Genomic DNA, 106,638 nt, shown 5'->3' with positions numbered 1-106,638 from the left:
CCGAGCTCTCCCACGAGCACCGCGACCACCAGTGGCGGGACTACGATCAGGCGATCAACACGATCACCCAGGACGGCCCACGCGAGATCCTGGAGGACGCCCACGAGTTCATCGACGAAGTGGAGGACGACGAAGAGGAGTAGCAGCGCCAGATAGACACCTGGCGGACCGCCGGATCGGTTGTCCGATCCCCTCGCCAGCGACTGCGTTGCTCCTCGCGGCCTCGACCGTGGCGTCGGCGCCCGGATCGACGGCGACGGCAGCGCCACTCGTTCACTCCTCGGTCTCCCACGCCGCCCGTTCGCCCACGAGATCGATCGCCTCGTCGCGAACCTCGTCGTAGGCCGTGGCGACGTCGGTAATCGTGACGATGCCGACGACGTCGAACTCGTCCACGACCGGCAGGTGGCGCACGTCCTCCTCGGCCATCCGATTCACCGCGTGGCCGACGGTCCGGTCCGGCGCCACGGTGACGAGCGGGCTCGACGCCGCGTCGCGGGCCGGAATCTCCGCGAAGGAGGTCTCGCGGTCGTACGTGGTCTGGAGCACGTCGCTCGCGGTGAGAATCCCCGCCGGCGTGGCGACACCGGCGTCGCTCTCGCTGCCACTGCCGTTCGCGTCGCCGATCGATGCATCGCCCCGTTCGACGAGCACCACGCTGCCCACGTCGTGGGCGAGCAACCGCCCGACGGCGTCCTGCAGGGTCGCCTCGGCGTCCACAGTCACGACGGGCGCACTCATCAGTTCGTGGACGAGCATGGTACTGTTTGGCAGGCGATTGCAAAGAGGGTTCCCGCTACTGATCCGGCGATCCTCGGGTGGCCACCGCCAATCACGATCGCTAACACGACGACCTTTTCCACGGTCGCGGGCTACCGATTGTATGTTGCTGGTGCGGGGACGGGCCGGCGGGACCGAGCTGACCGGCACCGTCTTCGAGCGGGGCGAGCGCGCGCCGAGTTTCAAAGGCGCGCCGGAGGACGACGCCGCGTACGTCTGGGTTTGCGACGAGTTCTACGAAGTCGAGAGCGGCGGGTCGGTCCAGGAGATCGACGGCCGGGAGGTCCACGTCGCCTTCGAGTCACCGATGCCACGCGGGTTCGACACCCGCGACCAGGCGGTCGCCGCCGCTCGCGAACACGTCCGCACGCAGTTCTCCCGCGTCGGCGTGGACCCCGAAGACGTCGAGCTGGAGGTCGTCGAGAACGCGGAGATCGCGGCGGCGGAGGACGGAGCGCCCGCGGAGCAGGATTCCTGAGGTCGTTCGGCCTCGATGCCCTCTGTCGCCGGATCCGTCGTCCGACCACTTCCACTCTACCCACATTTTTGCAACCCATAACGAATTTAGTATCCGATCTCGCGTGTCCGAGTGCATGTACACCGGAATCGTCGAGACGACCGGACGGCTGCGGACGGTGGACCGACACCAGGATGGCGACGCGAGCGTGCGTATCGAGACGGAGCTGGACGGGATCGACCCCGACGACAGCGTCGCCGTCGACGGCGTGTGCCTGACCGCGACCGCGGTCGGCGAGGACTGGTTCGACGCGGATCTCAGCGCCGAGACCGTCTCCCGCACCTATCTCGCAGATCGATCCCCCGGCGAGGCGGTCAACCTCGAACGGCCGCTGCCCGCGGACGGGCGATTTCACGGCCACGTCGTGAAGGGAACCGTCGACACCGTCACCGAGTTGCTTCGGGTCACCCGGGACGGCGAGGGTTGGCGCTACGAGCTGGCGATCCCGCCGGAGTACGCCGACCTCGTCGTCGAGAAAGGCGCGGTCGCGCTGGACGGTGCGAGTCTCACCGTCGCCGACGTGGATCGACGGGCCGGCACGTTCGCGGTCGCCGTCGTCCCCCAGACCCGCTCCGTGACGACACTCGATCGCAAAGCCCCCGGCGACCTGTTGCACTTCGAGGCCGACGTGCTCGCGAAGTACGCCAGAGGACGAGCGATGAGCGGTGGTGGCGGTGGAAGCAGTGGACCCAGTGGCACAGATAGCGAAAATGGCGACGACAGCAATGGTTGGGCTGCACCCTGACCGGGGGGAGTAGCGATACGGGCTCGGCCGACGACTCAGCCCAGGTCGCCCCAGCGCCGGTCGTCGTAGTCGCGTTGTCGATCGGTGCCGAATGCCTCCGCGAGCGCGTTCCGGAGGTCGTTCGTGCTGCGCTGGCCGATCCGGGCGAGCGAGTCGGCCTTCGCGACGGGTCGCGGTGGCCCGCGTTCGGTCGCGACCTCGCGGACGACGTAGTCGGTGAGCGCCTGTCGGCAGGCCTCGTCCTTCGTGAGCGCGAGCGGCGCTTCGATCCGGTAGAGCAGGTCGTCCCGGGGATCGTACAGCGCGAAGAAGGTCACCTCGTAGGCTTCGGGATCGAGCTCCCGATCGATGCCGAACGGACCCGTTGCGGTTTCCCCGCTGCCGGCGGGCGATCCCGCATCGCCCTCGCCGACGAGCAGCCGGTCCGCGCCGCCCCGCGAGCGGAACCACGAGGTGTAGGTCAGGCCCTCCGTGTCCCGCTCCCACTCCCGGCGTGTCTCGCCGCGCTCGTCGACGGTTTCGACGAACTCGCCGCGTTCGAGCAACCGCGTGAACAGCGCGGTGTCGTCGGCCCACGGCGCCTGCTGGCCGCGATCCCGCAGCGTCCGCGTGATCGCCTTCGTCGCGGGATTCTTGACGAACCCGAGCAGCGGGACGTCACGCTCGACCGCCTGCTCGACGAGCCGGATGTAGTTCTCGATCACGTCGCGGGGCTCGGGCTCGTCGTAGAGGAGGTCCCGGAGCTCCGGGGCGCGATCGGCCCAGTTGAGCATCCCTTTCGGGTAGATCGGCCCGTCGAGAACGAGCAGCCCCTCGACTTCGTCGAAGTGTTCGAGCGCGTGAGAGCTCTCCGCAAGGTAGAGGGACAGCTCGTGGACCACGCTCTCCTCGAAGCGCGGAACCTGGGGCGCACGAAGGAGCCGATTGTGCGTGTACCCTTCGTCCAGGCGCTCCTCGAACTCCTGCACGCTCGCGAGATCGCCGGAGTGGACCGTCGTGATCAGGGATCGTTTGCGGTGGAGATCGAGATCGGATGGCTCCGCGGCCATCGCGGCGTGGGCGACGTCGAGGACGAGGCCGTTCTTGTAGGTCGTCGGGTTGATGGTGCCCGAGTCGAGTCCGTGGACGGTTTCGAAGGGCGGCTCCCGGAGCGCCGCGGCGTCGAACGCGATCTCGTGGAGCTGCTGGTCTTCGTCGTCGATCGGTCGCAGGACCGCGTTGCCGTCGTCGTCCCGGAGCGGGTCGAGGAACTCGCGCCAGACCTGCTCGGCGAAGCGCTGGTGCTCGCGCTCGTCGATGCCGCGCTCGATCCGCCGGGCGTGGCCCGTGATCCCCTCGAAGTGGACCCGATCCAGGGTCATTGGTGGTGGGTGGTCGGGGGCGCTACAAAAGTGCGTGGGGTCGAGGGGACGAACGTGTCGGTGGAGGAGTCGTGTGTACTACAGCGATCTCCGAAAGCCCCCTCCCGCTCGTCGTGCGTAACTCGCTGCGCTCCTCACTCGCTCCCTATGGTCGCTCGTTGCGGTGCTTACACCGACAGACTCGCTTCGCTCGTCTGTCGAGGTTCGCCTCGCCGAGACTCGGCTCACCTTCGTTACGCACGACGACCGGTCGGCCCCTTTCGATGCCCCACCCTGGTGGCTTGTCGAACAGATCGGGGCGCCTCCAATCACGATCTCGCTGTGTCGGCGGGGCCGAGGCAGCGTTCGCGGTACCCGGCCCATCGCTTTTGCCGGCGGCGGACGGGGATCCAACATGGACATCCTGCTCGTCGCGCTGGCACTGCTGATCGGTGTGCTCACCGGTTCGATTTTCGCGTTCGTCCAGGTGCCGATTCCCGCACCGCCGGAGCTGCCGGGGCTGCTGGGGATCGTCGGAATCTATCTGGGGTACAGGCTCGTCGAGTGGGCCGACGTTGGGATCGACCTGCTCGCGCGGCTCGGGCTGAGCTGATCGGCGCGGGTGAACGCGGAGAATTCGTGGGAGAAAAACGCGACGCGCTCAGTAACTCCGCTCCTTGGGCTCGTAGACCTTGTTCTGCCCCTCGAGGTCGACGGGCTTGTACCAGAGGTCCGGCCGGCCGCCCTCCCAGCTGACGAGCGTGTGCTTGAGCCACTCGTCGTCCTTGCGCTCCTGGTGCTCGGCGCGCCAATGTGCGCCGCGGAACTCCGTCCGGGCGAGCGCGCCCAGCGCGATCGTCTCGGCGACGTCGATGAGGTTCCGTGTCTCGATCGTGTGGATGAGGTCGGTGTTGTAGGTGCGGCTCGGGTCCGACACCGCCACGTCCTGGTAGCGCTTGCGCGCCTCGCGGATGTCCCGGAGCGCCTGCTTGATGCCCTCCTTCTCCCGGAACACGTTGACGTTCTCGGTCATCGTCCGCTGGACCTCGGCGCGGATGTCGGCGTGGTTGACGCCGTCCTCGCGCTCGAGGAACGTCTCGACGCGCTGGCGCTCCTGGGCGACCGCACCGTCGAGCACGTCGCCAGACGCGACCGCGCCGCCGTCTGCAGCCGTATCACCGCTCGTTGCGTCGACCGCTCCGGGCTCGACGGGTGCGTCGAGGTCTTCCTCGGGCTCGGCCTCGTCGGTCCGGCCGGTCTCGAGCTTCGCGTCCGCGCGATCGGACTTCGCGGCGTGGCGACCCGCACGAGCGCCGAAGACGAGCAGTTCGGGCAGTGCGTTGCCGCCGAGACGGTTCGCGCCGTGGACGGAGGCGCAGGCACACTCCCCTGCCGCGTACAGTCCGTCGATCAGGGTCGCGCCGTTCTCGTTGGTCTCGATGCCGCCCATCTCGTAGTGCTGGCCGGGCTTGACCGGCATCGGCTCCTCGTAGGCGTTGACGCCCTCGAAGTCCTCCGCGAGGTGGACGATGTTCTCGAGCCGGTCGGAGATACGCTCCTCGCCGAGGTGGCGCATGTCGAGGTAGACGTACTCGTCCTCGACGCCGCGGCCCTCGTTGACCTCCGTGAGCTCCGCGCGGGAGACGACGTCGCGTGAGGCGAGCTCGCCCTCGTTGTTGGCGTAGCCGTGTTCGAACATGAACCGCTCGCCCTCGGCGTTGTAGAGGATGCCGCCCTCGCCGCGAACGCCCTCGGAGATGAGGACCCCCGTCGAGGGGAGCGTCGTCGGGTGGAACTGGACGAACTCCATGTCCTCCAGGGGCACGCCAGCGCGGTAGGCCATCGCCTGTCCGTCGCCGGTACAGGAGACGGCGTTGGTGGTGTGATCGAAGGCCTGGCCCGGGCCGCCGGTCGCCAGCACCACGCCGTTTCGGGCGCGGAATCCGGCGACCTCCCCGGTCCGTAGCTCGTACCCTACGACGCCGGTGCACTCCCGATCCGCGGGGTCGTCGTGATCCGTCGTCGCGAGCCGGGTGACGTACCACTCGTCGTAGACCTGGATGCCCCGCTTGACCACCTGCTCGTACATCGTGTGGAGCATGTGGTGGCCGGTCTCCGCGCCGGCGTAGGTCGTCCGGGCGAAGGAGAGTCCGCCGAATGGCCGCTGAGAGACCGTGCCGTCCTCTTCTCGGGAGAACGGCATCCCCCAGTGCTCTAAGTCGATGACCTCCTGTGGCGCGTCCTGGGCGAGCGTCTCGACGGCGGCGGCGTCCCCGAGGTAGTCCGACCCCTTCATCGTGTCGTAGGCGTGGAGCTCCCAGTCGTCGCCCTCCCGGAGCGCGGCGTTGATCCCACCCTCCGCCGCGCCGGTGTGGCTGCGGACGGGGTGGAGCTTCGACACCATCGCGACGTCGGCGCCCTCCTCGTGTGCTGCGATCGCAGCCCGGAGACCGGCGCCGCCGGCCCCGACCACGATCACGTCGTGTTCGTGAATCGTCATGGATTGTGAGTTGTGATCGGCACGGTCACCAGAACTTCAGGTTCGACTTCACCGCCTCCCGCTTGAGTTCCTGGATGTGCTCGGTCAGCGGGATGTCCTTCGGGCAGACCTCGGTGCAGGAGAACTGGGTCTGGCAGCGCCAGACGCCGTGTTCCTGCTCCATGATCCGGAGGCGGTGCTCCTTGAGATCCTCCTCTTCGCGCTCGTCCATCGCGAAGCGGTAGGCCTTGTTGATCGCCGCGGGGCCGAGATACTCGTTGTCCCCGGCGGCGATGTTACAGGAGGACATGCACGCGCCACACCAGATGCAGCGCGTGGCCATCTTGATCTTCTCGCGGTTCTCGGGGGACTGGCGCTGCTCCTCCAGGTCGCCCTCCGGGAACTCCTCGCTCTGCATGTAGGGCTCGACGGCCTCCATCTGATCGTAGAAGTGCTCCATGTCCACCACGAGGTCCTTGACGACGTCCTGGTGGGGGAGGGGCTCGACGCGAACCGGCGCGTCGAGGGCCGAAAGCTGCGTCTTGCAGGCCAGCCGCTGACTCCCGTTGATGAACAGGGCGTCCGAGCCACAGACGGCCTGTCGGCAGGAGTGCCGGAAGGTGAGCGAGGAGTCGAACTCGTCGCGCGCGTAGATCAGCGCGTCGAGGACGGTCATCCCCTGAACGTAGGGAATGTGGAAGTCGTCGAAGCGTGGCTCTTCCTTCTCTGGAACCTCCGGATCGAACCGGAAGACCTTGAGCTGGACCGTCTCGTCGGCGGCCGCGGCGGCCTCGGCTCGCTCTCGCTCCGTGACCTCCATCCGGGCGTTCTTCTCGGCCCGTCGGCGGTCACCGGGCGTCTGTGCCGGCGCCTCGTCGGCGTCCGTCGTCGTCTCTGCCGTCGATTCGTCGTGTTCAGTGCTCATGCGATCGTCACCCCTGCCATCGCCATCGCGACCCGGATCCCCTGGGCGACGAGGACGATCCCCGCCAGGGTCAGGCCGTACTTGGCGACGGTCTTGCGCGTTCCCTCGATTCCCTGGTTCACCAGCGCGTTGTAGATCCCGTTGAGCCCGTGGAACGCCGCGGCCACGAGGAACAGGACCATCGTCGCGAAGTACGCCGGATCCTCCATCCGTGCCTGCGTGCCGGCGAAGGTCACCTCGTAGGCGTGGTTGAGGAAGTGCAGCTGGAAGAAGTGGAAGGCCAGCAACACGACCAGTAGCGCCGCGGTGATCCGCTGGAGCAGCCACGTCGTGCCGTGGGGCTGGAAGGAGGAGTAGCGTTCAGCCATCTACACGACACCCCCGCCGAGGAACGTCGGCACGCTCGCCACGACGATCGCCCCCGTGACGATCAGCGACGCGTAGAAGCTCTTGTCCTGTGCCTCGAGTCCGACGCCGAGATCGACCATCAGCAGGCGAACGCCGTTGAGAATGTGGAACACGGCGGTCGCCAATAGCCCGATCTCGAGAACGCGGACCACCAGGAGACTCTCCAGCCCCTGGATCGTGTCCGTATAGGTCGCCGGATCCCCACTGGCTGCGTCGATCGCCGTACTGAGCACGGCGATGTGCATGAACAGGTAGCCAATGAGGACCCAGCCGGTGAACTTGTGGAGGATCCAGGCCCACATGCCGGCGGAGAACTCCCGCCAGCGGCCGAAATCCTCGATCAGCCCCCGATCGTACGACTGGCTCATTTTCCCATGCTGGTCTTTGTTGGCGGCCGTATAGTAGTTACTACACTGGCGTGGGAGGACACACCGAGGGGAAGACGTTCGGCCGGTTTCGCCGCGCGGCAGCGGTCGCCATCGCACGTCCGTCCGGAACGGGGCTCTCCGTGCTGGCGGGCGCGCCACGGCGCCACACAGATCGGACCGCTCTTGTGCCGGCCGCTCCACGACACCGCCAATGCGGATCCCGCAGGACAGCGATCCCGTCGCCGAACGCGCCGCCGTCAGCGCCGAGCAGGTCGCGCTCGTCCGTGCCACCGACGGCACGAGCTGGACCTACGGCCGGCTCGACGACGCCGTCGATCGGACCGCGGGCAAACTCGCCGCGCTCGGCGTCGACGCTGACGATCACGTCGGCCTCCTCGCCGAGACCGGCGTCCCCGCGGTCCGGACGATCTTCGGTGCGCTCCGGCTCGGTGCCGTGCCCGTGCCGCTGAACACCCGGCTCACCGCCGGCGACCTCGGCCCACAGCTCGACACCGCGGACGTCGAGGTGCTGATCTGTGAGGGCGCAAGCGAGGGGCTCGGGATCGCCGCGGCGAAGGACGCACCGCGGGATCCCCCGACGACGATCGCGACGCTCGACGGCGCCGACGCGGCCGCCGAGGTGCCGCTCCGGCTCGACGAGCAGGCATCTTCGAGCTTCGAGGCGCCGATTCCCGACCCCGACGACACGCGACTTCTCCTGTTCACCTCCGGGACCACGGGCGAGCCCAAGGCCGTGGAGCTGACGGCCGGGAACCTCCGATCGAGCGCGATCGCGTCGGCGTTCCGGCTGGGGACGGACCCCGCCGACCGGTGGTTCGTCCCGCTCGCGATCTACCACATGGGCGGGTTCGCGCCGATCTACCGCTCGACGCTCTACGGTACGACCGCAGTCCTCCAGCGCGAGTTCGACGCCGAGGACGCGCTCGCTGCGATCGCGGAGCACGGGGCGACCTGCCTCTCCGTCGTACCGACGATGCTCACCCGGCTCCTCGACGCCGCCGAGTCGGATCCCGATCGCGGTGCCTCCGACCTCGATCCGCTCTCGGAGCTCCGATTCGTCCTCGCCGGCGGCGCGGCCACGCCGACCGATCTCGTCGAGCGCTGTGCCCACCACGAGGTCCCGCTATGTCCCACCTACGGCCTCACTGAAACCGCCTCGCAGGTCGCGACCGCGCTGCCCCACGAAGCACGCGAGTACGAGGGGACCGTCGGGCGGCCGCTGTTCCCGACGACAGTCCGGATCGTCGGCGACGACGGCGACGGACCGCCTGAAAATCCCCTTCCGGCCGGGGAGTCCGGCGAGATCGTCGTCGACGGCCCGACGGTCTCCCCGGGCTACTACGGCAACGAGGAAGCCACGGCTGCGAGTCGCTCTGAACTGGGCTACCACACCGGCGACCTCGGCCGCCGCGATGAGACGGGTCGGCTCTGGGTGCTCGGCCGTGCCGACGCCGCGATCTCGACCGGCGGCGAGCTCGTCCACCCCGCGGCGGTGGTCGAGGCGCTCGAATCCCACCCGGCGATCGACGCCGCGGCCGTCGTCGGGCTCGACGACCCCGAGTGGGGCGAGCGGGTCGCCGCGCTCCTGGTGCCCACCGACGACGAACTCGGAGTCGGCGCGCTACGTGCTCACTCCGACGACCGGCTCGCGGACTACAAACGGCCGAAGACGATCGCCTTCGCAGACGCGCTGCCCCGGACCGCTTCCGGGACCGTCGATCGGGAGGCCGTACGGGAGCGACTGCGCGAGGACGGCATCGACGCCTGAGGACCAACAGCGCCCGCCGATCGGGAAAGCCCGGGACGTACTAGCTTGCCCGATCAGCCGCCCACCTGGGGACTGGAAGGGCGAGGGCTTTCGAGGGCAAAGCGGTCGTGGAACCCCCCTGCACTGCACCTGCTGCTTGCGCTGTTCCCAAACGCTCATTGGCACACCCCGACTTCTTCCCTGTAATGAACGTCAGCGTCGTCGGTAGCGGCTACGTCGGCTCGACGATCGCCGCGGTGTTCGCAGAGTGGGGCCACGACGTCACGGCGGTGGACGTCGACGAGTCGATCGTCGAGTCGATCAACGCGGGCGAGGCGCCGATCCACGAACCCGGGCTGGACGAGCGCGTCGCCGAGCACGGCGGCGACCGTCTCCGGGCGACCACGGACTACGACGAAATCCCGGAGACGGACGTGACCTTCCTCGCGCTCCCGACGCCCTCTCGCGACGACGGCTCGATCGACACGAGCATCATCGAGGCCGCCGCCGAGCGGCTCGGCGAGGCCCTCGCCGACGTCGACGAGCACGTCGTGATCGTGAAATCCACCGTCGTCCCCGGGACGACGGAGGACGTCCTCGCGCCGCTGGTGCAGGCCCACGCTGGCGACCGCGTCAGCGTCGGGATGAACCCCGAGTTCCAGCGGGAGGGAACCGCAGTCGCCGACTTTCTCGCCCCCGACAAGCTCGTCTTCGGCACGGACGGGCACGACGCCGGGGTCCACAGGGACGAGGATCGCGCGCTCGAAGCGCTCCACGAGGTGTTCGCACCGCTGATCGAGGCAGAGGATCCGCCGATCGTCGAGACGGGCCTCACCGAGGCCGAGTTCATCAAGTACGCGAACAACGCCTTCCTCGCGGCGAAGGTCAGCCTGATCAACGACCTCGGCAACGTCGCCAAGGAGTTCGACGTCGACGCCTACGAGATCGCCGACGCGATCGGCCTCGACGACCGCATCGGCGAGCGGTTCCTGCGCTCGGGCGTCGGCTGGGGTGGCAGCTGTTTTCCCAAGGACGTGGAGGCGATCATCGCCGCGGCGAAAGAGGAGGGGTACGAGCCCGCCGTCCTCCAGGCCGCGGTGGAGCTCAACGACCGACAGCCGGAGCGCCTCCTCGAGCTGCTGGACAACCACGCCGATGTCCAGGGGCAAACGGTCGCGGTGCTCGGACTCTCCTTCAAGCCCGGCACCGACGACGTGCGGAACTCCCGCGCGATCCCGGTGATCGAGGGGCTGGAGGCCCGCGGTGCGACCGTCGTCGCGTACGACCCGGTCGCCGAGGCGAACATGCGCGAGCAGTTCCCGGAGCTGACGACGGCCGACACTGCGGAGGCGGCGCTTGACGGCGCCGACGCCGCGGTCGTCGTCACCGGCTGGGACGAGTTCTCGGCGCTCGATTCAGGCGCGTTCGCCGCGATGGCGAGTCCGATCGTCGTCGACGGACGGCGGGCGATCGACCCCGAGAACCTGGCAGTCGACGGGCTGGTCTACGAAGGGCTGACCTGGTGAGCCAGCCCCGGTGAGGGATCGAGGGAAAACTGACGGCGGTCGTCGCTGCTTCTACGGCTCGAACTCCCCGGAATCGCCGTCGACCGGCCGCGCCTCGACGTTCGCGAGCTCGTCCGTGAGCCACTCGCGGAGCCACCGGACCCGCTTCAGCCGCCGGTGAGCGATGGTCTCCGCGGCGTCGCTGCGGATGCGGTCCTCGGCCTCGTGGCCGCGTTCGAGTACGCGCTCGACCATCTCGGGCGCGTCCATGTGCGTCCGGGCTTCGTAGCCCATCCGCAGCATCATCAGGACCGTGCCGTTGGCGCCGACCTTGTCCAGCAGGTCGGCCTCGATCAGGCAGCGGGTTTCCAGCGAGAGGTCCTCCAGGGGCCCCTGGTAGGAGTGGTCCTCGATCGATCGACAGACCTCGTCGAGGAAGGACTCGGGGTAGTCGCAGTGAGTTTCGAGATACTGGCGAGCGACGCGGGCGCCCTCCTCCGCGTGGACGTCCTGCTCGGCGTCGAGCTTCGCCACGTCGTGAAACAGCGCGGCGACGCGGGTGACGTCGACGTCGGCGCCTTCCTTCTTCGCGATCTCGGCGGCCAGGTCGACGACGTTCCGGATGTGGTTGTACCGGTACTCGGCGGAGTGCCAGGGGTACCAGCGCATCCGGCCGCCTTCCTCCTCGCGCTCGACGCTGGCGGCGAGATACTCGAAGACGAACTCCTCCATGGCCGCGAACTCCTCTTCGGAGACGCGGCGCTCCTTGATTTCAACCCCCACCGAACCACCTCGACCGCATCGCGTACGTAGTCATGTTAGCCGAATACACGACCGTTCGACTCTTTAGGCTTACGTACCGGTCACCAGCGGACGCCGACCGATCGATCGACCGGCGGGAATCGGCCCGCTCCCCGGACGAATGACCGATTTCGACGGAGCGGACGTGCCACTCGCTGGCACGCCGAACCGACGCCGTCGAACTGCTGCGGTCGAACCGACGCGCCCAACGGCTGCGGTCGAACCGACGCGCCCAACGGCTGCCACCCACCGAAACTGCCGATCCGATCCCCTCGAACTGATCCCGCCGGACCGATTCTGGCGCGCTTCGACGGCCACCGATCACTGGCGTCGACCGGCCGCAGATCCTGGGCCCGTCGCCCGCCGCCATTTATCCCGCGAGGCGCACTACGTACCGGTATGAAAGGTGACGGCGCGACGACGCTCGCGGAAGTCGGCTCCTTCGACGGCGGCGCTACGTGGGTCGCCTACCCCGACGAGGCGATGGCCCGGGCGAGCCACGTGCTCGTCGAGCACGGTGGGGGAGACGATGGGTCGGGCGGGACCGGTGACGCCGAGAGCGACGAGTCGTCCAGCGAAGCTGCCGAGGACGCCCTCTGGCTCGTCGATCCCGTAGACGCCGCCGATCTCGACGACTGGCTCGCCGAGCGAGGCACGGTCGCGGGCGTCGTCCTGTTGCTCGACCGGCACAAGCGAGACGCAGCCAGGATCGCTGCACGGCACGACGTCGCCGTCCACGTCCCAGAGCAGTTCGCCGACGTCCGCGAGGAGCTCTCGGCGCCAACGACGATCCTCGGCGACGAGCTCGGGGACACCGGGTTTCGACCGATTCCGGTCGTGGACCGGTTCTTCTGGCACGAGGTCGCGCTGTTCCGGGACGCGGATCGAACGCTCGTCGTGCCCGAGGCCGTCGGCACCGCCGCGTTCTTCCGCGTCGCCGGCGAGCGACTCGGCGTCCATCCGGCGCTCAGGCTGTTCCCGCCACAGGACGCGCTCGGCGATCTCGATCCCGAGCGCGTGCTGGTCGGCCACGGTGAGCCCGTGCTGGCGGACGGTGCCGGCGCGCTCGAGGACGCCCTCGCCGGATCGCGCCGGCGGGCGCCGCGACTGTACGCGAACGCACTTCGGTCGGCGCTCCCGTTCTGAGGGCACGCTCCGTGGCCGACCGCCTGCAGTCCACCACCTTCCCATGATCGAAACCTGCTACGTCACCGGCGGCCTGCTCGACGCGCTCCTGGCGATCGCCGAGGATCGCGATCCCGACGCGGTGTCGACGCTCTTGCTCGTCTCCGAGGCCGGCGATCTCGACGACGTCGAGCCGCCTGCGCCCAACGGGAACGACGGTCAGTCGCCCGGGGCCGTCACCGCAGCCGGTGACCTCGATCCGCAGACGCCGGTGTTCACCGATCTGTACTTCCCCTCGACCGGCCGGTCGGTGGACGCGGTGTTCGGCGTCGACGTCTCCGTGCCCCACGGCCAGGCCCAGGGCCGATTCGTCTCTCATCCACTCGGCGAGCTATCGGTCTCGAAAGCCGACGACCTCCACGAGGTCGTGCTCGTCGCGGTCCCCCCGTGGACGCGCGAGGACGTCGCCGCGTTCGACCGGAGCGGTCGGCGGCTCGACTGTCGGATCGTCGCTGCCGCACCGCCGGAGTCGCCCTTCGAGGGCTGAGACGCTACAGGACGGAGCCGCTCGTGCCGCAGGTGGCCCGTCACTCCAGGACGATGAGCACGTCGCCCATGTCGACGCTGTCGCCCTCCGCGATCCGAACCTCGCTGACGGTGCCGCCCTGATCGGCGACCACGTCGTTTTCCATCTTCATCGCCTCGAGCACGCAGACGACGTCGCCGGACGCGACTTCATCGCCCTCGGCGACGTTGACCTCCAGGATCGTCCCCTGCATCTCAGCGGCGATGCTTTCGCCCTCGCCGACGGAGCTACTGCCGCCGTCGTCACCGCCGACGTGGTCGGGCCGCTCGGCACCGCCCCCGGCCTCCGCGTTCGCGGCGATCGGCGGTGCACCCTCCTCTTCGAGGTTGACCTCGAAGCGCTTGCCGTTGACTTCGACGGTGAACTCCCGGGTGACGGTCTCCTCGTCGCTCCCGTCGCCGCCGGCGTCCTCCTCGGGGCCCCACTGGCGCTGGGCCTCCTCGATGCGGGCGTGATCGAGCTCCTCGTCGAGATACTTCGTCGTGTGTTTCCCGTCGATGAACGCCTCGTCGGCCATCATCAGGCGGTGGAAGGGGATGATCGTCGTGATCCCCTCGATCTCGTACTCGCGGAGTGCCCGCAGCGAGCGGGTGATACACTCGTCGCGGTCCGACCCGTGGACGATCAGCTTTGCGATCATCGAGTCGTAATCGCCGGCGAGGTCGTCGCCCTGCCGAAGCGCGTCGTCCATCCGGACGCCGATGCCGCCCGGCGGATCGTACGTCGAGAGGTGGCCACCGCCGACGGGCTGGAACTCGTTGGCAGCGTTCTCGGCGTTGATGCGGAACTCCATCGCGTGGCCGGTGAGCTCGACGCCGTCTTGCTCGAAGGTGATCTCCTGGCCGTCGGCGACCCTGAGCTGCCACTTTACGATGTCGATGCCGGTGAGCTCCTCGGTGACGGTGTGCTCGACCTGGATCCGCGTGTTGACCTCGAGGAAGTAGAAGTTCGTGTCGGGGCCGAGCAGCTCGTCGGGGTCGCGGTCGGTGTCCTCCTCGACGAGGAACTCGACGGTGCCGGCGTTGGTGTAGTCGGCGGCGTCGACGCCCCGCCGCGCGGCCTCACCGATCTGTTCGCGGAGCTCGTCGGAGAGCGCGGGCGAGGGACCTTCCTCGATGACCTTCTGGTGACGGCGCTGCAGGGAGCAGTCCCGCTCGCCGAGGTGGCGGACGTTGCCGTGTTCATCGGCGAGGATTTGGATCTCGACGTGCCGGGGGTTCTCGAGGTAGCGTTCGAGATACACCGAGTCGTTGTCGAAGTACGCCTCGCCCTCGCGCTTGGCCGTTTTGAGCTGTTCCTCGGCCTCGTCCTCGTTCTCGACGATCTGCATCCCCATCCCACCACCGCCGCCTTCGGCCTTGATCGCGATCGGATAGCCGTGCTCCTCGCCGAACGCGAGCACCTCGTCGACTTCGGTGACCGGATCTTTCGTCCCCGGCACGATCGGGACGTCGGCGTCGTCCATGATCGTTCGGGCCTTGGTCTTCTCGCCGAGCGATTCCATCGCGTCGCCGCTGGGACCGACCCACGTGAGCCCGTCGGCCTCCTCGACCTTCCTGGCGAACGTGGCGTTCTCAGCGAGGAACCCGTAGCCGGGGTGGATCGCGTCGGCGTCGGCCTTGCGTGCGGCCTCGATCACGGCGTCGTGGTCGAGATAGGACTCGCTCGCCGTCGCCGGGCCGACGTTGTACGCTTCGTCGGCGTAGCGCACGTGGCCGGACGCCTTGTCCGCCTCGCTGTAGATTGCAACTGTAGAGACGTTCAGCTCTTCGCAGGCCCGCATCACCCGAACCGCGATCTCGCCACGGTTCGCGACCAGCACCTTCCGGAACATGGCTGTCGATTCATGAGGCACTCACCTCATTCTATCGGTTGAATCGATCTACAGGAGTGGCGTCCGATGGTGAAATTAGCTCGTCTCGCCCTCGGCGTCGCCGTCGTGCTCGGCCCCAGTGTCACCGTCTCCGGCCTCCAGATCGGCGGCGTCGAGCTCCGTCGGATCGAGCTCCACGCCGAGCCCGTCGCTTCCGCCGACGTACGTCGCGACCCAGACGCCGACGAGACTCACGAGCACGCCGGCGACGACGAACGCGGCGAGGCGCTGGCCGGAGCCGAGGGCGAACGGCTCGACCGTCACAACGCCGAGCTCAAGCCGGGGGATCTCCATCGAGGACAGCGCGCCAGCCTCTTCGAGGAAGTAACTCGAGAACCCGCGGACGACCAGCCCGACCGCGACGGCGACGAACGGCAGATTGACGTAGGACGTTCGGATGCCGTCGTCCCGCAGCACCTCGTCGAGCAGGCGCCCGGTCGATGCCGTCAGCGCCGCCATGGTGATCCACGGGACGGCGGCGAAACAGAACTCCATCGTGGGCACGAGGAACCCCTCCGCCTCGGTCTGTCCGGAGATCCCGAGCGCGCCGGCGAACACGCCCACGAGCGTGAGTCCGCCGGCGACGACGTAGGTGACGACGGAGACCTGCCCGGAGTACAGCGCGTCCTGGGCCTGTCGGGTCGCCCGCCCGAGCAGCGCGTCGATGCCCAGCCCCTTGTAGAGGAGGAAGAGACCGATCACCGTCGCGATCGTCGCTGCGGCGACCGCCGGGCCGGCGAACAACGCCAGCACCGGAAACACCAGCAGGGCGGTCCCGAGCGGGACGAGCGTGGTCTGGCGCAGCTCCTCGTCGGCGAGGAACTGCTTCATGAGGTAGTAGGTCGATTCGAGGTCCCTGGCCTGCCGGACGACCACGCGATCGACGGAGTCGACGGGAACGCGGCTCTCGACGAGTGGCACGAGCCGCTCGTCCTCCGCGCTGTCGGTGACGACGATCGCGGAGTCGGGGTCGTACTCGCCGACGAGCTCGTCGAGCTGTCTGGCGACCGTGCGATCCGCAGTGACCATCGATTCGGGCGTTCCCGAGACGACCGCGACGACCGCGTCCTCGCCGTCGTCACGCAGGTCGCGGGTGATTCGCAGCGCCTCCAGAATCGAGTTCACGCTGGCGTCCTCGGGATCCGCGAGTCCCACGTCCGTCACGAGGGCCTGGACGGCCTCCCAGCCCGCGACGGGGGTCTCGATTCCCGTAGTGGCTCCCACGTCGTCCACCCGATCGAGGCAGACAACCAGGGTGGTCACGGTACGGTCGTTGGTGGGTCGCGCGGGATTAAAACTCTCGTGGTGATTGCAGGGTCGAACTCCGTCGCGAATCGACCCGGCCGTCCCCCTGGGGACTACTGGCTGGCCGCCTCGCGGACGTTCGCCACCGCCGCCTGCAGATCTGCGACCGCCTCCTCCGGATCCAGCTCGTACTCGACGATCAGCGGCACGTCGGGGTCGGCGTGCTCGTCGAGCAGGCCGAGCACCGCAGCCAGTTCGAGCTCGCCGGCGCCGGGCACGTCCTCGATCGCCGTCGCGCTGGTGTCTTTCAGGTGGACCGTGACGATCCGGTCGCCGAGCCGCTCGATCACCTCGGCGGGATCGACGTCTTCGACGAGGAAGTGGCCGGTGTCGACGCAGGCCCCGAGGCGCTGGTGCTGGTTGCGCTCCAGCGCGTCCTGGACCTCCGCGAGCGAGGAGAAGACCTGCGAGGTGTCGTCGTGGTGGACCGAGGAGTAGTTGTGAATCGCCACGTCGATCTCGAACTCGTCGGCGAGGCCCAGCAGCTCCGCGGTCACGTCGTCGCGCATCGGCGGGTAGTTCACCGTCACGTACTCGGCGTCGATCCGATCGGCGAAGGCGAAGTGATCTCTGGCTTCCTCGGGCTCCTCGATGTCGACGACGCCGTAGCCCCTGACGTCGATCATCGTCGCTTTCAGCGCGGCGACGCTGGCCGCGACGGTCGCCGCGTGATCGTGTGGCGAGAGGTGCTCACCCCACAGCTCCAGCACGTCGACGTCTGCCTCCCCCAGCTCCTCCAGCACGGTCGAGAGCGATCGGTCCCCGAACACGACGCTCTGGACCCCGATCGTACGCGATGCCATGAATTTTTGATCACCGAGCGCGCGCAAAAGAGTTCTGGCAGAGGCGAGCGGGAGGGGCTTCCAGGTGCGCTGCTGCGGTGATTGCCGTACCAGCTCCACGCGCCCGATTTCCAGGTCGCTACCAGCCCCTCACGGCGGATTTTTCCACGCGCGAACCGAACCCCTGCGTATGTGTGGTCGCTTCACGATCTTCGCCGACGCGGACGACCTCGCCGAGCGCTTCTCGGTCAGCGTCCCCGCGGAGTACGCGCCCCGGTACAACGTGGCGCCGAGCCAGCGAATCCCCGTCGTCGCGAACGACGACCCCGACGCGGTCCAGTTTCGCACCTGGGGGCTCCTGCCGAGCTGGGCGGACGATCCCAGCGACTACGGCTTCATCAACGCCCGCGCCGAGACGATCGAGGACAAGCCCTCGTTTCGCAGCGCGGTCCGCAAACGGCGGTGTCTGATCCCCGCCGACGGCTTCTACGAGTGGTCGGGTGAGCGAGGGAGTCGCCAGCCCTACCGCATCGCGTTCGAGGACGATCGGCTGTTCGCGATGGCCGGCATCTGGGAGCGCTGGGAGGGACCGGTCCAGCAGACCGGACTCGACGACTTCGCCACCGTGTCGGAGGACGGGGCCGAGACCGGTGGCGGAGGTGCCGACGAACCCGAGCCGCGGACGGAGGTTCGCGAGACCGTCGCGATCCTCACCACCGACGCGGCTGGACCGGTCGCCGACGTCCACGACCGAATGCCCGTGATCTTCCCGCGTGCACGCGAGCGGGACTGGCTCGGCGCCGACGACGCGACGGACCGAGCCAACCTCCTGGCGCCCTTCGAGGATCCGGACCTCCGGGCCTACCGCGTCTCGACGGCGGTCAACGATCCGGGCAACGACAGTCCTGGGCTGGTCGACCCGATCCCGAGCTGAGGGTCCTCCCGATCGGAGTCCCAATCTCACCGTCAGCGATCGACTTCGTCCCTGCAACACGGCATCGCCCGTTCCACGAACCACCGCTGCTGCCGGAAGTATCCTATTTAAACCTGTTCCGGAGGGGGACGGATCCGTGACCGTGTGAGTCCTCACCACGAACCCGATACCGGAAGCACACCGCTCCTTGCATGCGATTGAACGCGGCGTAGTGACGATCGTCGTTGGCTCCCGAGCCGGCGACGTTCGTCACATTTATATAGAAGCACTACCTCACTTTCGCCTGTCTATGAGTCAGCGAATGCAACAGGGACAGCCGATGATCGTGATGTCGGAGGACTCCCAGCGCGTCAAGGACGAGGACGCGCAGAACTACAACATCTCCGCGGCCCAGGGCGTCGCGGAGGCCGTTCGTTCCACACTCGGGCCGAAGGGGATGGACAAGATGCTCGTCTCCTCGATGGGCGACGTCACCGTCACCAACGACGGCGTCACCATCCTGCAGGAGATGGACATCGACAACCCCACCGCCGAGATGATCGTCGAGGTCGCCGAGACTCAGGAGGACGAGGCCGGCGACGGCACGACGACCGCCGTCGCAATCGCCGGTGAGCTCCTCCAGTCCGCGGAGGACCTCCTCGAGCAGGACATCCACCCGACGGCGATCATCAAAGGGTTCCACCTCGCCAGCGAGCGCGCCCGCGAGGAGATCGACGACGTCGCACAGGAAGTCGATCCCGACGACGAGGAGCTCCTGCGCTCCGTCGCCGAGACCTCGATGACCGGCAAGGGCGCCGAGCTCAACAAGGAGCACCTCGCGAACCTCATCGTCCAGGCCGTCCGGGCCGTCACCGTCGAGACCGACGACGGCGAGAACGTCGTCGACCTCGAGTTCCTCAAGACCGAGACCCAGACCGGCGCGGCCGCCGACGAGTCCGCGCTTCTGGAGGGCGCCATCGTCGACAAGGACCCCGTCCACGACAACATGCCGACGGCCGTCGAGGACGCGAACGTCCTCCTGCTCGACTCCGCACTCGAGGTCGAGGAGACCGACGTCGACACCTCCGTCAACGTCTCCGACCCCGACAAGCTCCAGCAGTTCCTCGACCGCGAGGAGGAGCAGCTCAAGGAGATGGTCGACCAGATCGCCGACACCGGCGCGGACGTCGTGCTCTGTCAGAAGGGGATCGACGACCTCGCCCAGCACTACCTCGCCAAGAAGGGCATCCTCGCGGTCCGCCGCGTGAAGAAGTCCGACATGGAGTTCCTGCGCGAGGTGCTCGGCGCCTCCATCGTCTCGGACCTCGACGACGCCACTGCTGACTCCCTCGGCCACGGCGACGTCGTCCGCGACGAGCAGGACGAGGCCTTCCACGTCACCGGCAGCGGTGACTCCCACGGCGTCACGCTCCTGCTGCGTGGCTCCACGGATCACGTCGTCGACGAGCTCGAGCGCGGCGTCTCCGACGCTCTCGAGGTCGTCGCCCAGACCGTCTCCGACGGGCGCGTGCTCGCCGGCGGTGGCGCGACCGAGGTCGAGGTCGCCCGACGCCTGCGCGACTACGCCGACTCCGTCTCCGGTCGCGAGCAGCTCGCCGTCGAGGCGTTCGCCGATAGCCTCGAACTCGTCCCGCGCGTGCTCGCAGAGAACTCCGGGCTCGACCCGATCGACACGCTCGTCGACCTCCGGGCGGCCCACGACGACGGCGACGTCCGCGCCGGCCTGAACGTCTTCTCCGGCGACGTCGTCGACACGTTCGACGCCGGCGTCGCGGAGCCGGCCCACGCCAAGCAGCAGGCAGTCTCTGCTGCCACCGAGTCCGCGAACCTCGTGCTGAAGATCGACGACATCATCTCCGCCGGCGACCTCTCGACGGAAGGCGAAGAGGACGAAGGCGGTCCCGGCGGCGGCATGGGCGGTATGGGCGGCATGGGTGGCATGGGCGGCGCAATGTAGGACCTTTTTGAAGGAGGGGTTTCCTCGCGCGCCAAGCGCGCTGTGGGAACCCCTCCTTCAAAAATCTCCACCGCGAGAGCGAAGCTCTCGTGAGCCCTTGCTCGCAACGCTCGCAAGGACACCAAAAAAAAAGCGCGATCGACCTCCGCAACGCGGTCGATCGCGTGAACCGCCGCGCGGAGCGCGGCGGATGCTTGCCGGCACCGCATCCGTTCGACCGATTGCTGCGATCGACTGCAGTTCTCTCGTCTTCGCTGCTACTCCCGACACCTCCAGAACCGTCTTTTCCGTTCACGTGCTAGGAGTTCACATGCATTTCGCCGTCTGCGTCGACGAGTCCGACCAGAGCGATCGAGCACTCGCACACGCCGAGCGACTGGCGACGGCGACGAACGGCTCGCTGACAGCCGTCCACGCCGTCGATCCCGAGGTCTACCAGCGAGCCGGCGCGGGGCCGATCGGGGATCGATCAAGCGGCGAGCAGTCCCTCGTGATCGAGGCCGTCGAGGACGCCGAGGCCCGCGGCGAAGCGATCCTGGCGGACGCGAGGGAGGCGGTGTCGATCGAGCTCGAGGACGTGTTGCTCTACGGCGATCCGGTCGAGGCGATCCCGGAGTTCGTCGAGGATCGCGGCGACGTCGACGGCGTGATCGTCGGCCACCGGACGGTCAGCGACCGCCACCGGCAGGTGCTGGGGAGCGTCGCGCAGGGGCTCGTCGAACTGTCGCCGCGTCCCGTGACCGTCGTTCGCGAGGACTGACGCCGGAATCGCATCGCCGCGCCGGCTGCCGAGCTGCACGTGATCCGGCAATCGGCTGCAGGGCCCACCAGCTATATCCCCGGGCTGGCTGATTCCCGGGTATGGCAGTCGAACGGGTCGCCGTCACCGGCGGCAACGGGACCATCGGCGAGGCGATCCTCGCCGAGCTCGCCGACCACGGCTACGAGACCGTCAACGTCGCCCGGGGGAAGCGACGCGAGGCCGTCGCCGACGAGTTCCAGTCGATCGACCTCCTCGACGCCGGAGCGGTCTACGGCTCGCTCGCGCGCACGGACGTGGACGCCGTGATTCACATGGGGACGATCCCGAGCCCCTCGCGTCACCCCGGCCACGAGACCTATCGGAGCAACGTCCAGACGGCCTACCACGTCCTCGAGGCCGCGGAGACGCTCGGGATCGATCGCGTCGTGCTTCCCTCGAGTGTCAACGTCATGGGCGCAGCGTTCCAGGGGGCGCCGATCGAGGTCGACTATCTCCCGGTCGACGAGGCCCACCCGCTCACGCCGCGGGACCCCTACGCCGTCGCCAAGCACGCGATGGAGGTCACCGCCGACGGCGTGGCGCGACGACCGGACGGCCCCACGATCGCCTCGCTGCGCTACCCCTGGGTCGCCGACGGCGAGACGCTGCGGGACGCCTTCGAAGAATGGCCGACCGATCCGGCAGCGATGAGTGGCGAGCGCTCCAGCACGACGCGGGACGTCCTGTTCACCTACCTCCATCTCGAGGACGCCGCGTCGATCGCGCGTCGTGCGATCGAGGCCGACATCGAGGGGCACGAGCGGTTCTGGGCCGTCGCGGACGACACCTGCGTTCGAACAGACAGCGAGCGGCTCGTCGAGGCGTTCTTCGACGACGCGGAGCGACGCGAACCGATCGCTGGCACGGAGCCGCTCGTCACCACTGAGAAGGCCGAGCGGCTGCTGGACTGGACGCCGGACTGGAGCTGGCGCGACTGAGCCAGCGATCCCGAGCCGAGGTCGGATCCCGGGCCGGCGCGCTACCGGTAGAACGCGAGCAGCCAGAGCAGCGTGACGACGATCGAGAGGCCGAGCACGACGAGCGCGGTCTCGGTCGTCGGCAAGTCGGCTGCGAGTGGGAGCGTCGAGGTCATACGTCGGGATTCTGCCGGCCGGGGCCTAAGGATTGCGGATGGCCCAGTCGGGACGGGCGGACTCCGCACGTGCTATGAGGCGTGGTCGCCAACGGCGGCGTATGCGCATCGGCCTCGTCGTCAACCCCGTCGCCGGCATGGGCGGCCGTGTCGGCCTCAAGGGCACCGACGGGAAGGTCGAGGAGGCGAGGGAGCGCGGCGCTGCCCCGCGAGCGCCGGACCGCGCCGCGGAAGCGATGGCGGCGTTCGCGGAGCGCGCGCCCGACGCGACGGTCCTCGCGGGACCGGGCGCGATGGGCGCGGACGCTGCCACTGCCGCGGGGTTCGAGCCCGAACTCGTCGGCGCCGTCGATCCCGAACGAACGCGCGATCCGGCGACTACGACGGCTGCGGACACGCGAGCGGTCGTCGCCGATCTCGCCGACAGCGACGTCGATCTCGTCCTGTTCGTCGGCGGCGACGGTACGGCGGTCGACGTGGCCGCGGCGCTCGACGACGTGGACGGCGAATCGGACGCTCGCGACACGCCGATGCTCGGTGTGCCCGCTGGGGTGAAGGTCTACTCCTCGGTCTTCGCGGTGACGCCGCGGGAGGCCGGTCGGATCGCCGCCGAGTTCGACCGCGTCGAGAACCGCGAGATCAACGACATCGACGAGGACGTCTACCGCGAGGGGTCGGTCGAGACTGAGCTCCGGGCAGTCCGCCCGGTTCCCGTCGCGGAGGGCGTCCAGGCGAGCAAACAGCTCGGCGGCGGGAGCGTCGAGGGGCTCGTCGAGGGGTTCCTCGCGGACCTCCAGCCGGGCGGGATCTACGTCTTCGGTCCAGGGAGCACCGTCGGTGCGATCGAAGACGCGCTGGGCATCGACGGGTCACCGCTGGGCGTCGACGTCTGGCAGGCCTCGCCGACGTTCGCGGAGCCACCGAGCACAGCGTCGCCGCCGGACGGCGAGTTACTCGTCCGGGATGGCTCGGCCGACGAGATACGTGCAGCAACGGGGGCCGTGGACGACGACTCGGCGGCGACGGACGGCGATCCCGCCGTCGTCGTGGTCGTCTCGCCGATCGGCGGCCAGGGGTTCCTCTTCGGGCGTGGGAATCAGCAGATCGCGCCGGACGTGATCCGCGCCGCGGAACTGGCCGTCGTCGGCTCGCGCCGGAAGCTCGACGGCGTCGGCACCTTGCGCGTCGACACGGACGACGACTCCCTCGACGAGGAACTCCAGGGCTGGCGGAAGGTCCGCGTAGGGCGCGTCGAGCACCGGCTGTTGCCGGTCGAGTGATTCGACGGCCCGGAACTGTCGCTGGATGGGTGCGTTCGGATCCGACGCTGAGCGCACCGCGACCGTCGCCCTTTCTGCCTCGATCGGACGCGATCGGCCCCGCAGCCGTGGAACTCGCCACCGGCGCCGGATCCCACACAATCGTATTAACACTCTCCAAAGCAATACTACACGTATAGTCAGGACTAAGGTCTCCTTGCACGTACCTCCCTCACATGGAAACGAGGAAAGTACAGCGACTGGGGCCGTCGACGCTCGCCATGACGCTGCCGGCGGAGTGGGCCGGCGAACACGACGTCGAAAAGGGCGACGAGGTCTCGCTACGGACCAGCGGCAAGGGGACGCTGACCGTGCTGCCGGAGTCCGCCAGCGGCGAGGAGTCCGAGGCGATCGTCCACGCCGACGACCTCGACGCCGGCGCCGTCGAGCGAGCGATCGTCGCCCAGTACGTGCTCGGCCGGCGAGTCATTCGCGTCGAACAGACCGAGGGCGCGCTCGACAGCGAGACGATCAACGCGGTCTACCAGGCCGAGACCCAGCTGATGGGGCTCGGCGTCATCGAGGAGACGCCCGAATCGATCGCGATCCGCTGCTCGGTGGATCCCGAGGACTTCACGCTCGACAACCTCCTCGAGCGACTCGAATCGACGGGCTCGACGATGCGCGGCGAGGCCGTCAAGGCCCTCGCCCGCGGGAACCCAGACCTCGCGGAGCGCGCGCTCAACCGAGAGCGCCAGGCGAACAAGATCTTCGTCCTCCTGCTCCGCCTGATCTTCACCGCCTACCAGAACCCCAACCTCGCGCGGGCCGTCGACCTCGACACCGGCTTCCCGCTCATCGGCTACCGCTCGATCGCGAAGAACCTCGAGCTCACTGCCGACAACGCCGAGGACATCGCCGAGATCGTGCTCGAGGCCGACGACAACACCCTCGAACTCGACGACTCCGAGATGCGCCGCATCCGCGAGTTCACCGACCAGGTCGACGAAATCACCGAGCTCTCGGTCAAGGCCGCCGTCGATCGGGATTACGATCTCACGATCGCGGTCCGCGAGCAGTTCCACGAGCTCCGCGACCGCGAGGGCGAGATCCTCGCCGACCTCCCGGAGATGGACAACGAGGCCCTCCTGCAGGTCCGGGAAGTGCTCGTGAGCCTCGCCCAGACGGCCGAGTACGCGATGCGGAACGCCGAGATCGCCGCGAACCTGGCGCTCAACGAGGAGAGCGAGCACACGACGATCAACTAGCACCTTTTTTCTCGTCGGGTTTCCTCGAGCCTCCGGCTCTGCGGGAACCCTCCTCGAAAAAATCTGCACCGCGAGAGCGAAGCTCTCGCGAGCCCTGACTCGCTGCGCTCGTCAGGACACCAAAAAAGACCGCACCTCGCTCCGCTCGGTGCGGTGAACCGCTCGCTCTCTTCGATCACTCGCGGATGCTCGGTACGACGGTCCACGTCCTCCCCAACCGATTCCGTTGCTCGCTCCTCCGTCGCTGTGCTACTCATCCCTCGCGTGCTGGCTGGCGGCTGCTCGCCCGCTTCGGGGCTCGCAGCCGCGCCAGCACGCGCCATTGCAGTCGTGTCGGTCCGATACTCAGCACGATCGACCGACCAGAACGTTCGAAAAGAAGCAGCTAATTCGACGAATCCGCGGCCTCAGGCGACCTGCTCGGACTCCCGCAGTCGGTCCGCCAGCCAGATCGCCGCGGGGACGTCCTCGCTCTCGACGAAGCGGGCGAGCTCCTCCCCGTCGCGTTCGATCACGATCGTCGGGATGTACTCGATGCCGTAGGCCTCGACCTGTGGGCCGACCTTGGTCCCGTCGTCTTCCTTCTCGACGGGATAATGCTCGATGGCGTCCTCGGGGACGCCCGCGGCCTCGAGCGCCGCGGCGAAGTCCGGCAGGGCCGCGCGGCAGTCCTTGCACCAGTCGCCGCCCCACACTTTCACCGTGATCTCGTCGGCGATCGCTTCGAAGGTGTCGACGGTCTCCTCGTGGGCGTCGGCGCTCCAGGTGGGCGTGGGCTGCATCGTGTCGAGACTCATTGCTGGTCGTTGGCGGCTGCGCCGCTTAACGCTGTCTCAACTGGCGGAACCTGCCGCTCGCGGTGACCGAGTCACGTCGAGCCGATTCGCTGGCTCCCGCGATCACTCCTCGGCTGCTTCCTCGTCGTAGCGCACGGTGAGCACCGGCACGTCGGAGGTGCGGACCACCTTCTCGGTGACGCTCCCCAGGAGATAGCGCTGGAGCCCCGTGCGGCCGTGGGTGCCCATCACGACGAGATCGACGCCCGCCTCGTTGGCGTACTCGACGATCGACGTGTGGGGCTCGCCGTGGCGCTGCTCGGTTGTCAGTCGGACGCCGGCGGCCTCGACGCGCTCCGCGATCCGGTCGAACGTCTCCTCGCCGTGTTGCTCCATGGCCTCGATGGCGGTCGCGTGGCCCGGCCCGGCCTCGGCGTAGGCAGCGGAGACGACGTGGAGGACGTGCAGTTCGGCGTCGTACTGAGCTGCGATGTCCAGCGCGTGGTCCAGGGCGGCGTCGGCGCTCTCGCTACCGTCCGTCGGGAGGAGGATCCGTTCGTACATGTACGGGCACTTCACGCCCGGGGCCCAAAGGTCATGGGACCGAATCGCCCGGACCGGCCGCGGGCAGCTCAGACCCCGCACCGGGATACCGGGACTCCACGACCCCAGCCAGCGCTGCCACTGTCGATACCCGTAAGGGCCCGTCCCCGCTACCCTGGTCCATGTACGGGAGCGTCCTGGAGACCCTGGGCTCGCCGCTCGTCGAGATCGAGAGCCCGGAGGGAGCGACGGTCGCGGCGAAGCTCGAGGCTGCGAACCCTGGGGGCTCCGCGAAGGACCGCCCCGCGCTCGGGATGATCCGGGCCGCGGAGGCGGCCGGCGACCTGGAGCCCGGCGACCGGCTGGTCGAGCCCACGAGCGGCAACACCGGGATCGGGCTCGCGCTGGTCGCCGCCGCGCGAGGCTACGAGCTGTCGATCGTGATGCCCGCTTCGAAGTCCGAAGAGCGCCGACAGCTGATGCGCGCCTACGGCGCGGACGTCGAGCTGGTCGAGGGCGACATCGCCGACGCCCGGGAGCGCGCCGCGGCGATCGCGGAGGACGGCGCGGTCCTGCTGGAGCAGTTCCGCAACCCCGCGAACCCCGACGCCCACTACGAGACGACGGGACCCGAGATCCTCGACCAGGTCGACGATCGGGAGATCGACGCGTTCGTCGCCGGCGTCGGCACGGGCGGCACGATCACCGGCGTCGGCCGCCGGCTGCGCGAGGCGTTCCCCGAGGTCGAGGTCGTCGCCGTCGAACCCGAGGGTAACGCCGTGCTCACGACCGGCGAGGCCGGCGAAGACGCGTTCCAGGGAATGGGTCCGGGGTTCGTCAGCGAGAACCTCGATCGCGACCTCCTCGACGACGTGATCGTCGTCTCGCTCGACGACGCCGAGGCGGAGTGTCGCCGTCTCGCTCGCGAGGAGGGCGTCCTCGCCGGCCAGTCCTCCGGCGCGGCGAGTCTCGCCGCGAAGCAGGTCGCCGAGCGGCTCGTTGTGGCGGATGGCGACGAGCCACTCGTCGTCACCGTCTTCCCCGACAGCGGCGAGCGCTACCTCTCCGCTGGCGTGTTCGACTAGACTGGCCTGGATCGGCCAGCGTACGAACTGTGGGTACTCCCACGTTCGGCTGGACCGCTCTCGTTTTGCTGAATCTCCCCTCTCTCCCCTCTCTTTTCTCTCATGCTCTCTCATTCAGCATATCGCTCCAGTCCAGTTGGATCGATCGCGTTCGGAGCGCCCCGTTGCGCTCGCGTTCGTTCATCGTGGTACTCGTCTTTCGACTGCCCGCCCGCTCCCGAATCACGCCGAGCGCCGCGCAAGGAACGGGCAGTACAGTTATGTCGTTCAATTTGCAACTTCGATGAGTGCACATGGGCCCCGACGAGTTCACGCGGCTGTTCCACCAGCTCGCGGACAGTACCCCGGACGTCATCTACATGTTCACGGCGGACTGGGACGACGTCGTCTTTCTCAACGGAGCGTACGAAGAGATCTGGGGCCAGTCCGCCGAGGCCGTCCAGGCCGACCCACAGGACTTCCTCGACGGGATCTATCCGGACCATCGCGAGAAGGTCCGAGACGCGATGGATCGGATCTCCGCCGGCGAGCCCGTCGATATCGAGTACCGCGTCAACGAGGCAGCGGACTACGGACGCTGGGTGTGGGCCCGTGGCGAGCCCCTCACCGACGACCAGGGGCAGGTGCAGTACGTCGGCGGATTCGTCCGCGACGTCACCGAGCGCAAACGCCGCGAGCAGAAGCTCGAACGGGCACGCGAGCGACTCCGTCAGGTAATCGACCTCGTGCCGGACCTCGTCTTCGCGAAGAACGCCGACGGCGAGTACATCCTCGCGAACGAGACCGTCGCAGAGCTGTACGGGATCTCCGTCGAGGAGGTCGTGGGGAGCAAGGACTACGAGCTCCTCTTCTCCGACGAGCAGGCCAGCCAGTTCCGCGAGGACGACCTGGAGGTCATCGAGTCCGGCGAGTCGAAGTTCATCCCCGAAGAAGAGCTCACCGACGCCGACGGCGAGACGCACGTCCTCCAGACGCGCAAGATCCCCTACGACGTCGCCGGGACCGACGAGCAAGCCGTGCTGGGGTACGCCCGCGACGTGACCGACCTGAAAGAGTACGAGTGGGAGCTGGAAGCCCAGCGCGACCACCTCGAGCTGTTGAACGAGGTCGTCCGCCACGACATCCGGAACGACATGCAGATGGTCAGCGGCCGGGCGGAGCTCCTCGACGAGCACGTCGACGAAGCGGGACGGGAGCACCTCGCCGCGCTCGAACGGGCTGCGACGGAGGCCATCGACCGTACCAAGACCGCGCGTGACCTCACCCGGACGATGCTCCGCAGCGAGGAGGCCACCGAACCCGTCGCGCTCGAGCGCGTCGTCACGACCCAGGTCGACGCGATGCGCTCGCGCTACCCCGGCGCCGACGTCGATATCGAGCGACCGCTCCCCGCCGTCGACGTCCTCGCCGACGAGCTGCTCGACTCGGTCCTCGACAACCTGCTCAAGAACGCGATTATCCACAACGACTCGCCGGAGCCCACGGTCACCGTCAGCGTCGAGCACGAGGGCGACACCGCGGTGCTTCGCGTAGCCGACGACGGCGACGGGATCCCCGAGGATCGCCGTGAGGAAATCTTCGCGAAAGGGGAGAAAGGACTGGAGAGCCCCGGCACCGGGCTCGGCCTCCACCTCGTCGGCACGATCGTCGACCAGTACGGCGGCGACGTGCGGGTAACCGACCGCGAGCCGAAGGGAAGCGTCTTCGCCGTCGAACTCCCCGTCGCTCCCGATTCCTGAGGCGGACGAATCGATGGTGACGGTACTCTCTCACGAGCAGTGCTTCGAATGAGGACGGTTGCACCACCGCAATGGTGTGTACGCAGGGAAGTCTGCATCCCGATGAAATCGATGCGTGCAACGGCGCCCCCCACGGCCCGTTGGCTGCCGATCGATCGCCCAGCCGGCGGCCACGACCCGGAATCGTTTTCCGGCGAGTCCACGACGCTCCGCGCATGTCCGATTCCGACGCGAACGCGACGGTGCCAGACGGCGGTGCCGTCGCCTTCCCCGATGGCGACGCGGTCGTCAGCGGCGGCGCGGGCTTCCTGGGCTCACACCTTGCCGGGCGCCTGCTCGCCGACGGCGCCGACGTCACCGTGCTCGACGACCTCCGTGGCGGCCGCCGGGAGTGGGTCCCCGCGGACGCCGAGCTGGTCGAGGTCGACCTCGCCGATCCGGCGGCGCTCGACGGCGGCGCGCTGACCGACGCAGTGCCCGACGGCGCAGACGTCTACCACCTCGCCGCGGACAAGTACGTGGACAACGACAGCCCGATCGAACAGTACGCGAGGAACACGCGGATGACCCAGCAGGTCGTCGAGGCCGCGGAGGCCGTCGACGCCGAGCGGTTCGTCTTCACCTCCTCCTCGACGGTCTACGGCGAGGCGCCCCGGCCCACGCCCGAGGACTACGCGCCCCTGGAGCCCATCAGCGCGTACGGCGCGGGCAAGCTCGCCGACGAGGGCCTTCTCTCATCGCGTGCCCACGCGGGCGAGTTCGACGTCTGGACGTTCCGGTTCGCGAACGTCGTCGGCCCACGGCTGCGCGGTGCGGTGGTGCCCGATTTCATCGAGAAGCTCCGGGAGGACCCCACGGAGCTCGAGATTCTCGGCGACGGTCGCCAGGAGAAGTCCTACCTCACGGTCGACGACTGTCTCGACGGCATGGCCCACGCGATCGCGCGTGCGGACGATCCGGTCAACACGTTCAACCTCGGTACGCGGACGACGACGTCCGTCGATCGGATCGCATCGATCGTCGCCGAGGAGCTCGGCGTCGACCCCGAGTACAGCTACACCGGCGGCAGGCGTGGCTGGAAGGGCGACGTGCCGAAGATGTGCCTCTCGATCGAGAAGCTGAGCGCGCTCGGCTGGGAGCCCGCGAACTCCAGCGACGAGGCGATCCGGTGGGCGACCCGGCAGCTCATCGAGGAGCTGTAACCGACCGACGGTTCGCCGGGTCGGCGTGAGCGCTGCCGTTCATTCACTGCCGCTCCCCAGCGCTCACTTGTTGCCGTCCGCTTACCGCCGCTCACTCGCAGTCGTCCACGTAGCGTCGCTTACTTGCCGCCGCTCACTCGACGGCGGATGACTCGACCGCGGGCGCTTGCTCGTCCGTGCGTCCGGGAAGCTCCAGTTCGATCTCCAGCTCCGGCTCGCCGACGCCCTCGAAGTCGATCTCGAGCTCGACGGGCGAGCCGAAGGCGAAGGGGAGCACCCACTCGTCGGTCGAGAGTTCGAGTTCGTCGCCCGCCTGGAGCTGCTCGCCGAGCGCCACGAGGAACCGGCCTGCCTCCGCGGCGTCGAGGCGGTACGCCTGCTCGAACTCCCGGCCCGTTCTGATCGTCGTTCGCTCGTCTTCGGTCGGATCGGTGTCGGTCATGGTCGGAGCCCTCGGTCTGACGAAGCGGGGCGACGGCCGAAAGGGGAGCGATTCCGGCTGACGGTCGACTGGTTTTAGGTGGGCTTAACTTTCTCGGACAGCGAGTCGCCACCATGCCAGCCGCGTCAGCGACCGGCTCCGGGGACGAACAGCCCCGGCCTTCCCGTCGCTGGCTGCCGATCGTCGGGACGATCGCGTTGCTCTCACTCGGCGGGTTCATCGCGGCTCGGACCATCGACCTTGGCGAGGCGATCGACGCGATCCGTGCTGCCGACCCGATCCTCCTCGCCGCCGCGATCGCCGTCTACACCGCCTCCTGGCCGCTCCGCGGCCGGCGCTACGGCGACGTCCTCACGCCGATGGACCGCCGGCTCCGCACCGACTTTCTCACGAGCGCCGTCCTCCTCAGCCAGACCGCGAACCTCGCGATCCCGGCACGGGGCGGCGACGCCGTGCGCGCAGTGGTTCTGAAACGGCGCCGCGCCGTCGACTACGCCACGGGCGTCGCCTCACTCGCCGTCGAACGGGTCTTCGACCTCGCCGCGATCGGCGCGCTCGGCGGGGTCGCGCTCGTCTGGTTCGTCCTCGCAGGTGACGCAGCGCCGGTGTTCGACGGACTGCGATCGCTCGACCTGCCAGTCGGGCTGTTCGCGGGAGCCGCCTTCGGAGTCGCCGTCGCGTTCGTCGTCGGCGTCGCGGTCGCTTCCCGCTCCAGGATCGACCCGCTCGCCCTGCTGCCGGATCGCCTGCGGAGCGGCGTCCACACCGCGACCGCCAACCTCGCCGTCCTCGCCCGTCGTCCCCGCGCCGTCGCGGCCGTTGGCACCGGGAGCCTCGCGATCTGGGCGCTCGACGCGCTGACGGCGATCCTCGTGCTCGCGGCGGTCGCGGAGCCCGGCGTCCTCCCGCTGCTCGCGGTCGGCACGCTCGCGACGTGTGCGGGCAACCTCGCGAAGGTGCTGCCACTGACCCAGGGCGGTGTCGGCCTCTACGAAGGCGCGTTCGCCGCGACGGTCGTCGCGCTCTCGCCGGTCGCGGCCCCGGTCGCGCTCGCCGCCGCGGTGCTCGACCACGCGCTGAAGAACGGGATCACGCTCGCTGGCGGTGCGCTCGCTGGCCTCGTTCTCTCCCGGTTCTCGACGGCCGAATCCGGGGAGCCGGACCGAACCGGCAATCTTTTAGGGTTGCCTAAAAAATAGCCGGGCAATGCAACGGGACGTCTGCGTGATCGTACCGACGATCCGCGAGTACGAGTGCGTCGAGGCCTACGCCGAGAACGCACGCGAGCACGGTTTCGACACGGACAGACTTCACGTCGTCCTCGTCACCGAGGACTTCTGTGACACCGAGGAGATGCAGGCGATGCTCGACGACCTCGGGCTCTCCGGCGAGGTGTTCGACGGCACCGCCCGCGAGGCGTGGTTCGAAGAGCAGGACGCCGCGGAGTACAGCGACCTGATCCCCGAGGCGAGCCACGCACAGACGAGCTTCGGCCTGCTCTACATGTGGGCGAACCCCCAGTTCGAGTACGGCGTGTTCATCGACGACGACACGCTCCCCCACGCGGAGTGGGATTTCTTCGGCCAGCACCTCCAGAACCTCGCCTTCGAGGGCGAGATCGAGTCGGTCTCCTCCGACGAGCAGTGGGTGAACGTCCTCTACCAGAACGCCGGCGAGCACGGCCTCTACCCCCGTGGCTACCCCTACGCCGCGATGGACGAGGAAATCGAGACGACCACCACCGAGGTGGACACGATCGTCGCCTCGCAGGGCCTCTGGACGAACGTCCCCGACCTCGACGCCGTCCGGATCCTGATGGACGGCGACCTCGAGGGCCAGGCACAGACCCGCACCGACTTCGCGGACTTCGACCGGGACTTCGTCGCCGCCGAGGGCAACTACACCACCGTCTGCTCGATGAACCTCGCCTTCCGCCGCGAGGTCATCCCGGCGTTCTACCAGCTGCCGATGGACGACAACGAGTGGGAGGTCGGCCGCTTCGACGACATCTGGAGCGGCGTCTTCCTCAAACGGGCCTGCGACCTGCTCGGCGCGCAGATCTACAACGGCGAGCCGCTCTGTGAACACAACAAGGCCCCGCGCTCGACCTTCGACGACCTCCACAACGAGGTCGCCGGCCTCGAACTCAACGAGCACGTCTGGGAGCTGGTCGATTCGGTGGAGCCCGACACGGTGCCCGACGGCGTCGCCGCCGCTGGCCTCACCGCGGACGGCACCGACGACGACCCGGACGCCGTCGAGCGCGAAACGCCGGCGGCCTCGGGCGACGTTCCGACGCCCCAGGCGTTCGCGGCCGTCTTCCAGGCGATGGGCGAGGCGCTCGCGACGGGCGAGTACGACCAGTACCGCAACGGCGCCTTCCTGAACGAGGTCGGCGAGTCCATGCTGGAGTGGCTGGACTGCCTCGACCGCATCGAGCCCGCCGGCCCGGAGCCCGTACCGGCGGCCGCTGACGACTAACCCCTCCACACGATCCGAACCGATTGCCCCGAATCGACGACCACATCCCCAACCCGATTCACCATCCACACATGACCCGGACTCCACGCGACGACGCCTCCGACGAGACCTCTCGTACCGACGGACCAAACGCCACTCCACGCACCGGCCGACGTACGTTCCTCGCCACGTCCGCAGCGATCGGCGCTGCGGGCCTCTCTGGCTGTATCGACGTCTTCGGCGGCGACGACGATAGCTCCGAGCCGTTCAACTGGATCGGCTCCGGTCCCGGACAGAGTCTCGGACAGGACGGGACGCCGATGGCGGAGATGCCCGACCTCGAGGGCGAACTCACGATCTACTCGGGCCGCCACGAGTTCCTCGTCGACGCGCTCGTCGACTCGATCGACTCGCGATACGACGACTTCACTCCGAACGTCCGGTACGGCGAGGGCTCCCAGGCGATGGTCAACCAGATCATCACGGAGGGCTCCGGAACGCAGGCTGACGTGTTCTACTCGGTCAACGCCGGCGCGCTCGTCTCGCTGGCCGAGGCCGGCCGCACCCGGGCGCTCTCCTCGGATCTGCGCGATCTCGTCAGCCCCGAGTTCAGCACCGAGAACTGGATCGGCACGTCCGGCCGCGTCCGGACGGTCCCCTACAACACCAACGAGTACGACGAGTCCGACATCCCCGATGACATCATGGCGATCCCGACGGCGCTCGACGCCGACTTCGGCTGGTCGCCGGTCTACGGCTCCTGCCAGGCGTTCGTCACCGCGATGCGGATCCTCGAGGGCGACGAGGCGACGCGCCAGTGGCTCCAGGAGCTCCTCGACGCCGGCGTCACGTCCTATCCCAACGAGCAGGCGGTGAACCAGGCGATCGCCGACGGCGAGATCGACGTCGGCTTCACCAATCACTACTACATCCAGCGGGTGCTCGCCGGCGATCCCGACGCGCCGATCGCGACGGCGTTCACCGCCGGTGACGCGGGCGCGACGTTCAACGTCGCCGGCGCCGCCGTCACGGACCAGGCCGACGACGCCGAGCTCGCGGAGAACTTCGTCCGCCACCTGCTCTCTGCAGAGGCCCAGGCCTACTTCGCCGTCGAGACTCAGGAGTATCCGCTCGCGCCGGGCGTCGATCCGGTCGGCGACCTCCCGCCGATCGACGAGCTGAACGTTCCGGACGTCGATCTCGCCGAACTCGGTGACGTCGAGGGGACGATCGAACTGATGGAAGACGTGGGCGTGGACATCTAAAGCGTCAGCCACGCCGATTCTCTCGTGTCCGCCGACCGCACGCGCTCGCCGTTCGCCCGACTGGACCCCCGCCGACAGCCGATCGAACACCTCCTCGCGGGCGCCATCGCAGTGCTCTCGGGGATCCTCGTCTTCGCGATCGCCACCGAGCTGTTTCCCCACCACTCGGCGAACCACGACGAGGGCGTCTACCTCCAGCAGGCGGCCATGCTGCTCGAGGGTCGGCTCGAACTCCACGCTGGCCCGATCGCCGACGCCGTTCGCCCGTGGTTCTTCGTCCAGGACGGTAGCCGACTCTATCCGAAGTACCAGCCCTACCCTGCGGCCCTGTTCGCGATTCCGATGGGGCTGTTCGGGATGCCACGGCTCGCCCTGGCCGCCGTCGCTGCCGGAAACGTCGCGCTGGTCTACGTCCTCGGGGCCCAGGCGTTCGATCGACGGATCGGCGTCGTCGCCGCTGCGGCTTTCGCGACGGCACCGATGACGCTGCTGACGACGTCGGTGTTCCTGCCCTACGCGCCGACGACGCTGCTCACGCTCGCCTTCGCGGTCTGCTATCTCCGCGCCTCCCGCCGCCGGAGCCTCGCCTTCGGGGCACTCGCCGGGCTCGCGATCGGCCTCGCGTTCTTCGCGAGACCGTACACCGCCGTCCTGTTCGCGGCGCCGTTCATCGCACACGCCTGCTGGCAGCTCGTCGGCGTCGCCCGGCGCATCGATCTCCGAACGCTCCCCGATCGGGACGAGGCGCTCCCCGAGCCGCTCGTTCGTCACGGGGCCACCGCAGCGATCGGGCTCGCGTTCGTCGGCGTCGCCCTCGCCTACAACGTCGTCGTCACCGGCGCAGCCCTGGAGTTCCCCTACGCCGCCTTCGCTCCCCAGGACGGCCCTGGCTTCGGCCATCGCGAGATCGCTGGCCACGGGATCCAGTACACCCCCGAGCTCGCGCTCCACGCGAACGGCCACGTGCTCTGGGCGCTGTTCACTCGCTGGGGGCCGGCGGGACCGATCGGGACGGTGCTCGCCGCCGTCGGCATCGGGTTCGCGGCGCGGGGCTGGCGGCGTCGATCCGGGGCGTCCGAGGCGGCCGATCGATCCGACAACCGCGGGTTCGATGCGACCGCGCGGGCGCTTCTCGCAGGACTCTTCGTCACCGTCGCCGCTGGCAACGTCGCCTTCTGGGGGAACAACAACGTGCTCGGCGACTTCGACGACCCGGCAGACGGCCTGCTCGGGCTATTCGGTCCGTTCTACCACTTCGACCTGCTCGCGCCGCTGTCGATCTTCGGGGCGGCTGGCCTCCTCGGCACGTGGCGATGGATCGGCGAGTGGAGCCCCGACGAAACGACCGCTGCCGGCCCACAGTCAGGGGACTCCGCATCGTCGAGCCTGCTTCGGTCGATCCCGGCGTCGGCCGGGACGGTACGCGCGCTCGGCCTCGCCGGGCTCCTGGTCCTCGCTGCCATCGGCGGGGGCGCCAGTGCAGCGTTCGTCCAGCCGCCGGTCGATCGCCACGCCGACCACACCGAGTACCTCGAGACTGCCTACGAACCCTTCGAGGACCAGGCGTTCGACGACGCCGTCGTGTTCGTCCCGCGACCGTACGGCGACTGGCTCAACCATCCGTTCCAGTCCCTCCGGAACGACGGCGGGCTCGACGGCGACGTGGTCTACGCGCTGGATCGTCACACCGCCAGCGACTTCGCGGTGCTCGACGCCACGTCGGGCCGCACCCCGTATCGGTACACGTACCGCGGCGAGTGGAACCCGGGCGGCGAGCCGGTCGATCCGATGCTCCAGCCGCTCGAGGTTCGGTCCGCCGAGCGGTTCGCCGGCGAGACCGTGCTCGGGGTCCCCGACCGCGTCGATCACGCGGCCGTTCGCCTCGAAACTGACCCCGGCGAGTACGCGGCCTACGGCGTCGACGATCCGAACGGCTCGATCGCCGTTCCGTGGTCGCTGACCGCATCGGGGGCGAGACTCGAGGGGACGAACGGGTCCGTGGCCGGTGGCGGAGAGCGGCTCCCGATCGACGAGCACGAGGAGATCGTCCTGCGCGTTCGCCTCGTCGCGACGGACGGCTCGTCGATGACCTACCGGCAGGAGATCGACGTCAGGCAATCCGATGGGGCCGTCGACGTCATCTGGCCGTCCGAACGCAAGGTCTGTCTGCTCGCGGCCAATTGCGGGCTCGAGGGAACGTACGTACCAGGTCTGTCCGGCGAGTACGTCGACGGCACGTCCTTCGAGACGCGGTTGCGAGCGGAGTGATCTACGGTCTGGCTTTCGTGGTAGCGACGCGGCAGGCGAACGAAGCCGACCAGCTAACCGTCTCCGTCACGAAGGCGTGGCATGGCGACGGCAAACGGCACGTGGGCGTACCGCGACCGTTTCGGCGAGGAGTTCGGTCTCACCTACTTCCGGCGTCACGGCGAGGGCGTCGTCTCCAGTATCGGGATCGGCACCTATCTCGGTGACCCGACCGACGAGGTCGACGATCGCTACCACGAGTCGATCGTCGCGGCACTCGAAGCCGGCTGCAACCTCGTCGACACCGCGATCAACTACCGCTGCCAGCGCTCGGAACGCGTCGTCGGCGACGCGCTCGCCGACGCCGACGTCGATCGCGAGGAAGTTCTCGTCGCGACGAAAGGCGGGTTCGTCCACTTCGACGGCGAACGGCCCGACGATCCCGGCCGCTACGTGCACGAAGAGTTCGTCCAGCCGGGGCTCGCCGAGGTCGACGACCTCGCCCAGGGCAGTCACTGTCTCGAGCCCGACTTCCTCGACGCGCAGCTGGATCGGTCGCTCGACAATCTCGACCTCGAGACGATCGACCTCTACTACGTCCACAACCCCGAGACGCAGCTCATGGCGCGCTCGCGCGAGGAGGTATACGACAAGCTCGAGGCCGCCTTCGAGCGGCTGGAGGAGCGTCGTGCGGCGGGCGACATCGCGGCCTACGGCGTCGCGACCTGGGACGCGTTCCGCGTCGCGACGGATCACCGCTGCTATCTCTCGCTTCCGACGGTGATCGAACGGGCCCGTCGAGCGGCAGATTCCGTCGGTGCAGAGACGACCGGGTTCCGGGCGATCCAGCTCCCCTTCAACGCCGAGATGGCGGATGCCTACACCGTCGCTGCCCACGAGGGCCCCGACGGTCCCCAATCGGCGCTGCACTTCGCGCAGGACGCCGGGCTCTCCGTGTTCGCGAGCGCGAGCATCAAGCAGGGTGACCTCGCGGCCGGCGTTCCCGAGCACGTGGCGACGCGCGTCGACGGGGACACCGACGCTCAGCGCGCGATCAACTTCGCCCGGAGCGCCCCCGGCGTGACGGCGGCGCTGGTCGGTGCCTGCAGCCGGGAGCACGCGATCGAGAACCTCCGCGCCGGCCAGTTCGATCCACTGGGGGCCGATGCCTTCGACGCCGTCTTCGCGACGGAGTCGGCCAGATAGCCGAGCGACGGGCCGACCGCAGGGCGGCCGCTACGGCGTTCGTTCGATCACGTGCGCGACGCTTCTGGGTAGCGACAGGCCACAGGAGAGCCCGATCAGTTCAGCTCCTTCCACTTCGCCCCGCAGCTGGGGCAGACCCGGATCGTCCCGACCTCGTCGGGATCGTTCTCGGATTTGAGCTCCTCCTCACAGGCCGTACAGGAGAGGCGACCGTAGTTGTCCTTCTCGAGGTCGCTGTCGCGCAGACCCTTCCTGACGGATTTCATGCCCCGTGCTACGGAGGGCCCCCTCAAAAAACCGATGCACCCGCCGGGATCGCCTCCTCTGGCGCGGTGACCAGTGGTAAACGGCCGAAGTCTGCGGATACGGGCCGTCGACGGGTTCGCGGCCGGGGCCGTCGCGCCAGTACATCCGTGATGCGTCCCCTACGATTCGAAAGGCTTGCAGTGTCGCCGTCGGTAGCCCCGGGATAGATGCCCTCCCGCCGCGTGCAGGTCTTCGGCTCGCTGTGTGCGATGGTGTTCCTCGTCAACTTCGGACGGGTTATCTTCGCGCCGCTCGTGGGGCCGCTGTCGGACGCTTTCGGCCTCAGCGGCGGCTCCATCGGGCTGATCGTCACGCTCGCGTGGCTCGGCAGCGCGGTGCCGCGCCTCCCCGCAGGCTACGCGCTGACGAAGGTCCCTCGCCACTGGGTAATTCTCGCAGCGGGCGTGACGCTCACCGTCGCCGCCATGTTGACTGCAGCGGCACCCACGCCCGCGGCCGTCGCGATTGGCGCGTTCCTCATGGGACTGGCCAGTGGCGCGTACTTCATCGCGGCCAACCCGCTCGTCTCGGAGCTGTTCCCCAACCGCGTCGGGCGGGTGCTCGGAATCCACGGTGCGGCATCACAGGTCGCCGCGGTCCTCGCGCCGCTGACGGTCTCCGCGGTGCTCGCGGTCGCAAGCTGGCGGCACGTCTTCGTCGTGGTCGCCGGTATCGCCGCGCTCGGGACGGTCGCGTTCTTCTTCGCGGCCAGGCGAGCGGAGCTCCCCGAAGCCGGCAGGGAGGACCGAGATCTGCTCGCGGCCGTCCGGCGACAGTGGCGCCTGATCCTGACCGGGGTCGTCCTCATCGGCGCGGTCGGTCTCGTCTGGAACGGCTTCTTCAACTTCTACGCGACGTATCTCGAGGACGTCAAGGGGCTCTCGAGTGGCACCGCCAACCTCATGCTCACCGTGATCTTCGCCGCCGGCGTCCCGGCCTTCTACGTCGGCGGTGGGCTCGCGGATCGCTTTCCCCACGTTCCGCTCGTCCTCGGTATCGTCACCGGGTTCTCGATCGCGCTCGTCGGGCTGACCTTCGCGGGCGGCCTTCCGGCGATCGTCGTCGTCAGCCTCGGCATGGGCTTCGTCATCCACTGTCTGTTCCCCGCGATGGACACCTACCTGCTGGACACGCTCCCCGACGCGCACCGTGCGAGCGCCTACGCCCTCTACAGTGCGACGATGATGCTGATCCAGGCGAGCGGCAGCGTCGTCATCGGCACGCTGACCGACGTCGGAGTTCCGTTCGACACCGTCTTCCGCGGGATGGCCACGATCGTTCTCGGCGTCGTCCTCCTGATGGCCGTGCTCTACGGCTTGGGACGGCTGCCCAGCGGCGGGAAAGCCAACCGGCTGGAGGCCTGAGCGGCGATCGCCGAGTTGACTGGGAAATTGCTCAGAAAACGGCTCGCATCGACGGCGGGTCTCGTCTTCGTCGCTACTCGTGCCCGTAGATCTCGACGGGCTCGTAGGGCTCCTCGAGGTACTCGACGTCGGACTCGGAGAGGTCGATCTCCACCGCCTCGACGGCCTGCTCGAGGTGTTCGACGCTCGTCGTGCCCAGGATCGGCGCGGTGACCCACTCCTTGTGGAACTGCCAGGCGAGCGCCAGCTGTGCCATCGTGACGCCCTTCTCGTCGGCGAGTTCTTCGACGCGCTCGTTGATCTCGCGGCCGGCGCCCTCGTGGTACGGCAGGCCGATCTCGTTCTTCTCGTGGTCGCCCCGCTCCGTCTCGTCGAACTCCTCGTGTGGCCGCGTGAGGTAGCCACCACCGAGCGGGCTCCAGGGCATGACGCCAATATTCTCCCGATCGCAGAGCGGGAGCATCTCGCGTTCTTCCTCCCTGTAGCTCAGATGGTAGAGGTTCTGCATCGTCTCGAACCGTGCGAGGTCGAGCCGGTCGCTCGTGTGCAACGCTTCCTGGAACTGGTGGGCGTACATCGACGACGCGCCAATGTGGCGCACCTTTCCGCGGCGGACGGCGTCGTCGAGCGCGCGTAGCGTCGTCTCGATCGGCGTGTCGTAGTCCCACCGGTGGATCTGGTAGAGGTCGACGGTGTCCATCCCGAGCCGATCGAGGCTGTGCTCCAGTTCCTGCTCGATCGTCTTCCGGGAGAGCCCCTCCGCGTTGCGGTGCTCGCTGGCACCCGGCCAGCGCACCTTGGTGGCGACCGTGAGGCGGTCGCGGTCGTACTCGGAGAGCACGTCGCCGAGGATCGCCTCGCTCTCGCCGCTGCTGTAGACGTTCGCGGTGTCGAAGAAGGTGATTCCGAGGTCGAGGGCTCGCTCGATGATCTCCCTGGACTCGTCCTCGTCGAGCATCCAGTCGTCCTGGCTGCCGAAGCTCATGCAGCCAAGACAGATCTTCGAGACCTCCATCCCGGTCGAACCGAGCGTCGTATACTCCATGCCGCGGCCTTCCGGTGCCGGGCTCAAATACTCCCCGCCAACCCCCGCGGACTGCCGGATCGTCGCGAGAGCGGCCGGCCACGGCGGCGTCTCGCCGGGCGAATCACTCGAGGCCGACCCGGTAGATCACGTGCTCGAAGGACTCGCCGCCGACCGTCGCCGCCACCGTCTCCTCGGCGACCAGCCCGTTCGTCTCGAGGAAGGCACGCGCGCGATCGTTGTCGGCGAGCACGCGCGTCGAGATGCCGTCGATCATCGGCGGGAGTCGGTCGATCGCCGTGCCCAGCAGCGTCGAGCCGACCCCGTCCCGCCAGTGCGCCGGATCGACGGTGAGATCGACGATCTCGCCCTCGATACCCTGGACGAACGACGACGTGTCGCCGTACCGTGCCCTGACGAACCCGATCACGGCGTCGTCCTCCACCGCCGTCGCGAAGGGGCCCGGTTCGGACGTGATCTCCCGCCGCAGCGACTCCAGCGCGTCGTCGTCGGTCGGCCGGAGCTGTGATTCGATGACGTCCTGGGGAACGATACCGCGGAAGCCGACCCGCCAGGTCCGGTTGTGGACCTCCCTCGCTCCCCGGAGGTCGTCGAGCCGTTTCTTCCGACGAATCTCCATACGGCGCCCTGATTCGCTCGCGGACCGGATGGACGTTTCGATCCGGGGCGTCCGGGCGGTCCGCCGGTCGAGCGGAGCGCCGGTCGTGGGACGAGCTGTGGTTACTACCTAGGTAATCAAGTGTGGCCAACGTTTATCCGCTTCGCCCGTGACCATCTGCCAATGACGACGAACGACCACGTATCGAGCGACGAGCTCGACGGAGATCGGATTCGGATCGCGGACGGGGGATCGACCGGGCTGACCGTCCTCGTGGCGGTGAGCGGCACGGACGCGCCACGCGCCGAACTGCTCGCCGAGGCCGTCGCCGACCTGGCCGGCCCGCTCCTCGAACGGGTGTACGTCGCCCAGGTCTTCACGCCCGAGGAGTTCGACGCCGCCGTGGACCGGCTCAACTTCGACCCAGACGCGCCGCCCGAGCCCGCTGCGGTCGCACGGCGATCGACCGCCGTCCGCGACATCACGGAGCTGCTGGAGGACGCGGTCGACGCCGGCACCACCTCGATTGACGTCCGCGGCGCCGTCACGGAGGACGTCGGCGAGGCGATCGTCGACCTCGCCGCAGACGTCGGTGCCGACCGCATTCTCGTGGGCGGCCGCAAACGCTCTCCCGCCGGGAAGGCCGTCTTCGGGAGCACGGCCCAGCACGTCCTGCTCAACGCCGAACAGCCCGTGACCTTCGTCCGGGACTGAGTTCGGGCGTCGGCCGTTAGCCCGGTTTCGGCGCGTCCGGTCAGCGTAGTTCGACCGAATGGGCCCGATCGATCAGTGCCGCGTCGTAGACCGCCTCGGCCTGCTCGGGCTGCCGGTCCGCGATCGCCCGGGCCGTCGACACGGTGTTCTGAAAGTTCTTCAGCGTCGCTTCGTCGACCATCTGCCCGTCGATGCTCACCGCACCGGTTCCCGCCGCCTTCGCCGCGTCGAACCGCTCGATCTTCTCGACGTCGCGCTGGAGTTCCGACGGCGTGGGCATGTGGATCCGGTTGGCCTGCGTCGTCTGCTTGGGATGGAGCGACCACGAGCCGTCGAGGCCGACCGCCGCCTCCCGTTCGACCTGTGCGGCGTACTCCGGGGCGTTGTAGTAGCTGACCCCCGCACGCTCGGCGAACAACCGGTCGAACGGGCCGCCGACGGCGACGATGCCGTTCGCCGAGGCCTCGTTCGAGAGGGCCTCCAGCAGCGCGGGCCAGGCGGAGCGGTCGCCGTCGCGGGATCGCCCGCCAAGCTCCGCGGTGTAATCGACGGGGCCGAAGACGAGGGCAGCGAGCCGGCCGTCGTCGTTGTCGCCGTCGCCATCACTGCCGCCGTCGCCATCACCGCCGCCGCTACCGCCGCTGTCCCCCCGGCCCAGCATCGCGATCTCCCGGAGGTCCGATCGTGCCGCTGCGGTCTCGACGATCAGTGCGACCTCGATCGAGCCGTCGGCGAGGCCGTACTCGCGCTCGGCGTCGGCGACGGTCGTCAGCGCCGCCTCGACGTCGGCGACGCGGCCGACCTTCGGCACGACGATGCCGTCGACGTGCTCGCCGGCGGCCCCCAGGATACGATCGATCTGCTCGCGGCCGCGTTCGGCCGTCGACGGTGCGTCGTAGGCCCACTCGACTCTGGGGAAGATCTCGCCGCGAAAGTCTGGCGCGTACTCCGGGAGGAGTTCGAGGAGGTTCTCGACGCCCTCGGCTTTCTTCGCCGGCGCGGTGCCGTCCTCGAGGTCTGGCACGAGCCAGTCGGGCGCTTCGAACCCGGACGCGGTGAGGCCCGAGCGGAGGTACTTCGCGGTGTCGTCGCCGGCCACCGCGACCGGTGCTGTCTGGAACGTTCGGCAGAGTCGCTGTGTCATCGGTTCTCGTGTGGAGTGTGTGGATGCGTCGGTCATCGCCCGTCCCTCCGCTCGATTTGTGCGGTCCGTCGTCCGGAGTAGACCGGCCGCCGGTCCTGGTCGAAGGCGACGTGCTCGAAGGTCACCTCGCCGACGTGGGGCGGTCCCGGATCGCCGTCCGCCGCGAGCACGCGAGTGAACCCGTAGATCGTGTCGCCGATGGTGACGAAGTCGTGGAACCGCTCGGCCGTCGCGCTGACCTCGCGACAGGTCGCCTCGTCGGAGCGCGCGTGGCCCAGCGCCGTCGAGCGGGTAACGTCCCCGTAGGCGACGATTTCGCCGCTTGGGGAGTCCCGCATCGACGCCGCGTCGTGGTGCTGGCGGGCAGTGTTGAGCGTCGCGAGCGGCAGTTCGGTGACGGTGACGGCGTCCATCGTCCGGCCGCGGTCGTGGCGATATGCGACGGCCGCGTCAGGGCGGTCGGCAGCGGCGTCCATGGCCTCGGCGAACGCCTCGAAGTACTCGCCGTCCGGGGCGAGGAGGGTCTCGGGGACGTCCGGAGCGTCGTCCTCGGAACGGTCGTCGCGATCGGCGGACGACGTCCCCTCGCGCGCTTCGGCGCCCGCTTCGACCGGGTCGCGACGCGGGACCATGTTCGTCCGTTCGTACGAACAGAGCAGGTCTCCGCTCGCGACGTCGACGCCGCGGGTCTCCCAGGTCACGATACCGTAGTTCGGCCGGGAGCCGGAGGGCCGGGTCGCCAGCACCGTCGACTCGACGCGCAGTTCGGTGCCGGCGTACACCGCATCCCGCGGAAAGGTCACGTCGTCGCGGCCGAGGAAGTACCCGCCCTTCTCCGAGAGGGCTTCGACGCTGGGGCCCATCGTCGCGGCGAGCAGGTAGTCCGGGTGGATCGGCGGCTCGTCGAACCCCCGGTCCCGCGCGGCGTCGGGCCGCCAGTACGCGGGGTCGTGGTTCAGGGTCTGGCTCGTCCACCGCTCGGCGGCGTGGCGAGTGAGCCGGAGCCCGGGCTCGTGCTCGATCGTCTCGCCCTCGACGAACGACTCGAAGTAGGTGCCTTTCTCGCGGGTCCCCGCCCGGTCGAGCGCCGCGCGAAACGTCTCGGGGTCGGTCCAGTCAGTCATCGGAATCACCTGCCGGGGTCGCGGGGCCGGGCGTCGCGCCGCTGCCGCCGGCGCGGTACCGTTCGCTGCGGGCGAGCGCCCGCCGCATCTCGTTGGTCACGAGCATGTACCCCTCGTCGAACCCCATCCCGGGTTTCGCGAGCACTTGCGCGGCGTCGGTCGCCAGCGCGACGTGGGCGCAGGCCCGCGCCGACGTGGCGGTCTCGTTGCAGGTGCCCCCGAGATACGCGCGGACGTCGGTGTCAGCACAGTAGCGGACCGCCGCCGCCGAGCGCTGGATCCCGCCGAGGTCGGGCGTCTTGACTTGGACGACGTCGGCGGCGCCGGCGTCGACGAACGCCCGGACGTCCTCGAGCGTGTTGCACCACTCATCGGCGACGAGATCGACCGGAACGCCGGCGCCGCCGAGCGCGTCGCGGAGGGTGGCCATGTGCTCGATCTGTCCCGCGCGGCTGCCGGCGTCCATCGGCCCCTCGACCTGGAGCGGGTACGGCGCCGCGGCCGCGGCGAGGGCTTCGAAGTACTCGACGACCGCACCGCGGTCGTACGGCGGGCCGAAGATTTCGCCGAGGATGCCGTAGACGTCGACGTGGAAGCGCGGCCGGTACTCGTCGGTGCCGAGCGCGTCGGTCCGATCGGCGAGCCACTCCAGATAGTCGAGCAGCGCCTCGCCCTCCACGCCGACCTTCTCGACGCTGTTGAAGAGGCCGTGGGGCAGGACGCCAACCCGCTTCAGGAGCATCTTCTCGGCGTTCGTCCGCCGGTCGTCGCCGGACTGGCCGAAGACGGGGATCGGACGCCGTGCCGGCTCGCTCCCGACGGCGTCGGCGACGACGGCCGTCTTCGTGACGCCGCGCGTCGTCGCGGCCGCGTCGAGGAGCGCCTGGGAGACGCCGTAGCGGACGGCGGTGTGGAGTCGGTCGCCGCCCGAGCGTTCGGCGGGCAGCTCCTCAATGGCACTCGCGAGGTCGTCGAACTCGGCGGGATTTCGGCCCACCAGCTCGTCCGCGACCGGCTCCTCGACGACGGGCCGGTACTCCCCGGCGCGGAACAGCGGGTCCCGGCCACCGGCACCGGCGTACTGCACGGCCGCGCAGTCGCCGGTCGCAACCGTGCCGTCGGCCAGTTCGAGTTCGACTGTCAGCGCCTCGCCAGCCTCGCGGATCCGCTCGAACCCCGCCGTCACTGGCTCCCCGTCGTAGGCGAAGCCGTCGCGGTCGGCGCCCCGCTTGATCGCGCGCTGGTCGTCGGCGTAGAACCCCGTCACCGTCGGGATCGCGTGGACGGCGACGATGGGATTCCCGGTCATCGCTAGTCGCCCTCCGTGGGCCGGCCGATCAGCCGCCCGTCGCTGATCGCGTCGACGTCGTCGGCGACCATCTTGAAGGAGCGATCCCGGCCCTCGGTGTCGGCGCGGGCCGCCAGGCGGTTCTCGTGGATCTCCCGGACGTCCGCGGAGAGTGCGAGGTCGCCGAACTCCAGGATCCGGACGCGGCCGTCGTCGTCGCGGGCCGGCAGGACGGCGCCCTGCGCGCTCTCGGAGGGCGCGAAGGGCACGTCGAGGGCGCCGGTTTCGAAGGCCCGGACGGTGCCCCGGGCGACGTCGCCGTCGCCGCAGTCGATCGCGGCCTCGATCAGCTCGCGGGAGGACTTCTGGATCAGGTTCAGTTCGCGATCGACGCCCTGGAGCCGGACGTCCTGCTCGAGCAGCATGTCGATCAGCTGGCGGGTCGTCCGGAGGCCGGCCGCGTTGGCCTCCCGCGTCGGGACGCCCGCGAACTCCTGGGGCGACTTGGTGATGACCTTGTCCGGCTCGGCGATCGCGGCGGTGGCCGCGCCCAGCCCGATCACGGCGTTGGCGCGGGCCTCGTCCGGGGGAAAGCCGCCCATCCACTCGTGGAAGACGATCGTGACGCGGACGGGATCGGGCAGGTACTCCTCGCCCAGCGAGCGCAGCGCGTGGAGCGCGGCGACGTCCTGGACGAGGTTGCCGACCTGGCCGTAGCCGAGCGTGATCGAGCGGACGCCCTGCGTCGCGGCGAGCATCCCCTCGATCACCATCACGGCGATGGCGATACAGGGGGGGACGAGCGTGCCCGTCAGCGGGCCGAACGGCTCGCGATTGATCCGGACGCCCCGCTCGGTGTAGGCACCGGCGAGGCGGTCGACGTACTGCCACTGCTCGATTGTGGTCGCGAGGTCCCGCTCCTTCGTGTAGGGGATGTTGTAGGAGATCGGGCCGCCCTCGAAGCTCTGGAACCCGCCGGCGTAGGTGATCGCGGCGAGCAGGCGGGCGTCGGGGGTGCCGTGGCGGACCTCGATCGGCGCGTCGAGTGCGGTGATCAGTTCGCGACAGCCCTCGACGCCGTGGTTGACCGCGGGGAACCCGTTGAGGGTGTCCTCGCCGGACTCGCGGGCGTCCTCGAGCCCCGCCTGGGCCGTCTCGTACTCGTTGTCGCGCGTGTAGGAGTCGATGGTCGTCGGGAGCAGGTCGGCCCCGCCCTCGTCCTGCAAGTGGCGCAGAAGCTCGATCTGGTCGTCGAGCCTCGGGACCCCGGCGCGTGGCTGGAGGAGCGGGGCGTCGGCGGACTCGAGGACCGCGGCGAACCGCTTCCCGTCGGGCAGGGACTCGTGGAACCGGATCGCCGCCTCGAGATCCACGTCCGCGCCGGTCGTCCAGCCGCTCCGGACCTGCTCGTCGATGCGCCGCAGCTCGGCGTCGGCGAGCCGCTCGTCGGTGACCATCTACGTGGACACCCGGCTGCGGTCCGTCTCGGTCTCCGCGAGCCCGAGGTCCCGTCGCAGCGCGACGATCGCCTCCTCGGGATCGGTCTCGGCGTCGAAGACCCGATCGAACCCCATCCGCTCGAAGCGCTCGCGGATCGCCTCGTGGTCGGCTTGCCCAACGGCGAGGTTGCCGCCGACGTAGGTCGCGGGCTCGATCCCGCGTTCCGCGAGCGCCTCGTGGAGCCCGTCACAGTCACGCTCGGCGTGCCCGTACAGCGAGGAGACGAGCACGGCGTCGGCGTCGGCCGCAGCTGCGGCCGTTACGAACTCGTCCTGGGCGGTCTGGACGCCCAGGTTGCGAACGTCGAAGCCGGCTGCCTCCAGCGCCTGTTCGAGGATCGTGATGCCGACGGCGTGCGCGTCGGATCCGATCACGCCGAGGATGACTGTCGTCGTCATGCGGTATCGGGTGGTCAACGGAGCGCACAATAAATGTAACGAACGATAATGATAATATTCTTTAAGGCGGTTTAGTGTGGTTGCATACCACACTCTCCGCACCGCATCTATAATGAACTTTTAGGCAAGATATTAGCCGTCGCCGCCGGTTCGAACCTCCATGGGTGCGCTCTCGGACCTCCGGGTCCTCGACCTCACGCAGGTGCTCGCCGGACCGTACTGCACGATGCTCCTCGCGGACATGGGCGCGGACGTGGTGAAGGTCGAGCGACCGGGCGGCGACCTCATCCGGGACAATCCGCCGTTCGCGACCGACTCCGACGCCGAGCCCTACGGGGGCTACTTCCAGAGCGTGAACCGCGGCAAGCGATCGCTCGAACTGGACCTCGGCGACGGGGACGACCGCGCGGACTTCCTCCGCCTCGTCGAGACCGCCGACGTCGTCGTCGAGAACTACCGCGCGGGCACGATGGAGTCCTTCGATCTCGAACTCGAGACTCTGCGCGAGCACAACCCCCAGCTGATCTACAGCTCGATCCGCGGGTTCGGCGATCCTCGCACCGGCGAGAGCCCGCGGCAGGGCCAGCCCTCTTTCGACCTGATCGCTCAGGCGCTCGGCGGCGTCATGTCGATCACCGGCCAGCCCGACGGCCCGCCGACGAAGGTCGGGCCCGGCATCGGAGACCTGTTCACCGCGGTCCTGAACTGCGTCGGCATCCTCACCGCCGTCCACCACCGCGAGCGCACCGGCGAGGGCCAGCACGTCGACACCGGCATGTACGACGCGATGATCTCGCTGTGCGAGCGAGCGATCTACCAGCACTCCTACACCGGCGAGGTGCCGGGCCGGCGCGGCAACAGCCACCCGACGCTGTTCCCCTACGACGCCTTCGAGACCGCCGACGGCCACGTCGTCATCGCGGCCTTCGGCGACGGTCACTGGACGGCGCTCTGCCGGGCGATGGGCCGCCCCGACCTCGCCGCCGAGTACGATTCCGGGGAGGCGCGGATGGCGAATCGCGAGGAGCTTCGGGCGGCGATCGCCGAGTGGACCGCGAACCGGGGAACCGGGACCGTCGTCGACGCGCTCGCGGGCGACGTGCCCGCCGCACCGGTCCAGGACACGGCGGATGTCTTCGAGGACGAGCACGCCCACGCCCGCGAGATGTTACGGGAGGTCGAGCAGCCCGGCGCGGATCGCGACGTGACCATCGCCGGCTCGCCGATCAAGCTCTCCGCGACGATGCCCGAGCCCGGCGGGCGCGCGCCCCTGCTGGACGAACACCGAGAGGAACTGCTCGGCGAGGGATGGGATCGGACCGGCCCGTCCGCGCCCGGCGAAGCCGTGGAGAACGACTGATCACCTCTAGTACGTCGATCTTCCAGCTTGTGACCAGAACCCGACGTAACGAGAAGGCTTATTGTGCGGTCGCCTTTTAGATAGGAATGCAATTTACCTCTGCAGGGGTCGGGCGAACGCCTACCCTTCCGGGTCGGGGTGTACAACCCCGGACTCCTGCTAATTACCCTTCCCAGAATCGTCCAACTCGATGGCATCCGCAACCTCCTCGAGTGCAGTGTATTCGTCGGCAACCGATTTGAGGTCTCCAGAGATCTGTGACTCGAAGCTCGCCACCTCCACGATCTTTCCCTCGTTCTGAACGTATCGAATGGGGCGTTCGAAGTCTGCATCGCCCGTAACGACGATTGCTACTTCGTACGAATCGTTGAATCCCTGCGCGATCAGTTCCGTTGCGAGCCCGATGTCGTCTCCTTTCGCAACGAAGGTACCGTCACGTTCCCGAAGGGGTTTCGCATCCACCCGGTAGCCGTTGCGTCTGAGGAACCGGAAGAACCCTTGCTTGTCGGAGAGGTCCTTCCCGTCTTCGGCTGCCTGCTCGATCTGTCCTTGCGTGTAGAATGCGTCGAACCAGTAGCCCCTGATCAGGTCTCGTTGGGCGGCCAGTTCCTCCTGCAGTGCAACGGCGTCGACTCGGTACTCCGAATCCCGGTCCTTACCGAAGTTCTTCGCGCCAAAAGTGAGATTCTGCGCGTCCACGAAAAGCATCGCCTTCTTCCCGACCATCGTTACTATCCGGTAGCGGAGTATCGTACTTAAACAAGTGGATGCCCCGGTGAAAGTGGAGGTTGGCCCATCAGGCCCCGATACCGGTGTATTTGGGATCTCACTACTCACGCAAACGTGGCATCGACACGGTGTCGAGGAGCCGAGCAGATGGACTTAATCGATCAGGACCGCCTTCCTGCCGATTCGGCTGCTGAGAAGGCTTTCTCCGGCCAGTGTTGCCGGTAAATAGGCGATTACTCCACCGAAGCCGCCGATTGAAGGCAAAATGTTTTCAATACCTGCTTCCGAAGTACGACCACCCAGGTGACCACGGAGTGCCACGGATGGAAACCGCCGACATCGAGACGGACCTGAGCCTGTTCAAGTACGACAACCTCGAGCAGCTCCCGGACAGCTACCGCGAGCTCGAGGCCGAGGACCGGACGGCCCGCATCGAGTCGGCGCTCGCCGAACTCGGTGACGACGTCGTGGTGCTGGGCCACAACTACCAGCGCAAGGAGATCGTCGAACACGCCGACTTCATCGGCGACTCCTACCAGCTCTCGAAGGAGGCCGCGAACTCCGCCGCCGAGTACGTGATCTTCGGCGGCGTCACGTTCATGGCCGAAACTGCGGACGTCATCACCGACGACGACCAGACGGTGATCCTTCCGAGCATGGAGGCCTCCTGCCCGATGGCGGGCATGGCCGAGGCACTCCAGGTCGACGCGGCGTGGGCGGAGATCACCGCCGCGGCCGGCGACAAGGACATCGTTCCGATCACCTACATGAACTCCTACGCGGATCTGAAGGCGTTCACCGCCGAACACGGCGGCGCGATCTGTACCTCCTCGAACGCCTCCGACGTCTTCGAGTGGGCCCTGGAGAAGGGCGACGCCGTCCTCTTCATGCCCGACAAGTACCTCGGCATCAACACCGCCCACGACCTCGGCCTCGAAGATTCGGCCGTGGCGTGGGACCCGTGGGATCCCGAGGGCACCGACGCCGCGGAGGCCGCCGAGGCCGAGATCATCCTCTGGGAGGGCTACTGCCAGGTGCACGAGCGGTTCCGCGAGTCCCACATCGAGGAAATTCGCGAAGAGCGCCCCGACGTCAACGTCGTCGTCCACCCCGAGTGCCGCCGCGAGGTCGTCGAGGCCGCCGACGTCGTCGGTTCCACGAGCACGATCACCGAGACGGTTGCGAACGCCGATCCCGGCGACGCGTGGGCGATCGGCACGGAGATCCACCTCGCCAAGCACCTCGACCGCTGGTACCCAGAGGTGGAGGTGCTGCCGCTGTGTGGCGACGCCTGCATGGACTGCAACGCGATGCGCCAGATCGACCCGAACTACCTCGCGTGGGTGCTCGAGGAGCTGGTCGCCGGCCGCGAGCGCAACGTGATCGAGGTGCCCGAACGGGAGGCGGAGCTCGCCGAGCTCTCCGTCCAGCGCATGCTCGACCTCGCCGAGTAACGATGGTCGAATCTCATACAGCGGACGAGCGGGACGAAGAGGTCCCCGGTGACCCCGACACCGCCGACGTACTCGTCGTCGGCTCGGGCATCGCCGGCTGTGCAGCGGCCCTCGCCGCAGCCCGCGACGGCGCGGACGTCCTGCTCGTCACGAAGGCCGAACGGCCCGAGGATGCCTCGACGGACTGGGCCCAGGGCGGCATCGCGACGACGCGGGACGACCCCGCCTCGCTGAAGGAGGACGTTATCGCCGCGAGCGACGGAACCGCCGACCCCGCCGCCGTCGACGTTCTCGTCGAGGACGCCGCCGGGGCAGTCGAGGACGTGCTCATCGACACGCTCGACGTCCCCTTCGATACCACCGATGCCGGTGACGAGGCGAGAGGCGCAGCTGACGGGGACGCCGCCACCGAGTTCGACTACGGCCAGGAGGCCGCCCACTCCGACCGCCGGATCCTCCACGTCGACGCGTCGACGGGGACCCACATCTTGCGACCGTTCCTGAACCACCTCGATGCGCGCGAGGACGTCCGGATCCGGGAGGACACCGCCGCGCTCGAGCTGATCACCCACGAGGGGCGCGTCCACGGTGCGATACTCGATTCCGCACCGGAAGGCGAGCCCGTCTACGCGGGCACGACCATTCTCGCGACGGGCGGCGTCGGTGCCTGCTATCCGCGATCGACGAACCCGCCGGACGCGACCGGCGACGGGATCGCGATGGCGGCCCTCGCCGGCGCGGACGTCGAGGACATGGAGTTCGTGCAGTTCCACCCGACGGCGTTCGATCCCGACGCGAGTGAGGACAGCGTGACGGCCGGCGCGGAGAGCGCCGGCGGCGAGGACGAGCGAGGCTCGGACATCTTCCTGCTCAGCGAGGCGCTCCGGGGCGAGGGGGCGGTCCTCCGAAACGGCGACGTCTCCGAGTCGGACGACTCGGAGGCTCGGGAGACGGAGTCTCCCGGTGGCGAGCGCTTCATGCCGGACTACCACGAGGACGCCGAGCTCGCACCACGGGACGTCGTCGCGCGCGCGGTCGACCGCGAGCGGAGCGCGACCGGCGAGGTTCGACTCGACGTGAGCCCACTCGACTTCGAGGGCGAGTTCCCCGATCTCGCCGCGCTCTGTGAAGACAACGGCGTCGACTGGACCGAGGGGATTCCCGTCGCGCCCTGCGAGCACTTCCTCTGTGGCGGGGTCGCCGTCGACGATCGGGGCCGCACGTCGCTCGATCGACTGTACGCCGTCGGCGAGTGCTCGCGGACCGGCGTCCACGGCGCGAACCGCCTCGCGTCGACCAGCCTGCTCGAGGGCCTCGTCTGGGGACTGCGAGCGGGCGAGGACGCGGTGGCGAACGGCCCCGAAGAACCGGAGGTCGTCGAGGCACCGGAGCTCCTGAACCGCGACCCCGACCTCCCCGAGCGCTTCGCCGCCGAGAAGTTCGTCCGCCTGCGTCGGGTGATGGACGAGCACGTCGGCCTCCGCCGGGAGCCAGAGGGCCTCCGCCGGGCGGCTGCAGTGCTCCGGCGCCTCAAGGGTGAGGTCGACGCGTACGTCCGAACGCGGACGGCCCGGGACCTCTACGAGCTACGTAACGCGAGCATCGTGGCGTTGCTCGTCGCGCGGGCCGCGAGCGAGCGCGAGGAGAGCGTCGGCACGCACCACGTCGTACAAGAGGAATCTGCATCCGGTGACTGAGGAAAGCGACGAGTCAGAGTGCTCCAACGTCGTCGAGATAGTCTCTGATCTCGACGAGAAAGTCCTTGTAGCGCTCGAGATCCTGGAGCGCGTCGTAGACCTGTTCGTCGTCGATCCTCGTCCCCTACTCGTGTGCGAGGACGTTCCGAAATCGACAGGCGTCGATCATCGCCGTTCCCGTCGGCTCCGAAAGTACGCCACATTCGATCAACCGACTCATCGTCGTCGAATTCGGTTTCGGGACCCGCTCGTCGAGCCCGTCCAGCAACAGCCGGGCCACGTCGATACACGCCTGGGTCATCGTTACGAACCGCCGCTCGACCACGTCGCGTTGCTCCCTGTCGTCCAGGTACGCCTCGCGAGAGATGGACTGTTTCTCTGCGAGCACGGTCAGCGATCGCTCGACGTGTTCGGCTTTGTCGACGATTCGATCCGCCCGCTCCGGAGAGATCGTCATCCGCCGAGCGCTTCCTCGACGCGTTCGATCACCGCGTCGAAACGCTTCCCGGCTGGCGGTCGGGGGTCGATTGCTGCCTCGAACCGTTCTCGATACGCGTCCGCACGCTCCTGGTCGCCGACGAGCAGTTCGCCGTCCGTGACGGCAGCACGTCCGATACGAGGCTCCAGGTCCGGCAGAATACCGAGATCGACGTCGTCTCGCTGGAGCGTCGACGAGAGATCGGACAGCAAGGACAGGCGGGCATCCAACCGATCGTCGACCTCGTCGTCGAACTCGACGGCGATGTCGACGTCGCTGTTCGGATGGGTGTTCCCTTCGACGTACGACCCGAACAGGATCGCGAGCGACACCGGGTGGTCTTCGAGGACGTGACGGATCCCATCCCGGTCGATCTCGTCGTTCGTCGCGACGTCGCTCATAGTGACGTATTGCGCCGACACCGACAAACCGATTTCGGTGGTTCGAACCTCGCTCACGTGTGACCCCTGTCGTTATATCGCCGGCGAAACCAAGCCTCAACATCAGATGATCGACCAGTCGACGATCGAACGCTGGCTCCGCGAGGACCTCGGTCACCACGACGTCACCAACGACGTGCCCGGCGAGACCGACGGCCGACTCGTCGCGACGGAGCCCGGGGTTGCTGCCGGAATCGACGCTGCTGTCGCCGTCTTCGAGTATCTCGACGTACCCGTCCGCGATCGCGTCACAGAGGGAGCCGATCTCGCAGCGAACGACGTCGTGCTCCGCGTGCAGGGCAGCGCCCAGGACGTCCTCCGAGCGGAGCGCGTCGCCGTGAACATCGCGGGGCACGCCTCCGGGATCGCGACGAAGACCGCCGCGGCCGTCGAGGCAGCAGAGACTGCCGTCGTCGGTTTCGATACGGATGCCGAGGCAGCCGGCGAGCCACCGGCGATCGCCGGCACCCGGAAGACCACGCCTGGCCTCCGCGGCGTCGAGAAGCGCGCGATCGCTGCCGGGGGTGGCGACACCCACCGCCTCGACCTCTCCCACATGGTGATGGTGAAAGACAACCACGTCGCGGAGCTCGGGATGGAGGCCGCCGTCGATCGGTTCCGGGAGCGAGCCTCGTTCGCGACGAAGATCGAGGTCGAGGTCGAGGATCCAGCGGACGCCCCGCGGGCAGCGGCGGCCGGCGCGGATATCGTCCTGCTCGACAACATGGACCCGTCGACGGTCGAGCGGGCGGTCGACCTCGTCAGCGAGTCTGCTGCGGACGCGTTACTCGAGGCCAGCGGCGGGATCACCGTCGAGACGGTTCCCGAGTACGCGACGACTGGCGTCGACGTGGTCTCGATGGGCTCGTTGACGCATTCGGCGTCGAGTCTCGACTACTCCTTCCGGACGGGATAGACTGATTTCGGTGGTTCAATTTCGCCCCGAATCCGATACGAATCGTTTCTCACCGCGAGTTAGTATTGAGGAAATTTTTTGAGCTCGAATCAGTCGGGTTCTGAGGTGGAGTGAAACGCGTAACCAACGTATCCGACCGTCTCTGGGAGTTGTATCTGCCAACACCTCACGACCCATTGAAATTCCTCTACGACAGGTCTATTTATCTATAGCCGATATATCGCTCCATCTATTCATTTAGCCCCGACAGATTAATTCATACGGGGGTCTACTGGTTGAGTATGTATGCAGCAGTCAGAACTCGATTCTAACGCTCCTGGCGAACTCATTTCGCTCGGTCGAAGGTCGTACTACAAGCCCGATCCGCTACCGCCATCCCGAGACCTCGCTCTCGGGAACGACTTCTACGAGAGGCTCTCAGACGCAACTTTTTGGCTCGGGAAACTCAGTGGAGTGAGTCTCGAACTCGATTTTCCACCAGTACTCTACACTTCACTCCTCCGTAAGGAAGCCATGGCATCCGCTGAAATCGAAGGCGCTGACGTTGACTACGACGCTCTCTACAGTCTCGAAACACGCTCATTCGATGCCGGAGAAGACGAAATCAGCGTCGAATCCACGACGGGTCAAACGAAGGATACACAGGAGGTCCTCAACTATGAGGACGCTATTCAGGATGGAATCGAGGCACTCGACCGGGGCGAAGACCTGACCGTCGAACGGCTGCACGAATTCCACGAAACGCTTCTCACTGGCGTTCCAGACGACCGCGTCGATACCGATACTCTCGGCGCATACAAGACGAACCCGAACCACATCGGTGACTTCCTACCACCCGTTCCACGCCAGGTCGACGACCTGATGGATGCGCTATTCACCTACTACAGAACTGGCGGAAGCTACCACCCGCTCGTAGACATCGCGCTCTTCCACTACCAATTCGAGACCATCCACCCGTACGGCGACGGGAACGGTCGCCTCGGTCGGCTCCTCATCACACTCCAGTTGTACGCCGCTGGCTATCTCGAACGCCCGAATCTCTATCTCAGTGAATACTTCAATCGAAACAAGCCGACGTACGTCGACCGGTTGGAGGCCGTTCGATTCGATGGCGATTGGGAAGCGTGGCTATCGTTCTTTATCGAGGGCGTCGCTCGACAGGCTCACGAGTCCGTCGACAGAACACTCTCTCTTGCCGAGCTCAGGCGTCAGTACGACGACGAATACGAGGGAAAGTCGTACACGAAGAACAAACTTGCATTGAAGCTCTTCGAACAGCCCTACGTTACGAGCAAGACTGTTCAACGGCTCTTCGACGTCAAGCAACCGACGGCGTCGCGAGCAATCAACGAACTCGTCGACGAAGGAGTCCTCGAAGAAGTGACTGGGAAGGGGCGGAACAAAGAGTATCGTGCCCGCGAAATTTTCGAGATTCTCGAGCAACCACCGCAGACCTACTGACCACGGTGGCGACGTGCCGGATGGAAATCACAGCCCGGGAGCACTGCGGAGCGAACACCCGGACCGTCTTTCTCAGGTCCAATTCCGCCCGAACCCACGTGCTCCTTCGACGACCGGATTCGAACCGTATCGCCCCAGCAGATACGAATCGAAACCCCTTCTACCGCCACGCCGTTTGCTCCAGCCATGCAGCCGATCCGGATCATCTGGGGGACCGGCCGCGGCCCCACGGCGCTCGCCGCCTACGACGCCGCCCTCGCCGAGGCCGGTGTGCACGACTACAACCTCGTGCAGCTCTCCTCCGTGATTCCGGCGGGCCCCGCGATCGAGGAGGTCGGGACGGCGCCCGATCTCGGGCCCGCCGGCGAGGGGCTCACCGTCGTCGAAGCGAGTGCTCGCGGCGATTCGGGTCCCCAGAGCGCGGTACTCGCGTGGGCGCGATCCCCCGAGGGACCTGGCGTGTTCTACGAGGCTGGCGAGTCCGAGCCGGCCGACGAAGTCCAGGCGGAGGCGAAGGCCGGCATCGAGGCCGGTCTCGACCTCCGCGATCGCGAGTACGGCGAGCCACGGTTCCGGACGGTCTCCATCGACGCCGACAGTGCGGAGGGGTACGCGGCCGCGGTCGCGATCGCCGCGTACGGGGAGAGCGAACCGCTGTTGTAGGGGCTCTCGGCCGAGTTTCTCGTCCCATCCGTTGCCCCAGCCGAACCCTTTAACAGGCGTCCCCACTTATAGGATTCCCAGACCCAAATGAACGGAAACACGCCGTACGCAGGGCAGCCGGGCACCACCCAGGCCGGCAAGCGTACCAACGCCGACCTCGTCGATCTCAGCCGCGAGGAGAAGCGGCGGTTCCGTCAGGACGTCTCCCGCATCGCCGCCCGCACGCGCGAGTTCCTCCCCGACGAGTACGCCATCGACGCCGACGTGAGCCACAGCGCCGGTGGCCCCCAGGCCCGCGTCGCGGTCCAGCCCCCGATCGGCCACCCGGTCACGGCGGGCTTCACCCCCAACGAGGAGGACTTCGAGGCCGAACAGATCGTCGACGACGAGGACTGCGACGAGGTCGCACGCGGCCTCGCTGCCTCCGCAGCGCTGCAGGTCAAGCAGGCCGTCGCCGACAACGTCACGCCGACCGCGCGGTAGGTCGCTTTTTCGCGTTCTGGTGGCACTGACCCATCCGCCCCGGGTTCGGCCCAACTCTCGCCCCGTCTCGATTCCCGTTCGCTTTTGCCGACCGACTCCCTCTCCTCGAGCGTGGACGCCAACCAGGACGACCATTCGAACCCCTTCGGGATGGACGAGCACTGCGAGAACTGTCCCGAGCTCTGCGAGCCCCGCACGCAGGTCGTCCACGGCTACGGCGACGTCGGCGCGGACTTCCTGTTCGTCGGCGAACGCCCCGACGCCGGTGCCGATGAGTCCGGCGTCCCCTTCACCGGCGGCCCGGCAGGAGAGCGCCTGCTCGGCATCCTCCGCCGGCTCGGGCTCTGTGGCTCTCCCGTCGACTCGACGGAGCCCGAGCTCGCCAACGTCTTCCTGACGAATCTCACGCGGTGTCGCCACCCCGAACGTCCCCCGACGGACGAGGAGATCCACAACTGCGAGCCCTTCCTCGACGCCGAGATCCGGATGATCAACCCCGAGATCCTCGTCCCCGTCGGCGAGCGTGCGCTCGATCGACTGCTCGAGGACTACACGACGACGGCGCCCGAGACGGTGTCGTTGCCGGCGGCCCACGGCGACCGGCTCCGTGGCCGAGGATTCGAACTCGTCCCGATGGTCGACCCCGTGACGATGGACGACGAGCAAACGGACGCCTTCGTGCACGACTTCTCGGCGCTGATGGCCTCGGACTACCGCCAGACGAAGGGACGGCGCAGTCGCTGAGCGAGCGGTCGTTCTGGCCGAGCGCGGCCGCTCTTTCTGCCGTTACCAGTACGGCGTCCGGCGCCAGCCGGCGAGGGTCCTGCCCGCGAGCAGGACGGCCGTCACGCAGAGTACTGCCACTGCCAGCGGGCCGAGCACCGTCGAATCGGCGTCCATCGCTCTGGTCGCGCCCTGCCCGACGCCGACTGCGACGAGCAACGCGGTGAGTCCGAGCGCGACGCTCCCGAGCGACCGCGAGCGAAGGATTGCTTCGGCGTTCACGGCCAGTGGTGGGTCCCGAGTCCACGTAAACGTTGGCGCGAGCAACGCGCGAACAGTCGCGTCGACTACGGCCCGGTTCGCTACGGGTTCTCGTCGTCGGGGCCCGCGAGCAGATCGGCCTCGTACGCTGCAACCGCACCGACCACTAGCTCCGCGTCCTCGTCGTCGACGTCGAAGGCGTCGAGGCTCTCCTGGAGTAACTCGACGGCGCGCTCGACGTGTTCGGGCTCGAAGGAAACCTCGAGGTGCGCATCGCGGACCGACGGTCCCTCGTAAATCTCGGGTCCGCCCGCGGCCTCACAGAGGAAGTCCGTCTGCGTCCGTCGGAGATGCTCGAGGTCGGCGTCCTCGAAGAACGGGCCCAGCTCCGGATCGTCGATCAGTCGGTCGTAGAAGTCGTCGACGACTGCCCGGATGGCGTCGTGGCCGCCGAGGCGATCGTAGAGGCTTCGATCGGTCATACACGGAGATTCCGGTACTGCGGGATAGTATTACTGGATCGGATGAGTATCGCCGTGATTACCTCCATATCACAGTAGGATAGTAGATAGCTTTCGCCGATCGGTCTGATAAGTCGGGAATAGATGTTCGTTTATCACAATTGGGCTGCGCTCGCAGCACTCCCGGAGTCAGCGCCGCAGTACGTTCCCCGCACCCGCGACCAGCCCGAGTAACAGACCGGTGAAGTGGCCGACGATCGCGACGCCGGGCTCTGCGGTCGCGATGGTGACCGCGATTGCCAGCACGACGTAGATGACGAACTGGACGGTCCGGGGGATCTCGAAGCGATCGAGCACGAACCCCGAGATCCGGTTGCCAGTCAGGAGGTAGCCAGCTAGCGCGAACACCGCACCGCTGAGGCCCAGTACGGGGACGTCGACGCCGACGACGGCGTTACTGAAGACGGCCTGGGAAACGTTGGCGATCGCGCCGCTGGTCAGCACGAACGCGTGGAAACGGATCGCGCCGGTCTGGCGCTCGACGGCGATGCCCAGCAACGCGAAGAGGGCCAGATTCGAGAGGAGGTGCCAGAGGGTAGCGTGCGCGTAGACGCTCGTCACGATCGTCCAGGGATAGACGTCCAGCGGCAACGACACTGCGAACAGCTCGCCCATCCGGTCCCAGCCTTCCAGGAGTGCGACGACGCGCTGGGCGACGTAGACGAACAGACAGATGGATACGATCTGTGGCGTCGCCCGGACCATCGGCTACCCGTTGGAGAACGCGCGACAAAAGGACTGCGCGCGAGCGGTCGATGGCGCGATTCGTACGCGGAGCGACGGGCCCACGCCGTCGGGCCACGTCGAGACGTCAGTTCCGTCGGACGAGTCCGACGATCCTCGGAAACCTGCGGTTTCCTCAGTTCCGAAAGACGCCACAGGCGTCTTCCGACCTTCGCGACGCTGACGCGTCGCTCAGTCCTCGAGGACGATCTCGATGCTGACGTCGTTGGGAACCTCGATGCGCATGAGCTGACGCAGCGCCCGCTCGTCCGCGTCGAGGTCGATCAGCCGCTTGTGGACCCGCATCTCCCAGTGCTCCCAGGTCGCCGTCCCTTCACCGTCCGGGGACTTGCGGGAGGGGATCTCGAGGGTCTTCGTCGGCAGCGGGACCGGCCCCGACAGCGTGACGCCGGTCTTGTCCGCGATCTCCCGGACGTCGTCGCAGATGTCGTCGAGGTCCTCGGGACTCGTGCCGGCGAGGCGGACGCGTGCCTGCTGCATTATTCCTCGTTGACGCTACGGACCTTCCCGGCCGCGATGGTCTGACCCATGTCGCGGATCGCGAAGCTCCCCAGCTCGGGGATCTCGTCGGCGGGCTCGATCGAGAGCGGCTTCTGGGGGCGGATGGTGACGATGGCGGCGTCGCCCGACTGGATGAAGTCGGGGTTGGCCTCGCCCTCGCCCTCGCCGCTGGGGTCCATCTTCTGGTCGATGGACTCGATCGTACACGCGACCTGCGCGGTGTGAGCGTGGAAGACGGGCGTGTAGCCCGCGGTGATCACGCTGGGGTGCTGCATGACGACGATCTGGGCCTGGAACGTCTCCGCGACCGTCGGCGGGTCGTCGGCGGGGCCACAGACGTCGCCGCGGCGGATGTCGTCCTTGCCGATGCCGCGGACGTTGAATCCGACGTTGTCACCGGGGCCGGCCTCGGGCACCTCTTCGTGGTGCATCTCGATCGTCTTGACCTCGCCGCCCACGTCGCTGGGCTGGAAGGAGACGTTGTCGCCGACGTTCATCATCCCGGTCTCGACGCGTCCGACGGGGACGGTACCGATGCCGGAGATGGTGTAGACGTCCTGGATCGGGAGCCGCAGCGGCGCGTCCGTCGGCGGCTCCGTCTCGGGCAGATTGTTGAGTGCCTCGAGGAGGATCTCGCCGTCGTACCAGTCCGTGTTCTCGGACTCCTCGGCGATGTTGTCGCCTTCGAAGGCGGAGATCGGGATGTAGCTCGCGTCGTCGGTGTTGAACTGGACCTGCTTGAGGAGCTCCTCGACCTCGTTGACGACCTGCTTGTAGTCGCTCTCGGAGTAGTCGACGAGGTCCATCTTGTTGATGCCGACGATCAGCTCGTCGATGCCCAGGGTGCGGGCCAGGAACACGTGCTCCTGGGTCTGGGGCGCGACGCCGTCGTCAGCCGCGACGACGAGGACCGCGTTGTCGGCCTGGCTCGCGCCAGTAATCATGTTCTTGACGAAGTCGCGGTGGCCAGGACAGTCGACGATGGTGAAGTAGTAATCGTCGGTCTCGAACTCCTGGTGGGCGATGTCGATCGTGACACCGCGCTCGCGCTCCTCGGCGAGGTTGTCCATGACGTAGGCGAACTCGAAGCCGCCCTTGCCCTTCTCCTCAGCCTCTTCCTTGTGCTGCTCGATCACGTGCTCGGGAACGCTCCCCGTCTCGTAGAGGAGGCGCCCGACCAGTGTGCTCTTGCCGTGGTCAACGTGGCCGATGATGGCCAGGTTCTGGTGTGGTAGGTCGTCGCTCATTGGTCAACTCGCGCGCTAAAGGCGCTGTACCCGGTTTGTTTGCCTGAGACAGTTAAAACCATTTCGATACGGCGTACTGCTGAACCCCGTCACGTCTTGCGGTTTGGAACTGTCTAACGTGGGGGTCGCGGAATCTTCGAATCCTCGGTCCGGCTCGATCGGCTGGTGGGTGGTGGGGTGGGCTGTCAGGAATAGCCCCACATCTCCGACAGCAAACCGCTTGGAAGCCCCCTCCCGCTCGTGGGCTCTCACTCGTTGCGCGCTTCGCTCGCTCACTGCGTTCGCTCGCTACAGTGCTTCCATCGTGAGAGCTCACGAGCGGTCGGCCCCTTCCAGCCCCACCCGGTGCTGATGTTCCAACATTCGTAGCTCGGTGGGCGGTCCCGCCGAGCGTCGTGCGTGGGGGTCGGCCACCGGCTGCAGCCTTCTGGAAATCCCACGTCCTCAGACCTCCACAAATCACCGGGCGGGACTGAGCAGAATCTTTGATTCTGCGAAGGTCGGAAGAGCTTGCTCTTCCGGGACTGGAAGGGGCCGCCCGCAAGCGGGAGGGGGCTTCCAAGCCGACTGCGGTTCGATCGAATCCAGTCCTCAGAACTCACTCCTCGGGATCCACGCCGTAGACCTCTCTGGCCCGTTCGGGCGAGCACTTCCCCAGACGAACGTCCCGGAGCACGCGCTCCCGATCCCGCCCGTCCGGATCGCCGAATCCACCACCGCCCGGCGTTCGCACGCTGATCACGTCGCCAGCCTCGAGCCGTCGCGTACACTTCGCTGGCAGCACCTCGCTAGATCGGCCGACTGCTCCCTCGCTCTCGGCGCCTTCGAGCAGCACGTCCGTGCCAACCGCGCCGGCATCGCCCCCTTCGATGCCGTACGGAGCGGTCTTCCGGCGCTCTCCCAGCAGACTCAGCGTTGCGGATCCCCGCTCGACGCGAATGTCCCGTCGCAGTCCGAGCCCGCCGCGGTGCTCGCCCGCTCCGGCGGAGTCCTCCCGGAGCTCGTAGCGCTCGACTGCCAGCGGATACGAGGTTTCCAGCACCTCCGCGGGCGTATTCCGCGTGTTGGACATGTGGACGTGGACGGCGTCCATGCCGTCACCGGTCGCGTGCGCGCCCGAGCCGCCGCCCTGCGTCTCGTAGAACGCGAACGGCGTGCCGCGAGGCGCGCCGTTCGCGTCGTCATCGGGAGATCCCGCGCCCCGCGGATCCGTGCCGCCGAGCGTGACGTTGTTCATCGTCCCCTGTCCGGCTGCGACGGCCCGCTCCGGTGCGGCCTCGGCGAGCGCGCCGAGCACCACGTCGGTCACGCGCTGGGAGACCTCGAGATTTCCGCCGACGACCGCCGCCGGCGGCTCCGCGTCCACGACGGTTCCCGAGGGCGTCCGGAGTTCCACCGGGCGGTAGCAGCCGGCGTTCGGTGGAATCTCCGGGTCGGTCACGCAGCGAACGGCGTAGTAGGTCGCGGAGGCCGTCACCGCGCGCACGGCGTTGATCGGACTCTCCGTCTGCGCTGCCGTTCCCTCGAAGTCCACCACGAGCGCGTCGCCGTCGATCGTCACCGTCGCCTCGATCCGGACGTCCTCGGTGCCGTGGCCGTCGTCGTCGAGCACGTCGGCGAACCCGTATTCGCCGTTGGGAAGCTCCCCGATCGCGCCGCGCATCCGCCGCTCGGAGTAGTCCTGGATCGCGTCGACGGCCGCCGCGAACCCCTCGACGCCGTGCTCGTCGAGCAGGTCGCCGATCCGCTCCCGGCCGACGTCGTTCGCGGCGGCCTGTGCTCGGAGATCACCGCGGCGCTCCGCGGGCGTGCGGACGTTCGCGAGGATCGTCTCGAGCAGGTCCCGGTCGAACTCGCCGTCCTCGAGCAGCTTCACCGGCGGGATGCGCAGCCCCTCGGCGTAGATCTCCGTCGAGTCCGCGCTCACGCTGCCCGCGGTCGCCCCGCCGATGTCCGCGTGGTGGGCGCGGTTCGCCGCGAGTGCGACGAGGGAGCCGTCGTCACCGTCTGCCTCCCCCCTACCGTCTGCCTCCTCGAACACCGGCGAGACGAGCGTGACGTCGGGCAGGTGTGCGCCGCCCCGGAAGGGATCGTTCACCGCGATTGCGTCACCCGGTTCGAGCGTCTCGGGTGGGTGCTCCTCCAGCGCGGCGGCGACGGAGAACGGCATCGCACCGAGGTGCACCGGGATGTTCTCCGCCTGGGCGATCATTCCGCCGTCGGGATCGAAGATCGCACAGGAGCAGTCCCGTCTGTCGGTGACGTTCGGCGAGTAAGCCGTGCGCAGCAGCGTCGCGTTCATCTCCTCGGCGACGGCGCTGCAGGCGTTCCGCAGGACTTCGAGCGTCACCGGATCGACGTCGTCGCTGGTGGCTCCGTCGCTGTCTTCCGGGCTCATGCGTCCACCTCCACGACGATCGTTCCGTGCTCGTCCACGGTCGCGCGCTGGCCCGGTCGAACCGTCACCGTGCTCTCCGGCCCCTCGACGATCGCGGGCCCGTCGATCGCCTCCCCGTCCGCGGTCGTCGGCAGTCGCTCGCGATCGTAGATTCGCGCGTCGTGCCAGCCCTCGCCGAAGGCGACGGTTCGTTCGCCCGAGATCGCGTCGTCGGGATCGTCGCTCGCTGCAGGCGGTGGCCGGAGCGCGGGCGCCTCGACGGGCTCCCGGACCCGGACCCGGACGGTGACCAGCTCGATCGGCTCGTCGCGAGCCGCGTGTCCGAAGCGCTGCTCGTGGACGTCGTGGAACCGCTCGGTCGTGGCGTCGAGTGCGTCGGCGCCGATCTCCGCGCCCTCGCCGCCTCCGCCGCCCGCACCGCCACTCGCGCCCGGCAGGTCGACCGTCAGCTCCGAGGCCTGCCCCACGTACCGGAGGTCGAGTCGCCGCTCGACGACGAGGTCCTCTCCTCGTCCGTCGCGGTCGTCGAAGCGGGCTCGCCCCTCCGCCTCGAGCTCCTCGAGCACGCTGGCGACCGTCTCCGGCTCGACCTCGTCCAGCGGCCGCACCATCGAGGTCGACAGCGAGTGGAGCCGATCCGTCGCGAGCAGGCCGAGCGCGGAGAGCGCGCCGGCGGTCCGTGGCACGAGCACCCGCGGGATCTCCAGGGACTCGGCGAGCGCACTCGCGTGGAGTGGTCCAGCACCACCGTAGGCGACGAGCCCGAACTGCCGGGGGTCGTGCCCCCGCTCGACGGACACCACGCGAAGTGCCCGCTCCATGTTCGCGTTCGCGACCTCGAGCACGCCCCGGGCCGCCGCTTCGACGGAGCGGCCCATCGGCTCGGCGACGTGGTCGGCCATCGCAGCCTCGATCGCCGACCGGTCCGCGCCGTCCGCGACGATGAGCGAGTCGGGATCGAGCCGGCCGAGCAGAAGCTGGGCGTCGGTCACCGTCGGCTCGGTTCCGCCGCGGCCGTAGCAGACCGGGCCGGGCTGGGCGCCAGCGGATCGTGGGCCGACTCGGAGCGCGCCGCCGTCGTCGAGCCAGGCGATCGAGCCGCCGCCGGCGCCGATCGTGTGCACGTCGACGGCCGGCACCGCGACCGCGTACTCGCCGACGGTCCGTTCGGTCGTGACGGTGGGCTCGCCGCTGGTGATCAGCGAGACGTCACAGGAGGTGCCGCCCATGTCCATCGTGATCGCGTCCTCCACGCCCCGGAGCCCGGCGACGTGAGCGGCGCCCTGGACGCCCGCGGCGGGTCCGGACAACAGCGTCTCGACGGGCCGCTCGCGTGCGTGATCGGCACCGACGAGGCCACCGCCGGAGGCCATCACCTCCAGCGGTGCGGTACAGCCCCGTTCCGCGACGCCGTCGGCGAGCGTGCCGAGGTACTCGCTCATGATTGGCAGCAGTGCGGCGTTGAGCGCAGTTGCGAGGGTCCGTTCGTACTCGCGCAGTTCGGGCAGGACGTCAGAAGAGACGGTGATCGGAACGTCGGCGGGGAGCTCCTCCCGGAGTATCTGCGCGACCCGGCGCTCGTGGAATTCGTTCTCGTACGCGAAGAGGAGGCAGACGGCGACGCTCTCGACGCCGTCGCCCTCGCCGCTCTCGCCGTCTTTTCCGTCCACTTCGTCGGGGGCGGCCGTCGCGAGTTCGGTCGCGACCGATCGGACCGCGCTCTCCTCGAGTGGCTCCCGCACTTCGCCGCGCTCGTCGAGCCGCCCGGGAACCTCGAACCGGCGATTTCGCGGCACGATCGGGTCGGGCTTGGACCCGGCGAGGTCGTAGAGCTCCGGGCGATCCTGCCGCCCGATTTCGAGGACGTCGCGGAACCCCTCCGTGGTGACGAGCCCAGCGTCCGCCCACGTCTCCTCGAGGACGGCGTTGGTGGCGACGGTGGTGCCGTGGACGAGGCTCCCGACGTCGGCGAGGTCGAACCCGTCGCGTTCGGCCGCTCGCTCGAGAGCGGCGAGCACACCCGCCGCCGGTGAGTCGGGATCGGAGGGCGCCTTCGTCACCGTCAACTCGCCGTCGTCGACGGTCACGACGTCGGTGAAGGTCCCGCCGACGTCGACGCCGACGCTCGTGTTCGACATGTGCGGGGAGAGCCCGTGACGGCACCTAAATCCTCTCCAAGCGGGCGACGCCATAGCCGTGATCTGTCGGGATTCGCGGCCGGCGTCTCGCGGGCGGGCTCACTCGAGGAGCTGCGCACCGTCGCTCGAAGCCCTGCGTGATCGTCACTCGTAGCGGTCCGTGAACTCGTTGACGCCCTCGCCGGTCCCGGCGACGACGAGGTCGTCGGTCTCCCGGATGCGGAACTCGGGGCCGAGGTCGGTCAGGAGTTCGCCGTCCCGTTCGACCGCGACGACGGTACAGTCGGTCTCGGTGCGGATCTCCGCGCCGCCGAGCGTCTTCCCGGCCAGCTCGCCGGCACCGATGCGGACGACCTCGACCTGCGTGTCGGTCGTCAGGACGTCCTCGCCCTCCAGCACCGTCGAGGCGAGCATCCGCCCGGTCACGGTGTCCAGCGAGAGGACGTAGTCCGCCCCAGCGCGGTAGAGCTTCCTGACCGAACGAGCCTCGTCGGCCCGGGCGGCGACGTTGACCTCGTCGCTGGCGTCCCGTGCGACGAGGGTCGCGAACTCGGTCTCGGCATCCGCCGGAATCGTGAGCACGAGTGACGTCGCGTCCTCGATGCCGGCGCGCTGGAGCGCGTCGGGATCGGTCGCCTGCCCGACGACGTCGACGGCCGGATCGTCGCGCTGGTCGAGGACGGTGTAGGGGAGTCCCGCGTCGTCGAGGGCGTCCGTGACGGCTTTCCCGACCTCGCCGTGCCCGACGACGATGGTATCGCCCCGCGCGTGTGGTCGCGGCGCGGCCGCAGAGAGGTCGGCGAGGCGGCGCACGTCCTCGTCGCTGCCAGTCACCAGCAGTACCGTCGCGGTGGTGATCTCGGCGTCGGGCGGCGGAGGCGTCACGAACTCGCCGCGGAACCAGGCGCCGACGACGTTCACGCCGGCGCGCTCGCGGAGCCCGCTCTCGGCGATGGTCTTCCCGACGAGCTCGCTGTCGCGGGGGACCGGGAGCTCGACGACGTGGAAGTCCTCGCCCAGCCCGACGGCCTCGCCGAGGTCGGGCGTGATCGCGGTCGTCACCAGCCCGGCGAGGCGCTCGCCGAGGAGCGGTCTCGGGGAGACGACCGCGTCCGCGCCCGCCAGCTCGTGGTACGTCGCCCGGTCGGGTTCCTCGACGACGCTCACGACGCGGACGTCCTCGTCGAGTTCGCGGGCGGTCAGCACGATGCTCGCATCCATCCGATCCTCGAAGTCGACGACGAGCGCCTCGGCGGTCGAGAGGTTCGCCGCTTCGAGCCCCTCGATCTCGTCGGGCTGGGCGTGGATCACGTCGCCCTCGTCGTCGTAGCGGTCCCGAGCTCGCTCGCGGTCGGGTTCGACGAGGACGTGGTCGACGTCCCACGAATCGAGCTCCGAGAGCAGCGGATCGAGCCGAGCGGTTCGCGAGACGATCACGACGTGATCGGAGCGATCCTCCGGGACCTCGGTCGGCACGCTCGTCGCGAGCGCCTCCTGGAATGCCGGGAAGAGGATCACCGGCAGTGCGAGGAAGATCATCACCGTCCCGAGCACGTCCATCGCGATCACGACGAGATTCATCTGCGCGCTCGTCCAGGGCGCGTCCGAGCCGTAGCCCGTCGTGGTGTACGTCTCGACGACGACCTGCAGCGCGTGGAGGACGCTGACCGGCCGGTCCTCGAAAGCGGCCATGCCGTGCCAGTAGAGCGCCGTGAAGGCCGCCATAGAGCCCACCAGCACGGCGACGTAGATCACCGTCTGTCGTCGCCGCGAAGGCATATCCCGACGGTGCGGTCGCTGTGGCTTAACCGTGGTGCCCTGGCCAACCGACGCCACCGCGATCGCCGACGCGGCGGTGATCGGCCGGCCGACGGGCGCCAGTACGCCGCGCCACGTCCTGCTCACTGTTATGTCACTGGCCTCGTAACGATCGTCCGTGACAGACATCGACGTTCACCTGCCCGTGACCGACCTCGCCGTCGACGACGTCGCCGATCTGGCGGTTCGTGCCGAACGGCTCGGCTACGACCAGGTCTGGCAGCCCGAGACGTGGGGACGCGACGCAGTCACGGCGATGACGGCCATCGTCGAACGGACCGAGTCGATCGGGGTCGGCTCCTCGGTGCTCAACGTTTACTCACGGTCGCCGGCGCTGCTCGGCCAGACGGCGGCGACGCTCCAGGAGCACAGCGACGACCGCTTCCGCCTGGGGATCGGCCCCAGCGGCCCGATCCTGATCGAGGCCTGGCACGGCGTCGAGTTCGACAGGCCACTCCGGCGAACGCGAGAGACCGTCGAGATCGTCCGACAGGTCTGCTCCGGCGAGACGCTCGACTACGACGGCGACCTGTTCGACCTCTCGACGTTCCGACTCCGCTCGGCGCCGCCGGAAACCCCACCGCCGGTCGACGTCGCGGCGATGGGCCCGAAGGCCGTCGAGATGGTCGGCCGGTTCGCCGACGGCTGGCACGGCATCGTCATGAGTCCGGACGCGATCGATGATCGCCTCGACGATCTCGAACGCGGTGCCGAGCTGGGGAACCGTGACGTCGACGACGTCCGCACGACGATCTCCGTCACCTGTTGCGTCGACGAGGACGCCGAGCGCGCTCGCGAGCTCGTCAGCGAGCACCTCGCCTTCTACGTCGGCGGGATGGGAACGTACTACCGCGACGCGCTCGCCAGGCAGGGCCACGAGGAGGTCGCGATGGAGATCGCCGCCGAGTGGGCGAACGGCAACCGCGATCGCGCAACGGAGCTCGTCTCCGAGGAGCTACTCTCGGAGATGACCGCCGCGGGAACGCGGGCGGACGCACGTGCGAGCCTCGATCGCTTCGCCGAGGTCGCGGGCGTCGACGCCATCGCGCTGGGGTTCCCCCGCGGTGCGTCCCTCGACCAGGTCCGGAACACGATGCACGCGCTCGCCCCCGAGTAGCCCGCCAGCCCGGCCCGCGATTGATCCGGTGTGGAGCCCGGTCGACCGCCGTCGATACGATATTTCCTTCCCAAACGCATCCACGATCGTTGGATTTCCGACAGACAGCGCAGAAACTATTTCCGTGCGACCCTCCCAGCCGGAGACATGACGACGCATCCGGGCCAGCGCGTTGCGGTGCTCGCCGACGCGCAGAACCTCTATCATACGGCCCAGAGCCTGCACACGCGAAACGTCGACTACGCCGCGCTGCTCGAGCGGGCGGTGGACGACCGCGAGCTCGTGCGCGCGATCTCCTACGTCATTCGCGCCGACGCTCCCGAGGAGGAGAGCTTCTTCGAGGCGATCGAGGAGATCGGTTTCGAGCCGAAGATCAAGGAGATCAAGACGTTCGGCGACGGCTCCCAGAAGGCCGACTGGGACGTGGGTATCAGCCTCGACGCGGTGACGCTGGCCTCCCACGTCGACACGATGGTGCTCTGTACCGGCGACGGCGACTTCGCGCGCCTTTGCTCGCACCTTCGTCACGAGGGCGTGCGCGTGGAGGTCCTCTCCTTCGAGGCCTCGACCGCCGAGGAGCTGGTCGAGGCGACCGACGAGTTCGTCGACCTCGGCGCCGATCCCGATCGGTACCTGCTGTAACTCGGCGCTGTTTCTCGGTTGCGGTCGGTGGCCGCCTCGCCCGACCGGTGTCACCGGTTCGGCCCGTCCAGTTCGGCCCGTTCAGTTTGGTCCGTTCAGTTCGCTACGTACCAGTCCCGAGTTCGCCCCTCGACGCCGGAGCCGTGCCAATCGCTACCGACCGATCCTTATACTGTAATAGGTGTATAATAATGGCTCTGGAAAAGTTTATACAATGCGACGTTGCAGTATCGTGTACGCATGGCTGCCACCACCCCCACGAACTGGTCCGACCCCTCGACGTGCCCATTCTGCGGTGCTGCACTCGCCGACCCCGGTGCCGGTTTCGTCGACCACCTCGCGGAGAACAGCGACTGCGAGAGCGGTCACGAGGCCTGGAAAGACAACGTCGCCGGCGACGTCGCCGGCGGGTGGAGCGGATGAGCGCACGCGCCGAGCAGAAGCTCGCGGGACTCGCCGCCGCGGACGTCGAGATTCCCGCGGACCTCGAGACCGCACAGTCGAAGCTCTGCTACCTCGCGCTCGACGTCACGGGCGCGGCGACAGTCGACGAACTCGACGAGGCGCTCGATCTCGGCAAGCTCACGCTGCTGGACGTCCTCGGGACGCTCGACGACGCTGGCCACATCCAGCGGACCGCCGACGGCCGGTACGCGACGCAGTAGCCCGGTCTTCCGCATTTCGTCACTTCGGCGCGACGATCTCGACCTTGAGCCCCTCTGGATCCTCGCAGTATAGCGCGTAGTAGCCGCCCGCGTAGGGATGTTGCTCCTCGTTGAGCACTGACGAGTCCGTGCGCTCCCGGACCCCGGCAGTGATCGCGTCGACCTGCTCCCGCGATCGGGCGTGGAAGGCGAGGTGGTTCAGGCCTGCGGCGTTCCGATCGAACGGCTGGTCGCCGTCGTCAGCAGCCACGAGCACCACGTAGGTCGGCCCGTTCACCCACGAACGTCCGCCTTCCCACTCCGATTTGGGCTCGTAGCAGAGTTCGCCCAGCAGCCAGTCCCAGAAATCGACCGAGGCGTCGAGGTCCGAGGCGTACAGCTCGACGTGGTGGAGCTGGCCGGCGCGGTCGGCGTCGGCCCAGTCGTGGTCCATGCAACCGGGCTCGGAGTGGAGCTCGAAAAAGGTGCTGTGGCGTCGGGCTGCAGCCATCGTTCACCGGCCAGCAGCAAGCATCCGCGAGTGAGCGGAGCGAACGAGCGGTTCTCCGAGCCGAGCAGCGCGAGGCTCGGCCTTTTTTGGCGGAGATTTTTTCGAGGAGTGGTTCCCGCAGTGCGCTCTCCGAGCGCACGAGGAAACCCGACGAGAAAAAAGGTCCTACCCGGTGTTCTTCATCCCCGCCGCGATCCCCTTCACCGTGAGCCGGAGGGTGCGCTCCTCGGTTTCTGTGCGGTGGGTCTGGGCGAGCAGGTGGGTCTGCAGCAGGTTCAGCGGGTCGACGTAGGGGTTCCGCCGCCCCAGCGACTCGCGGAGCCACTCGCGATCGATCGGGTGGTCACGACCAGAGATGTCGGTGACCAGCTCGACCGCGGCGTCGTACTCGTCGGTCAGCCGCGGGAAGAACTGCTCGCGCAGCTCCGGACGGGCGAGGTTCGCGTACTCCTGTGCGATCTCGAAGTCCGTGCGGCCGAGCGCGAGCGCGGCGTTGTCCATCCGCGTGCGGAAGAACGGCCACTCCTCGTACATCTCGCGCAGGGTTTCGACGTCACCACCGTCGTCGAGCCAGGCGTTGATGCCCGTCGCGATCGCGTACCAGCCCGGCAGGATGCAGCGGGACTGGGTCCAGGAGAACACCCACGGGATCGCGCGCAGGTCCTCGACGTTACGCTCGCCGGATCTGGAGGCCGGCCGGGAGCCCATGTTGAGATCCTCGATGACGGTGATCGGCGTCGCCTGCTCGAAGTAGGAGACGAACCCGTCGGTCTCCAGCAGGTCGCGGTACTCCTCGCGGGCGGCGTCGGCCATCTGGTCCATCGCGTCGTACCACTCCTCGGGCACGTCCTCGACGGGCTGTTCGATCGCGCGGTGGCGCGCCCGGACCTGCGCGTTGAGCATCTGCTCGATGTTGCGCTCGGCGATGCGGGGGTTGGCGTACTTCTCGGCGATTGCCTCGCCCTGCTCGGTGAACTTCACCTGGCCGGTGATCGTGGAGTTCGGCAGGGAGAGGAGCGCGTCGTTCATCGGGCCGCCACCGCGGGAGATCGAGCCGCCGCGGCCGTGGAACAGCCGCATCGTGACGTCGAAGTCGTCGCAGATCTCGGCGAGCCGGCGCTGGTTCTTGTACAGCGACCAGTTCGCGGCGAGGAACCCGTTCTCCTTGTTGGAGTCGGAGTAGCCGAGCATGATCTCCTGCAGGCCGTCCCGGGCCTCGATGACCTGGGAGTAGGCCTCGTTCTCGAACAGGGTGCCCATGATCCGCCGGGCGCCCGAGAGCGCGTACTCCGTTTCCAGCAACGGGACGATGTCCAGCCCGCAGTGGCCGGGGAGCTCGACGACGCCGGCCTGGTCGGCGAGGAAGAGCACCTCCAGCACGTGGGAGGGCTCGTCGGTCATCGAGATGCAGTAGGTGTCGATGGCCTCGACGCCGAACTCGTCCTGCCAGTCGGCGAGCATGTCGAAGCGCTCGGCGACGCGCGCGGCGGTGTCGGAGACGTCGGTCTGGTCGGTGAGGTCCACGACCTGCTCGTCCTGGAGGACCGCCTCGGTCAGGACCTCGACGCGCTCGTCCTCGTCCTTGGCGGTGTAATCGATACCCTCGCGGGCGAGCAGCTCGTCGATGGCCTCGGTGTGGTTCTCCTGGTGATCGCGGAGATCCAGCGACGCGAGGCTAAAGCCGAAGGTGTCGACGCGTCGCGCGAGAGGATCGACGTGGGCCTCGGCGACGACGTCGGCGTCGTTCTTCCGGAGGCTCTGTGCCACGACGGCGAGGTCGTCCTCCAGCTCCGCGACGTCGTCGTAGCCGCCGGGGCGGACGTCGCCGACGCGCTGGAGGCGCTCGCGCATGAGCTTGAGCTTCTGGCGGTAGGGCTCACCGGGGTAGCGCTCCTCGGACTCCTCGGCGATCGCGGGGAGGCGCTCGCGGTCGGCCTCGAGGGACTGCTCGAACTCGCCGCCGACCTCGATGCGGCTGCCGTCCTGGCTCAGAACGCCGGAGAGCTCCTTGAGGTCCTGGCGGTAGTTCTCGAGGACGACCTGGCGCTGGCGCTCGAGCGTGGCCGTGGTGACCTCGGGGGTTACGAACGGGTTGCCGTCGCGGTCGCTGCCGGCCCAGGAGCGGAACTCGAAGAGCTTCGGCACGTCGACGTCGGCGTCGAACTCATCGGAGAGCGCGTCCTCGAACTCGTCGTAGACCTCCGCGACGACGTCGTAGAGGGTGTTCTCGAGGTACCACTGCACGTTCCGGGCCTCGTCCTCGGGCTCGGGCCGGCGGTTCCGGACCTGCGGGGTCTGCCAGAGGCTCGTGACCTCGGCGTCGACGTCGCGTTCGACCTGGCCCTCCTCCTTGTCCGTGAGGTGGCGCTCGTCGAGCGTCTCGAGGTGGTTCGAGACCTCCCGGAGCTTCGACTTGACGGTCTTCCGGCGGGCCTCCGTCGGGTGTGCGGTGAACGTCGGCTCGATGAGGACGTCGTCGAGGACGTCGCCCACCTCGTCGGCGTCGAGATCCGCCTCGGCGAGCTCCGCGGCGGCGGATTCGAGGCTGTCCTCGAGCGTCTCGTCCTGGGACCCCTGCCGGATGGCGCGGACGCGTTCTCGCTCCTCGGCGAGGTTGATCAGCTCGAAGTAGGTGGTGAAGGCACGCGCGACGACGCTGCTCTCGTCCGGTGAGAGGCCGTCGAGCACGTCGTGGAGGTGCTCGCGCGAGCCCAGTTCTCCGTCGCGGTACTCGATCGCCGAGGTCCGGAGATCCTCGACGGTCTCGAAGTCCGTGCGGGAGGTCTGGTCTTCGAGGACGTCACCGAGCAGGGTGCCGAGCTCGCGGACGTCCTGCCGGACGGTCCTGTTGTGCAGTGGCATGCTATCGCAGGGGTAGCACGGCCACGGCTAAAAGCCGTCGAACCGGAATCGTTCGGGCGCAATTCTGGAGGAACGAAGAGGAAGGATAGAATGCGCTGCCAGGGCCGCGGTCGTCTGCGCCACCTCCCAGTTACTGCCGAGCTGCTTCACTCGGAGTCCGCGGGTGGGAGCAACGAGCGTGCTCGCCGGTAGATCGGTGCGCCGAGCCAGTCTCGCGTGTCCGCGATTACCTCGAGTCGGTCCCGAGCCTCTGCAGCGTTCAGGACACCGCGCTCGCGGAGGGCGCGGAGTACGATCGGAGAGATTGCTACCTGGGCGTCCGTAAGCGCGTTTAGTTCGGGAAGTGCTCGCAAATCGTCGGTGAGCAGGAAATCGGCGTTTGCCTCTCGTGCAAGGTGAACGCAGCTGCCTTCACCGGAATCGATCCGGGCTGATTCGAACCCCTCCGTCTCGACGTCGTGCATCTCGATCCGGTCGAGATTTCGAAGGCAGCGGTCTGCGCCGCGGGCGTGGTCGTCGTCGTACTCGGCAGTCCGACGAAGCTCCGATTCGACGGCCGACGTCGTGTGCACGTCGAATTCCGACAGCACTGTCGAAAGGACGTCGGCTGTCGCGAGCGTGATGAGCGCACTCGTGTCTGCGACGATCACGAGTCAGCGATCCGCGAGTTCGCTCGCGATATCGTCGCCCTCGTCGAGCAGTGCTTTCGACGAACGAACGGCCTCGGCGTCCTGCCGACCGACGACGGCTTTCAGCGTCTCGAAGCCGATCTCGTCGTCGAGGTACAGTTCGACGACGGCCTCCCGGAACGACTCGTCGTCCTCGACCGATTCGAGGTACTCTCTGAGCGCTTCGGTCACGACTTCCGTTCGATTCTTGTGCGTCACCGTCGCTGCGAGATCAGCTTTTTCGACGAGTTCCTCCGGCAAGCGGAAGTTGACGGGCTCAGTTCCCATGCTCGATCGCTCTGTATGTACGTTGTGTATACAGGGTGAAAAATCTGTGCTCGAAGTTCGATCTCGCTTCGGACAGCGCAGGATAGCGAACCGCTTACGGGGATCCTTCGACTTCACCAACCATGCCCCTCCAGTTCACGACGCTGTTCGGTGCGGGTCTGGCGTTCGTCGGCGCCCTGATGGCACTGCTTGGATTCCGGCACGTCTGGCGTGCGAGTTCGGTGCTCCGCGCGCCGCACGCGGACGAACCCGAAGCCGCGGACGCAGCGATGGTCCGGTACGACGGGACCGTTGCCGGTGCAGGCGGGGCCGATCCCGTCGAGGCGCCCTTCTCCGGGACCGAGTCGGTCGTCGTTCGGCACGTCGTCGAGGAGCGCCAGATCAACCCCGGCGTCTGGATCCTCCGCTGGGACGTCGTGATCGAGGAGGGCGTCGAGAGCGTGCCTTTCGAACTCGATACGGCGGACGCGACGGTGACTGTCGACGGCGCCATCGGCACCGCGATTCTCGGTCGGGAACAGATCGCGTCCGTCGACGCGGGTGAATCGCCACCCGATCGGATTCGAGCGTTTCTGGCGGACAGCGGTCTGCGGGAGACGCCGCTGGTCTTCGGATCGCTACCGGGGCCGTTCGAGGGGATCGGCCGGTGGCTCGGACTCGGCCGGCGGACCTACAGCGAGGAGCGACTGGCTACCGGTGATTCGGTGACGGTCGTCGGACATCCGATCGGCAGCGGGACGGGCGATGGTGGGAGCGAGACGGTCGATCCGCTGATCGTCTCCGAGCGGTCGCCGTGGGGGACCTTCCGCTCGATGGCGACGACGGGGCTGGTGGCGCTGGTGATGGGTGTGGCTGTGCTCGCGATCGGGCTCGTCGTGCTGCTCGTCTAAAAAACGGCCGCGAGCGTCCGGCAGGGACTGGGTTCAGACGTAGTGGCGTTAGCTGCGAACTGCACGGACGGTGCCATCTGCGCTCGCGTACACCGTGTCTCCGGCGATCGCGAGCTCCGTCGTCCCACCGACGTCGAGTCGCCACAGCTCGTCACCGGTTTCGGCGTCGAACGCCAACAGCGGCACGAGCGCGTTCGCGAACGGCCCGACGAACACCGTGCCGTTCGCGACGGCTGGGGGCTGGAGACTCGCGGACGCGTCGTACTCCCAGCGGCGCTCGCCCCCGGCGGACAACCGGACCAGGCTCCCCTCGGTGCCGATATCGCCGGCCGTCACGATCGAGGTGAACACGAACGCGGCGTTGCCGCTCACGGCGGGGCTTCGTGGAGTGTGCTCCAGCGGTACGCGATCGCGAGTGGCGCCCGTGCCGGCGTCGTAGATCGCCAGGGTAGCCGCACCGTCGGCTAGCCGGAACTCCGGGCGGTAGAGCAGCCCGTGTGCGAGCGCTGGATAGGAGTACGTTTCGTGGGCGTCGGTGGGAGTGACGGACCAGCTCGAGTCGACGCTCCCCTCGATGTCGTAGGCTTCGATCGTATACTGACCGCAGTACACCAATCCTCCGTTCGTGGTGGGGAACCTCCCGCTAAGCGACTGGGACCCGAGTTTCTCGCCAGTATTGGCGTGGAGCCGCGTGATTCGATCCCGAAACAGGAGGTAGACGCTGCCCCCGCGCTCGAGGACGTCGTAGTACTGATCCCGGCCGGGACGGTACGTCCACGTCAGTTCGCCGTCGCTGGTGTACGCTCGTAGCCGTTCCGTCGTCGCTCCGTACAGCCGTCCATCGATCCACGATAGCGTCTGCCGCCCGGATGAGGAACGGGTCCATCGCTCGTCACCGGATGCTGTCTCGAGCGCGCCGATCTCGTTGTCAGTCCCCACGAACACCGTGTCGTCGGCGACGACGACCGAATCCACGGACTCCCCGGCGTCGTGTGTCCACGCGACCGAAGGCTCCTGCCGGGGTGGTTCGGCGAACGGATTGTGGCCCGTTCGCGCGTAGTCGTAATTCGAGGTTGGCCACTGGCCGGGCGACGGGCGCCAGTCCGGTGACACCTGTCGCTCCGCGGTGGACGGGCCGTCCTCGAACAGGCTCGTACAGCCGCCGAGTGCAGATCCGACTGCGAGTGCGGACAGCGACAGCGCTCGACGACGACTCGTCGCCGGTGGGGTGGAGGGCACGTTCGCCGTCGCGCCCGCGACGCCCTTAACCGTTGGTCAGACGCGATGGCGACCGGCGATGGGGTCCAGGGTCAGTTGTACTCCCGCCAGCGGTAGCCACACTCCTTGCACTTGAAGAAGCGCGTCGGCGGCTCGTCGGCCGCGCCGGTCTGCTTGATCGTGTACCACGCGACGGTGTGGCCACACTCGTCGCAGATCACGTCGGTGGCGGTGGGTTTGCCCTCGAAGTCCGCGCCCTCCTCCGTCTCGATCAGTTCGTCGCCGCTCTGTTCTTCCGTGCTGACGAACTCGGCGGCGAGATCCTCGTCCTGGGCGGTGGTCGCGCCGCAGCCGTCACAGACCATCACCTCGCCGTCGGATTTCATCATCGAACCGCACTCGTCGCAGAACTGCATGTGAGATCTGTCTTCGGTCGTGGGCTACAAAGGCCGTTGGGTCTCTGGGCGGGTTTTGGAGTTCGTGCTTCCGACACCGCGAACCGCTTGGAAGCCCCCTCCCGCTCGACGCGCCTAACTCCCTGCGCGCCTCGCCTCCCTTCGGTCGGCTGCGGTGCTTGCTTCGTTACGCGCGTCGACCGGTCGGCCCCTTCCAGTCCCACCCAGTGATGGTTGGTCGAAGCTTGAGAAACCCCGGTGGAACGTGTCACGGAGCGTCGCGGTGATGGTGCAGTCGCTGTGTCGGTGGCGGTGGGGCGGTCGCTGGGGGCGGTGGAAATAGGAAGGATCGCGAAAAGTCGTAGTCGCTAGAGCAGTTCCGCGACGTCGTCGTAGTCCTCGATGTCGACGCCGTCGGCGGTGATCCGCGCGACGAAGATCCCGTTGCCGGAGCCGGTGTCGCGCTCGGTGGCGCTGTGGATCGCTTTCGCCGCGAGTTCGACCGCGTCGTCCATCGACATCTCGGGATCGTAGGAGCCCTCGATCGCACCGTACGCGAGCTGCATCCCGCTGCCGGTGACGACGTACTCGTCGTCCATGACGCCGCCCGCGGGGTCGATCGAGTAGACGTGGCTGCCGTCCTCGTCGACGCCGCCCAGGATCGGATGCGTGTGGGCGAAGGGGCCGCCGCGGAGGACGTTCCCCGCCATCGTCGCGAGCGCGCCGATCGAGAGGTCCTCGCCGCGCCGCGTGCCGTAGAGGCTGGTCTCGGCCCGGAGCGTCCGGATCAGGCTCTGGGCGCCGCCGACGGAGCCCACGAGCGTGAGCGCTGCCGTGGGGTGGATCTGCTCGACCTTCTGGACGTTCTTGTTCGAGACGAACCGGCCGCCCAGCGAGGCACGCTTGTCCGTCGCGACGACGACGCCGTCCTCGGTCGTGATGCCGACCGTCGTCGTCCCCGTCTTGTTGACGGTGTCGTCGTCGAGGTCGGCGGCGTCGGCCGAGGAGTCGGTCGACGCGTCGTCGGGGAGGAGTTCGGAGCCGTAGGGGTCAGGATCCGAATTCGACCCGTTGGGTCGCAGGGAGTGCTCGGTCATCACTCCTCACTCTCCTCGGTGAAGCCGTGGTCGGTGACGATCTCCGCGACCTCCTCCGGTGGCTTCGTCTCGAAGGACTCGGACTCGACGTCGACCGTCGAGATCTCGACGCCGCTGGGTTCGAGCTCGCCGTCGTTGGGCACCGCGAGCGCCTCGAGCGCGAGCCCGATGCCGTCCTCCAGCGAGAGCGACTCGTCGTAGTGGTCTTCGAGGTACTCCTGGATCTCATCGCGACCGCCACCGACGGCGACCGCGGACCACTCGTAGGGCGTGCCGGAGGGATCGGTCTCGAAGAGCCGCGGCTCGCCGTTCTCGACGCCCGCGACGAGCAGCGCGACGCCGAAGGGGCGCGCGCCGCCGGTCTGGGTGTACTGCTGGATGTGGTCGGTGATCTCCTTGGTCAGCGCCTCGACGCCGAGGGGCTGATCGTAGCGGATCCACTCCATCTGGGCGCGCCGGCGCGCCAGATCGACGAGCTGCCGGGCGTCGGCGACGTGACCGGCCGACGCGATGCCGAGGTGGCCGTCGACCGAGTGGAGTTTCTCGACGCTGCTCGCCTCGACGAGCGGAGAGCGCGTCTGGCGGTCCGCGACGAGGACGACGCCGTCCTCCGTGCGAACGCCGACGCTCGCAGTCCCGCGTTTGACGGCTTCGCGCGCGTACTCGACCTGGTAGAGACGTCCGTCCGGGGAGAAGATCGTGATCCCGCGGTCGTACGCCTGCTGTTGGGAACCTTGCATTGTGTTCACTTCGGGTTAGGGGGCATCGTATATCAGTTTTGTGCTGGAGCAGGCGATGTAACGGCGATTTTCGCCTGAATCGGCCGAAATCCGAACGGATCGGCTCCGGCACCGACTTCGACTGCGGCCCGGAGTCGATCGCAGCCGCACGCTGCGTGCGGTCCGGCCGACTGGTAGTCCGGGGTGCCCCTGACGTCGACCTCACTACTACCGGCACGGGTATAGGCCACAGGGCAGCGGCGATACCCCGTCGGACCGGGACAGCTTTAGCCGGATTCCCACAACGTACTTCCGTCTTCGGTCGAATCCGGCGAGTATGGCCGACGTCGACAGACCACGCGGGATCCTCACCCCCGCCGACCGACGCTTTCTCCGGGGCGACGTGACGCTCGGCAGCGAACAGTCCAGGTACGACGCGCGGTACCGGATTCGCCAGCGCACGCGCGACGCACTGCTCGACTACCCGCTGTTGTTCGAGCAGCTCGCGGACCGGGACCGCGAGCAGATCTTCGACGATCGATCGGCGGGGCTGACCGACGCACTGGCCGACGCGATCGCGTTCGTCTACCTCGGCGCCGCCTCGACCGACGCCGATCCCCAGCGGATCGTTGCGGAAGGCGTTCGACGCGCGGAGCGTCGTCGCCGCGGGTCGGACTGCCCGACGCTCGACGTGGAGCTGTCCGTCGACGCGACCGACGAGGAACGCGTCGAAGAGATCGCCGCCTGTATCGGCGACGGAGCCGTCCACGAGCTCTCCGAGCGCGATCTCCGGACGCTCGCGAATCTGCTCGCCGAGCGGGAAGACCTCTCGATCGCCGACGTGCTCGAGGAGTCCTCGTCGCCGTAACTGGGCGACGTTCGCAGCGCGGCGGCGAACGTCCGGCTCCGAACGCTATTTGACGCGGGCACGCCAACACCTGCCCGATGGATCGCGGCTCGGCGGACGTGTTCACGGAGCTGGGGACGGTCGGCATCGAGGAGGAGTTTTACGTCGTCGACGATCGCGCACGCCCCACGTCGGGGACCGACGAACTCGTCTACGAGGCCGAACCGCCCGAGCTCCTCGAGGGGCGCCTCGACCACGAGCTGTTCAAGTGCGTCATCGAGACCCAGACCCCGAAGATCGAGGGGATCGACGGTGCGGCGGACGCGCTCGACGACGTTCGCGCGGCGCTGGTCGACCACGCGAACGCGAACGGGTTCCAGATCGCGGCCGCCGGCCTCCACCCGACCGCGAAGTGGCGCGAACTCGAGCACGCCGAGAAGCCGCGCTATCGCGCCCAGCTGGATCGCATCCAGTACCCACAGCACCGGAACACGACCGCCGGGCTGCACGTGCACGTGGGCGTCGACGACGCCGACAAGGCGACCTGGATCGCCAACGAGCTGCGCTGGTACTGCCCGGTGATCCTCGCACTGTCGGCGAACTCGCCGTACTGGTGCGGGTTCGACACCGGGCTCCAGTCCGCCCGCGCGAAGATCTTCGAGGCGCTCCCGAACACCGGCGTCCCGACCCACTTCGAGGACTTCGACGAGTATCTCGCCTTCGAGAACCGGATGATCGACGCCGACGCGATCGAGGACCGCGGCGAACTCTGGTACGACGTCAGACCGCACTCCGCCCACGGCACCGTGGAGGTCCGATCGCCAGATGGCCAGGCCGATCCCGAACGCGTGATGGCCTTCGTCGAGTACGTCCACGCGCTCGTGCTCGACCTCGCGGCACGCTACGAGGACGGCGAGCCCGGGACGGAGTACCGCCGCGAGGTCCTCGACGAGAACAAGTGGCGCGCGATCCGCCACGGCCAGGACGCGTCTTTCCTCGGCCCCGACGGCTCGACGACGCCGCTCGGCGAGGTCGTCGAGATGGAGGCCGATCGCCTCGACGTCGACGGGATTCTGGACGTCTACGATGCCGAGAGCGGTGCGACGGCACAGCGCAGGCTTCAGGCCGACGAGGGCGTCGACGCGCTCTGTGACTCGCTGTTGCTCCCCGGGCAGTGAGGCTCGTCGCGGACCGGGACTCCCACGAACGTGTGAGTTCGAAGCAAGGTTTATACACGTGACTGGCTTTCGTCGCTCCAGAGAGGACTCATGTCTGCGGACGACACCACCGACAGCGGCGACGGCTCCACCGACGGCGGGGAGGATCGCACACCGTCTACGGAGGGCGACGACGAATCGGAGACCGTAGACGACCCCGACCAGCACCCGCCAGCCGAGAGCGACGACGATCGCTCGCGTCGCGACGAGATCACGGAGCGGCTGAGCGAGGAGACCGACCGCGCCGTCGAGGAGTTCGACCAGCGCCTCGTCGATCTGCTCTCCTGGATGCTCGACACGGAGACCCGGGCCCGCATCTACGTCCACCTCCGGCAGTCACCGTACGGCACGAGCGACGAGATCGCGGACGGAACGGGTCTCTACCCGAGCACCGTCCGCGAGGCGCTCGCGGAGCTGCACGACGACGAAATCGTCGAGCGCCGCAAGCGCGAGAGCGAGGGCGCCGGCAACAACCCCTACGAGTACGCGGCGATCGCACCGAGCGAGCTCGTCGGCACCGTCGCCGAGCGCGTCCAGGGCGAGCTCAACACCGTGTTCAACCTCGACAGCCACATCCGCTCGGGCGACGACCAGCCCGAGCCCGAGGACGACCCGGTGACGATTACCGTCGAGGACGAGCGCGCCGGCGAGGACGACGAGGACGCCGATACTGCCGCTGACGCCGGTACCGAGTCGTCGAGCGACCCGGCGACCGACGACCACGACGCGACTGACGACTGATCGTCCGCTCCGGCCGATCCCGCTTCGACTCATTTTTCCCGCGGGCGCGCCTGCGTTCTTCCATGGAAGTTGCGCTCGGTGGCACGTTCGACCCCGTTCACGACGGTCACCGGGCTCTGTTCGAGCGTGCGTTCGAGCTCGGCGACGTCGTCGTCGGCCTGACCACGGACGAGCTCGCGCCGGAAACGCGCAACGTCGACCGACACGTCCGCTCGTACGCGGAACGCGAGGCCGACCTCGAGGCGGAACTCGCCGCCCTCGCCGACGAGTACGACCGCGAGTTCGAGATCAACGCACTCGACTCGCCGACGGGGATCGCCGCCGAGGAGCCCGCCCTCGAGTATCTCGTCGTCTCCCCGGAAACGGCGCCCGTCGGCGACCGGATCAACGACCTCCGCGCGGAGCGAGGCCTCGATCCGCTCTCGATCGAAGTCGTCGACCACGTCCTCGCCGAGGACGGGGAGATCATCTCGAGCACCCGGATCGTCAGCGGCGAGATCGACGAACACGGCCGACTGACGCCCGATCGCTCGGGGAGAAAACCACACTCGGAGTGACGCCATCCCTGCCTCCGCTGCTCGATTCTTTCTCACCGACGCGCCACGTCACCAGGACGGCGGCTCCATGCCAGCATCTTCGAGCCGCTCTCGCCAGCGCTGCTGCACGGTGATTCGCGAGACCCCGACCGCGTCGGCGACGCTCGTCTGGGTTCGGCCGTCGCCGGCGATCAGCGTGGCGGCGTAGAGACTGGCCGCCACTGCGGCGGGCTTCGACCGGTCCGCATCGGGGACGTCCGACAGGAAGAGGTCGACGGCGACAGAGCGCGCCTCGTCGTCTAGGTCGAGGTCGGCAGCGGCCGTCTCGATCGCGTCCAACCAGGCCGCGTTGTCGCGTCGATCCTTCGCGCTGTACACGTCCGGTGGAAAGGCACTCCGGTACTAAGGGTTTCCCGTGATCGCCGCCGTCGCCGGTGGATCCCCGGAACGACAGCTACTTTTCCGGCCCAGCGGGTACGTCGATGTGCGCGCGGGTAGCCAAGCCAGGAAACGGCGCAGCGCTTAGGACGCTGTCCCGTAGGGGTCCGCCGGTTCAAATCCGGTCCCGCGCAGTGAGCGACGAAGCGGAGCGACTGAGCGAACGAGCAGGAGCGATTTGAACCCTGGAAGTCACAGGCCGTAAGAGCGTAGCGAGCGACCTGGAACGTCTTCCAACGGTTCAAATCCGGTCCCGCGCATACGAGGTGCGAACGAAGTGAGCGCCTCGATCAACGCGAACGGTGAGCGAAGTGAACCGTGAGCGAATGCCATCTTTCACGTCCAGCCTGCAGCGTCTGCCAGATCTGTTGACACGTCGAACTGCCCACTGACCGCTGGCCGGCAACAACGTTCATCTGTCATCGGTTCGGAGATATCCCAGGACGATCGTTCCCGAACCGTTCCACCATGATGTCACGATGCCCGGTCGGTCTGTGCCGGCAGCGCTCGCGGGGTGATCCCCGGTGAGCGACGAGGACTGGTTCGAGCGAGCAGTCGGTAGCGACGGGGACGACGACACTGCGGAACCGGACGACGAACCGCAGGAGGACGAGGAGACGACGGAAGAAACGGCGACCGGCGCAGACGACGATCCGGACGCCGACACCACCGCAGACGACGATCCGGACACCGACACCACCGCAGACGACGAGGCGGTCGCGGCCGAGGTGGAAGCACTCGGCGGCGAGGAACCGACCGACGGTGCCGACGATCCGGCTGCCGCCGGCGATTCCGGCGACGACGCGACGGGCGGCGGCGACGGCGTGTTCTCGCCGGCGGACATCGATCCGGACGCGGCGGACGACCGCGACGACGGCAGCGGGCTCTTCGACGATGACTTCACCGACGCGCTCCAGGAGGCCGAGGACGAGGGGTTCGGCATGGGCGGCGGCGCGGATCCCACCGATCCGGAGTTCGCGATGGGGACCGACGCGGGCGGTGGGTTCGGCGACGTCGGCGTCGAGGATCTGGACGGCGAGCTCGACTCGGAGATCCCCCGAATCGACCTCGGAATCGAGGGGCTGGACGAGATGATTCAGGGTGGCGTTCCCGAACGCTCGCTCATGGTCTCGATCGGCTCCGCCGGGACCGGGAAGACGACCTTCGGCCACCAGTTCCTGCACGGCGGCCTGGCGAACGGCGAGCGCGCGGTCTTCATCGCTCTCGAGGAATCTCGCGAGCGCGTCATTCGCTCGGCGACGGAGAAGGGGTTTGGCTTCGACGAGTACGTCGAGGAGGGCCAGCTTGCCGTCGTCGACATCGATCCCGTCGAGATGGCCAACAGCCTCCAGACGATCCGGAGTGAACTCCCGCGGCTGATCGACGAGTTCGGTGCGGAGCGGCTCGTCCTCGACTCCGTCTCGCTGCTCGAGATGATGTACGACGACCGGGCGACCCGCCGGAACGAGATCTTCGACTTCACCAAGAGCCTCAAGGAGTCGGGGCTGACGACGATGCTCACGAGCGAGGCGAGCCAGGACACGCCCTACGCCTCACGCCACGGCATCGTCGAGTATCTCACCGACGCGGTGTTCGTCCTCCAGTACGTTCGCCCGTCGGACTTCCGGGAGACCAGGATGGCCATCGAGATCCAGAAGATCCGGGACGCCAACCACTCCCGGGAGATGAAGCCCTACGAGATTACGGGCGAGGGGATCGAAGTGTTCCGGCAGGCCAATCTTTTCTAAAGACCACCTTTTTTGGAGGAGGGTTTCCTCGCTCGCTTCGCTCACTGCGGGAACCCTCCTCCAAAAAATCTGGACCAAAAAAGTCGCAGGCTCGTCGCGTTCGCTCCTCGCCTGCGTGAACCGCTCGCTCGCATACGCTCGCTCGCGGATGCTGGGCGGCGGTTCGATTCCAGTACCGCAGCCACCCGCTCCGAAAGGCGGAAGGCCGGCGCCTGCGACCGCAGTTCTATGTACGAGGCCGTCCACGCCGCGCCGGAGGGGGAGTCGACGGTCTCGCGACTCGCGCTCACCGCCAGGGAGTACGGCTTCGAGGGGGTCGTCGTACGCAACCACGGCGATCAGCGCGCAGACTTCGACGCTGTTGCCGTCGCCGAGGAGGTCGGGATCGACGTCGTGCGTGGAGTGGAGATTCGCGCCGACGGGCCCGAGCAAGCGAGTGGCTACCTCGGGAACTTCCGCCCCGACTACACCGTCCTGGCCATCCACGGCGGCACGACGGAGCTGAATCGGTTCGCGGTCGAGCAGGAGAAAGTCGACGTGCTGGCCCATCCGATGGCCGACGAAGGCGACCTGAACCACGTGCTGGCGAACGCGGCAGCCGAGCACGGTGTTCGCATCGAGCTGAATCTCCGGCCCGTGCTCCGGGAGTCCGGGGGCACGCGAGTCCGGGCGATCAAGGGCCTCCGGAAGTGCTGGGAGTTGATCGACGACGCCGACGCGCCGTTCGTCGTGTCGGCGGATCCTCGATCGCACCTCCAGCTCCGCGCCCACCGCGAGCTTCGCGCGCTCGGGGAGGAGATCGGCCTCCCGGCGGACGCGATCGAGGACGGCCTCGCCGAGTGGGGTCAAATTGCGGCGCGCAACCGCGAGATCCAGTCCGAGGCGTTCATTGAGCCGGGGGTCGAACTGGGACGGTATGACCCAGAATCCTGAGGATCACGCGGCCCGCTTCACCGAGGTCGCCGAGGAGTACGACGACGATCAGAGCGAGGAGTATCTGGCCTGCGCCAGCGGCGTGATCGAGGCGGCGGCGCCCGAACCCGACGACGTCGTGCTCGATCTCGGTGCCGGTACCGGGGCGATCGGCCTCGCCCTTGCCGAGGACGCAGATCGGGTCGTCCTCCGAGACCTCAGCGAGGGGATGCTCGACCAGGCCCGCCAGAAGGTCGCGGATCGCGGCCTCGACAACGTCGAGATCGGCGAGGGGTCCTTCCGCGAACCCAACTACGACGGGCCCGTGGACGTGATCGTCTCGAACTTCGCGCTGCATCACCTCTCCGACGATGAAAAGCGCGAGGCGATCCGGGTGTGGGCCGAGTACGGGCCCGAGCGGATCGTCCTGGGGGACGTCATGTTCTTCGAGGAGCCCGACCCGAGCGTGCCGTTCTTCTCCCCCGACGTGGACGACCCGGCGACGGTCGGGACGCTCGTCGAAGCATTCACGGACGCGGGCTACGCGGTCGTGGACGTCCAGCGCGTCCACGATCAGGTCGGCGTGATCGTCACGCACCGAATCGGCGAGGGCGACGTCGTTCCAGGCGCCGAGTGAGCCCCGACCGCGACGGAATCACGAACCCACTCCGATGAAACACCTGCCCAAACACCTCCAACCCCGCTACCGCTACCTCGCAGTCGGGATCGAGACGTGGCCCGACGCGACGATCGACCGGCGCGCCGTCCAGCGCGAACTCTGGCACGCGACGCGATCGTTGCTCGGCGATCCCGGGAGCGCGGCCGTCGATCCGTCCGTGCTGCAGTTCGATCGGGGCGGGTCGACCGTCCGGGCGATCGTCCGCGTCCGCCGTGGGACGGTCGATCGCGCCCGCGCCGCGATCGCCTGTATCGACGCCGTCGACGGCGATCCCGTCGGTCTCCGAGTGCGGGGCGCGAGCGGGACGGTCCGTGCCTGTGAAGAAAAGTATTTAGGCGGGCCACCGGAATCATCTGAGGAGAGAACCGTCGTGTACCAACGCCAGGAGCGCACCGCGACCGTCCGCTCGCCGCGGGTTGATCTCCGGCAGGGCGAAGCGTTCCTCGGCGCCACGGAATCCGACTGCGAGACACGCACCCGCGAGGACTCCGAAGCGAACCGCGACGATCACGAATCCGACCCCGACTAACACTATGCAGGGACAAGCCCAACAGCAGGCCTACGACCGCGGGATCACGATCTTCTCCCCGGACGGACGCCTCTATCAGGTCGAGTACGCGCGCGAGGCAGTCAAGCGAGGCACCGCCAGCATCGGTATCCGTACCGAGGACGGCGTCGTGCTGGCCGTCGACAAGCGGATCCGCTCCCCGCTGATGGAACGCACCAGCGTCGAGAAGATCCACAAGGTCGACGACCACGTCGGCATCGCGTCGGCCGGTCACGTCGCCGACGCCCGGCAGCTGATCGACTTCGCCCGGCGGCAGGCACAGGTCAATCAGCTCCGCTACGGCGAGCCGATCGGCGTCGAGACGCTCACCAAGAACGTCACCGACCACATCCAGCAGTACACGCAGGTCGGCGGCGCGCGCCCCTTCGGCGTCGCGCTGATCGTCGGCGGCGTCGAGGACGGCGAGCCCCGTCTCTACGAGACGGACCCCTCCGGCACGCCCTACGAGTGGAAGGCCCTCGCCGTCGGTGCGGACCGTGGCGAACTCCAGGAGTACCTCGAGGAGCACTACGAGGAGGCCGAGGACATCTCCGGCGGCGTCGAACTCGCGCTCAAGGCGCTGGGCTCGGTCAACGACGACGAGCTCCGTCCCGAGGGGATCGGGATGGCGACCGTCGACGTCGACTCGGAGAGCTTCATCGAGCTGACCGACGACGAGATCGAGGAGTATCTCGAGGCCAACGACCTGCTCGCGCCCGAGGACGAGGAGGAGGAGGAGGAGGAGGAGGAGGCTGCCGACGAAGACGCGGACGCTGACGAGGAGTAACGTCGCGGTCCCGGTTTCTCCGTTCTTCGCGACCGACGCCGAGCGGCTGCACCGGTCGTGCCGCCCGCCGTCGCAGCCACGATGGCCGTCGATTCGCCCGGCACCGCCGGGAAAGGCATTTGCCCCGGGGGGTGTTACCGGGAGGTATGATATCCCTGGACGAGGCCGTGACGGCGCGCCTGGAGTCCCACGGCACCCGCTTCGAGGTGCTGGTCGATCCCGACGCCGCCCTCGAGATCAAGCGCGGGGAGTTCGACGGCGAGCTCGAGGACGTGATCGCGGCTGAGGACGTCTTCGAGGACGCAGCCAGCGGCGACCGTCCGGCCGAAGGTGATCTCGAAGAGGTCTTCGACACGACCGATGCCCTCGAGATCATCCCGCAGGTGATCCGGGACGGCGAGATCCAGATCACCGCCGAGCAGCGCCGGGAGATGCAAGAACAGAAGCACAAACAGCTGATCGACCGCATCACGCGGAACGCTGTCAATCCCCAGATGGACGACGCTCCCCATCCCCCCGAGCGCATCGAGAGTGCGCTGGAGGAGACGGACTTCCGGATCGACCCGATGGAACCCGTCGAGCCACAGGTCGACGACGCGCTCGACGCACTCCGGCCGGTCATCCCCATCCGCTTCGACGAGGTAACCGTCGCGGTACAGGTACCAGCCGACTACGCCGGGAGCGCACAAGCTCGCATCCGGCAGTTCGGCGATCTGGAGCGCGAGGAGTGGCAGCCCGACGGTTCCTGGGTCGGCGTCATCACCTTCCCCGCCGGGATGCAGGACGACTTCTACGACCTCGTCAACGAACACACGAGCGGCGAGGCGGAGACCCGGATCGTCAACGACGAGGACGAGATCAGCACGCGGTAGCGCGGCGTCGTCCCCGACGTTCGACGACCGCGGCGCCGACCAGAACGAAAGTCCTTAAGCGACGGACTGCGCTACCTTCGTCTGCGGAGCCAGGATGGCCGAATGGCAAGGCGCACGCCTGGAAAGCGTGTTCCCTTACGGGATTCAGGGTTCAAATCCCTGTCCTGGCGTTTTTCGACGCACGTCACGAGCGAGGAGCGGTAGCGACGAGCGAGCCGTGCGTCGGAAAACGACGACGAAAGGATTTGAGCCCTGGAAGTCGCAGCCCGGGAGCGCAGCGTAGCGAGCACCCCGGACCGTCTTCCTCTGGTTCAAATCCCTGTCCTGGCGTTCTTCGCCGGACAACACGAGTGAGGAGTGGGAGCTTTCAGCAGTGAAACCAGCCACCGGACGCCACTTACCACCCCCAAAATCCGAGCATCCGCGCTCGCTCCCGCGGGAGCGAGCGCGGTTCCGTACGGTCGCGGTCGGGGCGAAGCGGCCCTTTTCCCCAAGTTTTGCGAGGAGCGGGTCGCTCGGCGACCCGCTCCTCGGAAAAGTGGAAGTGGGACCGCCCGAATTTGAATCGGGGTTGCAGCGTCCCAAACGCTGAAGGATACCAAGCTACCCCACGGTCCCGCAACTATCGTTCGGGCGACCCGCTGTAAAGGGTTTCGCTGGCGAGGAGGGTGTGGTACGCCCCCACACAGTTTTGGTGATCGCCGCCCAATGCGCGGTCATGGCCCTCCGCGAGCGCTCGGAACTGGTCGGGTTCGACGCCGACGAAGCGTGCCAGTATCTGCTGGAGGCCGTCGGCGAGGACCTCCTCGTCGTCGCCGAGTACACGCCGGAGGACTACCGGCTCCTGTACGTCGGCGAGGACCTCGAGGCGAAGTACGGCTCGACGGAAGCCGTCACCGCCGCGGCGGATTCGATCCACGAGTACATCGACCTCGACTTCCGCGAGCGAGAGCTCTTCCTCGACCTCTACCCCACGCTGGAGGACGTCGACGGGCTGATCACGGTCGCGGATCGCCGGAGCGTCGTCCGGGTCGTCACGCCGGCGGACGAGGGGCTCTACTTCTCGGTGCCGCTAGACGTTCCGGCGGTCGAGCTCGTCCGGGACGTCGTCGGGATCGTCGATCGGGCAGTCTGAGGATCCGGGGGTGACCGATCGGTCGTGGCCACACGGTCCGCCTGTTTCGACGGATCACCCCTCGTCGGCGAGCACGACGCGCGCGACGATCTCGTAGGGATCCTCCTCGTGGCGGATGCCCTCGACGATCCGGAACGCGTCGTCGGGGGAGAGGAAGTGGGCGGTGACGGCCCGTCCGAGCTCCGTGGGTTCGAGGCCGTCGATGAACTCGTACTCGAGGCACTTCCCCAGCGCGTGCGTCGTCGGCACTTGCCCGACCATGCGGTCGTTGAGTCGCTTGGCCGCGCTGCCACCGACGACGACGTTCGCGAGCGTTTCCTCGACGCCCGCCGCGCCGTCGTATCGCGTGCGGACCGGCTCCATCTCGCCTTTCAGGAGCTGGAAGGCCACCTCGTCCTCGGTTCGTTCCTGTGAGTTGTGGTAGGCGCAGTCCGGTTCGACGAGCACGTAGACCCGACCGCGATCGTGGTAATCGGGCCGACCGGCCCGGCCGAGCATCTGCTCGAACTCTTGGACGGTGAGCCACTCGATCCCCATCGCGAGCGAGTCGAAGATAACCTGCGAGGCGGGGAAGTCGACGCCCGCTGCGAGCGCGGCGGTGGTGACCACCGCGGAGAGCTCCTGATTCAGGAACCGTCGTTCGACGGATTTGCGCTGGCCGTAATCGAGGCCGGCGTGGTAGGGCGCGGCGCTGTAATCGAGCTGTCGGGCGATCTCGTGACAGCGCCGCCGCGAGTTCGTGAAGATGATCGTCTGTCCGTGGTAGCCTTTCGAGGACTCGTGGTCGTACTCGCGTTTGACAAGCGTGTTCGCGACGTCGGGTTTCTCCCGGCCGTCGGCGAACGTGAGGTGACGTTCGATCGGGACCGGTCGCTCCTCGAACTCGACGAGGGAGGCGTCGAGCCCGCCCGCGAGCTCCTCGGGGTTGCCGACGGTCGCCGAGAGGTAGATCCACTGCGTCCCCGCGGCGGGGTTCGCGGCGTCTGCACTGGCGGCGTCCCCCCGGTTTGCGGCGCGTTCCTCGCAGTAGTATTTGAGCCGCGAGATGAGCCCGTCGAGCCGGTGGCCGCGGCCCTCCTCCGCGATCGTGTGCACCTCGTCGATGACGACCGTCCCGACGTCGCCGAGGTCCTTGCCCACTCGCAGCGAGTGGTCGATGCCCTCGTAGGTGCCGACGATGACGTCCGCGTTGGGGTCGAACGCCTCGCCGCTGTCTCGGACGCGGCTGCCACCGACCCGCAACGTGACGTCGACCAGGTCGCCGTAGGCCTCCTGGAAGTCCTCGTAGGTCTGGTTGGCGAGCGCCACCAGCGGAACGAGGAAGAGCAGCTTCCCCTCGCCGCGGAGCACCCGATCGATCCCGGCGAGCTCGCCGACGAGCGTCTTGCCGGTCGCCGTCGCGCTGACGACGAGCTGGTCCTCGCCGTCGAGGAGCCCGGCGTGGACGGCGCGGCTCTGCACGGGGAGCAGCTCGTCGTACTTGCCGTCGAGATACGTCTGGAGGTCGGGATGAACGTCGAGGTTCGACACCGCCACCGGATCGACCGCGTGGACGGTCGCGTCCATCTCGTCGACCTTCGTGAGGTCGGGGTCGAGCTGGCCCTTCAGCAGGTCGGTGATCCGATCGAGATCCCGGACCTCGAAGAGGAGCTCTTCGAGCCGCTGGCGAGCCGCGCCGGTCATCGAGCCCTGGTGGCGCAGTTCGCGTTCGAGTTCCTGTTTCGCGCATCGCTGGCAGATCGTGTCCTCGCCGTGGCTGATCGCCGTGTCGTCGGTGATCGGCGAGTACCGGCCTGCGTTCGCACAGAGACGGCAGGTCCGGACCGTCGTCCCTTCGAGCTGGTAGCCCTCGAGGCACTCGCGAATCCGCTCGCGGTCGCGGCGACTCGTCTGCTCAGAGATCCGGATGCGGTCGGCCCGCCGCGCGATGTCGACGAACTCCGTGGGGTCCCGCAGGTCCTCCTGGGCACCCTTCAGTACCCGGAACCGCCCGGGTCGCGCCCCGGCGTCGGTGGCTTTGAGTTCGAGCTTCGCACGAAAGAGCCGGTCGCCGTCGCGGTACGGCGCGACGAGGATGGCGTCGCCCGTGCCGTGGAGGAACAGCGTTCCGACCCGCATCGCCTGCGCTGACACGGCGATCGGTAGGCTGCGGGAGGGCAAGAGTCGTTCGTCTCGCGGCTCGGCGGTCGTTCGATGCGGGCGGTCGGTACGGGCGCAAGCGTGCGCCTCCAGTTCCCGCCGGGATCCGCTACTCCACGAGGTCGATCGCGTCGTCGCCGTTGGGAACGCCACAGAGGAACGCCGCCGTCACCTCGCTGTCGTTGCGGTACCAGTGGGCCGTTCCCGCGGGGATCAACAGACTGTCGCCCGGGCGAACGCGGTGTTCTCCCTCCTCGAGGTCCCCTTCCCCTGTCGTGCCCTCGATGCCGACGACGTACTCCCCCGCGAGGACGTACTGGACGTGCTCGACCTCGTTCGTGTGCCGGGGGACGCTGGCTCCCGCATCGAGCGTGAACCGCCGGAGCGCGAACGTCGGCGTGCCGTCGCTTTCGTCGAGCAGCACTCCCTTCGCGAGCCCCGCTGCCGCGTCGACGGGTTCGTAGTCGATCGTCTCGCGGTTACGGATCACTGGCTGGGTCCCCATACCGTTCGTTCGGGCTCCCGGGCCCAAGTAGCTCTCGCACGGCAGCGACGCGCCGGTGCTCGCACCGCCTCGACCGGGCAACTGTCCCGTGCGTCCTGTGTCGCGGATGTATCCACCCGCCCGTCACTTCTGAAACTCGTTTCTGATCAAATTCTGGACGATCAGGGTCTATCACGGGCGTTCAACAGTGTGCGGCTCCTCGTCGTGCCAACCTTGATACCGGTGGGCGGCCAATGGTTTCGTAGCCATGGACTGCAGGGTCGTCGTCGAAGCCGCCGTGCCGGTGTACGACGTCGAGACGGCCGACGAGGCCGTGCGGATCGCCATCTCGAAGACCGGCGAGATGCTCAACCCCGACCTCAACTACGTCGAGATCGACATGGGCGAGCGATCCTGTCCACACTGCGGCGAGGCGCTCGAGACGGCCTTTATCGCCGCCGACGAGGGGCTCGTCGCGCTCGAACTCGAGATGACGGTGTTCAACGTCGAGCGCGAAGAGCACGCGTCGCGGATCGCTCGCAAGGAGATCGGGCAGTGCCTCGAGAACATCCCTCTCGAGGTGCTCGAGGTCGAGGTCATCGAGGACGATGCGAGCGACGCGGAGTCCACCGACGCCGACGGCGAAGCCACGGAACCGGACGAGGATTCGGCCGAGGCGTCCGATTCGTCTGCCAGGGACGCCGACGACGGTCAGGCCGACGCCGACTCGCCCGACGACGCGAACGGGTCCGGGTCGGACGACGACGAAGTCCTCCCCGAGTTCGAGGATCTCATCGAGTGAGCGGTCGGCGTCGACGGTCGATAACCGATCCGACGCTGGCGGTTCGAACGGCTGCGTGCTTGCTGCACCGACGTGAGCCGGGAGTACCGGACAGTGGCGTCCCAGTGAGAACTGCCGAAGCGGGAGAACCGCGAGAACAGCGTCGTCGATCAGTCGGCGGCAGCGGGGACGCGCTCCTCGACGTCCTCGCTCATATCTGCGGTGATGCCTCGAGCCAGCGCGAACACGGCCGTCTTGTGGTCCGTCTTCGACTTGTGGATCGATGTCGGGCGAACCCCCATCTCCTCGTAGGTGGAGAGATCGAGCTCGCTACCGAGGTGTGCTTCTACGTCGGCGGATACCTCCGCGAGAAGACCGTGGAGGTGGATGAGCTCCTGCTTCTTCATGAGCACGTGGTGCTAGAGACTGGAGGGTTATATTATTATCTTGAGTAGGGTTACCATGCTTCGTGTGAGTGGGACCCGTCCGGAACCGTGACAGTTCAGCCGATGCCTGTCGTGCTTCTCGGGAGCTGAACTCTTTTTAGGCAGTGCCTGCATGCGGTATACATGGAGTACGAGGACAAGCTCAACCGAGCGCTCGAGGAGACGCCCGACATCGGCGACGAGTCCGCGCGGCTGTCGGTTCCCGATCCGGAGGTGCGCCAGGAGGGGAACGTCACGGTCTACGAGAACTTTCAGGACACGGTGACGACGCTCTCCCGTGACCCCGAGCACGTCCTGAAGGCCCTCCAGAACGAGGTCGGAACCAGCGCCCACATCGACGAGAGCGGGCGCGCCCGCCTCACCGGCTCCTTCTCCGAGCGCCGGATCTCCGACGCCCTCGACGCCTACACCGAGGAGTTCGTCACCTGCTCGGAGTGTGGCCTTCCCGACACGCGGCTGGAGAAAGAGAAGGGCACGCTGGTCGTCCGCTGTGAGGCCTGTGGCGCCATTTCGCCGACGAGCGCCTGAGCAGCCTGCGATCGCCAGCGCTGCCGGGACCCGTCGGATCCCTCGCTCGCGACGCCCTGCGCTACGGCTCGCGGCTCGCTAGGCGCCGAGTGACTTCATCGTCTCGAGGTCGCGATCGGTGCGCGCGAACTCCGCGAGCCGCCGAGAGTTGTGGCAGTTCGGACAGTGAAACACGGTGTCGTGGGCGGGCAGTTCGGAGGGCGTCGACTCCCACTCCTTGGAACACTCGGGGCACAACAGTCGAACGTACGCTTCGTTCATCGCATGGTCACCACGGTGGACATCGGGAAAAGTCTTGAGGGCAAATACCACGGTGGTTGTTGGCGTGGGCCGGAACTGTCGCTCCGAAACTGGTGTACTGGCCCACGAACGTCGGTTCTCGACCGACGATCTGACTGGAACGAACGATTCGCGAAGAGTGCGTGGTTAGCGGAGTACGGTAGCGAGCGTCGCCGGCCGCGAGATCAGGCCGGCGCAGCCGAGCCGTCGTCGCCCTCGGCGGCCTCGAGCAGCTCCTTGTAGCGGTTCCGGATCGTCACTTCGGAGATGTCCGCGACGTCGCTGACCTGGTTCTGCGTGACCTTCTCGTTGGTCAGCAGCGAGGCCGCGTACACCGCGGCAGCGGCGAGGCCGACCGGCGACTTGCCGCTGTGGACGCCGACGTCCTGGGCGCGGTCGAGGAGCTGTCGTGCGCGTCGTTCGACCTCATCGGAGAGTCCGAGGTCGGAGACGAAGCGGGGCACGTACTGCTTGGGGTCGGCGGGCTGGACCTCGAGGCCCAGCTCGCGGACCACGTAGCGGTAGGTCCGGGTCAGCTCCATCTTGTCGACGCGGGAGACCTCCTCCAGCTCGTCGAGGCTCCGGGGCGTGCCGGCCTGTCGCGCGGCGGCGTAGAGCGACGCCGTCGCGACGCCCTCGATCGAGCGTCCGGGAAGGAGGTCCTCGTCGAGCGCGCGGCGGTAGATGACGCTGGCGGTCTCGCGGACGTTCTCGGGGAGGCCGAGCGCGCTGGCCATCCGGTCGATCTCGCCGAGCGCCTGCTTGAGGTTGCGCTCCTTGGAGTCACGCGTGCGGAACCGCTCGTTCCAGGTGCGCAGGCGCTGCATCTTCTCGCGCTGACGGCTGGAGAGCTGGCGGCCGTACGCGTCCTTGTCCTGCCAGCCGATGTTCGTCGAGAGCCCCTCGTCGTGCATCATCTTGGTCGTCGGGGCGCCGACGCGGCTCTTCTCGTCCTTCTCGCGGGAGTCGAACGCGCGCCACTCGGGCCCGCGATCGATCTCGTCGCTTTCCACGACGAGTCCACAGTCCTCACAGACGGTCTCGCCGTGCTCCTCGTCGTTCCGGAGTGCGCCGCCACACTCGGGACACTGGACCTCCTCGTCGATCTCCTCGGTCTCCTGCTCGTCGCGTTCGCTCGTTCGCTCGCGGCGGTCTGTCTCCTGTTCGTCTCGCTGCGCTGTCCGGGTGCGAATGTCTTCCTCGGTCATGGTGGTTGGATCGGGGAGACGGGGTGAAGAAATGGATCCCGCGGGGCCCTGATCACTTAACCGTACGTTAGGTAGAAAGCCTTAAAAATGTTTCGCCGGAGTATATAAGCAAATGGTGCCAAACGGTCCCACAGACACCGATGTCACCACGTTCGTGCGTGACTTCGTCACACGCATACGGATAAATTGTGGGGTGCGGTGGACGATCGTGTCCATCTTTCCGGGACGGAAACGGCAACGCGGGCCGCTTTCGACGGACGAGAACGGAGCGAAGCACCTGAACGGGCTCTTCGTTCGGTCTCGTCGACGATTCGTTCACGCTGTCACGGGCCGTTTCTCGATCGCGTTCTGGAGCGTTGCTACCCGGACGCTCAGTCGTCGCCGGTTTGCCCGACCGAATCCACGGAGACGGATTCCCACTCGTGATCGCCGTGGGCGCCCTCCCGTTCCTTCGCGCTGCCCGCCACCGCCACGAACTCGGCGTTCGCTCTCGCCGCCGGGATCGTCTCGCCGCCGCAGTAGGAGAGCCCGGAGCGGATCCCGGCGGCGAACTCCTCGGCGACAGAAGCGACGGGCCCCTTGTACGGCGTGAACCCCTCGACGCCCTCGTCGGCGGCGGGGAGTTCCGTTGCCCCGTCGTCGGCGGATTTGTCCGCCCTGTCCTCCGCTGCAGCGGTCGTCGCCATCCCGCGCGAGCGCTTGTACCGCGTCCCATCGATCAGCACGACTTCACTCGGCGCCTCTTCCGTGCCCGCGAAGAGACTGCCCATCATCACCGCGTCCGCGCCAGCCATCAGCGCCTTCACCGCGTCGCCGGAGGAGCGGATCCCGCCGTCGGCAACGATCCGTACGTCGCCACCGTCGGCCGTCGCGAGCGCCGCGGCTGCGTCGGCGCAGTCGTCGACGGCGGTGAGCTGTGGAACGCCCGCGCCGGCGACCACGCGCGTCGTGCAGTGCGAGCCCGGACCGATCCCGACCTTCACCGCGTCGGCGCCCGCGCTCGCGAGGTCCCGTACGCCCTCCTTCGTCGCGACGTTGCCAGCGACGATCTCCGCGCCGGGGAAGGCGGCCCGGAGGTCGGCGACCGCGTCGAGGCAGCGCTCGAGGTGACCGTGTGCCACGTCGACGACGAGACAGGCTGCACCCGCGTCGAGGACCGCCTCTGCGCGAGCGCGGTAGTCTTCGTCAATGCCGATCGCGGCGCCACAGCGCTCGTCGGCATCGGTGACCGCCTGGACCTCCGCGGCCTGCTGGTCGGCGTCCATGAACCGATGGATCGTGCCGAAGCCGCCCGCTCGCGAGAGCGCGATAGCGAGCTTGGACTCCGTGACCGTGTCCATCGGCGCGGAGAGGAGCGGGGTTTCGAGCTGGATATCGCCGGTCAGGTGGGTCGTGAGATCCACGTCGCTCCGGCTGTCGACCGGCGAGCGCTGCGGGACGAGCAGGGCGTCCCCGTAGGACAGCCCCGTTCTGACGTCCTCCATGCCCTAGGAGAGTTCGGGTCGAACGAGCAAAACGGTGCTGGTGGTAGGGGTTGGGTTTCGGTCATTTGAGATGACTGCGTTGAATTCCGCCACGGAAGCCCCCTCCCGCTCGACCGGCCGCGACTCGCTGCGCGCTTCGGCTCACTTCGTTCGCCTCCAGTGCTTGCTTCGTCGGGGCCGGATCGAGCGGTCGGCCCCTTCCGGAGTCCCACCCGGATTGAATGTTCCACCAATCGCAAAACACCGGTGGACCGCGTCGGCGCGCGCTGGCGGGGCTGCGAGCCCCGGCGCGGGCGAGCAGCCCTCGCAAGCCAGCGCGCGAGGGCCGAGCAGCGCAGCGTAGTGAGCAGCGCAGAAGGCTGGGGAGGAATGAGGTGCGGTGGGCGGGGCATCGAAAGGGTAGGGCCCCCGGCGGTCCCCGGGCGAAGTAAGCACTGGAGCGAGGGAGGCACGACCGAGCGAAGCGCGTAGCGAGCCCCGGGAGTCACGCGAGCGAAGCGAGTGTGACCTCGTCGGAGCTTGCTCCGACGGTGTACCGAGCGCCCTGGGGCTTTCGGAGGCCACAGCTTATAAAAAGAATACAGTGAATCCAAAACCAACCCCATCTCCCTCACGCCCACACAGTCACTCGCAGGACGAATAGCGCGCTGAGATCGCTCGAACGGCCCCGCTCGCGCTCGCTCGGGCCGTCGCGCCCGAGTTCGAAAGGGAACCCTTACGTGCCTCGGTCGGGTACGCCGGTGTACTATGGCGAACGGCAAATACGCGGGGCGCAAGCTCCAGAAGGACCGCCAGAAGCACCGGTGGTCCGACTCGGAGTACGCCCGACGCGAGCGGGGACTCAAGGAGAAGTCCGACCCGCTCGAGGGCGCACCCCAGGCACGAGGCATCGTACTCGAGAAGATCGGCATCGAGGCCAAGCAGCCCAACTCCGCTGTCCGGAAGTGTGTCCGGGTCCAGCTGATCAAGAACGGCAAGCAGGTCTCTGCCTTCTGTCCCGGTGACGGCGCGATCTCCTTCATCGACGAGCACGACGAGGTCACCATCGCAGGGATCGGCGGTGCGAAGGGTCGCGCGATGGGGGACATCTCCGGCGTGAACTACAAGGTCGAGAAGGTCAACGGCGTGGCCATGCTCGAGCTCGTCCGCGGGAACGCGGAGAAGCCGGTGCGATAATCATGAGCGAGACAGCATCCCAGCCGCTCCTGTTCGGCGAGTGGGAGATCGAGGGCATCGAGTACTCCGATCCGAGCACGGAACGGTACATCTCGGTCACGCCCGTCGCCCACAGCATGGGCCGCCACGCGGACAAGCAGTTCGCAAAGAGCGAGATCTCCATCGTCGAGCGACTGATCAACCGGCTGATGCAGACCGAGGAGAACACGGGCAAGAAGCAGCAGGCGACCAAGATCGTCCGCGAGGCGTTCCGCGAGATCGACGAGCGCGCCGACGAGAACCCGATCCAGACCCTCGTCGAGGCCGTCGAGAACTCGGCGCCCCGCGAGGAGACTGTCCGCCTGAAGTACGGTGGCATCTCCGTTCCGAAGGCCGTCGACGTCGCGCCCCAGCGCCGCGTCGACACCGCCCTCGAGCTGCTCGCCCAGGGAACGTACAACGCGTCGTTCAAGTCCCCGGTCGACGTCGAGGACGCCCTCGCCGACCAGCTGCTCGGCGCAGCCAACGACGACGTCGACACCTACGCGGTGAGCCAGAAGGAAGAGAAGGAACGCGTCGCCGCCGCAGCGCGGTAACGCCGCTTCGCCACTCGCATTTTCGTCTCCGATCGACGTCGACGAGCGGCTGCGCACTCCCACGTAGCTACACGACCGCGACCGCCCGTCGCAACGACCGACTCAGTCCACCAGCGGCAGGAAGATCCCGAACACGAACGGCGAGAGTAGCCCGATCACGACGCCGAGGACCACCATGTCGAAAAAGAGCGTCGCCTCCCACGCGGGGAGCGATCCGAACACTGCGTGTCCGATCAGTTCGCCGAGTGCCCCGACGACGAAGAGCCCAGCGCCGAGGAGGAATCCGCCTTTCGCCAGCCGCGCGTAGTCCATGCTGCTTCCGGTGTGCATGGTTCTGGGTATCGCGTAACTCGACCTAATCGTTTCGGAGTCCCGAACGGCGTACGACTGACCGGATCCGCCGATTGGGTCCTGGTGATCAGCGGTTGAGAGCTCGACCGCCGGCGTGCTGCTCGCCGATCGCTGCTACCGACTGGAGGACGAGTGGTGTCAGTTCCACTCCGCAGTTGGACCTGCGTCCCCGGACGGCGGCTGTCCTCAGTCTCCCGCCTGCCCGGCGCGATCGGTGGCCTCCTCGATCGACGCAAAGTAGGGCACCATCACGTTCCTCGCCTCTGTCCACCGCCGGCAGTCGTGGAGTTCGATGCCGAGGAGGTACCGCGTCGCTTCGGGACCGCCGCCGGATTTCCCGTGCCGGGGTTTCTCGGGATAGGCCGGCTCTTGCAGCGCGGTCTGGAGCTCCAGTTGCTGGGCGCGGAGGGTGGGCGTCCAGTAGTCGCCGCCGACCTTGTGACGGCGCCAGCCCGTCGTCGTGAGCGTGGCGTACTCCGGATCGATCCCGACCAGCGTCGCCCGCTCGTCCAGCGCGGCCTCGACCGGGCTCCAGTCGGCCTCGGCGAGACCGTCCCGATCGATCGCGTCCTCGTCGTCGGTTTCGAGCCGGTAGCGGTCCTCCACGTCGTCCTTGGCCCACAACGAGTCGACGTAGGCCGCGGCCGCCTGGCGAGCGGTGTTCTGGTCGACGTGTGCGAACTGGAAGCGATCGACCGCAGCGAAGGCGTCGACGGCTCGCTCCCGGTTGCGCCGGTCGTGGTGCTTGAACCCCTCACAGAGACGGGTCGCCGCCGCTTCTGGAGACGCGGGCTGCCCGGATTCAGCCGGTACGGCAGCGTCGTCGCTTCGATCCGTCAGTCCGTCGCTCGGACCGTCTTCGTCGCCCATTGCTGCGATCGCGTCCACCGTCGCAGTGGATGTGTGGTCGTGGTTCTGCACGTGTCCGGATGGGTATCCCGCCCGTACCGGAAAAAGAATGGTGTCGTTGGCAATGGCCATTGGCAAGTCATCGCTGGACGGGTACGATTGGTCGTCGAACCGGTACCTGGACGACCGACGTCGCTCCCGAGGCGTCGGTAGTCAGAGTACGGACAGGGTACCGGTCGTAGCACTGGCTTCCGATCGGGAGGCCATCGCTCACCGGCTCAGATGAAGTCCCGGACCTCGGAGTAGTACATGTCGTGGTGCTCGACTGCGCCGACCGATTTTGCGATCTCGGCGGCGAGCGCGTGCCAGCACAGCGCGGTGGGGTCCTCGGGATCGAGATTGTAGGTCGCGTCCTTGCAGGTACAGGCACCCTCCTCGATCACGTACTCGTCGCTGTTGCCGACGACGACCGTGAAATCCTTGTACCCCTTGACGCGGCCCTCGCCGACGGCGTCGATCGCGCGGCTCCCGCGGTCGCCGTGGACGGCGAGGATCTGCTCGACGATCTCGGGCGTGAGCTCGCCCACGGCTTCGAGGCGGGAGCGCCACTGTGGGCCATCGACGGGATCGTCTTCAGCGCGCTCGTCGTCCCGCGGCTCCTCGCTCACGGAACCCCCTCCGGTACGGTCGTCGCCCCCTCGTACACGATCGAAGATAGGATGTGCCGGGACTAAACCCGTTGGGGTGACTGGCCGGGCAGTCCACGATCGGCTAGTCGATCCCGTCCTCGATCCGACGGATCGTTCGCACGCGCGTCGCGGCCTCGACCCGCCGTTCGGCCAGCGCCTGGCGCGCGGTGCTTGCGGCCCGCTCGTCGACGAAAAATGCGAGGTCGGGATACTCGACGGCCGCCAGCACCAGCGGTCCGGCAGCCGCCGTCGGGACGCCGTCGCTCGCCGGCACGCTCGACCCATCGAGCAGGGCATTAACGAAGGACGGCGGTCGTTCGCCCTCGGCCACGAGCCGGACGAGCGACGCGATCCGGCGGACGAGATGTCGAGGGAAGCCGCCCGCTGCGACCTCGAGTTCGAGGTACGGCTTCTCCCATTCGACCTCCGTTTCGAGCGTTCTGACGGTGCCGTCGTCGTCCATCGTCAGCGCCGCGAAGTCGTGCTCGCCGGCGAGCCGCGAGCACGCCGCCGTCGCGAGATCGGGATCGGCGTCCGGCGCGTGGAGCTGGTAGACGTAGCGCCGTCGGGTCGCGTCGTGTGTCGCGTGGAAGTCGGCACTCGCATCCGGTTCGCCGTCGGGGACGTCCGCGTATGCCCAGGCGAAGACGGGCTCGGAGAGTGCGCCGTCGAGCGCTCGCGGAGTGAGCCACGGCGGCGCTTCGAACGCGACGGTCTGGGCGAGCGCAGAGACGCCGGCGTCGGTCCGCCCCGCGGCAGCGTACCCCGGTGGAATCGGACGAACGCCGCCGTCAGCATCGGCGCCGGGATCCAGCACGTCGAGTGCCTCCAGCGCGTCGAGCAGTGCGTCCTCGACGGTCGGCACGTCGGGCTGGCGCTGGAACCCGTAGAACGGTCGGCCGTCGTAGGCGATCCGAAAGGCTCGCACAGGGCACGATCGATCGCGACGGCACAAAGTCACGTCGCTGCACTTCGAACCAGCCTGCGACTGGCTCCGTCCGGCCCAATGTACATATATGTAGAGAACAAATCCACAGATATGAGTAGCAAGAACGTCAGCCTCCGCGACGACGTCTACCGGGAGCTGAAGGCCGCGAAGGGCGACGACGAGAGTTTCTCGGACGTGGTCGAGCGATTGCTCGCAGCGGAGCAAAACGAGCATCCGCTCGATCGTCTGGAAGGACTGCTGGCGGAGGACGAGGCCGAACGAGTCCGTGAGCGAATGGAGGAGTTCCGGACGAACCTGGACGAAGACATGGACCGATACGCGTGATCCTCGATTCCTGTTTCCTGATCGACGTGATGGCGCGCGATCAGGCGGCGCTCGCCAAACGAGACGAACTCCGGGACGACCCACGTCCGACCGGCGTGGCAACCCCCTCCATTGCCGAAGTCGAGCGAGGTCTCGGTGGTGGTACACGGCTCCAGACGTTTCGGACGATCGTCGAGGACCTCTCGGTCGTGGCGTTCGATCACAGGACAGCACGAACGGCGGCCGATTTGCTTCAGACGCTGGACGACCGTGGTGAACCGATCGGTACGCTCGACGCGTTCGTCGCCGCGACCGCGAGCGTCCGCGACGAGCCTGTCGTCACACGAAACGTCAGCGAGTTCGACCGCGTCGACGGACTGGCGGTCAGCCCGTACTGAGCGATCGGGGATCGATCTGACCGCCGGTTTCAGGCGACGTCCTCGAACGTCGGCCGCTCGAGCTCGCCGGGGAACTCGTCGACGGGCACCGTCGTCTGGTCGCCAGTGTCCATGTCCTTGATCGTGTATTCGTCGGATTCGAGGTCCTGCTCGCCGACGATCACGACCGTCTCGGCGTTGATCGAGTCGGCGTAGTCCAACTGCGCACCGAACCCGCGGTCGGCGACGTCGGACTCGACGACGTGGCCGCGACTCCGCAGCTCGCGTGCGAGCGCGGCGGCCTGTGGACGGGTCTCGCCGGCCTGGAGGACGTAGTAGTCAGTCGTCACGGTCTCCTCGGGCCAGACGCCGGCGCGCTGACAGAGCAGGGAGAGCGTGGCGTCGCCGGGCGCGAAGCCGACGGCGGGTGTGTCGGGGCCGCCGAGGTCGCCGATGAGGTCGTCGTAGCGCCCGCCGCCGAAGACCGCGCGGGAGACCTCGCCGGTGGCGTCGAAACACTCGAAGACGGTGCCGGTGTAGTAGTCGAGACCACGGGCCGTCGAGAGCGAGAGCGTGCAGTACTCGCGAACGCCCAGGTCGTCGGTGGCCGCGAGCACCGCCTGAAGGTTCTCGATCGCCTCCGCGATTCGATCGTTGTCCGCGAACTCGACCAGCTCCTCGAGGTCGTCCTCCGGCGTGTCGAGGAGGGCGTCGAACTCTTCGGCCTGGTCGGCAGTGAGTCCAGCTGCGACGAGCTCGTCGAGGTACTCCGGCCGTTCGAGCTTCGCGCGCTTGTCCACGGCGCGGATCGCCGCTTCGGTATCCACGCCGGCGCCGTCGCCGCTGCCATCCTCGTCGAAGGCCTCCAGCAGGCCACCGAGCACGTCGCGGTGGGAGACGCGGAACTCGAAGTCGTCGGGCTCGAGACCGAGCCCGGTCAGCATCTCCGCGGCGACGGCCAGGATCTCGGCGTCGGCGTCCGGCTCCTTCGACCCGAAGATGTCGACGTTGGTCTGTGAGAACTCCCGGAAGCGGCCCTGCTGGACCTGCTCGTAGCGCCAGAACTTCCGGGTCGAGAACCACTTGATCGGCTTGCTCAGCTCCTGGCCCCGCTCGGCGACCATCCGGGCGACCGTCGGCGTGAGTTCCGGCGTCATCGCCACGTCCCGGCCGCCCTGGTCCTCGAAGCTGTAGAGCTCCTCGACGATCTCCTCGCCGCTCTTGTCGACGTACATCTCGGTGCGTTCCAGCGCCGGCGTGTCGATCTCGCGGAAGCCGTACCCGCGAGCCGTCGACTCGATGGAGTCGAACAGCCAGCGGCGAGCGCCCATCTCCTCGGGGTAGGTGTCCCGGAACCCCTTGATCCGGTCGTACATGACCCGTGGTATCCGGGCCCCGCGCTTGAAACCAGCGTTCCCCTGCTAGCGCTCAGCATCGATCGCGTCGGGTCGGTGTGTCGCTCCCGACCCATCCGCTCCACCAGCCGGACTTGCCGTGTGCCCCGAATACCGGGGGAAAGCCGGGCCAGAGGCCGTCGGCATTCACAACCGTTAGGGGCGGCCGTGGCCCAGGTTGGGGTATGCCCGTGAGCCCCGATCGGAAGCTGGACGTGCTCGGGGTCGTCCTCGCTGTGCTCGTCGTCCTCGGCGCCGGTCTGGCCGTCTTCGGTGCGATGGAGGCCTCCAGCGGCGGTGGCGGTGAGGAGATCGAGATCGACTTCACCGTCGAGCGGATCAACGAGACGCATCTCAGGGTCGTCCACGCCGGCGGCGACGTCGTGGAGGGCGCGGACCTCTCGATCACGATCGACGGCAGGGATCGCGTTCCGGTCGGCCGTTTCCCCGAGCGAGTCAATGAGGGCGACGCTGCCGTCGTGCAGATCGACGCGGGACACACGCTCCGCGTGTACTACCACGGCGGGCTCGGCGCACCGTCCAGGCTCGACTCCGCGGACACCTGAGCGCGCTCCAGCGAAGATTTTGCGTTCGTGGCCTGCTCGCAGTTCCATCGGCCTCCACCCCGTCGGACCCTGTGGGCAAGATTCACCTACCACCGCATCCACGCAGTGGATATGATCGATCTGATCGGAATCGCGTTGATCCTGGCGGGGGGACTCCTGCTGTTGTTCGGCGCCGCGCTCTCGGTCTACGGCGTGGCGTTGCTCGGCGCGGTGCTCGGCGGCGGTGCTGGCTACCTGATCGCACCGACGATTGGCGGCGCGATCGGCCTCGGCGGCACGCTTGCGACGGTCGCCGCCGTCGGGATCGGGGTGCTCGCCGGGGTGATCGTCGCCTACACCGTGCTCTCGATGGTCGTCGCGATCGCCGGCTTCGCGGTCGGCAGCGTGCTCGGGATCTACCTCGTCACCGACCTCGTCGGTGTCAGTGGGCTCCTCCCGGAGGCCGGCGTCGCGCTCGGTACCGGGATCGTGCTCGCCTTCCTCGCGATGTTCCTGACGAAAACCGCGCTGATCGGCATCACCGCCTTCGTCGGGGCGGCCTTCGCCTCGACGCAGCTCACCATGGACGGGTTCGAGACCGCGGCCGAGGACGTGACGATCGATCCGCTGGTCGTCGCCCTCGACGACCCGATCTTCCTGGGGCTGTTCGTCCTGGGCGTGCTCACGCAGTTCGGGCTGTTCAAACTGGGCTGGTTCGGCAAGATCGCCAGAGCGCTGCCGGGCGCCAGCGTGATCACCGACCGCGGCGAGGACGAGTCCGCGGCGAACTAATTCTACCGTCGCGGCGAACTGATTCTACCGTCGACTCCAACGCGCAAGGCCGAAGGGGCTGCCCGACCGACGGAGCCCCATGACAACGACGACTGGCACCTTCCTCGTCACGGAGGCCGACGCAGAGTCGGCGATCCTGCGCGACGTCGAGGACGGCCAGCTCCACACGCTCTCGACGAACCCCGGCCTCGAGCGGCTGGAGGTCGTCGACGCGACGTTGACAGCCGAGCCGCCAATGGAGGTCACCTGGAGCGCCGAGATCGACGACCGACGGCAGATTCCGGCCGAGCGGGTCGACCTCGAACCGACGCGGCGTTCGATCGAGACCGCCGAGTCGATGGCGACCGGCGACCTCGAACGCTACGAGCGCGCCGGCGAGGGCGAGGTGCACGTGCTTGCCGTGCCAGCGGGCGGCGAGGCAGAGGCGGCCGCCGACGTCCTCGACGACGAGGCGACGATCGAGCGTGCGGCACGGCTCGGTGCAGTGCGGGTCGAGCTCCGGACTGCCGAGGGGCTCCTCAGCGTCCGCTACCTCCCCAAGTGACTCGTTTTCGGGGAGATTTATCCCCGACCGGGACGCAGTGTCCTCCATGACGGTTCTCGTCGCCTACGACGGCTCGGATCCGGCACAGGAAGCGGTCGAGCACGCGATCGATCAGTATCCCGACGAGGAGATCGTCCTGCTCCGGGTCATCGAGATGTCCGGCGGCCACCTCATGGCCGGCTGGGATCTCTTGCAGGAACGGCTCAAAGAGGCCCAGGACGAGGGCTCCGTCGAGCTCTCCGAGGAGGTCCGGGAGCTGATCGACGAGGCCGACGCCGAGTTCCGGATCGAGACGGCGGTGGGCAAGCCCGCCCAGGAGATCGTCGAGTTCGCAGAGGCGGAGGGCGTCGACGTGATCGTCGTCGGCAGCCACGGCCGCCAGGGCGTCTCCCGGGTGCTGCTCGGCAACGTCGCCGAGAAAATCGTGCGACGGGCGCCGACGACCGTCACGGTCGTCCGGTGAGACCGACCGAGCCCCGATCGGCGAGCCTCATACTGTGATCGACTGGCCTGGCGCTACCGACGGGCTCCGATCGCCAAAGAAACGAACGCTCGACCTGCCGGCTCGACGGCCGGTGGCCACAGCAGTCAGTTGCGGAGTTGCTCGACCTTCGCTTCGAGTTCGTCGATCGCCTCGTCGAACTCCTGCTTGGCCTTGTCGCTGATCTGATCGGCCTCCCGAGCGGCACTGTCGAACGCGTCTTTGACGCGCTGTACCGCCTCGTCGGTGTCGCTACTCCGGGACATGCTGCAATTGGAATATTAGGCTCGATTCTGAAAAAAGCTGTGTCGATTGGATCTCCGGGGGCGGACTCGTGTCTGTCGCTGTCGTTCCTCACTCGTAGTGGGCTTCAAGATACTCGACGACGTCCTCGCTGCCGTACATCGCGACGTTTCGGTCGGTGTCGACGAGGTAGGGGATCTGGTCCTGGCCGCCCGCCACGAGCCGATCGTGGGTCACTTCGTTCGTCACGTCGCCACCGTCGTTGCCCGGCAGCCGGGGGTTGTGCGCGACGTAGGAGACGCCGAGTTCGGAGAGTTTCTCGCGGACGTTCTTGGAGTGGGGACAGCCTTCTGACTGGTAGAGTTCCAGCATCAACGTGAGCGTGTGGGCTTCGGGCGTATCAACAGCCGGTGTATACTGCCGCTGGACCCCTTCGACGCGACGCTCCTCAGTCGTCGAATCGCGAGAAGAGCCTCGGCCGGAATTTGAATCCGGAGCCAGGCGGTCCGGGGTGCTCACTCGCTTCGCTCGCTGTGCTCCCGGGCGTGCGACTGGCAGGGATTCAAATCCCGCGTACGGCTTTCGCTCGTCACGTCCGTTCCTCGCAGAAAGCCTAGGCCGGAATTTGAATCCGGGGTCTCGTCCTTACCAAGGACGCGCTTTACCACTAAGCTACCCAGGCGCGCATAGGACTCTTACCCGTTTCCAACTTTGAACGTTTCGATACGTCGACCACCGCAACCGCAAGCGGGCGCGAGGCTTTTCCCGGGCCAGTACCACCTCCGATCGTGCAACGAGCGGTCGCGATCAACGTCGGCGCGAACAGCTCCCTGCCGGGCTTTCGCGGGCCGATCTCGCCGGCGGGACGCGCGGTCTACGTGCCGATCCCCGAGCGCGAGCCCATCGCCGAAGCGGCCGTCGACGCCGTCCCGACCTACGCCGATCTGGATCTGGACGTCGAGATCCCCGACCCCCATCGCGACACGAGACTCCACCTCGATCCCTCCTTCGCCGAGTATCCCCACTGCTCGGACTACACCTACGGCGACGAACACGGCGTGAAGGCAGCGCCGCTCCTCGACCTCGACGCGGGTGATCTCGTCCTGTTCTACGCGACGCTCCGGACCGTCGATCACGGCGCGGGCGACGCCGAACCGCCCTGCGGGCGCTCGGCGTCGTTCGAGTTCTCCGCCGACGACCGAGAGGAGACTCCGACCGACTGGCGCCCGCCATCGTGGGGTGCGTTCGTGATCGGCGTCTTCGAACTCGACCGCGACCCGATCCCGGGCGAGGACTACGAGGCGCTGCCCGCGTCCGACCGGGACCGCCTCGCGGAGAACGCCCACGTCAGGCGAGAGACGACCGACGCTGCAGTCTTCCTGCTCGGCGATCCCGACCGGTCCCGGTTGCTCG

At 67.9% G+C, this 106,638-nt stretch carries 113 protein-coding genes and 4 tRNA genes (2 of these 117 running past the window's edge); 61 read left to right on the top strand and 56 right to left on the bottom strand.

The features are described from left to right. On the top strand, positions 1-143 hold the end of the coding sequence (locus ACZ5KP_RS04970; protein ID WP_460920546.1) for a bis(5'-nucleosyl)-tetraphosphatase. It extends 295 nt beyond the left edge of the window; 143 of the gene's 438 nt are visible here — the last part of the coding sequence; its start codon lies beyond the left edge, outside the window; it ends in the stop codon at positions 141-143. 130 nt (positions 144-273) lie between these two features. Here ACZ5KP_RS04970 and ACZ5KP_RS04965 read toward each other — a convergent pair whose 3' ends face one another. Then, entirely contained in the window at positions 274-759 is a 486-nt protein-coding gene (locus tag ACZ5KP_RS04965) for a CBS domain-containing protein (protein ID WP_460920544.1), read from the bottom strand. A 124-nt stretch (positions 760-883) separates the two neighbouring features. On the opposite strand from ACZ5KP_RS04965, the gene ACZ5KP_RS04960 reads away from it, so the two are divergent. Both ACZ5KP_RS04960 and ACZ5KP_RS04955 read left to right on the top strand, forming a co-directional pair. Further along, positions 884-1,258, top strand: coding sequence for a DUF7113 family protein (locus ACZ5KP_RS04960; protein WP_460920542.1), 375 nt, complete (start codon positions 884-886; stop codon positions 1,256-1,258). A gap of 115 nt (positions 1,259-1,373) precedes the next feature. Next, positions 1,374-2,042 (top strand): riboflavin synthase, encoded by a 669-nt coding sequence (locus ACZ5KP_RS04955; RefSeq protein ID WP_460920540.1) that lies wholly within the window; start codon positions 1,374-1,376, stop codon positions 2,040-2,042. 35 nt (positions 2,043-2,077) lie between these two features. Here the strand turns inward: ACZ5KP_RS04955 and ACZ5KP_RS04950 are convergent, their stop codons facing one another. Next, a complete protein-coding gene (locus tag ACZ5KP_RS04950) occupies positions 2,078-3,403 on the bottom strand; it encodes a DNA double-strand break repair nuclease NurA (protein ID WP_460920538.1) in 1,326 nt (441 codons plus the stop codon). 394 nt (positions 3,404-3,797) lie between these two features. Here ACZ5KP_RS04950 and ACZ5KP_RS04945 point away from each other — a divergent pair, with 394 nt between their 5' ends. Continuing rightward, on the top strand, positions 3,798-3,995 hold the full coding sequence (locus ACZ5KP_RS04945; protein WP_460920536.1) for a XapX domain-containing protein: 198 nt from the start codon (positions 3,798-3,800) through the stop codon (positions 3,993-3,995). Between the two features lie 48 nt (positions 3,996-4,043). On the opposite strand, the gene ACZ5KP_RS04940 is transcribed toward ACZ5KP_RS04945, so the two are convergent. Genes ACZ5KP_RS04940 through sdhC form a run of 4 tightly spaced genes read right to left on the bottom strand, consistent with a single transcriptional unit; the run spans position 4,044 to position 7,562 of the window. Then, positions 4,044-5,876 (bottom strand): FAD-binding protein, encoded by a 1,833-nt coding sequence (locus ACZ5KP_RS04940; protein ID WP_460921128.1) that lies wholly within the window; start codon positions 5,874-5,876, stop codon positions 4,044-4,046. 31 nt (positions 5,877-5,907) lie between these two features. After that, a complete protein-coding gene (locus tag ACZ5KP_RS04935; protein ID WP_460920534.1) occupies positions 5,908-6,786 on the bottom strand; it encodes a succinate dehydrogenase/fumarate reductase iron-sulfur subunit in 879 nt (292 codons plus the stop codon). Further along, positions 6,783-7,154, bottom strand: a complete 372-nt coding sequence (locus ACZ5KP_RS04930) for a succinate dehydrogenase hydrophobic membrane anchor subunit (RefSeq protein WP_460920532.1) — start codon at positions 7,152-7,154, stop codon at positions 6,783-6,785. The genes ACZ5KP_RS04935 and ACZ5KP_RS04930 overlap by 4 nt, the downstream gene beginning before the upstream one ends. Continuing rightward, positions 7,155-7,562 (bottom strand): succinate dehydrogenase, cytochrome b556 subunit, encoded by a 408-nt coding sequence (gene sdhC, locus ACZ5KP_RS04925; protein WP_460920530.1) that lies wholly within the window; start codon positions 7,560-7,562, stop codon positions 7,155-7,157. A gap of 211 nt (positions 7,563-7,773) precedes the next feature. Here sdhC and ACZ5KP_RS04920 point away from each other — a divergent pair, with 211 nt between their 5' ends. Together ACZ5KP_RS04920 and aglM are read left to right on the top strand one after the other, a co-directional pair. Then, positions 7,774-9,351, top strand: a complete 1,578-nt coding sequence (locus ACZ5KP_RS04920) for a class I adenylate-forming enzyme family protein (protein ID WP_460920528.1) — start codon at positions 7,774-7,776, stop codon at positions 9,349-9,351. Positions 9,352-9,536: 185 nt separating this feature from the next. Further along, positions 9,537-10,856 carry a UDP-glucose 6-dehydrogenase AglM gene (aglM, locus tag ACZ5KP_RS04915; RefSeq protein WP_460920526.1) on the top strand — a complete coding sequence of 440 codons (1,320 nt, stop codon included), beginning with the start codon at positions 9,537-9,539 and terminating at the stop codon, positions 10,854-10,856. Positions 10,857-10,907: 51 nt separating this feature from the next. Here aglM and ACZ5KP_RS04910 read toward each other — a convergent pair whose 3' ends face one another. Further along, positions 10,908-11,618 (bottom strand): HD domain-containing protein, encoded by a 711-nt coding sequence (locus ACZ5KP_RS04910; protein ID WP_460920524.1) that lies wholly within the window; start codon positions 11,616-11,618, stop codon positions 10,908-10,910. A 417-nt stretch (positions 11,619-12,035) separates the two neighbouring features. Here ACZ5KP_RS04910 and ACZ5KP_RS04905 point away from each other — a divergent pair, with 417 nt between their 5' ends. Together ACZ5KP_RS04905 and ACZ5KP_RS04900 are read left to right on the top strand one after the other, a co-directional pair. Further along, complete coding sequence (locus ACZ5KP_RS04905) at positions 12,036-12,782, top strand: hypothetical protein (RefSeq protein ID WP_460920522.1); 747 nt, start codon at positions 12,036-12,038, stop codon at positions 12,780-12,782. Between the two features lie 43 nt (positions 12,783-12,825). Continuing rightward, positions 12,826-13,308 carry a hypothetical protein gene (locus tag ACZ5KP_RS04900; protein WP_460920520.1) on the top strand — a complete coding sequence of 161 codons (483 nt, stop codon included), beginning with the start codon at positions 12,826-12,828 and terminating at the stop codon, positions 13,306-13,308. Positions 13,309-13,348: 40 nt separating this feature from the next. Here the strand turns inward: ACZ5KP_RS04900 and ACZ5KP_RS04895 are convergent, their stop codons facing one another. The 3 genes from ACZ5KP_RS04895 to ACZ5KP_RS04885 all read right to left on the bottom strand — a co-directional run bounded on the left by ACZ5KP_RS04895 (position 13,349) and on the right by ACZ5KP_RS04885 (position 17,328). Then, on the bottom strand, positions 13,349-15,181 hold the full coding sequence (locus ACZ5KP_RS04895; protein ID WP_460920518.1) for an acetyl/propionyl/methylcrotonyl-CoA carboxylase subunit alpha: 1,833 nt from the start codon (positions 15,179-15,181) through the stop codon (positions 13,349-13,351). A 75-nt stretch (positions 15,182-15,256) separates the two neighbouring features. After that, on the bottom strand, positions 15,257-16,483 hold the full coding sequence (locus tag ACZ5KP_RS04890) for a DUF373 family protein (protein WP_460920516.1): 1,227 nt from the start codon (positions 16,481-16,483) through the stop codon (positions 15,257-15,259). A 95-nt stretch (positions 16,484-16,578) separates the two neighbouring features. Further along, on the bottom strand, positions 16,579-17,328 hold the full coding sequence (locus tag ACZ5KP_RS04885) for a sugar phosphate isomerase/epimerase family protein (RefSeq protein WP_460920513.1): 750 nt from the start codon (positions 17,326-17,328) through the stop codon (positions 16,579-16,581). A 169-nt stretch (positions 17,329-17,497) separates the two neighbouring features. Between ACZ5KP_RS04885 and ACZ5KP_RS04880 the strand changes: the two genes are divergently transcribed. The 6 genes from ACZ5KP_RS04880 (at position 17,498) to ACZ5KP_RS04855 (ending at position 24,620) form a co-directional block, all read left to right on the top strand. Further along, positions 17,498-18,241, top strand: coding sequence for an SOS response-associated peptidase (locus tag ACZ5KP_RS04880; protein WP_460920510.1), 744 nt, complete (start codon positions 17,498-17,500; stop codon positions 18,239-18,241). A gap of 301 nt (positions 18,242-18,542) precedes the next feature. Further along, positions 18,543-20,198, top strand: coding sequence for a thermosome subunit beta (gene thsB, locus ACZ5KP_RS04875; protein ID WP_460921126.1), 1,656 nt, complete (start codon positions 18,543-18,545; stop codon positions 20,196-20,198). Between the two features lie 310 nt (positions 20,199-20,508). Further along, positions 20,509-20,958, top strand: coding sequence for a universal stress protein (locus ACZ5KP_RS04870; protein WP_460920507.1), 450 nt, complete (start codon positions 20,509-20,511; stop codon positions 20,956-20,958). A gap of 101 nt (positions 20,959-21,059) precedes the next feature. Beyond that, the gene (locus tag ACZ5KP_RS04865) at positions 21,060-21,938 is read left to right on the top strand and encodes an NAD-dependent epimerase/dehydratase family protein (RefSeq protein WP_460920504.1); all 879 of its coding nucleotides are present in this window, start codon (positions 21,060-21,062) and stop codon (positions 21,936-21,938) included. Positions 21,939-22,194: 256 nt separating this feature from the next. After that, a complete protein-coding gene (locus ACZ5KP_RS04860) occupies positions 22,195-23,373 on the top strand; it encodes an ATP-NAD kinase family protein (RefSeq protein ID WP_460920501.1) in 1,179 nt (392 codons plus the stop codon). A 215-nt stretch (positions 23,374-23,588) separates the two neighbouring features. Beyond that, entirely contained in the window at positions 23,589-24,620 is a 1,032-nt protein-coding gene (locus ACZ5KP_RS04855; protein WP_460920498.1) for a PhoU domain-containing protein, read from the top strand. Positions 24,621-25,027: 407 nt separating this feature from the next. On the opposite strand, the gene ACZ5KP_RS04850 is transcribed toward ACZ5KP_RS04855, so the two are convergent. Continuing rightward, positions 25,028-25,417 carry a TlpA family protein disulfide reductase gene (locus tag ACZ5KP_RS04850; protein ID WP_460920495.1) on the bottom strand — a complete coding sequence of 130 codons (390 nt, stop codon included), beginning with the start codon at positions 25,415-25,417 and terminating at the stop codon, positions 25,028-25,030. 102 nt (positions 25,418-25,519) lie between these two features. Then, on the bottom strand, positions 25,520-25,960 hold the full coding sequence (locus ACZ5KP_RS04845) for a universal stress protein (protein WP_460920492.1): 441 nt from the start codon (positions 25,958-25,960) through the stop codon (positions 25,520-25,522). Between the two features lie 161 nt (positions 25,961-26,121). Between ACZ5KP_RS04845 and ACZ5KP_RS04840 the strand changes: the two genes are divergently transcribed. From ACZ5KP_RS04840 to ACZ5KP_RS04830, 3 genes are all read left to right on the top strand, one after another. Further along, positions 26,122-27,024 (top strand): PLP-dependent cysteine synthase family protein, encoded by a 903-nt coding sequence (locus ACZ5KP_RS04840; RefSeq protein ID WP_460920489.1) that lies wholly within the window; start codon positions 26,122-26,124, stop codon positions 27,022-27,024. 293 nt (positions 27,025-27,317) lie between these two features. Next, positions 27,318-28,763, top strand: a complete 1,446-nt coding sequence (locus ACZ5KP_RS04835) for a PAS domain S-box protein (protein ID WP_460921124.1) — start codon at positions 27,318-27,320, stop codon at positions 28,761-28,763. Positions 28,764-28,978: 215 nt separating this feature from the next. Then, the gene (locus tag ACZ5KP_RS04830; RefSeq protein ID WP_460920486.1) at positions 28,979-29,965 is read left to right on the top strand and encodes an NAD-dependent epimerase/dehydratase family protein; all 987 of its coding nucleotides are present in this window, start codon (positions 28,979-28,981) and stop codon (positions 29,963-29,965) included. 133 nt (positions 29,966-30,098) lie between these two features. Here ACZ5KP_RS04830 and ACZ5KP_RS04825 read toward each other — a convergent pair whose 3' ends face one another. Further along, the gene (locus tag ACZ5KP_RS04825; protein ID WP_460920484.1) at positions 30,099-30,407 is read right to left on the bottom strand and encodes an amphi-Trp domain-containing protein; all 309 of its coding nucleotides are present in this window, start codon (positions 30,405-30,407) and stop codon (positions 30,099-30,101) included. A 113-nt stretch (positions 30,408-30,520) separates the two neighbouring features. Here ACZ5KP_RS04825 and ACZ5KP_RS04820 point away from each other — a divergent pair, with 113 nt between their 5' ends. The 5 genes from ACZ5KP_RS04820 to ACZ5KP_RS04800 all read left to right on the top strand — a co-directional run bounded on the left by ACZ5KP_RS04820 (position 30,521) and on the right by ACZ5KP_RS04800 (position 37,585). Beyond that, positions 30,521-31,606, top strand: a complete 1,086-nt coding sequence (locus ACZ5KP_RS04820; RefSeq protein ID WP_460920481.1) for a lysylphosphatidylglycerol synthase transmembrane domain-containing protein — start codon at positions 30,521-30,523, stop codon at positions 31,604-31,606. Positions 31,607-31,613: 7 nt separating this feature from the next. Further along, positions 31,614-32,888 (top strand): alpha-1 4-glucan-protein synthase, encoded by a 1,275-nt coding sequence (locus ACZ5KP_RS04815; RefSeq protein ID WP_460920478.1) that lies wholly within the window; start codon positions 31,614-31,616, stop codon positions 32,886-32,888. Between the two features lie 71 nt (positions 32,889-32,959). Continuing rightward, positions 32,960-34,132 carry an extracellular solute-binding protein gene (locus ACZ5KP_RS04810; RefSeq protein ID WP_460920475.1) on the top strand — a complete coding sequence of 391 codons (1,173 nt, stop codon included), beginning with the start codon at positions 32,960-32,962 and terminating at the stop codon, positions 34,130-34,132. Between the two features lie 24 nt (positions 34,133-34,156). Beyond that, positions 34,157-36,400: a DUF7846 domain-containing protein gene (locus ACZ5KP_RS04805; RefSeq protein ID WP_460920472.1), complete on the top strand. Its 2,244-nt coding sequence runs from the start codon at positions 34,157-34,159 to the stop codon at positions 36,398-36,400. A gap of 81 nt (positions 36,401-36,481) precedes the next feature. Then, positions 36,482-37,585: an aldo/keto reductase gene (locus tag ACZ5KP_RS04800; protein WP_460920469.1), complete on the top strand. Its 1,104-nt coding sequence runs from the start codon at positions 36,482-36,484 to the stop codon at positions 37,583-37,585. Positions 37,586-37,680: 95 nt separating this feature from the next. Here ACZ5KP_RS04800 and ACZ5KP_RS04795 read toward each other — a convergent pair whose 3' ends face one another. Further along, complete coding sequence (locus tag ACZ5KP_RS04795) at positions 37,681-37,851, bottom strand: HVO_0758 family zinc finger protein (protein ID WP_460920467.1); 171 nt, start codon at positions 37,849-37,851, stop codon at positions 37,681-37,683. Between the two features lie 207 nt (positions 37,852-38,058). Between ACZ5KP_RS04795 and ACZ5KP_RS04790 the strand changes: the two genes are divergently transcribed. Continuing rightward, on the top strand, positions 38,059-39,255 hold the full coding sequence (locus tag ACZ5KP_RS04790) for an MFS transporter (protein ID WP_460920465.1): 1,197 nt from the start codon (positions 38,059-38,061) through the stop codon (positions 39,253-39,255). Positions 39,256-39,328: 73 nt separating this feature from the next. On the opposite strand, the gene ACZ5KP_RS04785 is transcribed toward ACZ5KP_RS04790, so the two are convergent. Beyond that, positions 39,329-40,300, bottom strand: a complete 972-nt coding sequence (locus tag ACZ5KP_RS04785; protein ID WP_460920463.1) for an aldo/keto reductase — start codon at positions 40,298-40,300, stop codon at positions 39,329-39,331. A 103-nt stretch (positions 40,301-40,403) separates the two neighbouring features. Continuing rightward, positions 40,404-40,919: a GNAT family N-acetyltransferase gene (locus ACZ5KP_RS04780; protein WP_460920460.1), complete on the bottom strand. Its 516-nt coding sequence runs from the start codon at positions 40,917-40,919 to the stop codon at positions 40,404-40,406. Positions 40,920-41,081: 162 nt separating this feature from the next. Here ACZ5KP_RS04780 and ACZ5KP_RS04775 point away from each other — a divergent pair, with 162 nt between their 5' ends. Next, positions 41,082-41,612 carry a universal stress protein gene (locus tag ACZ5KP_RS04775; RefSeq protein ID WP_460920456.1) on the top strand — a complete coding sequence of 177 codons (531 nt, stop codon included), beginning with the start codon at positions 41,082-41,084 and terminating at the stop codon, positions 41,610-41,612. Positions 41,613-41,652: 40 nt separating this feature from the next. Here ACZ5KP_RS04775 and citE read toward each other — a convergent pair whose 3' ends face one another. Genes citE through glmS form a run of 5 tightly spaced genes read right to left on the bottom strand, consistent with a single transcriptional unit; the run spans position 41,653 to position 47,066 of the window. Then, complete coding sequence (citE, locus tag ACZ5KP_RS04770; protein ID WP_460920453.1) at positions 41,653-42,792, bottom strand: L-malyl-CoA/beta-methylmalyl-CoA lyase; 1,140 nt, start codon at positions 42,790-42,792, stop codon at positions 41,653-41,655. After that, a complete protein-coding gene (gene mch, locus ACZ5KP_RS04765) occupies positions 42,789-43,880 on the bottom strand; it encodes a 2-methylfumaryl-CoA hydratase (protein ID WP_460920450.1) in 1,092 nt (363 codons plus the stop codon). Before mch ends, citE begins: the two co-directional genes overlap by 4 nt. Continuing rightward, entirely contained in the window at positions 43,873-45,189 is a 1,317-nt protein-coding gene (locus ACZ5KP_RS04760; RefSeq protein ID WP_460920447.1) for a methylaspartate ammonia-lyase, read from the bottom strand. Before ACZ5KP_RS04760 ends, mch begins: the two co-directional genes overlap by 8 nt. A 2-nt stretch (positions 45,190-45,191) precedes the next feature. Beyond that, positions 45,192-46,625 carry a methylaspartate mutase subunit E gene (locus ACZ5KP_RS04755; protein ID WP_460920444.1) on the bottom strand — a complete coding sequence of 478 codons (1,434 nt, stop codon included), beginning with the start codon at positions 46,623-46,625 and terminating at the stop codon, positions 45,192-45,194. Then, positions 46,626-47,066, bottom strand: coding sequence for a methylaspartate mutase subunit S (gene glmS, locus ACZ5KP_RS04750; protein ID WP_460920441.1), 441 nt, complete (start codon positions 47,064-47,066; stop codon positions 46,626-46,628). It abuts the gene before it with no gap. Positions 47,067-47,226: 160 nt separating this feature from the next. Here glmS and mct point away from each other — a divergent pair, with 160 nt between their 5' ends. After that, positions 47,227-48,426 (top strand): succinyl-CoA:mesaconate CoA-transferase, encoded by a 1,200-nt coding sequence (gene mct / locus ACZ5KP_RS04745; RefSeq protein ID WP_460920438.1) that lies wholly within the window; start codon positions 47,227-47,229, stop codon positions 48,424-48,426. Between the two features lie 159 nt (positions 48,427-48,585). Here mct and ACZ5KP_RS04740 read toward each other — a convergent pair whose 3' ends face one another. Further along, positions 48,586-49,152 (bottom strand): LabA-like NYN domain-containing protein, encoded by a 567-nt coding sequence (locus tag ACZ5KP_RS04740; protein ID WP_460920435.1) that lies wholly within the window; start codon positions 49,150-49,152, stop codon positions 48,586-48,588. A 326-nt stretch (positions 49,153-49,478) separates the two neighbouring features. Between ACZ5KP_RS04740 and nadA the strand changes: the two genes are divergently transcribed. Next, positions 49,479-50,609: a quinolinate synthase NadA gene (gene nadA / locus ACZ5KP_RS04735; protein WP_460920432.1), complete on the top strand. Its 1,131-nt coding sequence runs from the start codon at positions 49,479-49,481 to the stop codon at positions 50,607-50,609. Between the two features lie 2 nt (positions 50,610-50,611). Continuing rightward, entirely contained in the window at positions 50,612-52,306 is a 1,695-nt protein-coding gene (locus ACZ5KP_RS04730; RefSeq protein ID WP_460920429.1) for an L-aspartate oxidase, read from the top strand. Positions 52,307-52,430: 124 nt separating this feature from the next. Here the strand turns inward: ACZ5KP_RS04730 and hepT are convergent, their stop codons facing one another. Both hepT and mntA read right to left on the bottom strand, forming a co-directional pair. Then, positions 52,431-52,763, bottom strand: coding sequence for a type VII toxin-antitoxin system HepT family RNase toxin (gene hepT, locus ACZ5KP_RS04725; protein WP_460920426.1), 333 nt, complete (start codon positions 52,761-52,763; stop codon positions 52,431-52,433). Further along, positions 52,760-53,185, bottom strand: a complete 426-nt coding sequence (gene mntA / locus ACZ5KP_RS04720; RefSeq protein WP_460920423.1) for a type VII toxin-antitoxin system MntA family adenylyltransferase antitoxin — start codon at positions 53,183-53,185, stop codon at positions 52,760-52,762. Before mntA ends, hepT begins: the two co-directional genes overlap by 4 nt. A gap of 106 nt (positions 53,186-53,291) precedes the next feature. Between mntA and nadC the strand changes: the two genes are divergently transcribed. The 5 genes from nadC (at position 53,292) to ACZ5KP_RS04695 (ending at position 57,491) form a co-directional block, all read left to right on the top strand. Next, positions 53,292-54,140, top strand: a complete 849-nt coding sequence (nadC, locus tag ACZ5KP_RS04715) for a carboxylating nicotinate-nucleotide diphosphorylase (RefSeq protein ID WP_460920420.1) — start codon at positions 53,292-53,294, stop codon at positions 54,138-54,140. A 285-nt stretch (positions 54,141-54,425) separates the two neighbouring features. Then, a complete protein-coding gene (locus tag ACZ5KP_RS04710) occupies positions 54,426-55,601 on the top strand; it encodes a Fic family protein (protein WP_460920417.1) in 1,176 nt (391 codons plus the stop codon). Between the two features lie 186 nt (positions 55,602-55,787). Further along, positions 55,788-56,264 (top strand): pyruvoyl-dependent arginine decarboxylase, encoded by a 477-nt coding sequence (locus ACZ5KP_RS04705; protein WP_460920414.1) that lies wholly within the window; start codon positions 55,788-55,790, stop codon positions 56,262-56,264. A gap of 87 nt (positions 56,265-56,351) precedes the next feature. After that, entirely contained in the window at positions 56,352-56,747 is a 396-nt protein-coding gene (locus ACZ5KP_RS04700) for a DUF5811 family protein (RefSeq protein WP_460920411.1), read from the top strand. 111 nt (positions 56,748-56,858) lie between these two features. After that, positions 56,859-57,491, top strand: coding sequence for a uracil-DNA glycosylase (locus ACZ5KP_RS04695; RefSeq protein ID WP_460920408.1), 633 nt, complete (start codon positions 56,859-56,861; stop codon positions 57,489-57,491). Between the two features lie 42 nt (positions 57,492-57,533). Here the strand turns inward: ACZ5KP_RS04695 and ACZ5KP_RS04690 are convergent, their stop codons facing one another. The 8 genes from ACZ5KP_RS04690 to ACZ5KP_RS04655 all read right to left on the bottom strand — a co-directional run bounded on the left by ACZ5KP_RS04690 (position 57,534) and on the right by ACZ5KP_RS04655 (position 67,059). After that, a complete protein-coding gene (locus tag ACZ5KP_RS04690; RefSeq protein ID WP_460920405.1) occupies positions 57,534-57,752 on the bottom strand; it encodes a hypothetical protein in 219 nt (72 codons plus the stop codon). 80 nt (positions 57,753-57,832) lie between these two features. Beyond that, on the bottom strand, positions 57,833-58,213 hold the full coding sequence (locus ACZ5KP_RS04685; protein WP_460920402.1) for a truncated hemoglobin: 381 nt from the start codon (positions 58,211-58,213) through the stop codon (positions 57,833-57,835). Between the two features lie 168 nt (positions 58,214-58,381). Then, positions 58,382-58,957 (bottom strand): rhomboid family intramembrane serine protease, encoded by a 576-nt coding sequence (locus ACZ5KP_RS04680; RefSeq protein ID WP_460920399.1) that lies wholly within the window; start codon positions 58,955-58,957, stop codon positions 58,382-58,384. Positions 58,958-59,167: 210 nt separating this feature from the next. Further along, on the bottom strand, positions 59,168-59,479 hold the full coding sequence (rpsJ, locus tag ACZ5KP_RS04675) for a 30S ribosomal protein S10 (RefSeq protein WP_259369977.1): 312 nt from the start codon (positions 59,477-59,479) through the stop codon (positions 59,168-59,170). Then, entirely contained in the window at positions 59,476-60,744 is a 1,269-nt protein-coding gene (gene tuf, locus ACZ5KP_RS04670) for a translation elongation factor EF-1 subunit alpha (RefSeq protein WP_460920396.1), read from the bottom strand. Before tuf ends, rpsJ begins: the two co-directional genes overlap by 4 nt. Before the next feature lie 598 nt (positions 60,745-61,342). Continuing rightward, complete coding sequence (locus ACZ5KP_RS04665; protein ID WP_460920394.1) at positions 61,343-63,142, bottom strand: hydantoinase B/oxoprolinase family protein; 1,800 nt, start codon at positions 63,140-63,142, stop codon at positions 61,343-61,345. Further along, positions 63,139-65,280, bottom strand: a complete 2,142-nt coding sequence (locus ACZ5KP_RS04660) for a hydantoinase/oxoprolinase family protein (protein WP_460920391.1) — start codon at positions 65,278-65,280, stop codon at positions 63,139-63,141. Before ACZ5KP_RS04660 ends, ACZ5KP_RS04665 begins: the two co-directional genes overlap by 4 nt. Positions 65,281-65,424: 144 nt before the next feature. Then, positions 65,425-67,059 carry a potassium channel family protein gene (locus tag ACZ5KP_RS04655; protein WP_460920389.1) on the bottom strand — a complete coding sequence of 545 codons (1,635 nt, stop codon included), beginning with the start codon at positions 67,057-67,059 and terminating at the stop codon, positions 65,425-65,427. A 157-nt stretch (positions 67,060-67,216) separates the two neighbouring features. Here ACZ5KP_RS04655 and ACZ5KP_RS04650 point away from each other — a divergent pair, with 157 nt between their 5' ends. The 4 genes from ACZ5KP_RS04650 (at position 67,217) to ACZ5KP_RS04635 (ending at position 69,522) form a co-directional block, all read left to right on the top strand. After that, on the top strand, positions 67,217-68,215 hold the full coding sequence (locus ACZ5KP_RS04650) for a TIGR04024 family LLM class F420-dependent oxidoreductase (RefSeq protein ID WP_460920387.1): 999 nt from the start codon (positions 67,217-67,219) through the stop codon (positions 68,213-68,215). A gap of 147 nt (positions 68,216-68,362) precedes the next feature. Then, positions 68,363-68,857 (top strand): LabA-like NYN domain-containing protein, encoded by a 495-nt coding sequence (locus ACZ5KP_RS04645; protein ID WP_460920385.1) that lies wholly within the window; start codon positions 68,363-68,365, stop codon positions 68,855-68,857. Between the two features lie 240 nt (positions 68,858-69,097). Further along, complete coding sequence (locus ACZ5KP_RS04640) at positions 69,098-69,280, top strand: DUF7501 family protein (protein WP_460920383.1); 183 nt, start codon at positions 69,098-69,100, stop codon at positions 69,278-69,280. Then, positions 69,277-69,522 (top strand): MarR family transcriptional regulator, encoded by a 246-nt coding sequence (locus tag ACZ5KP_RS04635; protein ID WP_460920381.1) that lies wholly within the window; start codon positions 69,277-69,279, stop codon positions 69,520-69,522. Before ACZ5KP_RS04640 ends, ACZ5KP_RS04635 begins: the two co-directional genes overlap by 4 nt. A 19-nt stretch (positions 69,523-69,541) precedes the next feature. On the opposite strand, the gene ACZ5KP_RS04630 is transcribed toward ACZ5KP_RS04635, so the two are convergent. The 4 genes from ACZ5KP_RS04630 to ACZ5KP_RS04615 form a co-directional block, all read right to left on the bottom strand. Then, positions 69,542-69,955, bottom strand: coding sequence for a VOC family protein (locus ACZ5KP_RS04630; RefSeq protein WP_460920379.1), 414 nt, complete (start codon positions 69,953-69,955; stop codon positions 69,542-69,544). Positions 69,956-70,177: 222 nt separating this feature from the next. Continuing rightward, positions 70,178-72,874, bottom strand: a complete 2,697-nt coding sequence (ppc, locus tag ACZ5KP_RS04625; protein ID WP_460920377.1) for a phosphoenolpyruvate carboxylase — start codon at positions 72,872-72,874, stop codon at positions 70,178-70,180. 146 nt (positions 72,875-73,020) lie between these two features. Further along, on the bottom strand, positions 73,021-73,524 hold the full coding sequence (locus ACZ5KP_RS04620; RefSeq protein WP_460920375.1) for a PIN domain-containing protein: 504 nt from the start codon (positions 73,522-73,524) through the stop codon (positions 73,021-73,023). 3 nt (positions 73,525-73,527) lie between these two features. Continuing rightward, positions 73,528-73,830 (bottom strand): ribbon-helix-helix protein, CopG family, encoded by a 303-nt coding sequence (locus tag ACZ5KP_RS04615; protein ID WP_460920373.1) that lies wholly within the window; start codon positions 73,828-73,830, stop codon positions 73,528-73,530. A 122-nt stretch (positions 73,831-73,952) separates the two neighbouring features. Here ACZ5KP_RS04615 and ACZ5KP_RS04610 point away from each other — a divergent pair, with 122 nt between their 5' ends. After that, on the top strand, positions 73,953-74,720 hold the full coding sequence (locus tag ACZ5KP_RS04610) for a hypothetical protein (RefSeq protein ID WP_460920371.1): 768 nt from the start codon (positions 73,953-73,955) through the stop codon (positions 74,718-74,720). 48 nt (positions 74,721-74,768) lie between these two features. On the opposite strand, the gene ACZ5KP_RS04605 is transcribed toward ACZ5KP_RS04610, so the two are convergent. The 4 genes from ACZ5KP_RS04605 to psmA (ACZ5KP_RS04590) all read right to left on the bottom strand — a co-directional run bounded on the left by ACZ5KP_RS04605 (position 74,769) and on the right by psmA (ACZ5KP_RS04590) (position 78,170). Then, the gene (locus ACZ5KP_RS04605; RefSeq protein WP_460920369.1) at positions 74,769-75,959 is read right to left on the bottom strand and encodes an outer membrane protein assembly factor BamB family protein; all 1,191 of its coding nucleotides are present in this window, start codon (positions 75,957-75,959) and stop codon (positions 74,769-74,771) included. A 71-nt stretch (positions 75,960-76,030) separates the two neighbouring features. After that, positions 76,031-76,354, bottom strand: coding sequence for a transcription factor S (locus ACZ5KP_RS04600; RefSeq protein WP_460920366.1), 324 nt, complete (start codon positions 76,352-76,354; stop codon positions 76,031-76,033). Between the two features lie 347 nt (positions 76,355-76,701). Beyond that, positions 76,702-77,430 (bottom strand): archaeal proteasome endopeptidase complex subunit beta, encoded by a 729-nt coding sequence (psmB, locus tag ACZ5KP_RS04595; protein WP_460920363.1) that lies wholly within the window; start codon positions 77,428-77,430, stop codon positions 76,702-76,704. After that, the gene (gene psmA / locus ACZ5KP_RS04590) at positions 77,430-78,170 is read right to left on the bottom strand and encodes an archaeal proteasome endopeptidase complex subunit alpha (RefSeq protein ID WP_460920360.1); all 741 of its coding nucleotides are present in this window, start codon (positions 78,168-78,170) and stop codon (positions 77,430-77,432) included. Before psmA (ACZ5KP_RS04590) ends, psmB begins: the two co-directional genes overlap by 1 nt. A 316-nt stretch (positions 78,171-78,486) precedes the next feature. Between psmA (ACZ5KP_RS04590) and ACZ5KP_RS04585 the strand changes: the two genes are divergently transcribed. The 4 genes from ACZ5KP_RS04585 to ACZ5KP_RS04570 all read left to right on the top strand — a co-directional run bounded on the left by ACZ5KP_RS04585 (position 78,487) and on the right by ACZ5KP_RS04570 (position 81,511). Then, positions 78,487-79,017 (top strand): hypothetical protein, encoded by a 531-nt coding sequence (locus tag ACZ5KP_RS04585; RefSeq protein WP_460920358.1) that lies wholly within the window; start codon positions 78,487-78,489, stop codon positions 79,015-79,017. 77 nt (positions 79,018-79,094) lie between these two features. Further along, complete coding sequence (locus tag ACZ5KP_RS04580) at positions 79,095-80,174, top strand: glutamate--cysteine ligase (RefSeq protein ID WP_460920355.1); 1,080 nt, start codon at positions 79,095-79,097, stop codon at positions 80,172-80,174. Between the two features lie 90 nt (positions 80,175-80,264). Continuing rightward, positions 80,265-80,954, top strand: coding sequence for an ArsR family transcriptional regulator (locus ACZ5KP_RS04575; RefSeq protein WP_460920353.1), 690 nt, complete (start codon positions 80,265-80,267; stop codon positions 80,952-80,954). Between the two features lie 62 nt (positions 80,955-81,016). Further along, complete coding sequence (locus ACZ5KP_RS04570; RefSeq protein ID WP_460920351.1) at positions 81,017-81,511, top strand: phosphopantetheine adenylyltransferase; 495 nt, start codon at positions 81,017-81,019, stop codon at positions 81,509-81,511. 48 nt (positions 81,512-81,559) lie between these two features. Here the strand turns inward: ACZ5KP_RS04570 and ACZ5KP_RS04565 are convergent, their stop codons facing one another. Then, positions 81,560-81,868, bottom strand: coding sequence for a helix-turn-helix domain-containing protein (locus ACZ5KP_RS04565; protein WP_460920349.1), 309 nt, complete (start codon positions 81,866-81,868; stop codon positions 81,560-81,562). Positions 81,869-81,978: 110 nt separating this feature from the next. Between ACZ5KP_RS04565 and ACZ5KP_RS04560 the strand changes: the two genes are divergently transcribed. The 8 genes from ACZ5KP_RS04560 to ACZ5KP_RS04525 all read left to right on the top strand — a co-directional run bounded on the left by ACZ5KP_RS04560 (position 81,979) and on the right by ACZ5KP_RS04525 (position 87,643). Then, positions 81,979-82,062 (top strand) — tRNA-Leu (locus tag ACZ5KP_RS04560). Between the two features lie 390 nt (positions 82,063-82,452). Further along, on the top strand, positions 82,453-83,676 hold the full coding sequence (locus tag ACZ5KP_RS04555; protein WP_460920346.1) for a KaiC domain-containing protein: 1,224 nt from the start codon (positions 82,453-82,455) through the stop codon (positions 83,674-83,676). 228 nt (positions 83,677-83,904) lie between these two features. Continuing rightward, on the top strand, positions 83,905-84,609 hold the full coding sequence (locus ACZ5KP_RS04550) for an RNase P subunit p30 family protein (RefSeq protein WP_460920344.1): 705 nt from the start codon (positions 83,905-83,907) through the stop codon (positions 84,607-84,609). Then, positions 84,593-85,225, top strand: a complete 633-nt coding sequence (locus ACZ5KP_RS04545; RefSeq protein WP_460920341.1) for a class I SAM-dependent methyltransferase — start codon at positions 84,593-84,595, stop codon at positions 85,223-85,225. The genes ACZ5KP_RS04550 and ACZ5KP_RS04545 overlap by 17 nt, the downstream gene beginning before the upstream one ends. 34 nt (positions 85,226-85,259) lie before the next feature. After that, entirely contained in the window at positions 85,260-85,796 is a 537-nt protein-coding gene (locus ACZ5KP_RS04540) for an Rpp14/Pop5 family protein (RefSeq protein ID WP_460920339.1), read from the top strand. A 4-nt stretch (positions 85,797-85,800) separates the two neighbouring features. Beyond that, the gene (psmA, locus tag ACZ5KP_RS04535; protein ID WP_460920336.1) at positions 85,801-86,601 is read left to right on the top strand and encodes an archaeal proteasome endopeptidase complex subunit alpha; all 801 of its coding nucleotides are present in this window, start codon (positions 85,801-85,803) and stop codon (positions 86,599-86,601) included. Positions 86,602-86,747: 146 nt separating this feature from the next. Beyond that, positions 86,748-87,473, top strand: a complete 726-nt coding sequence (locus ACZ5KP_RS04530; protein WP_460920334.1) for a ribosome assembly factor SBDS — start codon at positions 86,748-86,750, stop codon at positions 87,471-87,473. 88 nt (positions 87,474-87,561) lie between these two features. Then, a tRNA-Ser gene (locus tag ACZ5KP_RS04525) sits at positions 87,562-87,643 on the top strand. Positions 87,644-88,018: 375 nt separating this feature from the next. Here ACZ5KP_RS04525 and ACZ5KP_RS04520 read toward each other — a convergent pair. Further along, positions 88,019-88,091, bottom strand: a tRNA-Pro gene (locus tag ACZ5KP_RS04520). A gap of 100 nt (positions 88,092-88,191) precedes the next feature. Here ACZ5KP_RS04520 and ACZ5KP_RS04515 point away from each other — a divergent pair. Beyond that, entirely contained in the window at positions 88,192-88,608 is a 417-nt protein-coding gene (locus ACZ5KP_RS04515) for a DUF7522 family protein (RefSeq protein WP_460920332.1), read from the top strand. 54 nt (positions 88,609-88,662) lie between these two features. Here ACZ5KP_RS04515 and ACZ5KP_RS04510 read toward each other — a convergent pair whose 3' ends face one another. Both ACZ5KP_RS04510 and ACZ5KP_RS04505 read right to left on the bottom strand, forming a co-directional pair. Then, complete coding sequence (locus ACZ5KP_RS04510; protein ID WP_460920330.1) at positions 88,663-90,741, bottom strand: DEAD/DEAH box helicase; 2,079 nt, start codon at positions 90,739-90,741, stop codon at positions 88,663-88,665. Positions 90,742-90,856: 115 nt separating this feature from the next. After that, a complete protein-coding gene (locus ACZ5KP_RS04505; protein WP_460920328.1) occupies positions 90,857-91,252 on the bottom strand; it encodes a cupin domain-containing protein in 396 nt (131 codons plus the stop codon). Between the two features lie 247 nt (positions 91,253-91,499). Between ACZ5KP_RS04505 and ACZ5KP_RS04500 the strand changes: the two genes are divergently transcribed. Then, positions 91,500-92,033 carry a DUF555 domain-containing protein gene (locus tag ACZ5KP_RS04500; protein WP_460920326.1) on the top strand — a complete coding sequence of 178 codons (534 nt, stop codon included), beginning with the start codon at positions 91,500-91,502 and terminating at the stop codon, positions 92,031-92,033. Positions 92,034-92,182: 149 nt separating this feature from the next. Here ACZ5KP_RS04500 and ACZ5KP_RS04495 read toward each other — a convergent pair whose 3' ends face one another. Continuing rightward, positions 92,183-92,419, bottom strand: coding sequence for a UPF0058 family protein (locus ACZ5KP_RS04495; RefSeq protein ID WP_460920323.1), 237 nt, complete (start codon positions 92,417-92,419; stop codon positions 92,183-92,185). A 162-nt stretch (positions 92,420-92,581) separates the two neighbouring features. Between ACZ5KP_RS04495 and ACZ5KP_RS04490 the strand changes: the two genes are divergently transcribed. Beyond that, the gene (locus tag ACZ5KP_RS04490) at positions 92,582-92,986 is read left to right on the top strand and encodes a translation initiation factor IF-2 subunit beta (protein WP_460920321.1); all 405 of its coding nucleotides are present in this window, start codon (positions 92,582-92,584) and stop codon (positions 92,984-92,986) included. A 78-nt stretch (positions 92,987-93,064) separates the two neighbouring features. On the opposite strand, the gene ACZ5KP_RS04485 is transcribed toward ACZ5KP_RS04490, so the two are convergent. From ACZ5KP_RS04485 to ACZ5KP_RS04475, 3 genes are all read right to left on the bottom strand, one after another. Continuing rightward, complete coding sequence (locus tag ACZ5KP_RS04485; RefSeq protein ID WP_460920319.1) at positions 93,065-93,247, bottom strand: DUF7836 family putative zinc-binding protein; 183 nt, start codon at positions 93,245-93,247, stop codon at positions 93,065-93,067. A gap of 203 nt (positions 93,248-93,450) precedes the next feature. Continuing rightward, positions 93,451-94,473 (bottom strand): transcription initiation factor IIB, encoded by a 1,023-nt coding sequence (locus ACZ5KP_RS04480; protein WP_460920317.1) that lies wholly within the window; start codon positions 94,471-94,473, stop codon positions 93,451-93,453. A 371-nt stretch (positions 94,474-94,844) separates the two neighbouring features. Next, positions 94,845-95,957, bottom strand: coding sequence for a guanosine monophosphate reductase (locus ACZ5KP_RS04475; protein ID WP_460920315.1), 1,113 nt, complete (start codon positions 95,955-95,957; stop codon positions 94,845-94,847). A gap of 747 nt (positions 95,958-96,704) precedes the next feature. Here ACZ5KP_RS04475 and ACZ5KP_RS04470 point away from each other — a divergent pair. Beyond that, a complete protein-coding gene (locus ACZ5KP_RS04470; RefSeq protein WP_248515020.1) occupies positions 96,705-97,133 on the top strand; it encodes a 30S ribosomal protein S12 in 429 nt (142 codons plus the stop codon). Between the two features lie 2 nt (positions 97,134-97,135). Further along, positions 97,136-97,708: a 30S ribosomal protein S7 gene (locus tag ACZ5KP_RS04465; protein WP_460920313.1), complete on the top strand. Its 573-nt coding sequence runs from the start codon at positions 97,136-97,138 to the stop codon at positions 97,706-97,708. Between the two features lie 102 nt (positions 97,709-97,810). On the opposite strand, the gene ACZ5KP_RS04460 is transcribed toward ACZ5KP_RS04465, so the two are convergent. The 4 genes from ACZ5KP_RS04460 to truA all read right to left on the bottom strand — a co-directional run bounded on the left by ACZ5KP_RS04460 (position 97,811) and on the right by truA (position 100,525). Continuing rightward, complete coding sequence (locus ACZ5KP_RS04460; RefSeq protein WP_460920311.1) at positions 97,811-98,038, bottom strand: DUF7860 family protein; 228 nt, start codon at positions 98,036-98,038, stop codon at positions 97,811-97,813. Between the two features lie 207 nt (positions 98,039-98,245). Next, entirely contained in the window at positions 98,246-98,929 is a 684-nt protein-coding gene (locus ACZ5KP_RS04455; RefSeq protein WP_460920308.1) for a hypothetical protein, read from the bottom strand. Positions 98,930-99,186: 257 nt separating this feature from the next. Beyond that, positions 99,187-99,576, bottom strand: a complete 390-nt coding sequence (locus tag ACZ5KP_RS04450; protein WP_460920306.1) for an SWIM zinc finger family protein — start codon at positions 99,574-99,576, stop codon at positions 99,187-99,189. Positions 99,577-99,679: 103 nt separating this feature from the next. Beyond that, positions 99,680-100,525: a tRNA pseudouridine(38-40) synthase TruA gene (truA, locus tag ACZ5KP_RS04445; RefSeq protein ID WP_460920304.1), complete on the bottom strand. Its 846-nt coding sequence runs from the start codon at positions 100,523-100,525 to the stop codon at positions 99,680-99,682. 111 nt (positions 100,526-100,636) lie between these two features. Between truA and ACZ5KP_RS04440 the strand changes: the two genes are divergently transcribed. Together ACZ5KP_RS04440 and ACZ5KP_RS04435 are read left to right on the top strand one after the other, a co-directional pair. Next, the gene (locus ACZ5KP_RS04440; RefSeq protein ID WP_460920301.1) at positions 100,637-100,870 is read left to right on the top strand and encodes an antitoxin VapB family protein; all 234 of its coding nucleotides are present in this window, start codon (positions 100,637-100,639) and stop codon (positions 100,868-100,870) included. Then, entirely contained in the window at positions 100,867-101,247 is a 381-nt protein-coding gene (locus ACZ5KP_RS04435; protein ID WP_460920299.1) for a PIN domain-containing protein, read from the top strand. Before ACZ5KP_RS04440 ends, ACZ5KP_RS04435 begins: the two co-directional genes overlap by 4 nt. A 29-nt stretch (positions 101,248-101,276) precedes the next feature. Here the strand turns inward: ACZ5KP_RS04435 and hisS are convergent, their stop codons facing one another. Then, a complete protein-coding gene (gene hisS / locus ACZ5KP_RS04430; RefSeq protein ID WP_460920297.1) occupies positions 101,277-102,602 on the bottom strand; it encodes a histidine--tRNA ligase in 1,326 nt (441 codons plus the stop codon). A gap of 203 nt (positions 102,603-102,805) precedes the next feature. On the opposite strand from hisS, the gene ACZ5KP_RS04425 reads away from it, so the two are divergent. From ACZ5KP_RS04425 to ACZ5KP_RS04410, 4 genes are all read left to right on the top strand, one after another. Continuing rightward, positions 102,806-103,186: a hypothetical protein gene (locus ACZ5KP_RS04425; protein WP_460920295.1), complete on the top strand. Its 381-nt coding sequence runs from the start codon at positions 102,806-102,808 to the stop codon at positions 103,184-103,186. Positions 103,187-103,297: 111 nt separating this feature from the next. Next, complete coding sequence (locus ACZ5KP_RS04420; RefSeq protein ID WP_460920294.1) at positions 103,298-103,957, top strand: phosphate ABC transporter permease; 660 nt, start codon at positions 103,298-103,300, stop codon at positions 103,955-103,957. A gap of 79 nt (positions 103,958-104,036) precedes the next feature. Beyond that, positions 104,037-104,501, top strand: a complete 465-nt coding sequence (locus ACZ5KP_RS04415; protein WP_460920292.1) for a DUF5812 family protein — start codon at positions 104,037-104,039, stop codon at positions 104,499-104,501. Between the two features lie 46 nt (positions 104,502-104,547). Then, positions 104,548-104,964: a universal stress protein gene (locus ACZ5KP_RS04410; RefSeq protein WP_460920290.1), complete on the top strand. Its 417-nt coding sequence runs from the start codon at positions 104,548-104,550 to the stop codon at positions 104,962-104,964. A gap of 125 nt (positions 104,965-105,089) precedes the next feature. Here ACZ5KP_RS04410 and ACZ5KP_RS04405 read toward each other — a convergent pair whose 3' ends face one another. The 3 genes from ACZ5KP_RS04405 to ACZ5KP_RS04395 form a co-directional block, all read right to left on the bottom strand. Then, positions 105,090-105,248, bottom strand: a complete 159-nt coding sequence (locus tag ACZ5KP_RS04405; RefSeq protein ID WP_460920288.1) for a hypothetical protein — start codon at positions 105,246-105,248, stop codon at positions 105,090-105,092. Between the two features lie 88 nt (positions 105,249-105,336). Next, positions 105,337-105,597 carry a glutathione S-transferase N-terminal domain-containing protein gene (locus ACZ5KP_RS04400; protein WP_460920286.1) on the bottom strand — a complete coding sequence of 87 codons (261 nt, stop codon included), beginning with the start codon at positions 105,595-105,597 and terminating at the stop codon, positions 105,337-105,339. 238 nt (positions 105,598-105,835) lie between these two features. Then, positions 105,836-105,907 (bottom strand) — tRNA-Thr (locus ACZ5KP_RS04395). 106 nt (positions 105,908-106,013) lie between these two features. Here ACZ5KP_RS04395 and ACZ5KP_RS04390 point away from each other — a divergent pair. Further along, positions 106,014-106,638 carry the 5' portion of an Nmad3 family putative nucleotide modification protein gene (locus tag ACZ5KP_RS04390; RefSeq protein ID WP_460920284.1) on the top strand. The gene runs 164 nt beyond the window's last position, so 625 of the gene's 789 nt are visible here — the first part of the coding sequence; it begins with the start codon at positions 106,014-106,016; the stop codon falls past the right edge of the window.

This window comes from Salinarchaeum chitinilyticum (assembly GCF_055390775.1).
This window is presented reverse-complemented; position numbering and strand designations above follow the sequence as displayed.

What these genes read in the sequence shown, in the direction of transcription:
- ACZ5KP_RS04965 (WP_460920544.1), bottom strand. Translation starts at nt 759, where the DNA reads ATGCTCGTCCACGAACTGATGAGTGCGCCCGTCGTGACTGTGGACGCC.
- ACZ5KP_RS04960 (WP_460920542.1), top strand. Translation starts at nt 884, where the DNA reads ATGTTGCTGGTGCGGGGACGGGCCGGCGGGACCGAGCTGACCGGCACC.
- ACZ5KP_RS04955 (WP_460920540.1), top strand. Translation starts at nt 1,374, where the DNA reads ATGTACACCGGAATCGTCGAGACGACCGGACGGCTGCGGACGGTGGAC.
- ACZ5KP_RS04950 (WP_460920538.1), bottom strand. Translation starts at nt 3,403, where the DNA reads ATGACCCTGGATCGGGTCCACTTCGAGGGGATCACGGGCCACGCCCGG.
- ACZ5KP_RS04945 (WP_460920536.1), top strand. Translation starts at nt 3,798, where the DNA reads ATGGACATCCTGCTCGTCGCGCTGGCACTGCTGATCGGTGTGCTCACC.
- ACZ5KP_RS04935 (WP_460920534.1), bottom strand. Translation starts at nt 6,786, where the DNA reads ATGAGCACTGAACACGACGAATCGACGGCAGAGACGACGACGGACGCC.
- ACZ5KP_RS04930 (WP_460920532.1), bottom strand. Translation starts at nt 7,154, where the DNA reads ATGGCTGAACGCTACTCCTCCTTCCAGCCCCACGGCACGACGTGGCTG.
- sdhC (WP_460920530.1), bottom strand. Translation starts at nt 7,562, where the DNA reads ATGAGCCAGTCGTACGATCGGGGGCTGATCGAGGATTTCGGCCGCTGG.
- ACZ5KP_RS04920 (WP_460920528.1), top strand. Translation starts at nt 7,774, where the DNA reads ATGCGGATCCCGCAGGACAGCGATCCCGTCGCCGAACGCGCCGCCGTC.
- aglM (WP_460920526.1), top strand. Translation starts at nt 9,537, where the DNA reads ATGAACGTCAGCGTCGTCGGTAGCGGCTACGTCGGCTCGACGATCGCC.
- ACZ5KP_RS04905 (WP_460920522.1), top strand. Translation starts at nt 12,036, where the DNA reads ATGAAAGGTGACGGCGCGACGACGCTCGCGGAAGTCGGCTCCTTCGAC.
- ACZ5KP_RS04900 (WP_460920520.1), top strand. Translation starts at nt 12,826, where the DNA reads ATGATCGAAACCTGCTACGTCACCGGCGGCCTGCTCGACGCGCTCCTG.
- ACZ5KP_RS04895 (WP_460920518.1), bottom strand. Translation starts at nt 15,181, where the DNA reads ATGTTCCGGAAGGTGCTGGTCGCGAACCGTGGCGAGATCGCGGTTCGG.
- ACZ5KP_RS04885 (WP_460920513.1), bottom strand. Translation starts at nt 17,328, where the DNA reads ATGGCATCGCGTACGATCGGGGTCCAGAGCGTCGTGTTCGGGGACCGA.
- ACZ5KP_RS04880 (WP_460920510.1), top strand. Translation starts at nt 17,498, where the DNA reads ATGTGTGGTCGCTTCACGATCTTCGCCGACGCGGACGACCTCGCCGAG.
- thsB (WP_460921126.1), top strand. Translation starts at nt 18,543, where the DNA reads ATGCAACAGGGACAGCCGATGATCGTGATGTCGGAGGACTCCCAGCGC.
- ACZ5KP_RS04870 (WP_460920507.1), top strand. Translation starts at nt 20,509, where the DNA reads ATGCATTTCGCCGTCTGCGTCGACGAGTCCGACCAGAGCGATCGAGCA.
- ACZ5KP_RS04865 (WP_460920504.1), top strand. Translation starts at nt 21,060, where the DNA reads ATGGCAGTCGAACGGGTCGCCGTCACCGGCGGCAACGGGACCATCGGC.
- ACZ5KP_RS04860 (WP_460920501.1), top strand. Translation starts at nt 22,195, where the DNA reads ATGCGCATCGGCCTCGTCGTCAACCCCGTCGCCGGCATGGGCGGCCGT.
- ACZ5KP_RS04855 (WP_460920498.1), top strand. Translation starts at nt 23,589, where the DNA reads ATGGAAACGAGGAAAGTACAGCGACTGGGGCCGTCGACGCTCGCCATG.
- ACZ5KP_RS04850 (WP_460920495.1), bottom strand. Translation starts at nt 25,417, where the DNA reads ATGAGTCTCGACACGATGCAGCCCACGCCCACCTGGAGCGCCGACGCC.
- ACZ5KP_RS04845 (WP_460920492.1), bottom strand. Translation starts at nt 25,960, where the DNA reads ATGTACGAACGGATCCTCCTCCCGACGGACGGTAGCGAGAGCGCCGAC.
- ACZ5KP_RS04840 (WP_460920489.1), top strand. Translation starts at nt 26,122, where the DNA reads ATGTACGGGAGCGTCCTGGAGACCCTGGGCTCGCCGCTCGTCGAGATC.
- ACZ5KP_RS04835 (WP_460921124.1), top strand. Translation starts at nt 27,318, where the DNA reads ATGGGCCCCGACGAGTTCACGCGGCTGTTCCACCAGCTCGCGGACAGT.
- ACZ5KP_RS04830 (WP_460920486.1), top strand. Translation starts at nt 28,979, where the DNA reads ATGTCCGATTCCGACGCGAACGCGACGGTGCCAGACGGCGGTGCCGTC.
- ACZ5KP_RS04825 (WP_460920484.1), bottom strand. Translation starts at nt 30,407, where the DNA reads ATGACCGACACCGATCCGACCGAAGACGAGCGAACGACGATCAGAACG.
- ACZ5KP_RS04820 (WP_460920481.1), top strand. Translation starts at nt 30,521, where the DNA reads ATGCCAGCCGCGTCAGCGACCGGCTCCGGGGACGAACAGCCCCGGCCT.
- ACZ5KP_RS04815 (WP_460920478.1), top strand. Translation starts at nt 31,614, where the DNA reads ATGCAACGGGACGTCTGCGTGATCGTACCGACGATCCGCGAGTACGAG.
- ACZ5KP_RS04810 (WP_460920475.1), top strand. Translation starts at nt 32,960, where the DNA reads ATGACCCGGACTCCACGCGACGACGCCTCCGACGAGACCTCTCGTACC.
- ACZ5KP_RS04800 (WP_460920469.1), top strand. Translation starts at nt 36,482, where the DNA reads ATGGCGACGGCAAACGGCACGTGGGCGTACCGCGACCGTTTCGGCGAG.
- ACZ5KP_RS04795 (WP_460920467.1), bottom strand. Translation starts at nt 37,851, where the DNA reads ATGAAATCCGTCAGGAAGGGTCTGCGCGACAGCGACCTCGAGAAGGAC.
- ACZ5KP_RS04790 (WP_460920465.1), top strand. Translation starts at nt 38,059, where the DNA reads ATGCCCTCCCGCCGCGTGCAGGTCTTCGGCTCGCTGTGTGCGATGGTG.
- ACZ5KP_RS04785 (WP_460920463.1), bottom strand. Translation starts at nt 40,300, where the DNA reads ATGGAGTATACGACGCTCGGTTCGACCGGGATGGAGGTCTCGAAGATC.
- ACZ5KP_RS04780 (WP_460920460.1), bottom strand. Translation starts at nt 40,919, where the DNA reads ATGGAGATTCGTCGGAAGAAACGGCTCGACGACCTCCGGGGAGCGAGG.
- ACZ5KP_RS04775 (WP_460920456.1), top strand. Translation starts at nt 41,082, where the DNA reads ATGACGACGAACGACCACGTATCGAGCGACGAGCTCGACGGAGATCGG.
- citE (WP_460920453.1), bottom strand. Translation starts at nt 42,792, where the DNA reads ATGACCGACGCATCCACACACTCCACACGAGAACCGATGACACAGCGA.
- mch (WP_460920450.1), bottom strand. Translation starts at nt 43,880, where the DNA reads ATGACTGACTGGACCGACCCCGAGACGTTTCGCGCGGCGCTCGACCGG.
- ACZ5KP_RS04760 (WP_460920447.1), bottom strand. Translation starts at nt 45,189, where the DNA reads ATGACCGGGAATCCCATCGTCGCCGTCCACGCGATCCCGACGGTGACG.
- ACZ5KP_RS04755 (WP_460920444.1), bottom strand. Translation starts at nt 46,625, where the DNA reads ATGGTCACCGACGAGCGGCTCGCCGACGCCGAGCTGCGGCGCATCGAC.
- glmS (WP_460920441.1), bottom strand. Translation starts at nt 47,066, where the DNA reads ATGACGACGACAGTCATCCTCGGCGTGATCGGATCCGACGCGCACGCC.
- mct (WP_460920438.1), top strand. Translation starts at nt 47,227, where the DNA reads ATGGGTGCGCTCTCGGACCTCCGGGTCCTCGACCTCACGCAGGTGCTC.
- ACZ5KP_RS04740 (WP_460920435.1), bottom strand. Translation starts at nt 49,152, where the DNA reads ATGGTCGGGAAGAAGGCGATGCTTTTCGTGGACGCGCAGAATCTCACT.
- nadA (WP_460920432.1), top strand. Translation starts at nt 49,479, where the DNA reads ATGGAAACCGCCGACATCGAGACGGACCTGAGCCTGTTCAAGTACGAC.
- ACZ5KP_RS04730 (WP_460920429.1), top strand. Translation starts at nt 50,612, where the DNA reads ATGGTCGAATCTCATACAGCGGACGAGCGGGACGAAGAGGTCCCCGGT.
- hepT (WP_460920426.1), bottom strand. Translation starts at nt 52,763, where the DNA reads ATGACGATCTCTCCGGAGCGGGCGGATCGAATCGTCGACAAAGCCGAA.
- mntA (WP_460920423.1), bottom strand. Translation starts at nt 53,185, where the DNA reads ATGAGCGACGTCGCGACGAACGACGAGATCGACCGGGATGGGATCCGT.
- nadC (WP_460920420.1), top strand. Translation starts at nt 53,292, where the DNA reads ATGATCGACCAGTCGACGATCGAACGCTGGCTCCGCGAGGACCTCGGT.
- ACZ5KP_RS04710 (WP_460920417.1), top strand. Translation starts at nt 54,426, where the DNA reads ATGCAGCAGTCAGAACTCGATTCTAACGCTCCTGGCGAACTCATTTCG.
- ACZ5KP_RS04705 (WP_460920414.1), top strand. Translation starts at nt 55,788, where the DNA reads ATGCAGCCGATCCGGATCATCTGGGGGACCGGCCGCGGCCCCACGGCG.
- ACZ5KP_RS04700 (WP_460920411.1), top strand. Translation starts at nt 56,352, where the DNA reads ATGAACGGAAACACGCCGTACGCAGGGCAGCCGGGCACCACCCAGGCC.
- ACZ5KP_RS04685 (WP_460920402.1), bottom strand. Translation starts at nt 58,213, where the DNA reads ATGACCGATCGAAGCCTCTACGATCGCCTCGGCGGCCACGACGCCATC.
- ACZ5KP_RS04680 (WP_460920399.1), bottom strand. Translation starts at nt 58,957, where the DNA reads ATGGTCCGGGCGACGCCACAGATCGTATCCATCTGTCTGTTCGTCTAC.
- tuf (WP_460920396.1), bottom strand. Translation starts at nt 60,744, where the DNA reads ATGAGCGACGACCTACCACACCAGAACCTGGCCATCATCGGCCACGTT.
- ACZ5KP_RS04665 (WP_460920394.1), bottom strand. Translation starts at nt 63,142, where the DNA reads ATGAGCCCGGAAGACAGCGACGGAGCCACCAGCGACGACGTCGATCCG.
- ACZ5KP_RS04660 (WP_460920391.1), bottom strand. Translation starts at nt 65,280, where the DNA reads ATGTCGAACACGAGCGTCGGCGTCGACGTCGGCGGGACCTTCACCGAC.
- ACZ5KP_RS04655 (WP_460920389.1), bottom strand. Translation starts at nt 67,059, where the DNA reads ATGCCTTCGCGGCGACGACAGACGGTGATCTACGTCGCCGTGCTGGTG.
- ACZ5KP_RS04645 (WP_460920385.1), top strand. Translation starts at nt 68,363, where the DNA reads ATGACGACGCATCCGGGCCAGCGCGTTGCGGTGCTCGCCGACGCGCAG.
- ACZ5KP_RS04640 (WP_460920383.1), top strand. Translation starts at nt 69,098, where the DNA reads ATGGCTGCCACCACCCCCACGAACTGGTCCGACCCCTCGACGTGCCCA.
- ACZ5KP_RS04635 (WP_460920381.1), top strand. Translation starts at nt 69,277, where the DNA reads ATGAGCGCACGCGCCGAGCAGAAGCTCGCGGGACTCGCCGCCGCGGAC.
- ACZ5KP_RS04630 (WP_460920379.1), bottom strand. Translation starts at nt 69,955, where the DNA reads ATGGACCACGACTGGGCCGACGCCGACCGCGCCGGCCAGCTCCACCAC.
- ppc (WP_460920377.1), bottom strand. Translation starts at nt 72,874, where the DNA reads ATGCCACTGCACAACAGGACCGTCCGGCAGGACGTCCGCGAGCTCGGC.
- ACZ5KP_RS04615 (WP_460920373.1), bottom strand. Translation starts at nt 73,830, where the DNA reads ATGGGAACTGAGCCCGTCAACTTCCGCTTGCCGGAGGAACTCGTCGAA.
- ACZ5KP_RS04610 (WP_460920371.1), top strand. Translation starts at nt 73,953, where the DNA reads ATGCCCCTCCAGTTCACGACGCTGTTCGGTGCGGGTCTGGCGTTCGTC.
- ACZ5KP_RS04600 (WP_460920366.1), bottom strand. Translation starts at nt 76,354, where the DNA reads ATGCAGTTCTGCGACGAGTGCGGTTCGATGATGAAATCCGACGGCGAG.
- psmB (WP_460920363.1), bottom strand. Translation starts at nt 77,430, where the DNA reads ATGACCGAGCACTCCCTGCGACCCAACGGGTCGAATTCGGATCCTGAC.
- psmA (WP_460920360.1), bottom strand. Translation starts at nt 78,170, where the DNA reads ATGCAAGGTTCCCAACAGCAGGCGTACGACCGCGGGATCACGATCTTC.
- ACZ5KP_RS04585 (WP_460920358.1), top strand. Translation starts at nt 78,487, where the DNA reads ATGGCCGACGTCGACAGACCACGCGGGATCCTCACCCCCGCCGACCGA.
- ACZ5KP_RS04580 (WP_460920355.1), top strand. Translation starts at nt 79,095, where the DNA reads ATGGATCGCGGCTCGGCGGACGTGTTCACGGAGCTGGGGACGGTCGGC.
- ACZ5KP_RS04575 (WP_460920353.1), top strand. Translation starts at nt 80,265, where the DNA reads ATGTCTGCGGACGACACCACCGACAGCGGCGACGGCTCCACCGACGGC.
- ACZ5KP_RS04570 (WP_460920351.1), top strand. Translation starts at nt 81,017, where the DNA reads ATGGAAGTTGCGCTCGGTGGCACGTTCGACCCCGTTCACGACGGTCAC.
- ACZ5KP_RS04550 (WP_460920344.1), top strand. Translation starts at nt 83,905, where the DNA reads ATGTACGAGGCCGTCCACGCCGCGCCGGAGGGGGAGTCGACGGTCTCG.
- ACZ5KP_RS04545 (WP_460920341.1), top strand. Translation starts at nt 84,593, where the DNA reads ATGACCCAGAATCCTGAGGATCACGCGGCCCGCTTCACCGAGGTCGCC.
- ACZ5KP_RS04540 (WP_460920339.1), top strand. Translation starts at nt 85,260, where the DNA reads ATGAAACACCTGCCCAAACACCTCCAACCCCGCTACCGCTACCTCGCA.
- psmA (WP_460920336.1), top strand. Translation starts at nt 85,801, where the DNA reads ATGCAGGGACAAGCCCAACAGCAGGCCTACGACCGCGGGATCACGATC.
- ACZ5KP_RS04530 (WP_460920334.1), top strand. Translation starts at nt 86,748, where the DNA reads ATGATATCCCTGGACGAGGCCGTGACGGCGCGCCTGGAGTCCCACGGC.
- ACZ5KP_RS04515 (WP_460920332.1), top strand. Translation starts at nt 88,192, where the DNA reads ATGGCCCTCCGCGAGCGCTCGGAACTGGTCGGGTTCGACGCCGACGAA.
- ACZ5KP_RS04505 (WP_460920328.1), bottom strand. Translation starts at nt 91,252, where the DNA reads ATGGGGACCCAGCCAGTGATCCGTAACCGCGAGACGATCGACTACGAA.
- ACZ5KP_RS04500 (WP_460920326.1), top strand. Translation starts at nt 91,500, where the DNA reads ATGGACTGCAGGGTCGTCGTCGAAGCCGCCGTGCCGGTGTACGACGTC.
- ACZ5KP_RS04495 (WP_460920323.1), bottom strand. Translation starts at nt 92,419, where the DNA reads ATGAAGAAGCAGGAGCTCATCCACCTCCACGGTCTTCTCGCGGAGGTA.
- ACZ5KP_RS04490 (WP_460920321.1), top strand. Translation starts at nt 92,582, where the DNA reads ATGGAGTACGAGGACAAGCTCAACCGAGCGCTCGAGGAGACGCCCGAC.
- ACZ5KP_RS04485 (WP_460920319.1), bottom strand. Translation starts at nt 93,247, where the DNA reads ATGAACGAAGCGTACGTTCGACTGTTGTGCCCCGAGTGTTCCAAGGAG.
- ACZ5KP_RS04480 (WP_460920317.1), bottom strand. Translation starts at nt 94,473, where the DNA reads ATGACCGAGGAAGACATTCGCACCCGGACAGCGCAGCGAGACGAACAG.
- ACZ5KP_RS04475 (WP_460920315.1), bottom strand. Translation starts at nt 95,957, where the DNA reads ATGGAGGACGTCAGAACGGGGCTGTCCTACGGGGACGCCCTGCTCGTC.
- ACZ5KP_RS04470 (WP_248515020.1), top strand. Translation starts at nt 96,705, where the DNA reads ATGGCGAACGGCAAATACGCGGGGCGCAAGCTCCAGAAGGACCGCCAG.
- ACZ5KP_RS04465 (WP_460920313.1), top strand. Translation starts at nt 97,136, where the DNA reads ATGAGCGAGACAGCATCCCAGCCGCTCCTGTTCGGCGAGTGGGAGATC.
- ACZ5KP_RS04460 (WP_460920311.1), bottom strand. Translation starts at nt 98,038, where the DNA reads ATGCACACCGGAAGCAGCATGGACTACGCGCGGCTGGCGAAAGGCGGA.
- ACZ5KP_RS04455 (WP_460920308.1), bottom strand. Translation starts at nt 98,929, where the DNA reads ATGGGCGACGAAGACGGTCCGAGCGACGGACTGACGGATCGAAGCGAC.
- ACZ5KP_RS04440 (WP_460920301.1), top strand. Translation starts at nt 100,637, where the DNA reads ATGAGTAGCAAGAACGTCAGCCTCCGCGACGACGTCTACCGGGAGCTG.
- hisS (WP_460920297.1), bottom strand. Translation starts at nt 102,602, where the DNA reads ATGTACGACCGGATCAAGGGGTTCCGGGACACCTACCCCGAGGAGATG.
- ACZ5KP_RS04425 (WP_460920295.1), top strand. Translation starts at nt 102,806, where the DNA reads ATGCCCGTGAGCCCCGATCGGAAGCTGGACGTGCTCGGGGTCGTCCTC.
- ACZ5KP_RS04420 (WP_460920294.1), top strand. Translation starts at nt 103,298, where the DNA reads ATGATCGATCTGATCGGAATCGCGTTGATCCTGGCGGGGGGACTCCTG.
- ACZ5KP_RS04415 (WP_460920292.1), top strand. Translation starts at nt 104,037, where the DNA reads ATGACAACGACGACTGGCACCTTCCTCGTCACGGAGGCCGACGCAGAG.
- ACZ5KP_RS04410 (WP_460920290.1), top strand. Translation starts at nt 104,548, where the DNA reads ATGACGGTTCTCGTCGCCTACGACGGCTCGGATCCGGCACAGGAAGCG.
- ACZ5KP_RS04405 (WP_460920288.1), bottom strand. Translation starts at nt 105,248, where the DNA reads ATGTCCCGGAGTAGCGACACCGACGAGGCGGTACAGCGCGTCAAAGAC.
- ACZ5KP_RS04400 (WP_460920286.1), bottom strand. Translation starts at nt 105,597, where the DNA reads ATGCTGGAACTCTACCAGTCAGAAGGCTGTCCCCACTCCAAGAACGTC.